A 115343-nucleotide genomic window follows, 5' to 3' on the forward strand; every position below is an offset into this window, starting at 1 on the left:
ATGCAACGCGAAGTAGCGATAGTTTGGAAACGCTGTTTGTCCGTTATCCGGGAAATTGTACCCGAACACAGCTTCAATACGTGGTTTGAACCCATTGTGCCTCACCGGCTTACGGGTAATGTGCTGACCATTCAGGTGCCGAGCGAGTTCTTTTATGAGTTCCTCGAAGACAATTTCGTTCATGCACTGCGCAAAGCTCTTGACGCGGCCATCGGACCCGACGGGCAGTTGGAGTACTCGATTATTGTCGATAACGGTAATGCACAAAACCGGCCATTAACCGTGAATGTGCCCACTACCAAGACGCCCCAAACCGCTAAGCCTGATAACGTTAGCCCCGATATTCTGAAAAGTCCGTTTCAGCTCAAAGACCTCGATTCGCTCTCGCTCGATTCGTACCTTAATCCGTCATATACTTTCGATAATTATGTCGAAGGCGATTGTAACCGGCTGGCGCGGTCGGCGGGTTATGCCGTGGCAGAGCGGCCCGGCGTGACTTCATTCAACCCACTCATGATTTATGGGGGTGTAGGGCTGGGTAAAACGCATCTGGTGCAGGCCATTGGCAACTATATCAAGAATAATAACCAGAATAAATTTGTCCTGTATGTTACCTCGGAGAAGTTTACGAATCAGTTTCTGAATGCAATTCGCTCCGACGGTATTCGCGATTTTACGAGCTTTTATATGCAGGTCGACGTGCTGGTGATCGACGACGTGCAGTTTTTGCAGAAAAAGGAAAAAACGCAGGAGATTTTCTTTCACATCTTCAACCACCTGCATCAGTCGGGCAAGCAGATTATTATGACGTCGGACCGTGCTCCGCGTGCGCTCGATGGGTTGGAAGACCGGCTGCTTTCGCGGTTTAAGTGGGGTTTATCGGCTGATTTACAGACGCCTGACCTGGAAACACGCATCGCCATCATCCAGAAGAAGCTACAGGCCGAAGGCATTTATATCGAAGATAACGTAATCGAATACCTCGCCCATAGCGTAAACACGAACGTGCGCGAACTGGAGGGTGTAATTGTGAGCCTGATGGCGCAGGCATCGCTCAACCGGCGCGAAATCGACCTTGAATTAGCCAAGCAAACGCTCCGCAACATCGTTGTCGACTCAGAACGCGACGTAACCATTGATTCGGTGCAAGAGGTTGTAGCCGATTATTTCAGCGTGAGCGTGGCTGACCTGAAAGCGAAAAGCCGCAAGCGTGAGCTGGTTCACCCGCGTCAGATTGCCATGTATCTTGCGAAAGAGAAAACCGAACTTTCACTTAAATCCATTGGCTATCATTTTGGCGGGCGCGACCACAGCACCGTTATTCATGCCATCCAAAGCATTAGCGACCTTGTTGCCAAACACCCCGAAACACGGGAAATGATGGAGAAGCTGAAGGGAATGTTTAAGTAATGTTGAATACTGAATGTTGAATAGCGGAGTATGGAACCGGACGGCACTTCAACATTCGATATTCAGCATTCGGTATTCAACATTAAAGACCTATTTTTTTTCCCCCGTTCCCGCATCGACACCCTTGCCTGGGACGCCTGCGTGATGGCGTCGGCGCAGCGACTTATTTATGGCTATTCATGGTATCTCGATGCCGTAACGTCGGCGCGTGGCTGGAAGTGGGTAGGGTTGGTCTTGCCCGACGAACAGGGAAACTACAGGGCCGTGATGCCCGTGCCGCTGCGCCGACGCTGGGGGAAATGGGTCGTGTATCAGCCATTGTTCTGCCAGATGCTGACCGTTTTCAGTCGCGATGCAACGCTCGACCCAACACCGTTTTTTGACGTAATGCTTAGGCGGTTTCGGTACGGCGCAAAAATTAACCTCCGGCAGTACCCAGCCCCTGACCTGGGCTTTCAGGTGGTTCGGCAACACGCTACGCACGTACTTAATTTATCGGCGACCTACGAAACCATTTACAAACGCTACAGCCGCGACCGCCGAACCAACCTTCGGCGGGGCATTGCTGCCAACTGGCGGCTAACTGATTCTGTTGATGCGGGGCCGTTGCTGAGACTATTCCGTGAAAATCACGCCGATACTATTCCCGGCGGAGTGGGCGAGTGGGCCTACACCACCCTGCAAAACCTGATTAGCGAATTGGAAAGCCGGAATCTGGGCCGTTTACGTTACGCCGAACGCAACGGTCAGATTGAAGCCGGAGCCTTGTTTGTGCAGGAAGGCAACCGGATTATCTACCTCTTCAACGCAGCGTCTGAAGCCGGTCGGCGGGGCAATGCCCGCACCGTGCTGCTTGATGAGATGATTCGTGAAAAGGCGAGTGGGCCAGTGTTATTCGATTTTGAAAGCCCCGATAAATCCTCGGTCGTAGCCTTTTACCAGAGCTTCGGAGCGGCAGAAGAACCATTCTGGACAGCCCGCTGGAGCCGACTGACATGGCTTGAGCGCGGGCTGGTGTGGTTGCTTAAAAATACCGCAGCGGCTGTTTCAGGCCATTATTCCGGCGCAGGTCCATCACCATTGAACCAACCCAGAGATCAACTTCAACCTTAACTGGTACTTTGTTCACGTCGTCGGACACGAAAATCCGAATCGACTCTTCCGACTTGAACATGCCGTTGGGGGGCAAAATGGGGTTAAGTTTCAGCACGTTGATCTTGCCTTCTTTCACCTTCAAAACCGACTTTCCCCGGTAACGAACACGCATGTTATACACCGTATCGTCGTAAAAAGCCGGTACTTCCAGCACCTGCCCGGTGGGCAGTTTGTGGAAGTCGATGGTACGCAGAAAATAGTAGCCGCTGATAAAATCATGCACATTATCAGGCACTTTGAACGTATTACGTTCGGCGCGTTCTTCAGCTTTCGCCGTGTTCGATACGTGATTGAACGTAATGTTTTCTTCCTTACGATATTTGTTCTCCTGCAAATTAGTGTAGAACTTCTGCGGCAAAATAGCCGACGTGTCGATGTAAGACCGCCAGGTGTCGCGGACATGCGTCACCAGATCGAATGCGCCAACCGTGCGGCCATCGACATTGACGCGGTAGCAGGGTCGGTCATTTACTTTATAGAGCGTAGGGCTAACGTCTACAGTAGCTTCGGCAGCATTCAGAAAGCCGTAATGAACGCGGTATTCGAGATGTTCGCCCGGCCCGAAGCTGGTGTTGGCAACGCGCCGATAGGTGTTCAGAGCCGTAAAGCCTGTTGCCAGCACCGAGGCAATACCTAAACCAATCAACCACTTTTTCATACGCAATTGCCCACGGCTGGGCCTTCTTTACAAGGATGGATAAGTTTGTTTTAAATGGGTCAGATACCGCCCAAAATCACTGTTGAACTGGTTTTCAAACTCCTGCCGAAAGCGGTTTTGCTGCTTTCGGTAGGTAAGATACCCAATAAAATACGCATTATTGGGTAGGTTTAGTTTGCTAAACCGTCGCTTATTTACTAAACGCATACTGGTCTGTGTCCGTTCGTCGGTCAGCGTGTCCGACGTGGCAACAATCTGCCCAATCGTTTCCCACTTCAACGAATCTTTGACTGCCACTGGCGTTTGAGGTTTAAACGACTGATACAAACTGTCGAGCAGCCGGGTGCCGCGCAGAATGTGTTCGTCGTAGCGTTCGTAGAAGGTTTTGCCAGCTACGTAGTTTCGGTATTGCTCCGAATCACGCCCGTACTTCTGCGCCAGAAATCGCTCTGCTCCGTACTCGCCGACAAAATCGGCTACGTTTTCGTTGTATTCCAGATTATCGCGAACAAACAACGTGCCGTGTGTAAGTTCGTGAATAATCAATTCGGCCAGGCTACCCTCGCTGCGGTCGAGCATGTTCGACAAAATCGGGTCGTTCAGAAAACCAAGCGTCGAGTAGGCTGCCACCTCGTTAATGCGCGTGTCGTAGCCTTGTTTACGCAGCAATGAATCAGCTTCGCGGAGTCGGCTTTCGTCAAAAAAACCCTTGTACGAAAACGTTCCCAAAATCGGCACTTCAAACGAAACCGGCACGAGCCGAAATCGTTCGGCACCCACCAGCACCCACATCAGCGGCTTGCCCTGTAGGTCGTAAAATGATTCGTAACTGCCCGACGGGTCGAGCCGGAGCGAGTCGATGGCAAAGCGTTTGATCTCGGCAATCAGTTTCAGTTTTTGTTTCAGCGAATCGGGGTAGTTGGGGTCGGCCATGAGTTCGGCTACGGGGCGGCTGTTGACCATAATTCGCACCTGCCCCCGTGCCTGCATCAGGCCGTAACTGACCAACTCCCATTGCCAGACCAGCAACACCACCAGCACCCCTACGACAGCAAGAGCAATTTTTTTACGCATCGGTTGGAAATAAGTATGGCAAAGTTATTCAGGGGTTGGAAAATAATTGATTACGTTAAATGCAACATTGTTGCATTTAACGTAAATACCTGTATATTTGCCGTATGACCACTGCATTCACGAACGAAATCAGGAATAAGTCCATTGCCCAGCGTTTGCCGGTTACGGTATTGAGCGGGTTTCTGGGCGCAGGTAAAACGACGTTGCTCAATCACGTACTCAATAACAAACAGGGTCTGAAAGTGGCCGTAATTGTGAACGACATGAGCGAGGTAAATATCGACGCCGAATTAGTGCGGCAGGAGGGAAACCTCTCACGCACGGAAGAAAAACTGGTTGAAATGAGCAACGGCTGTATTTGCTGCACCCTGCGCGAAGACCTGATGGTTGAGGTAGAGAAGCTGGCGCAGGAGGGCCGTTTCGATTACCTGCTCATCGAATCGTCGGGCATTTCGGAGCCGCTGCCCGTAGCGCAAACGTTCAGCTTCGTTGACGAAGCCAACGGTATCGACCTGTCGCGGTTTGCCCGGCTCGACACGATGGTGACGGTAGTCGATGCGTTCAACTTCCCGAAAGATTTCGGCAGCACCGACACCATACACAGCCGCGAACTTAACCGGAACGCCGGAACGCCCGACCCCAGCGATACACGTACCATCGTGAATCTGCTGACCGATCAGATTGAGTTTGCCGACGTGATTATCCTGAACAAAACCGACCTGCTCAGCCGCCATCAGGTGGGTGAACTAAAGGCCATTCTGCAAAAGCTGAACCCCAAAGCCCGGCTTATCGAAAGTCAGTTCAGCAAAGTTGACCCGAGCGAAATTCTGAATACGGGCCGGTTCGATTTCGACGAAGCGTCGCAGTCGGCGGGCTGGATTCAGGAACTCCAGAACCTGAAATCGGGTAACGGACACACGCCCGAAACCGAAGAATACGGCATCGGCTCGTTTGTGTTTCGCGACCGCCGACCGTTTCATCCGGCGCGGTTCTGGCACTACCTGAGCGAGAATTTTCCGGCGGGTATTATCCGCAGCAAGGGCTTGTTCTGGCTGGCATCGCGCCCGGATGATGCGCTGAATTTCAGTCAGGCCGGGGGCAGCTTACGGGCCGAGTCGGCGGGTGTTTGGTGGGCATCGATGCCGTTTAGTCAGCGCACACAATACGGCGCGTTTCTCGAAAACCGCGAGCGCATTGAAGCCCGCTGGCACAAACGGTTCGGCGACCGGCAAAACGAATTAGTCATTATTGGGCAGGATTTGAGCGAAGCGCAGGTTACTGCCGAATTACAGGAATGTCTGTGTACCGAACTGGAACTGAAGCACATGGAAGCAGGTGGTACGTTTAAAGACCCATTTCCGGTTTGGGAATAAGATAAGGGAGTGGCGTATAACTTTTACACCTATTGAATGGGGGGTAATTACAATAGAAAAAAATGTTACATAGAGATACACCGGGGAAAAAGAGCTACGCAGAGGTTTTAATAAGCCGTTCTTCGTGTATTTCCCTATCTGCTCCGTGTAGTTCTGTGTAATAACCCCTAAAAATCTTTTGTTGCGGGTGGGAGAGTGACCGAGGGCATCATCTGGTGGTTGGGTACTTTCTTGAATGTCAGGCACTCCCCACCGGCCAAAATCTTTCTCCTTTTTAGCCATGCTACAAGCTCTCGATCTTTCCAAACGCTACGCGCCCAATGCCCCGCTGGCACTCGATAACCTGACTATGACTGTGGCATCGGGCGAAATCTTCTGCCTGCTCGGTCAGAACGGCGCAGGCAAAACCACGACGATTAATCTGTTTCTGGGCTTTCTGAAACCCACGGGCGGACAGGCTCTGATCGACGGTCTGGACGTTGTCGCCCATCCGCTCGAAACAAAAAAACGGCTGGCGTACCTGCCCGAAACCGTTATGTTGTATCCGAACCTGACGGGGCTTGAAAATCTTGATTTCTTCGCGTCGCTGGCCGGTTGTCGGTACGCATCGACTGAGTTGGGCGATCTGCTGACCCGCGCCGGTTTACAACCTGATGCCCACGCCCGAAGGGTAGAAACCTACTCGAAAGGGATGCGGCAAAAAGTAGGCATTGCTATTGCTTTGGCCAAACAGGCCACTGTGCTGCTTCTCGACGAACCCACCAGCGGGCTGGACCCTAAAGCCGCCAATGAATTTTCTGACCTGTTGCTGCAATTACGGCACTCGGGAACGGCAATCCTGATGGCAACGCATGATATTTTTCGGGCAAAGGAAGTTGCTACGCATATCGGTATCATGCGCGAAGGGCGGTTAGTCGAAACGCTGACCGCTACCGATATGACGGCCAATGAACTGGAAGCCATCTACCTCCAAACGGTGTAGTCAAACCATGAAAAATATCATTGCCCACAAAGAGTTCGTTGTTACCCTGCGCGACCGGCGTTTTTGGGTTGCCGGTGGGGTTGTGCTGTTGCTGTTGCTCGTAGCAGTCTGGACGGGCTTTCAGAACTACCGGATGCTGGCCGAAAAACGCGGGCAGGCCAATCGGTCGGCGCGGGCTGCGTGGCTGGGGCAACCCGAAAAAAATCCGCACTCGGCAGCGCACTACGGCACGTTTGCATTCCGTCCCAAATCTGACCTGAGTTTTCTGGACTTTGGTCTCGATACGTACACCGGAGCGAGCGTATATCTGGAAGGACACCGCCAGAACGACGCAAAGTTCAGTCAGGCCGAAGATGCCACCGTACTGATTCGATTCGGTGAGATGACCGTAGCATTTGTGTTGCAACTCCTGATTCCGCTGCTGATTATCTTTCTGTGTTTCAGTGCTTTCACGCAGGAGCGCGACGAACACATCCTTAAATTAGTAGCCAGTCAGGGTGTATCCGTCGCGGATTTATACTGGGGTAAAGTGCTGGGTTTGACGCGGGTGACCGGGTTAGTGCTTGGCCCCGCGCTGCTGCTGGCGGCTGGCTTGTTGTTTGCCCAAACGGGTTTTCAGACCAGCATCGACACGGTGCTGCGGCTGCTGCTGTTTGGGCTGATTTACGCGCTTTATTTTCTATTGTTTATTACCGGAAGCGTGTACGTGTCGGCTCGTAGCAGCAGTTCGCGGGCAAGTTTGCTCACCTTGCTTGGCGTCTGGATTGTAGCCTGTGTATTGTTGCCAAAAGCTGCGGCTAATCTGGGTGAAAGCCTCTTCAGTGTACCATCGAAATACGCCTTTCAACGGCTGATTCACGAAGACGAAGAAAAAGGTATCGACGGGCATAACCCGTCTGATGCACGGGCAAAAGAACTGGAAAAGAAGGTGTTGGCCCAATATGGCGTCGATTCTGTAGCGCAGTTGCCGGTCAACTTCGACGGTATTGTGATGCAGGAGGGTGAAAAATACACCAGCATGGTCTATCAGAAGCATTTTGGCGCATTGCAGCAGCAGTTTCAGAAACAGAACAGTTTGGCAACTGTACTGGGTTTTGTGAACCCATACTTAGCTGTGCGGAATTTGTCGATGGGGCTGTCGGGGTCCGATTACGCGCATTTTCTGGATTTTAAAGATAAAGCCGAACAGCACCGATTCGCGCTGGTCGAACAACTTAATAACCAGATGATACGCTTCTCGAAAACCGGCGATTGGGAAAAGAAAGTCAGCCGCGATTTCTGGGCAAAAACGCCCGCTTTTACGTATCAGTTGCCATCGGTTGGCTGGGCATTGCGGCAGCATGGCGTATCGCTGGTAGCATTGCTGCTGTTTAGCGGGCTATTGTTGGGCGGTATTCAGCGCAGTTTAAAATCTGTGGCTATTCTTTAGCAGTTTATGCACCCTTTTTTTCTACTTCTCAGAAACGACTGGCGTTTGCTGAAACGCGGGCGGTCGCTAACTATCGTGAGCCTGTTAGCCCTGCTGGCGGGCGTTTATGCGCTATTTTACGGCAAAACGTTCGTAGAACGGCAGCAGGCTACCATTACCGAACTGCAACAAAACGAACGCGCCCGGCTCGACTCGCTCCTGATCTGGGCCAAACTCGACCCAACCGTAGCGGCTAATCGCGAAAAATGGGAGAAAGCCACCAGCCCCTACGACGTGAACGTGCCGGAGGGATACCGTACTACCATGCACGAACCGTCGGCCCTGACGCCCCTCTCGCTCGGTATGCGCGACCTGTTTCCCTATTACCACGATGTAATGGGCCGGGCTATTTATCGGCAGCTTTTTCAGCAGGAAATTGCCAATCCGCAAAAACTGGCAGTCGGGCATTTCGATTGGGCCTTTGTTGTCATATTCTTACTGCCTTTGTTGCTAATTGCGCTGTCGTACAATCTCTTATCGGTCGAGAAAGAGCAGGGAACGTATGCCTTGCTGCGGTCGCAGCCTATCACGCTTCGGCAAATTGTGCTGGCAAAACTCGTGCTTCGACTGGGTTTGCTGATGGGATTTCTGGTTTTGATGACGGGGCTGGCTATTGGGTTGCTGGGCATCGATGTAGGCGAAGATGGTGCATTGACAGCCCGTTTTTTTGTGGTGTCGGCAATGTACAGCCTGTTCTGGGCGGGCGTAGTGTTTGCGGTGGTATCGTTTCAGAAAACATCGGCATTTAACGCGCTCATGCTGCTCGGCTGCTGGCTCGTGCTGGTACTGGCCCTGCCGACACTATTGCATCAGGTGCTGACGGTTCGCCAGCCCATCGACCGCAGTACGTTCGAGAATCTGGTGCGCGATGAATACGGTCAGGAACAGCCCGACTCAGTAGTGCTCAAGCCGTACTACGCCCGCTATCCAGACCGTTATTTTCCCCGCGATACAATAAAGCGTACCCCTGATTTACGGGTCTATTACGCCCGTAACGACCAGCTCGATCAAATACTGACTCCATTAGTTGGGCAGTACGAAGCGGCTGTGGCTGCCCGCGAAGCTACGGTTTCGGACTGGAGTTGGGTACTGCCCGCCGTTACGGCCCAGGAACTCTTCAACGGACTGGCCGGTACGTCGGCAGCGGCCCACCGCGCCTATATCGGGCAAGTGCGCGATTTCCACCGTCTCTGGAATGGCTTCTTTGTGCCAAAATACTTTAAAAATCAACGGCTCACAGCCGCCGACTATGCCCAATTTCCCGTATGGCAGTTTCGGTCGGCAGCCCCTGATGTTGCCGTTGGTCCAGGCTTGCTGAAACTGCTGCTACTAACGGTCATCCTGTTTGGATTGGGCTGGTGGAAGCTGAAGTAACACTATTTTATGGAATCGACAGACGTATTGATTATTGGCGGCAGCTATGCCGGATTGAGTGCTGCACTGACACTGGCCCGGTCATTACGGCAGGTGCTGGTTATTGATGCCGGGCAACCCTGTAATCGGCAAACACCGCATTCGCATAACTTCATCACGCATGATGGAACGCCCCCCGCCCTGATTGCCGACAGGGCGCGGGAGCAGGTATTGGCGTATCCAACTGTTTCATTTGTTCATGATTTTGCTACCGAAGCCGCCCGAATCAACAGCGGCTTTGTTGTTACGACTCAGAGCGGCAGACAATACAAAGCCCGGAAGGTGCTATTGGCAACGGGCGTTGTTGATCAGTTGCCTGTTATTGACGGACTGGCCGAGTGCTGGGGTATTTCGGCACTGCACTGTCCGTATTGTCATGGCTACGAGGTGGCCGGGCAGCGAATAGGAGTACTTGCCAATGGCGATCTGGCGGTTGAGATGGTGCGGCTGATTCAGCAATGGTCGAAACAGGTAACACTGTTTACCAATGGTCCGGCTACGTTCTCGCAAGAGCAAAAAACGCTGTTTCAACAACTAAACGTACCCGTTGCTGAATCGCCTGTGCTGGCAGTTGTGCATCAAGAGGGTCAGGTGCAGCATCTGCAACTGGCCGATGGTTCTGCACAGGCTGTTGACGCGTTGTTCGTTCGTCCGGTGGTTGCACATCGAAACCCATTAGCCGAACAACTTGGCTGCGAAAGCAACGATATGAAACTGATTCAGGCAAATGAATTTGGGCAAACCAACGTGCCGGGGCTGTACGTGGCCGGAGATAATAGTTTCCCTTTGCGGGCCGTGAGCGTAGCAGTTGCCAACGGTATGAAAGCCGGTTCGTTCGTAAACCGCGAACTGATCGAGGAAGATCTAATCGAGCGTTTGGGCGCAGACTAATACCGTTTCCATAGCCAGCGACTTACCGAAAAACGTTTGGGCTGGTTCGGGTTCGACCACAACGCTTGTTACTGTAAAATCATTGGCAATCAGGAGTTCGGTAGCCTGCTCAGGGTCGTAAAGCGTAAAGCCGAATGCCGTAAAGGGCATTTGTTCCATCAGACTGCGGGGGCGGATGCCCAACACAACATGCCCACCCGGCACCAGAACGCGCTGTATTTCGGCCAGTTCAGCGGCTGGGTCTTCCCAGAAATATAACGTGTTGATTGTTAGGAATTTAGTAAACGAACCATCGTCGAACGGCAGGGTAGCACCCGACCGAAACACAAATCTAACCTGCCCGCTTTGCACCAAATCGGCGTTTAGCTGGTTGGCTTGTGCAATCATCACCTCCGAAAAATCGCAGCCAGTGTAGCGCACCGACGGGGCAACGCCGACCAGATCGCGGGCAAACAGACCGTTGCCGGGGCCAAGTTCAAGAATACGGTCGTTGGGTTGAACGGCCAACTGGCGAATGGCCCGTCGGTAGATTAGTTCGTTGCCAACGTTCATACGCTGACCTACTTCTACGCCGGCATCGCCGTGGGGCTGGCGAAGCTGGCTGGCTACGTCGCGGAGTTGTTCTTCGTTCATAGGGAATGGTTGTTTCAGAGACAAACAATATACGCTAATTTCGCGCAGATGCACAACAAATCGGAAAACATGCCCAAAGACGTAACCTTGCTGACCGGCTTTCTGGGCGCGGGCAAAACCACCCTGCTCAATGCGCTGATGGCCGCCCGGCCCCAAACCCGGTTCGCCCTGATTGAAAATGAGTATGGCGAAGAAGGTATCGATGGCGGCTTAGTGATGCGGCCCGACGTAGACGTGGTCGAACTGAGCAACGGGTGCCTGTGCTGCTCACTCAACAACGACCTGCTCGACGTGCTGGAAGCGTTCTACGACCGGCGCGACCAGTTTGACGAGCTGATTATTGAAACTACTGGCATTGCCGACCCTGCCAACGTGGCCGTGCCGTTTCTGATGGTGCCAATGGTACAGCGCGAGTTCACGCTGAAGCGGGTTATTTGCTTGGTGGATGCCGAATTGGTTGAGGATCAGCTTCGTGACACGGAGGAGGCCATCGGTCAGATTTCGTTCAGCGACGTTATTCTGATTAACAAAACCGACCGGGTTTCGCCCGAATACCTTGCCACCGTGCAGGAAACGTTACGGGGTCTGAACCCATTTGCTCAAGTGTTTCTCGGACATAAAGACTCCTACCCAATTGACGAGTTGATGCGTGCAGTGCGCGAAACCGCCGATGCCGGAGCTATCACCAAACTGCGCCCTGTGCAACCCTCGGCTACGCCCGGTCCGTCGCTGTTGCAGGCCGTTCCAAAAGCCAACTCGCTGGGCGTAATGCCGCACCGGCACCACCACCACAAACACAGCGATATTGTGTCGTTAAGCTTCCGGTTCAGCGAGTCGTTCGATATGACGCAGGTGTACCACCGGCTTACCACATTGTTGCTTTTTCAGGGGCAGGGTATTTACCGGGTCAAAGGCATTATTTACGACGAAACCCGCGCCGAACGCTGGATTGTGCAGTCGGTTGGCCGAACCCTGACCATCACCGAAGGAGCCGCGTGGCAACCCGATGAAGAGCGTGTTAGCCGCGTGGTGTTCATTGGAAAGTTGCTCAAACCGGCGGGTTTCGAGAAGTTGCTGAAGCAGTGTATCCGAAACGCCAAACCCGAACCGTCGGCCTGGAACATCACCAATTCGGCAGCATTGCAGCCAACCCCGAAACTGCCTTCCTGACGTTTCGTCGATGAAAAAACAAGCCGCAGCATACACCCCGCCAATCTTTTTCCGATATTTGCAACTTAGTTGCAAATACACCACTGCTTGCGGACACGTTTTCTCTTCGGACTACTCGTTCTCTTCTGCTCCGTTAGCGTAGCCCAGCGCGTAACGGTGACGGGTGTGGTGCGCGATGCCGCTACGCAACAGCTTTTATCGGGGGTGCTGGTTCAGGCTCCACCTACCGACGAAGCTGCCTATACGGGCGACGAGGGCCGTTTTTCGCTGCAACTGACCGCCAACCGCCCCCGTGCTCTGACGTTTACGCTGCTCGGAAAACAACCGCTGACGCTCAACGTTCAACCCACCCGTGATACCACCCTGACGGTGTTGCTCGAAGACCGCTCGTTTGGCCTGAACGAAGTATCGGTTGTTGCCAAAGAACAACGAATTGGCTCCTCGTCGGTAATCGACAAGTCGGCACTGATTCACGTACAGCCCACCAGTTTGGCCGACGTACTCCAGCTCGTACCGGGGCAGTTGGCTACCAACCCGAACCTCGGAGCCGCCCAGCAGGTAACGCTCCGGCAGGTGCCTACAACCCCCGATGCTACCCGCGCCAACGCGCTCGGAACGGCTGTTATTCAGGATGGTATGCCCGTCTCCAACAACGCCAATCTGCAATCGGTACAGACTATTTTGAATGCGGCTCCCGGCAGTTTCGCGCCCTTTTCCAGCGTGGTTGGGCGGGGTGTCGATTTGCGGCAGATGGGGGCCGATAATATCGAGACGGTGGAGGTGGTGCGGGGTATTCCGTCGGCCAAATATGGCGATCTGACATCGGGCATGATTATCACCAATTCGCGTGTTGGAGCCACCCGGCCCGAACTGCGCCTTCGGCTTAACCCGACCCTGCTACAGGCGTCTTTCGTAAGCGGTTTCTGGCTCGATAAGCAGAAAACGCAGACTTTCAATACACATGTAGACGTGCTACGGTCGCAGGATGACCCCCGCGACCGGGTTAATTCATATAGCCGCCTGACGGGGTTGCTCTCCTGGCGACGGCAGGTGCCCGGCCTGACAACCACAGCCATTCTGACTGGCTACCGAACTTTAGACGATCAGCGACGAGACCCCAGCGACCAACGCACACAGCGGCAGCGTTTTGCCCGCGAATCGAGTGTAAAAGGCTCATTCGAGACCCGTTGGCGACCCCGGCAACCCTGGCTGACAAGCCTGCGGGCGATTGTTGGGATCAATTACGTCGATCAGGAAGCGTTTACGCAGGAACTGATTACGCGCGATTTGTTTCCGCTCTCAACCGCTCTGCGCGATACAACCATGCGGGGCCGCTACGGCGAAGCTGAATACCTGAGCCGCCTGACGGTTTCGGGTCGGCCCATCAACACGTACACCAATTGGGAAGCCAATTGGGTGCTGTCGGGCGGGTTAGGAATGACCCACTCAATCATTGCAGGCATGAGCTGGCAAATGGATGTGAACCGGGGCGATGGCCGCATATTCGACCCAACGCGCCCACCCCGGCAGAACTACGGCGTAGGCGAACGGCCCCGCTCGTTCCGCGACATCCCGGCGCTGCATCAGCTTTCGTATTATGTCGAAGATAAACTGTCGGGTTGGATTGGGGCGCGGTCATACACCATTCAGGCTGGGTTTCGCTTCGATAATGTGCAGCCTACAGGCTTGTTTACCAGTCGGTTGGACTTTGTGCCGTCGCCCCGTATCAACGTGACACTTGAAACGGTGCCAGGGGTGTTTTTGCGTGGTGGCTACGGGCAGATGGCGAAAGCACCCACGCTCGACGTGCTGTATCCCGGCCCACGCTTCTTCGATTTGGTCAATGTCAATTACTTCGCCAACAACCCTGCCGAACGGCTACTGCTCATTACAACGCGGGTCATCAACCTCGACGGGCAGATTGTCCGACCGTTCCGCACGCAAAAAGCGGAAATCGGCTTCGATGGGCAGATTCAACAGTTTCAGGGTGCCATCACGGCGTTCCGGGAAACCACGACGGGCGCGTTTGGCACCAACCGGCTCGTGCGGCCCTTCGCGCTTGCCCGCTACGGCATCACCGCCACGCCCCCCGGCCAGCCGCCCGTGCTGACGCCCCAACCCACCCGTTTTGACACGGTTTTTGTAGGCTACGACCAACCCGTTGCCAACCGCCGATACGTGAACGAGGGCGTTGAATTCTCGTTGCTCACACCCGAATGGCCGCGCATCCGCACATCGTTTCAACTGAACGGAGCCTGGATTCGCTCCAACTCGTTCGACGACGGTATTTTGATCGACGCCGACCGGGCTTATGCCACGCAGAACGTGCCGCAACGGGTAGCAATCTACCAGAGTGCCGCCAACCGTACAGCGTCGTTTTTTAATACCAGCCTGCGCCTGATTCAGCGGATTCCTCGATTGGGTTTGGTGATTTCGGGCCTTTGGCAGGTAATCTGGACCAACACAAACCGCAGTGAACCGCTCAATCCCTACGCCATTGGGTATATTGACCGGCGCGGACAAACCACGATGCTGACGCCCCAGCAGAGCCAGTCGCCCGAATTTGCCGACCTGCGCCGGGCTATCGACGTGCGGCTGGAGGTGCCGTTTCAGCCGCCACCGCTGCATCTGTTCAACCTGCGCGTCACGAAAGAATGGGCGAAGGGCTACGGCTTTTCGTTCTTCGCCAACAACATAACGGGCAATCGTCCGCTTGCGCTTAACCCGCAGTCGGGGGTGTTTGTCCGACGTAACGAGCCGCTGTTTTTTGGAGCCGAAATCAACCTGAGTTTTTAAACAATTAATTGACTATGAAACGTATAGCAACACTGCTTAGCTTCTTTGCTCTGGTTTTATGCCTCACGGCCTGCAACCGCGAAGACCCGATTCCGACCGTCACGGTCAACGTGAACGTAACTTACCCGGCTACGTATAATCAGCCCAACGCAGCGGGTGTACGCGTTACGCTGACCAACACCGCCGACGCCAGCAGCACCACCGCCGTAACCGACGGGTCGGGCCGGGCTACTTTTGCCGACGTATTGCCGGGTAACTATAACGTAGCGGCCAGCCGTTCGTTGACCGAAGCCGAAGCACTCGCACTCACGGGCATTAGTCAGCGCGTAGAACTGAACGCAGCCCGAAATGCCGTTGCCATTCTGGAAACACCGAATCCCCTTGCCATCGACCTGCGCCTGTCGGGGTCAACGCTGGGTAGTTTGGTTATCAAAGAGGTGTACTATACCGGCTCGCGCACACCCGCCAACGGCACGTATTTCTCCGATCAGTTCGTAGAAATCTATAACAACTCGACCGATACACTTTTCCTGGACGGGCTGTGCATTGCCGATGCCTACGGCGTGTCGGGGCTGATTAACCCAACCAACCGGCCTACCGAATTCAGTTCGGGTACGGCAACGCAGGGCATTTTTCAGCAAAACGTATTTGTGAACAGTGTGTGGCGGATTCCCGGCACCGGGCGGCAGCGGCCACTGGCACCGGGCCGCAGTATCGTTATCGCGCAGGACGGCGTGAACCACCGGGCCGCCGACCTCAACCCGAGCAGCCCCGTCGATTTGTCGGGGGCGGATTGGGAAACGTTTAACGAACGCCCCGACGGGCGCGATGCCGACGCGCCGGGCGTACCGAACCTCGAACGGCTCTATTTTACGGGCGGTTTCGACTGGCTGCTGCCGGTATTCGGGCCGGGCCTGATTATTTTCCGAACCGATAACGTCGACGCCCTCGAACGCATCGCTATTCCCGGTGCAGCCGCTACCGTTCAGCCGCGTATCCGGGTGCCGGGCAATTTAGTGATCGACGCGTTTGAAGCTCTTCAAAACGGTAACAGCCGCGATTTCAAGCGGATTCCAACCGCTTTAGACGCCGGGTTTGTGTTTGCCGATGATACCTACAACCGGCAAAGCTTCCGCCGAAAGACAGCGACAACCATCGGCGGTCGGCGTGTCTTGCAGGATAGCAATAACTCAACTAACGACTTCGAGAAAATTGCATCGCCCACACCGAAAGGGTTTTAGGGGGTAATTTTATTAACCTGATAACCATGCGTTTTCTGCTCGTTCTTCTCCTGACATCGCCCGCACTGGCTCAGCCGACACCTGCCGATAGCCTTCGGCTTGGGCTGGCCGGGCTGGGCAATGCCGTGTGGCTGACGGGGCAAAATGCGGCTGGGCTGAATCAGTGGCAGGGATTTGGCTACGGCATCACCCGCCTGTCGGGAGAACACCATACGGGCGACTTCCGCCGACCGCAGGAACCGCGCCAACGCACGGCTATCGGGCTGCACAGCGAAGGACTGCGAGATGTATCGGGCTGGCGGGTCTATGGCGACTTTGACTACCAAAAGCAACTCGATGAACAAATTGGCTTCTCGCACGGCTACGACCCGCTGAATGGCAATCCCTATGTCTGGGCCGATACGCTGGCGGGCCGTTGGGAGCGCGACCACATCCGGGCGCGGGTAGCAGTGGCGGCTCCCCGGCTGGGCCGCTGGCAGTTGGGCCTGAGCGTACCGTATCACGTTGGACAGGGGTCGCGTTTGCTCGACCCAAAGCCGTTTTACCGCTTCCGCGATTTAAGCCTACTGCCTTCGGTCTGGCGGCAGGTGTCGGCCCGCTGGGGGTGGGGATTCGTGCTGGGCGGGCAGTTCACGCAGGAGGAAAACGAAGTCGGTTTTTTTGCGATTGATTTCCCGCTGCTGTACCGGCTGCGGGGCTACGGGTCGTTCAGTCAGTCGCCCATTGTGTCGGCAGAGCGGTTGGTAAAAGGTACCGTCTGGCAGGGAACGCTGCAAGGTCACTGGCAACGCCAAACCGGCTCCCAAACGGTGTCGTGGCTGGGGCAGGTGGGTGGGCGAATCCGGCAGGAAACCATTCGTGAGGGCATCGCGGCACCCGAAGCGGGCGGAGTTTTCAACGAAACCGTAGCCGAAGCGTTGCTGGCCCGGCTGCAAACCAACGGCTCCGGCGGCCATCGGCTGGCACTGCAAACCCAACTTCGGCAGGGCACCGGCACCGACCCCATTCTGCGTACCGTGAACCCGGCTTACACGCGCACAACCACCCGGCTTGATGCGTCGCGCTGGCGGCAGTCGGCGGGGCGGTTCAGTCGCGAAACGGCCTGGCTTATGGCCGAAACCTTAGATTACCGCGATCAGATTACCCGCACCAACTGGTCGGCCCTGCGGGTATCGGCGCAGGTCGAATGGCTGCGTCGGTGGGAACGTTCCGGGCCGCGTCAGGCCGGGCCGCGTCAGGCTGATGGGGCTGATGGGCAGGGGTGGTTTGGGCGGCTGGGTGCGGGCGGGCGGTATGTGCCGAGCCGACAATTTCGGGCATTGCGCCCTACGCGTTTGACTGCGCTGCTGACTCGACCCGATTATGCCGTTCAGGTGGCCGATGGGCTGTTGCTCACGGGCGGGTTTGGCCGCGATTTCCGGCTCAATGCCGTCAATAAATTGCTACACCGCGTAGAAGCACGCGCCGAGGGAATGTTAACTCCCAACGCCGGGCAACGCTGGTTAGCAACCCTTTCTTACAGCATTTTATACCTATGAAACCTCAACTGATACTGGCGGCTCTGCTGCTTTTTCTGAGCGGCTGCACCCGGCCCGCCACAACCCTTCAGCGCACGAAAGCGGCTGATTTCGACCGCGCTCTGGCCGATTCACTGCTGACACTTGGCTTTGAGAACGAAGCTCTGTACACCCTCATGTCCGACCTGAAACCAATGAGTACGCTCTGCGACATCAGCCTCCCGCTGGGCCGAACCGATTCGGCGGGTGTTCATGATGCCATCCGACCCGACCAGAAAGCGGCTTATTTAACCAAATTAGCCCGCTGGCAAACCGTGCTCGACGCCCTCGAAACGCCCGACGTGGGCTTCATTATTCACCCCTTCCGGCAAGATTACGATGGCAAACGTATCATGCAGGTCAGTGCGTATCGCCGGAGCCGTGTGCAGCGTATGGTGGCTGATAATCAGGCATTTTTTGGTCAATGGGGCTTCGTGCCGAACAGCGAGCCGGAGCTTGTTATGCACACCATCGAATACGAAAATCAGTTCGACCGGTGGCGGGGGTATGGTTATTTGTTTGGCTACCCGCGCCATGCGGTCGATTTTTTCGTAGAAGCCGGGAAAACCCAGGCTGCGACGAAAGGGTTTGTCAAGCGCGATTTCTTCCAGATTCCGGTGGCTTCCGGCAAGACCGGCCATTTCACGTATGCGCTGCCCAAAGGCATGAAACCTACCGAAACCGACTCGACGCTGTATCGGCAGGCCGGGCAGGTGCTGGAACGCTACCGCCAACTGCGCCCGAAGTATGTGGGTGCCGATACCAAGCTTCGGGCGTTGGCTTTGTGGCAGGACTTGCAGAAAACCAAGCCGTAATTACTTCACCTGTGCCATCACTTGCTCAGTACGCTGCTGAATCTGCCTGATGTTGTTCAGGAGTTCTTTTTGCAGGTCGCGCATTTGGTCGGCGGGGAGGTCTTTCATGGTGCCGTCGCTATGGTTGTGGTGGTGTTCGTGACCCTCGCCATGTTCATGCGAGTGGGCGGGCATACCGGGTGGCTCAATGAGGTTTTCTTCCCAGGCTTCGAACGCCGTTTTCAAACTGTCGAGCGATTGGCTCAGTGCCTGACTTTGGGAAGTTTTTCGGCTGGCTAACACCGTTTTGAGCGAGTCGAGCTGGTCGAGTTTTAGTTCTACGGCCTGCTGGATTTCGTTAGCTTCGGTATGGTAACGGATGGCTTCATCGCGCAGAGGTTGGTCGGCATCTGATTTAGAACCGCAGGCGGTAAGGCACGATAGCAGAAAAAAGCCGGAAATGAGTCGGATTAGCATTTTGAGCAGCATGATGGTTAGTCCTGAAAGATAATACTTTAGCTACACGAATACGAATCAAGCATCGGGCGATGACACCGGACGCGACAGCGTTTCAGGTGCCGGTACAGCTTTGGGCGGGCGTTGGCTCCAGTATGTTGCCAGCAGTGAGCCGGTGGTGTTCATAATAGGGCCGAATAAAGCCGGTGCCAGCCCCACCGTAGCCACTTTACCCATCTGAACCGCCAGTCCCGACGCCAGACCGCCATTTTGCAGCCCAACTTCAATGGCAACGGTTCGGCAGCTTTGCTCATCTAACCCGAAGATACGCCCGGTCCAATAACCAAGCGTGAACCCGGAAAGGTTATGAATCAGCACACACAGTGCCAGTGTCCAGCCTACGGCGAGCATACTGTCGCGACCGGCGGCTGTGATAATGGCGACAATCAGCACGATGCCAGCCATTGATACCAGCGGCATAACTTTGTTGATAATCACTGCCGACTGCCGGAAAACCCGGTTCAGAATCAGCCCAATGGCCACGGGTAAAATCACGATCTGCATGATTTCCAGCATCATTTTCCAGAAACCAATTTCAATGAACTGACCGGCCAGCAGTTTCATGAGGGCGGGCATCAGAAACGGAGCCAGCAGGGTAGAAATAGTAGTCACGGTAATCGACAGCGGCACATTGGCTTTAGCAATGAAGCACATCACATTGCTGGCTAATCCGCTTGGCGAACAGCCGATCAGGACAACGCCTGCGGCTATTTCGGGCGGAAAGCTAAACGCATTTGCGAGGGTGAAGCCCAGCAGTGGCATGATGATGAAATGGCAGGTTACGCCAATAAAAACCGCACGGGGTTGCTTGATAACACCCTCAAAATCAGCTAACGACATGGTTGTGCCCATACCCAGCATAATAATCTGCAGGAGCGGTACAATCAATTTTTTGAGTGGAAAATCACCAACCTGTAAGAACAATCCAGGAAACGCCAGCGCGATACCGACAGCCGCAATAATCAGGGCTGTATAGATTAGGTTGCGATATGAAGAGCGGTTATTAGTCTCGCCGTGCATAGCTTAGTGATCAGTGAAAAATGAATAGTGAAAAGTTGATCGTTGAGTGCAGTCAATAAAGTTTGCTTGCATCAGGTTCTACTTCGTGCCAAATTCAAGCCAAGAACAGCACTTTTTATTTTTCACTATTCACTGCCAAAACACCTTCCTTCAGCGAATACGTCGACGTGCGTATCTGGCTGATGCCGAACGTTTTTAGAACGTAATCAATCAGGCAGACGGCCACAACAATCATATCGACGCGCAGTTCGATCATGCCGGGCAGTTGCATTCGTTCGGCGTGATTGCGCGTAATCAGCAATTCATACGAGCGGTAAAATTCGGAAACGGGCAGTGTGAAAGCGGCCTGTTCGGGCGGGGGCAGGTGGCCGCGTTCGTGCATAAACCACATATCGACCAGCGTATCGAACGACCCCGACGAGCCAGCCAGCGTGGCAGGCTGATACTGGTGAATGGCGTTGGCTAATGGCAGGAGTTGCTCCCGAAAATAATCGTGTAGCCGCCCGATGCTCCCAGGGCCGATGGGGTCGGTTTGCATGAACCGTTCGCGCAGACGTTGTCCGCCAATCTCGAAGCTTTGTTTCCAGAAAATCCGCGACGCACTGCCCAGAATAAACTCAACGCTGCCCCCGCCGATGTCCATTACGAGGGCTGTTTGCGCGTCTAATGCGCCAGCCGCCCGAACGCCGTAGTAAATGTATTCGGCTTCCTGTTCGCCCGAAATGACCTGGACAACGATGCCCGTTTCCTGCCGAACCCGTTCGATAAACTCGGCCTGATTCCGAGCTACGCGGATGGCACTCGTACCGATAGCCGCTACGGTTTCGGGCCGAACGGCGTACTGGTCGAGGATGGTGCGGAAGTAGCGCAGTACGGTCAGGGCGCGTTCGATGGCTTCGGGCGTTATAATTCCCTGATTGATGCCCGCCATGCCGATTTTAGCGGGGCGACTTTCGCGAAAGAGGGTCTTATGAGACGCATCTGTTTTTTCAACAATCAGCAGGTGAAACGTATTGGTACCTAAGTCGATAATTGCTTGTTTCATACCAGCAAAGCTACTATCTTTGCCGTCCGGTTTTAGCTAAAACACAATAGTTACACATGCTTATCATTAACGTTAAAGACAACGAGTCGATTGACAAGGCCCTGAAACGCTTCAAAAAGAAGTTCGAGAAAACGGGCGTGTTACGGCAGTTGCGGTCGCGGACGGCTTTTCAGAAACCGTCGGTAAAGCGTCGCACTGAGATCATCAAGGCCGCTTACAAAGAGCGGATGTATGGCAACCACACCGAGCAGTAGGCCGGTGGCAAATTGCTGAACCGCCCCCGCTGAATGCGCAGTCAGCGCGATGGGTTGGTCAGCCAGCGAAACAGAGCAGCAGGCAGGGATGTTTGCTGCTTTTTTTGTTTTCTGAACCAAGATTAGCCAGGATTTGCAAGATTAAACAGGATTTTACGCTGCGCTTAGTTGACTTTGGAGAATTCAGTAAGCGCAACAAATAAATCTTGTTTAATCTTGCAAATCCAGGCTAATCCTGGTTCAGACATCATGGCTAATCCTGGTTCAGATAGTTCAGATGAGTTCCTCGCCCACATTCGTTATGAAAAGCGGCTGAGTCAGCATACACTGACGGCCTATGCGAATGATTTAGAGCAGTTTCGGCTGTTTCTGGTTCAGGAATGTAATGTGGAGCAACCCGAACGCGCCGATTTCCGGCACATTCGGTCGTGGATTGTGAGCATGGTCGAAGCGGAGTTGGACAAATCGACCGTAAACCGCAAGATTGCCACGCTGCGGAGCTTTTTCGGCTGGCTGCTGCGCCGGAAAGCAATTGACCTCGACCCGATGACGAAGATTCAGGCCCTGAAAAAGAGCCGGAAACTGCCCGTTTACGTCGAAGAAAAACCGATGGAAACGCTACTCAATGAAGTCGATTTCCCCGATACGTTCGAGGGGCAGCGCGATAAATTGGTGCTTGAACTGCTTTATGGCACCGGTATTCGTCTGAGCGAGCTTATCGGTCTCAAAACCACCGACGTTGATCTGTACAACAAGACCATTATGGTGCTGGGTAAGCGCAACAAACACCGGATTGTACCACTCAATCAACCGCTTTTTGAACTGATTCAGCAATACAGGCAACTAAAAGACACTACGTTTGGCAGCGATGCCGATCAACAGGTGCTGATTGTGAGCGATAAAGGCGTAGCGGCTTACCCCGTGTTGATTCAGCGAATCGTGAAGCGACACCTTGCGCTGGTGACAACGCTGGAAAAGAAAAGCCCACACGTACTGCGGCATACGTTTGCTACGCACCTGCTCAACCGGGGTGCCGACCTCAACGCCATCAAAGATTTGCTTGGTCATAGTAGTTTGGCCGCTACACAGGTTTATACACATACAAGCCTCGAACAACTCAAAAAAACCTACGATCAGGCCCATCCAAAGGCGAAAAAGTAGCGTAGGTGCGGGCTTCAACCCGTATTGGCAGCCATTATGAATATCCTACAAATGAACCAAACGCTGTTCTATATCCTTGAACAGCAGCCCGATGCAGACGCGGGCGTATCCACGCCGGGCGTTGCCTACCTGCGGCAGCAAACAGAGCTATTTCAGCAGGATCTGAAAACCGCTGTTTTCTATCGCGTTTTTACGGCTATTCCCCGGTTTGTGAATAAACAAGTGCTTACTGTACCGCCCGATCTGGCTTTCTCGCTCGAACGCATTCGCCCCGGCTTTACGATTCAGGGCTGGACCCGCGACCGGCTGGCGCGGGTGTGGTGGTTGCTGCAACTGCCCGTCGATGGACAGGAAACGTATGTGAAAACCATTTCGGAACTTTTTAAAGCCGCCGAGATGAACGAGTTGGTGGCACTCTATTCGGCTTTGCCCGTATTGGCGTACCCCGAAGCGTGGCGGTTTCAGGCGACCGAAGGCGTTCGGAACAACATTGCCGACGTGCAATCGGCCATTATGCTCAACAACCCATATCCGGCAGATTATTTAGACGAAGCCGCCTGGAATCAACTGATCCTGAAAGCCTTCTTCACCGAAAAAGACGTCTCGCAAATCATCGGCCTTACTGAGCGCAAAAACGCCCGACTCACCCAAACGCTGACCGATTACGTAGCCGAACGCCGGGCCGCCGGGCGCAGTTTGCCCGAAGGAATCGAACTGGCGATGTAACGTAACGCGGGTGGAAACCCGCATTGGATAACAACAACTATTTTCAATGCGGGTTTCCACCCGCGTTACATCAGTAAAATCGATACACAATTCCCGCCGAGAGCATCAGCGAAGGCGCACTGTTGGGCAGGCGGTCGTAGTTAAAGAAAACGTGCTGATATTGGGCCTGTACTTCGGCACCAAATCCCTGTTCGCGTTTGCCGTAATATTTTACGCCCACTGCTGGCGCAATAGCTCCCCGAAAACCCGTCTGCTGGTCAACTAAGCTGCCAAAGAAATTGGAGTAGTTGACGTGGGCTGCACCACCCGCCATTTGCACATAGGGGCGCAGGGCGGCAGCGTTTTCAGCGAAATAATATGACAGTGATGCCATTGCCGGTATAATCGTCAAAGTGCGGGTCTGTACCGCCGAGATGTCCTGCCCCAGATTACCCTCTGAGAAACTAACCACCTGCCGGCCAAGTCGTTGTTGACTGTATTGGTAGCCGGTTTTAATGCCGAGTGAGAACCGTTGTGGAAACAGCCATTCGCCCTCCAGCGCAAGATTGGCGGGCGAAACCGCGTCGATGTACGTTTTTTGACCACCCAGCGGCATCGCTACGCCATAGCGGGCCGCGATGTTGAAGGTGACGTAGCGGTTGAAAGGTGACTCAAAAATGTTTGAGTAGTCGGGGCTGCGCTGTGCCCAGGCATCCGCAGACAGCCACGCAAGCAGTATGAAAAATGAAAACCGTTTCATGATGTTCTGTTATTGTGTACCGCCTACTAATTTGTACGCAGGTAAGGTGCCTGATTGAAGATAGCCGTTGTCGCCGTATCAACCGATTGTGTGTCGGTAATATCGGCTCCCCGAATCGTAGCGTCGAAGAGCACGTTGAGCTGCACCGGGTTGTTGCCGTTGGGAGCGGGGCGATTCTTTAAATCGACCAACTGAATTTCCCAGTATCGGTCACTGACCTGATAGGTGTAGTAGGGCGGAAAAAACGGATCGAACCCCCAGCCGCCAAGTCCGCCGAAACCACCGCCGAACCAGTAGTTCGAAAAATATGCATTGGGGTTGACACCCACACCGGTAAAACGGTTGTTGACCCGAATAATTGCCACACCCAAATCGGCGGGTTGCCCTTGCGCCACGCGCCGGAAGCCCCGGCTGGTAAGGGCTGCCGCTACATTCGAGATAAATCGCCGGTCAATCTCATTTTGCGAGGTGGTTACCCGGTCATTTTGCTGCACCACTACCGAATCGGCCAGACTAAATGTGGGATATTGGCTGAAATTCACCGAGCGGTCGTAGTTGGTAATATATACCAGTCGGTCCTGGGGAGAGAGGTCGTTCAGGGCGTTTTCCCGGCAGGCCATCAGGGCACCGCTAAGGGCCAGCAACAACACCAGCAGCCGTCCCAAATATCCATGTTTTCGTTGTTGAAGCGTTTTCATACGAGTATTTGCTATCTACTGTTTACTTAACGAATTGGGAAAATGGAAGTTTATACAAGTGAGGTTAGAAAGCAATTAGAATTCTACGGTTCGCTATGTCGCTCCAAACCGTACTTTTGCGCGACCGTTTAACAGATGTACTCATTATGGACTTCAGGGACTTGATTCGCGGCATGTCTTTTTTCGATATGCACGTACATATGATTTCACGAACAACTGATGATTATCAGGCGATGGCCGATGCGGGCGTGGTGGCTCTGATCGAACCGGCGTTCTGGCTTGGTCAGCCGCGCACGGGCGTCGATTCGTTCCGCGATTATTTCGCTATGCTGGTGGGTTGGGAGCGGTTCCGGGCGTCGCAGTTTGGCATCCGGCATTACTGCACCATCGGCCTGAACTCGAAAGAAGCCAATCAGGAGGCTCTGGCTGAGCAGGTTATGGAAATTTTGCCGCTATTCATCTACAAAGAAGGCGTGGTCGGCGTGGGTGAAATCGGATTTGACGACCAAACCCCCGCCGAAGAAAAATACTATCGCGCTCAGTTGGAGTTAGCCAAAGAAGCCAACCTCCCCGTGCAGATTCACACGCCCCACCGCGACAAAAAGCAGGGAACCACCCGCAGCATGGACATCGCGCTCGAACATGGTCTCGACCCCGGCATGGTGATTGTTGACCACAACAACGAAGAAACTGTGCGCGAGGTACTCGACCGTGGTTTCTGGGCTGCGTTTACCATTTACCCATTCACGAAGATGGGTAACGAACGCATGGTGGAGGTGGTGAAGCAATACGGTCCCAACCGCATTATGATTAACTCAGCCGCCGACTGGGGTATCAGCGACCCGTTAGCCGTGCCGAAAACAGCCGCTCTGATGAAACAGCGCGGCATTTCTGACGAAACCATCCGGCTCGTAACGTTCGAGAATGCCATAACGGCCTTTGCGCAAAGCGGCCAAATTAGCCTTGACGAACTCACGCAACCTATCGACATCGACCAAAGCCAACGCTTCAACGGCAGTTCGGTGCTGCGCGGTGGTCAGGCACCGAGGGTTGATAAAGAATCGACGATAATTAAATAGTGTTGAATGATTGAGTGGTTGACTGATTGAATGTACTCTCAGCATACCCATTCAATCAGTCAACCACTCAATCATTCAATCAATCTATGCTGAAAGCCCTTCTCTCCCTCACCCGCCCTGCCAACCTCGTTACGGCCATTGCCGACGTGCTGGCGGGGATGGCTATTGCGGGCTATTTTCTGGTTCCAAATCCGCCCCCTGCACCAGTGGGGTGGTTGTGTTTGGCTACGGTTGGCCTGTATGGCGGGGGCGTGGTCTTCAATGACGTATTCGATGCCGAGTTAGACGCCATTGAGCGACCCGAACGCGCCATTCCGAGCGGGTTAGTAAGCAAACAGGCGGCTTCGTTGCTGGGTGCTGGATTGTATGTGATGGGAGTTTTTGCATCGTTTCTGGTTAATTCAACGGCGGGTTGGCTGGCAATGGCAATCGTGCTGCTATCGCTTATCTACGACCGTTTTGGTAAGCATCATAACTGGTTTGGGCCGCTAAACATGGGCCTGTGCCGGGGCCTGAATCTGCTGCTGGGCGTAAGCATCCTGCCCGAACAGGTGGGGCCGTGGGCGTGGGTAGGATTGGTGCCAGTGGCCTACATCGGAGCCATCACGATGATTAGCCGGGGTGAAGTACACGGCGGTCGGGCTGGAACGTTGCGGTTGGCGGGTTTGCTCTACGCGCTTGTCATCGGCTGTGTAGCGGCTCTGGCGCAACGGCGTGGGCAACTCGGTACAGCACTGCCGTTTCTGATACTGTTTGGGTATTACATTTTTCCACCCCTCTGGCGGGCCGTTCGCGACCCCATCGGGCGTAACATTGGCCTGGCTGTAAAAGCGGGCGTTTTATCGCTCATCGTCATGAACGCGGCCTGGGTAGCGGCTTTCGCATCGTTTCCGCTGGCAATGCTGGTGTTTTGCCTGCTGCCCCTCTCGCGACTACTGGCAAAGGCGTTTGCGGTAACGTGACTTACAGTTCACAGTGAACAACCAACAGCCAACAGTGATGCACTGCGTAACTGTTGGCTGTTGGCTGTTCACTGTGAACTGTAAATCAGGCGTTCTGCGGAGTGGAGAACTCTTCAAGAGCCATTTCGAGGTGCTGGGCAATCATCTGCGCCGACCGACCTTCAATGTGGTGCCGCTCGATGAAGTGAACCAGTTCGCCATCTTTGAAAATACCAATGGCGGGCGACGACGGCGGATAGGGGAGCAGGTACTCGCGCATCCGGGCCGTAGCATCGATATCGCCACCGGCAAAAACGGTATACAGTTGGTCGGGCTTAACGGCACTGGCTGCCAGAGCCGCTTTCACGCCCGGACGGGCCGCGCCAGCCGCGCAGCCACATACCGAGTTTACAACAACCAACGCAACACCTTTCTGGTCAGCCATGGCCGCGTCAACGTCGGCGGGCGTGGTCAGTTCTGTGAACCCAACGCTGGTCAGGTCTTCCCGAAACGGGACAAGCAAATGAGGAGGATACATATTTAGTTTACAGTTTGCAGTTTTCAATCAACAGTTGGCGGGCTACATGAAGCCCAATTCGAGTTTGGCTACTTCCGACATCAACTCGGTAGAGTAGGGCGGGTCGAAGGTCAGTTCAACGCTTACGTCGTTGACGCCCGGTACGGCCCGTACTTTTGCTTCGATTTCGCCTGGTATCTCACCCGCCGACGGGCACGAGGGCGAGGTCAGCGTCATCAGAATATAAACGTTGTTGACCGGAAAAATCTTAATATCGTAGATCAGGCCCAGTTCGTAGACGTCCACCGGAATTTCGGGGTCATATACGCCTTTCAGGGCCAGGATGATCTGTTCTTTCAATTCTGTTTCGTCGTTCATTGTCGTCATGGCTTAACGGCTGCGTAGGCGCGGGCGGTATTTTTCATGCGTTCGATCATAGAGGCCAAACCACCGGCCCGCAGCGACGTAACTAAGTTACGCATCCCCACTTTATCAATGAAATAAAGATCGGCACTGGCAATGTCTTCGGGCTTTTCACCCGACAGTACCCGAATCAGCAGACTAACTAACCCTTTCGAGATTTGGGCGGTCGGTTCACTATCGCCCATGAAAAACAGCCGCTCACCTTTTAGTTCCGAATCAACCCAGACTTTCGATTGGCAGCCCATAATCCGGTTCTCGTCGGTTTTGGCCGATTCGGGCATCGGGGGCAGTTTTTTGCCGAGGTCGATAATGTACTGCGTCTTGTCCAACTGATCGTCGAACAAGTCGAACTCGTCGATAATTTCGTCTTGTTTCTGGTTAATGGTCATGAAGTTACAGTTTGCCAAGTGGCATCCCCATTGGTACTAATGCAAGAATGAGCGGAATATCTGTCTGTGCGCTATATACCAGTCTATATCTGCCTACGAACACTTCCCGAATGAATGAGACATTATAATCAGGAACCATCCGACCCATGCCAGGGAATTGTTCAATAAGTCCAAGTTTCTTTTCTAACTGCTCCATCCAATCATCGGCGGCTGACATTGACAAGTCCAGTAGGTAAGAATAAGTCCTCCGTACATCTTCGCGAGCTGAGTCTTTCCAATCAACCATTCTGCTTTGCCGACTCAGCTAGTTTCTGTTGTTTCAATTCGTTTAGCTCCTGCATTACTTGGGCATGCGAAACATGCTTGGTTTCAAGCAGGCGCTGCTGAATGAATTTGATGAATAGAATGCGCTCAATCAACTCTTCCGAAGATACTTTATCAGGTAGTTGGCTGAGGCTATCAATAACCTGATTTTTATCCAACAACAGTTCCTCGTCCATGTTTGTTAAGGTTTAGAACGTCTTACAACATCATTTTCTGCACCCGGCGCAGACCCGCAATGAGCCGGTCAACTTCGTCTTTGGTGTTATAAACCGCAAAGGAGGCCCGCGTGGTTCCGGCAATGCCGAAGCGTTGCATGAGCGGCTGGGTGCAGTGGTGGCCTGTTCTTACCGCGATACCCTGCTGATCGAGAATCACGCCCGTATCCTGGTGGTGAATGCCATCCATAACCCACGACACGACGCCAATTTTATGTTTGGCCTGCCCAATAATCCGCAGCCCGTCGAGTTCCTGTAACTGCTCGGTGGCGTAGTGCAGGAGGTCGGCTTCGTGGGCGGCAATGTTCTCTTTACCCAGCCCGTCCATGTATTCGAGCGCGGTTTTTACGGCTACTACGTCGGCGATGTTGGGCGTTCCGGCTTCAAACTTATACGGTGGGTCGTTATAGGTCGTTTTCTCGAACGTAACTTCCTTTATCATCTCGCCCCCGCCCCGGTAAGGTGGCATGGCATCGAGCAGGGCGCGTTTGCCGTAGAGGACGCCCATACCGGTGGGTCCGTAAAGTTTGTGTGCCGAAAATACGTAGAAATCAGCGTCTAACGCCTGCACGTCGAGGTCGAGGTGCGAACTGGCCTGCGCCCCGTCAATGAGCACAACGGCCCCAACGGCGTGGGCTTTTTCGATAATCGTTTCGACCGGGTTGATGGTGCCGAGCGAGTTGGACACATGCACGACCGACACGAGTTTGGTACGTTCCGACAGCAGCTTTTCGTATTCATCAAGCATCAACTCGCCGTTGTCATCCACCGGAATTACCCGCAGCACACAGCCGCGTTCTTCGCAAAGCATTTGCCAGGGCACAATATTGGAGTGGTGTTCCATCCCCGAAATAACAATCTCGTCGCCCGCATTCAGGAATTTGCGTCCGTAGGTCTGGGCCACGAGGTTGATGCCGTCGGTGGTGCCATACGTGAAGATGATTTCTTCCCAGTGCTTCGCGTTCAGAAACTGCTGAACGGCCCGGCGCGACGCTTCAAAAGCCGCCGTAGCCTGCTCGGCGAGGTGGTGAATGCCCCGGTGAATGTTGGCGTTATAGCCTTCGTAATAACGCGTGAGGGCATCGATGACGGGCAGCGGCTTCTGGTTGGTGGCCGCATTATCGAAATACACTAACGGACGCCCATTTACCTGCTGATGGAGAATGGGGAAATCCTGTCGGATTTTAGCTATATCAAGAATTGTTTCGGGAGCCGCTTGCATGGAATTCAGGATGAATTGTCTTCAGGATAACAAAGCGGGTGGGGGAAAGGTGCGGGTAATGAATAATGCACAATGAACAATGCTGGTTAGTAGCAACCATTATTCATTGTGCATTATTCGTGGTTTATGCTATACTTACTTCCCCAGCTTCTCTACCACAACGCCGTTCAGAAACTCGCGGATGGGCTGGATTTTTATCTGGCTCAACACGTCCTGGGCGAAGGCATAGAGCAACAGCGTCCGGGCTTCGTCTTTCGGAATGCCGCGCGACCGCATGTAAAACAGGGCTTCGTCGTTGAGTTGCCCGGTGGTGGTGCCGTGCGAACACTTTACGTCGTCGGCGAAGATTTCCAACTGCGGTTTGGTGTTCATGCTCGCGCCCGGCGACAGCACCACGTTTTTGCACGACTGGTAAGCATTGGTTTTCTGCGCGTCGGGCCGGACGTAGATTTTGCCGTTGAAAACGCCCGTGCCGTTGTCGTCTAAGATGCCTTTGTAAAGTTCGCTGCTATACGAATTGGGCATAGCGTGGTCTACCAGCGTATGGTTATCGACGTGCTGCCGACCGTTGGGCATATACAGCCCGTACATGAATGCTTCGGCATGTTGACCATTCAGCACAATGTTCAGGTTATTACGCACAAAGTGGCCGTTGAGCGTAACAGTGGCCGAGTAAAAATGGCTGTTGTCGGCCTGACTCACCTGTGTGGTGCCGATGTGATACGCCTGCTCACTTTCGTTCTGTACCTTGTAGTACTGCATCCGCGCATCGCGGTTGAGCACAATTTCGGTCACTACATTGACGAAACTGGCACGGTCGCCCATTGTCCTGAACGACTCGGCCATTGTGACTTCGGCGTTGCGGCCTACAATCACGAGGTTGCGGGGCTGCGACGTTATGTTGTTTTGGCGGCAGTCGCTGACAAAGCGCAGAATAACAGGTTGCTCAACAACGGTGTTATCAGGAATGCGAAGCACTGCTCCATCGTTGGCTAAGGCTGTATTCAGTGCCGTAAATGCATTGTCCTGGTAATCAGCGTAGCGGGCAAAGTGCGATCCGATAAAGTCGGGGTCGGCTTTAAGGGCTTCGGCAAATGTCGTTATGGATAGCTGACTGGCCGGACTAACAATCCGCGACAGTTCGGGATGATAGCGACCATTTACGAAGTAGAGCACATTGCCTTCCAGATTTGGAATTGCCAATGGAGCCAGATCGGCTTCAGTTACGGTCGTGTTTTCATCCAGTTCAAACGCCTGTTTGAACAGACCACTAACATTTGAATACTTCCATTCTTCGTGCCGGATGGTAGGGAAACCCAGCAGATCGAACTGCTTCAGCGCGGCCCGGCGCACCTGATGCAGGGGCATTTTGGCCTCGCCATTCATGCGTTCTTCGTTCGCGTGAAAAGCCGCCAGCAGTTGATCTTTAAATTGATTGTATGATGAGAAAGACATTTCTTTTCATTTTTCACTATGTTATACGACTTGCTCGGCTTTGATCCAGTCGTAGCCTTTTTCTTCCAGTTCGAAAGCCAGTTCTTTAGGACCCGATTTCACAATGCGGCCCTGATACAACACGTGAACGTAATCGGGAACAATGTAATCGAGCAGCCGCTGGTAGTGTGTAACTACGATAGTCGACCGTTCGGGAGAGCGAAGTTTGTTAACGCCCTCAGCCACAATGCGCAGCGCGTCGATATCTAAGCCCGAATCAGTTTCATCGAGAATCGCCAGTTTCGGTTCGAGCATGGCCATCTGGAAAATCTCGTTCCGTTTTTTCTCACCACCTGAAAACCCTTCGTTCAGCGACCGGCTCAGCAACGACTGGTCGATGTTGACGAGTTTCATTTTCTCTTTCATTAATTTCAGGAACTGCACGGCGTCGAGCGGTTCCTGCCCGCGATGCTTGCGGATTTCGTTCATGGCCGTTTTGAGGAAGTTGGTCGTGCTGACGCCCGGAATTTCGACCGGGTATTGAAACGCCAGAAATATGCCTTCGGCGGCCCGCTCTTCAGGAGCCATCTCAAGCAAATCCTGGCCCTGATACGTCACGCTGCCGTTCGTTACTTCATATTGTTCGCGGCCTGCCAGTACCGATGCCAACGTGCTTTTGCCCGCTCCGTTCGGCCCCATAATCGCATGAATCTCGCCGGAGTTGATCTCCAGATTCAGGCCCTTAAGTATTTCTTTGTCGCCAATAGAGGCATGCAAATTACTGATGGATAACATGTAGGTTAGATGATATGTCGACTCGAAAATCAAGCCGCAAAGTTAACCGATTCGTCGGTACGTATTCGGTACTGTAACAAAATCAGGCGATTAAAAGTTGAGCATCACATTGCTTATTCGAGAAGGGGCTTTTTGTAGAGGCAGAATCGGTCATAAAAAACCTGCTTAACATGGGGTTGGTAAATCAAAACGGGGCTGAAAGTCTGGCAATGTGTAGCAGACTTTCAGCCCCGTTCAATGACGTACTAATTTTACTGTCCTCCCGACGGTTCTGAGGGAAGTTGTAACGGTGCGCTCCCTCCGCCACCTCCCGGCTGACTGCGTCGTACCTGCTCGATTACGAACGGCACACACTTGGCCGGTGGGCAACCACAGACATTCTGCGGCACCGTTACGGCTACGTCTATAAAGCAGTCGCCCGAGAAAATCCGTACTGTGTACACGTCTCCTGCCGAACTGGTCGGGTTTGTCAACCCTGTTGCCAGCACGCTACCCGTCGTAGCAGGCAGGTTCTGATTGGTGTCAAACAACGGTGCCGAGGCCGTATACGAATCCCCTTTCGCCACGTTATAGGTCAGCCCGCTCAGGGCCGTACCGCTCAGAATAAGCTGGGCATCGGCATTGGCTACAGTGGCCGTCTGGCTATTGCAGGTAGCGGCTACTGCTGTCAGCGAAGGAGCTACAGGCGCGGGAATCTCATTGATAATGACGGGGCAGCAGGAGCCATCGGGACAACTCGAAACGTCGTCCCGGAATGCCTGTACCTGATATTCGCCGGGCAATGTAGCTACGAAGGTATTGGCCGAACCACTCTGCACGGTGGTGCTGGTTGCTGAGCCGGGGGCGGTGTAAATCCAGTCGTAGCTGTCATAACCAGCCACTGTACTCAGGCTAAACGCATAATCGCTGCCCTGACAGGCCGTAAACGGTACAGATACGCAGACCGTAGCCGTAGACGAGCAGTCGGGACCACTGGTTACGCTTACTGTAAAGGTGTGTACGCCTGAGGGTAGGGCCGACGTATCCGTAATTTCAGCATTGGGCGTTTCAAGGGTAACACCATCAGGCGCGCTCCAGACATACGTGTATGAACCAGTGGGCGACACGCTCGCAGTAAGCGTAGCCGAATTACCAATCGCTACTGTGCCGCTGCTGGCACTGGCTGTTACCGAGAGGTCACAGACCGGAGCTGCTGAAACGCTGATGCTCAGCGGAAGCTCCACCGAACAACCGTTGGCATCGGTAGCCGTGACGGTAAAGCTGCTCAGACCTGAACCCGTCGGCGTACCGCTTATCACATCGCCGACCAACCCAAGTCCTGGGGGTGGAGTACCCGCCGTGACTGAGTAGGCGTAAGGAGCCGTACCGCCCGATGCAGTCAGCGTCTGGCTGTAGAGGGTACCTTCCTGGGCAGTGGGCAGGCTGGTAGGAAGTAGCGAAAGCAGCGGACATGTTGCCGTGATGCTCAGGGGCTGCTCGTCGAAACAGCCGTTGGCATCCGTCACGCTAAGGGTGAAGTTGGTGGTAGCTGCTGCGGTGGGTGTTCCCGAAAGAATTCCCGTGCTGGCATCGAGGGTCAAGCCTGTCGGGAGTGTGCCGCTGGCAACCACGTAGGTCAGCGAACCTACCCCGCCCGTGCTGGCCAGGCTCTGGCTGTAGGGCTGGCCCAGGGTGCCGCTTGTTAGTGAGGTAGTGGTGATTGACAGGGAGCAGATTACCGAAAGGCTGGTTGTTGCGGTGGCGGTGCAGCCAACACCATTGCTAACCAGCACCGTGTAGGCATAAACGCCTTCAGTAGTGGGAGCCGTTATGGTGCGGCTGGCAACCGTTGTTGCAGTCGGCGAGCTGATGCCCGGTCCGCTCCAAGTGTAGTTGGTAGTGCCTGCCGTCACGCCCGAGGCCGATGCGTTGAGCGTAACAACGGCACCGGGAGCTACGCTGTTGGGTGTGGCAGTAGCTACCACGCTGGTAGGCGTTACGCAGGGAACGAAAGCGGCATCGTAGACAAAGGTGTTTTGCCCGGCACCGCCCAGCGTAAACGAAACAATGCCTGCCGGATTGGGCTTGGAGTCGACGCGCCCGTTGGGGTCCTGATTGGGTTTGGTGCTCAGGCTGAGTGCCCCTGCCGAAGCACTGGTTGGGAAACAGATTGAGTAACTGTTTCCGGCACTTAACCCTGTCAGGCTGTAGACGAAACCGGTAGCGTTGGTGCCGCTGGCGTTCGAGAAGTAGTATTCGCCATTGCTGCCGGTTACTACGGTTGTATTGGCCGGTACGCCCGAACCTTTTAGCTGCACCGTAATGCCCGCCAGAGCAAGCTCTCCGGCGTCCTGAATGCCGTTGTCGTTATCGTCGCGCCAAACGCGGTTGCCAATCTGGACAGGGGCCACTCCGCACCGCAGTTCCAGATCACCCAAACCCGCCGACTTACCCGTTGCATTGACGTTAGGCGTTCCATCACCATACACCTGAAAACGGCTGGCATTGTAGTTGGCGTCCTGATTAGAGCCAAACGCCGTGCCTCCCGCCGAACCCGTGCGGTTGTTGAAGCGAGATACGCCCCCCGACCATAAATCGACGGGGTCAATTACGGTAGCCATTACCTGCCCGCTGCCGGGGAAGAACGTTAGCCCGCCGATAGCGGTTTCTTCGTGCGGAACAAAACCGGCTTCGTAGCGGTCGTCCCAGTAGTATTCGCCCCCGCCGTTGCCTTCGTTACGACCCGCACCGAGTGTTGCTATGCCACCTGCCGATGCGTTGCTCTCCACAACAAACGTACCGCTGTTGTTGTGTACGCGCATCAAATCGCCCCCGCTAATGCCCGTCCAGCCATTGCTGCCAGAAGCAGACGTAGGCGAGGCTGTTGTGGTTGTGCCGGGGCCTGTGACGTAGGTAAACGACGTAGGACCGTTATTGTAGGTGCCCAATTGATAAGCAGTACGGTCGCCAAAAGCCAGTATCATCGAGCCGTCTACATCGAACTCAATGTCGGTTAACATAGGCTGTGGATAACTCGCAATACGAGAGTTGTTAAAAGTTGACGACTGAAAAAAGAGATTGAAATTATTGGTCCAGGGCCTCCAGAAGCGGCTGCTGGCCGAGGCTGGGTTTGTAGACGTGTACTCATTACTGGCAAATCCGCGCTGAAAGCCCAAAGTGGTGGAAAATACCTGCGTAGCAACTCCGTTTTGCGGATTCACCTGATAAACCAATGCTTTCAGGTCATTACGCGATTGAGACACTTCAGCCGTACAAACGGCACCAACGTACACATTGCCCCGGTAAAACTTGGTAGCGAAAATCTGGTAATCGTCGTTGGAGCATGTACCGGAGGGTACAATAGTGTAGGACTGAATTTGACCGGAAGCCGGAGCCGAGGGCGGATTGCCAACCGGAATTACGTACAGTTTTTTGTCGAACAGGTTGGTAACAAACAGCGTCTGTTCATCATCCGACAGATCAAGGTCGCCTAAGCCAGCACGACCTACATTGCCAAAGCCCCAGTTGTCGTTGCTGGGTGAGTTAATATTGGCTGGCAGGCTGCGTGCGCCTTCGGTGCCAGCGTTGAGCGTCAAAAACAAGGGGGCCGATACGGTTGTGCTGGCCGGACCCGTGTAATCGAGTTTGTAAATGGCACCTAACCTCCCGTTGAGAACGCCTGCATGACGACGCACAAAGGCACCGGCAAACATCTGTTTGCTGGATCGCTGATACGCCAAACCCCAGACTGAGCCGGTGGCGGGGCTGTTGGCATCAACGTTTTTGCCCGTGGTCGACGTGGCCGTGGCGTTGTAAGGAAAGGTAACGATGGTTGGTTCGATGGCCGTTTGATTGCCATTGACGAAGCACGTTGTGACAACGTTGGTGTTAAGTGGCCCGCAGAAATGAGCGGGATAGTTCAGGCCATAGTTGACCACTGCTGATCCCGACAGGTTTACGAACCGAACACTCGAACCGCTTGCACTGCTGTTTGTTGGCGCACTCACAAACCCATCGTAATCAGTAGCGACAGGATTAGAGAATTCTAATCGATAAACGCCATTGGCCCCCACGTTCAGCGTATAAAGCCCTGATGCGTCTGTAAGGGCAGATAGAGACGTGCCCAAACTATTAATAGCCGTGACACGAACGCCCGGAACACCTATTTCGCCCGCTGAAATACCCGTGCCCGACGTGGGGTTATCAACGAGGCCGTTGCTGTTAAAGTCACGGTATACTGTACCTGTAATAGTTTGGGCGTAACTATTGGGCGAGTTGGTCAGCAGGCACAAAAGTGCCAGCAGACCAGTAACAAGTAATAAGCGTGTAGAGGTAGGCATCGAATAAATATTTTGTGTTGATCGAATGGTTCATTCGATAAATTGGCAATATGTGTGCCATGAGAGCATTTCATTAGAGAAAGTGAGTTTTTATGTGTTATTTTAACTGGTTTATTTCTTATTTTGATTAGACTATTACTTATTTATAAGTTAGTATAATGAGTAACTGAGTTTTACAAAAAATATGCCAGCCATCCAACTTAGAATTGGCCTTATATAACCTATATATTAACTCGTTTCATAAAGAAAAAGTAAACGGGTAGCTGAAGAATGCTTCAACTACCCGTTTACTCGTACAAATCAGCTCACCTATTACTGACCACCAATACGGGTTCCTTTTCTGGTTTGCTTTAACACAAACGGCACACACACAGATGGCGGGCAGTTGCAGTTGGCGGGCAAAATAACTACCTGCTCATCACGGTGGCAGTTTAGCGCGTTATAAACCCGGACCCAATACGTGCCTGCGGGCAGCGTACTGGCCAACACGCTATTAATTGGTAAAGCCATCGGATTTGATGTTATCAATGTACCACTCTCAAAATCAATACCGCCCCGGCTGATTTGATATGTCAGATTCGTCACGCTACTTAGCCCTGTAAGTATAATACGCCCATTGGCTTGCACTGTAGACCCCGAGCAGGTAGGAGTACTGGCTGTCAGCGAGTAAGACGCTACACCCGGTATCTCTTCCACAATGAAGGGACAGCAGCTATAATCCGGACACAGCTCATTAGCATTGTTCGCCGAAAGCTTGTACTCGCCGGGCTGGCGCACTTCCAGTATATTAGTGGTGAAGCTGGTGAGTTCGGTAGTCACGCCCTCGAAGGTGCGGAACCAATGATATTTGGTGCGCTCGGTGGGGGCCGTCAGTTGAAAGACATATTCGCTGCCGGGGCAGACAAGAATCGGAATACTGGTACAAACGTCGACTTCCTTACCAGGAATAGCGGCTTTGTTATACACGATTCCTTCGGTTGTTGCTGTCACCTGGAACGTTAAGCTAAGACTTTGTCCGGCTCCGATGCTGGAGACTGTCCACGTACTGGCTACCGAAGCTGACATGGCTGGGGTGAACGTAGTACCGGTTGGAGCGACAGCCGAACCCAACAGATAGGTGGCTCCTTCGGAGAGCAGATCCCTTACGACGGCTGTGGTCGCTACTGAGCCGGTATTGGTCAGCACCACTGTGTAGGTCAGTACGTCGCCCACTTTCGCCCTACTCTTGTCAACAGCTTTCGCCAGATTGAGTGAGGGGTTAGGAGCGGTTGTGCAACTCATCGGCACAGTATAAATTATGCTACTGCTGGTGCTGGAGCCGTTGGTGAGCACAGCAACTACCGTGCGGCTGACTGGTCCGTCACTCACGCCCGATACTGAGAAGATAGCCGTAGGCTGGCCTGCCGTGACCGTCTGGCTCAACACAACGCTTCCGTTGTCGCTTACAGTAAGAGTAGACCCCGCTGGGGCATCGGTGAGCGTTACTATACCACTGGCGGTGTAGGTGTTGGTCGCTGTATTACAAGCAGGCAGGCCAACGTTTACCCGTACCGTCGGTGGAGTTGGGTCGACTCTGATCGTCAGGGGCAGGATGGCCGTACAACTCTTACTGTCGGTCACCGTTAGGGTGAAGCTGGAGTTGCCCGCTGAAGTAGGTGTGCCTGAAATGACGCCTGTACTGGCATTGAGCGACAGCCCGCTGGGCAACGTACCAATAGCGTTGAAGGTCATTGGGACGATACCACCACTGGTGGCAATGCTCTGGCTATAAGCCGTGCCAACCTGGCCGTTGGGCAGGCTGCTGGTGGTAACGCTCACCGAGCAAAGGGTGCAGGCCAGCGGTACGCTGTAGGTGGTGCTGGCCGGGGTGCCATCGGTCAGCCTTGCCACAACGGTGCGGCTGGCTGGTCCGTTGCTGACCCCGGTCACTGAAAAGATCACGCTGGAAGAACCGGCGGCTACGGGTTGGCTCAGCACGGAGTTGCCGTTGTCGGTGAGGCTCAGGCTGGAGCCTGGCGTAGCGTTGGCGATGGTGGCTGTGCCGCTGGCGATGTAGGTGTTGGTTGCCGTGTTGCAGACGGGTGTCCCAACCACCACCACAACCGTCGCTGGAGCGGTAGTACAGGAAACGGGTGCGGTGTAGGTGGTGCTGCTGGTGCCGCATCCGGCTAAACTGGCCGACACGCTTCGGGGGCTGCCATCGGATACTAACCCGGCCATTTGCTCAGTAATCAGCGTGGCGTTGGCCGGAACAGTAAGCGTTCGACTCTCCACGCCGTCGATAAGGGTAAGGATGCCGCTGCTGGCGGGCGGGTTGGTCAGCGTTACGCTCAAGGTGGCTGTGTAGCGGTTGGTAGTCGGGTCGCAGGGGCCAGCCGTTGCGGTTAGGGTCAGCGAACAGACTGGGGCCGCTGAAACGCTGATGCTCAGCGGAAGCGGCACCGAACACCCGTTGGCATCGGTAGCCGTGAGGGTAAAGCTGCTCAGGCCCGAAGCCGTCGGCGTACCACTTATCACATTGCCGACCAACCCAAGTCCTGGGGGTGGAGTACCCGCCGTCACCGAGTAGGCGTAGGGAGCCGTACCGCCCGATGCGGTCAGCGGCTGGCTGTAGAGGGTGCCTTCCTGGGCAGTGGGCAGGCTGGTAGGAAGCAGCGAAAGCAGCGGACATGTTGCGGTGATGCTCAGAGGCTGCTCGTCGGCACAGCCGTTGGCATCCGTCACGCTAAGGGTGAAGTTGGTGATGGCTGCTGCGGTGGGTGTTCCGGAAAGGATGCCTGTGCTGGCATCGAGGCTCAAGCCTGTCGGGAGCGTCCCGCTGGCGACCGCGTAGGTCAGCGAACCTACCCCGCCCGTGCTGGCCAGGCTCTGGCTGTAGGGCTGGCCCAGGGTGCCGCTTGTTAGTGAGGTAGTGGTGATCGACAGTGAGCAGACCGAGCAGGAAACTGGTGCGGTATAGGTGGTGCTGGTAGTGCCGCAGGCCAACACGCTGCTGGCGATGCTGACGGTCTGGGTCAGGCCGTTGGAAGGCAAGCCGTTGAAGATGGCGGTTAGCGTGTTGGTGCCCAAACCGCCCGAGGTAGACAGGGTCTGGGTTAGCGTACCAGTGCTGATAGTGATGCTGCCCTCGACAGGGTTAGCGACCGTGACTACCACGGTTGCCGAGTAGGTGTTGGTAAGGGGGTCGCAAGGGCCGGCAGTGGCTGTCGCTCCGAGTGAGCAGATGGGAGCCGCTGAAACGCTGATGCTCAGCGGCACGGTAGCCGAGCAGGCCTTGCTGTCTGTTACGGTTAGACTGAAACTGGTTGTACCGGCTGCGGTAGGTGTACCCGAGATGACACCCGTGCTGGTGTTGACAATCAGCCCGGCTGGTAGAGCTCCTGTCGAACTGAAGGTGTAAGCGGGCGTGCCACCACTAACTACGATAGTCTGGCTGTAAGCTGTGCCGATCTGGCCGTTGGGCAAATTGGCTGGAGTGACCGTCAGGGCGGGGCTTACCGTTAAAATACCATTGGCCGTGGCTGAGCAACCTTGGGCCGTTGTGCCCGTGACCGAGTATGTGCCAGCTACGCTGACTGAGATCGACATCGTTGTGGCACCTGTGCTCCAAAGATAGGTGCTGGCACCCGACGCGCTGAGTACTCCTGTCTCTTCGGCGCAAACAGTGGCTGAAGTGGCTGTTACGAGTGGTAGTGGGTCAATGGTGAGCACCCGGCTGAGTTGGGCAGGTTCGCAGCTACCACTGCCGTCAGGGTCAGCACTCGTCAGCGTCAGCGTTATACTGCCAGCAGTGACGTCGGCCAGTGAAGGCTGGTAGGTTACAGCCGTGACAGACCCAATTGTGTTCAATGAAAGAATGCCCGTTCCATTGCTGGTGAGTGTAGCTGACGTTGCTCCGCTGACACCCGCTGTAAAACTGACTAGTGCTTGCCCGCAGGTCTGCATGGTGGTGGGCAGTAACGTCAGGCTAACCGGCGTCTGGCAGGCGCAGTTGACCACGACCGACTTGGTGTCTGTACAAGAGCTGCCGATGGCGCGAACAACTACGGTAGCAGTGGTGCTGGTGGTTGCACTGAGGGTAAAGCTATTAGCAGTGGTGAAGTCTCCTCCGTTGAGACTATACTCAAGCACACCTGCCCCTATGTTGGTTGTTTCCACCGTTAGGCTGGCCACGTTGCCCATACATGCTGTACCCTGGGTCAGGGCGATGATCTGGGGCTGGGGGTTGACCGTCAGCAGGGCCGTTGCCGTTGCCGAGCAGCCTGCTGCACTGGTAGCTGTCACTGAGTAAGTACCCGCACTCATCACCTCAATGCTGGCCGTGGTTGCGCCTGTGTTCCAGAGGTAGGCTTCCGCTCCTGTTACCGTGAGTGTGCCGGTCTGTCCGCTACAAACCGTAGCGGAGGTAGTTGTCAGGGTAGGAGCAGGACAAACGACTGTAATACTCAATGGCAGGATGGCCGTACAACTCTTACTGTCGGTCACCGTTAGGGTGAAGCTGGAGTTGCCCGCTGAAGTAGGTGTGCCTGAAATGACGCCTGTACTGGCGTTAAGCGACAGCCCGCTGGGCAATGAGCCGATGGCCGCGAAGGTGAGCGAACCGGGGGCGGCTCCACTGATGGCAATATTCTGGCTGTAAGGCTGATTTACTGCGCCGGAGGCTACGACTGTAGTGTTAATCGAAAGGGAACAGACCGTACACGAGGCTGGTGCTATATAGGTAGCACTCGCGCTGCCGCAGTCAGTCAATGCTGCCGTTATGGTGTGTGTCGTTGCTCCTGACGCTAAGCCCGTCAGTGAGTAAGCTACCGACGTAGCACCTGATGGAACAGTGACAGTGGTGCTGTAGAGACCATCTGTGATCGTCGCTGTGCCGCCCGCTGTGGCTGTCAGGTTAACATTGCCCGAAAGAGTATATTGATTAGTGGCTGAATTGCAGGTGCCGGGCGTGACTGTCAGCGTCAGGCTACAGGATAAGGGAATATAGTTATATACTTCAACGTCGCCACCGGCACCCTTTATGTCGTCGCCAGTGCCGTCATAACCAGGCACATACGGAACGGCTCGGAAACTACTAACCTTACCTCCCAGGTTGCCATTCGTGATGCTCCCGACTGTCGTTAAGTTTGTTACCTGCAGGCCATGTGGGCCATCGGATGTGATCATATCACCCGCGCTGAACACTAACGTAATATCCGACTGACCATTTAATGGGGCAACATCAATACCCCCATAGGCGTCGTATGTATTAGGCGTGCTGGAGGTGCCAGGATTAATTCTGTTCGCCAACGTAAAATTCGTTGTACTACCCTGATAAACATAGACGTGGGCATCGTGTACGTATGTGCCCGCATCTGATATCATGGTTCGGCCTGCCAAGAGCATCTTCGTCCCATCTTGCGTAAAAGCAATGTCAGTGATAAATTCTTTCTGACGGGCAGGCACATCAAACTCTTCAATATCCGTTGCCGAGTTAATAGTGCCATTGGCATTCAGCGCCACCGACCGAATACGGGTATCGCTCGTGTTACTGTAATCGCTTCCGTAAGGTTTATTGCGATTTACCTTCCAGGTACTGTAATACAGCCGTCCATTCTTCACCGCCAATGCCCAGGGCAGATTAGTGCTGATGCTTGCACTCGTGCTTAGGGGCGCGTCCGGGTCAACAGGATTCGCAAACCACGCACTTGTGCCTGGTGCCTGATAGGAGTCAAGGATGGCTCCTGTAGCATTTAGGCGATAAATTTTTCCATCGCTGAAGTTGGAGACAAAAAACTGGTTATTAGTACGGTCATAGCAAATGTCGCCCATGCCAGGTCCCTTCGTGCGTCTTTTCTCGGAAGAAAGCCAGCTAAGGATTTCCACGGCTGTTTGGGGCAGAACAGCAAAGACAGTGGGTGTCCCGGTTGTTTTATCAATTTTATAGATTGTACCCGCTGCTGACACACTACCTGCTGAGCTGCCATTGCCATTCCATCCGCCAATTGTGCCATACTGCGAAGGGGATAACCAGGATGCATAATTCCACGGATAGGAGGAGGAGGCAGTTGCGTACAGATTTCCTGAAACATCGAACGTAAGTCCGAATACATTGCCAACTTTTTCTATAGTCCAGTCGGGGTGGTGATAAGACGGAGGCCCATCCCAGACGGTTCCCGGTGAGGTATAAGGAGCAGGGGCTGACAAATCAACTAACCCCAATACATAATTCGTCATGGATGAAGTATTGCCAGCCACCGAATTGACAGCACCGCAACTGACAGCAACGGTGCCGTATTTGATGTCAGGTAATGCAGCATATGTACTCGTTTTTGATGCCAGACGCGCCGATGAATGAGCAAACGAAGTGGTTCCGGACGGAACGGTTACAGCCGCTCTGCGAGTGCCTTCGGTTAAGGTCGTGGAACTGCCCTGTGTAGTCGTTAGGTTGATGTTTCCCGTCAGAATATAGCCGCTGTTAGGCAGAATTATACCCGCCCTGTTGGGGACTGTATCGATGGTATCGGCGTTAGTTTCTGTGCCGGGAGTTAGTATGGCTCCATACGCCCTGTTTACATTGCATTCGTGGAGGATAGTGCCTGTCACGGTTCGGCTATATCCCGCAAGAGCGTATAATATTAGTCCTGCAAACGTGAAAAATAATTTAAGAAATGTAGTGAATGAATTCATGACCCGGCAGTTTATATTGTGTAGAGAATGTCGCCGAAAGTCGCATACCAAAAAGTTTGCCGATCTTAAGAAACTCTGAATTTATAGGTGAAATTCTGCGAAAATGTGCTGAAATAAATTTTTGAGTAGCTTTATTCACCACGAACTCTGTTGCAATGGCGTAGATAAATTTTATGCCAATTATCTATATATTCATTGGTGGGTAAGTATATATACTTGGTATAACAAAACGATAGGCTACTGCTAATAATCGGTTTGGATGAGACTATCAACACGGTCGCTTTTGCCGTAACTTGCGGCCAAACAAAATCACAGGTATGCCTTCGACTACACTCTCTCCCATTACGACTGCTCAAATTCAGGTTGCCTCTGAAATAGGTACACTCCGCCGACTGCTCATCCATAGCCCCGACCGGGGGCTGGGAAAAGTAGTACCCTCAAAAGCCCAGGACTGGCTCTTTGAAGACATCGTAAACCTGAACATGATGCGTCGGGATGAATATGATTATTACGTAAAACTGCTGCTGTATTTTCTCGACCCCGAAAAAGTCCAGGGCCGAAAAGCCGATACCACCCCCAATCGTAATTTTTTCAAGCCCGACCACGACGACTATTTTCGATCCGATAAAGTCATTGATATTCAGGTGTTATTGACCGATATTTTGCAGAATGAGGTGATTCGGACAAAGTTGATAGCATCAATCTGCGGCATTGAACGCACGTCGTTCCAAACGCAGCAGCAGTTGCACGAATACGACCCCGTCGAACTGGCGAAAATTATGATCTCCGGTTCGCTGCCCGATCAGACGATGCTCTTTGCGCCCCTGCCAAACTTTATTTTTACCCGCGACATTGGCATTGTTATCAACGACCATATTCTACTGAACAAACCTGCTAAACTGGCCCGCACCCGCGAAGCTTTGCTGGCGCAGTATTTCTTTCATTACCATCCGATTTTTGCCAGCTACCGCGACAAAATCATCGAGATTCCCGACAACGAACACGCTTTTCTGCTGTCGGATACCGACGTAAATCGCGACGTAACCCGCTCGACGCTCGAAGGGGGCGACGTGATGATGATTGCACCCCGGCATTTGCTGGTGGGTGTTTCGGAACGCACTACGCTCTACGCGGCCCAACAGGTAATGCGGTTGGTATTCGAGAAAAACGTGGTCGATAAAGTTACCATCATCAAGATTCCGAAAAAGCGCGATTACATGCACATCGACACCGTGTTTACGCAGGTGAAACGTAATGTGTGGGTGTTGCTTGGCTCATTGGCCCGCACTGGCGACGAAGCCAAAAAACGCGACGTACTACATTTCTTCGCCCCCAAAGATATGTCGGAAGAATTGCGTATTCTTCAGTTTATCAAGGGATTAGAACATAAGCCCATCGAAATCGAAAACCTTGAAGACTTGCTCACCGACATCAGCAAAAACGACCTGGGAGCTGCCGAGCCAGTCCGATTTATTTACTCCGGCAACAATGAGTTTCCGTTTGGTGCCCGCGAACAATGGACCGACTCCTGCAACCTTTTGGCCCTGAAAGACGGTGTCGTTGTTGGCTACGACCGCAACGACCGCACGCTCGAAGCGTTTCGGCAGGCTGGTTTCGACGTGGTGGGCGCGGCAGAACTCATCGAACGCTTCGAGGATGGAGAAGCCTCACCCCAAACGCTTGAGAATACGTTTATTATGCTCCCATCGGCTGAATTGAGCCGGGCGCGGGGCGGGTCGCATTGCATGAGTTTGCCGCTCCTGCGTGATGCAGTTTAATTGGCGGCAAGCGCGTTTTTTTCGTAATTTCGGGCCATTATTAACTCACTGACCACATACTATGCAGTCTCAATCTACCTCTCGCATTCTGATGATTCGCCCGGTTCGGTTTGGCTTCAATACTGAAACGGCAGAATCGAATGCGTTTCAGGACATCGACATGGCCGCGCAAACCAGAGACGTTGCCCAGGAAGATGCCCGGCGGGAGTTTGATGAGATGACCCGCCAATTGCAGGCTGCGGGCGTTGAGGTGATGGTTTATGACGATACCGCTGACCCACATACGCCCGACTCTATTTTTCCCAACAACTGGGTCTCGTTTCATGCCAGCGGTACGGTGGTTCTATATCCGATGCAGGCCGAAAACCGGCGGCTCGAACGTCGGCAGGATATTATCGACGATCTTGCCCAGCGGTTTCACGTCTCGCGCATTGTTGACCTGACGCACTTCGAGCAGGAAGGCAAGTTTCTCGAAGGCACGGGCAGTATGGTTCTCGACCGGATGCACCGCGTGGCGTTTGCCTGCCTGTCGCCCCGCACACATCCCGACGTGCTGGCCGAATTCAGCCATCGAACCGGCTACCGGACCGTGGCCTTTCGGGCCGCCGATGCCAGCGGCAAGGCTATTTATCATACTAATGTGCTGATGTGCATTGCCGATACCTTCGCAGTGGTGTGCCTGTCGGCTATCACCGATCCCGACGAGCGGATTATGGTACGGCATGAACTGGAAAAACTTAACAAGCGCGTAATCGATATTTCGCTGGAGCAGATGGCAAGTTTCGCCGGAAACATGCTGATGGTGATGACTCAGAAGGGCCAGAAACTACTGATTATGTCAGACCGAGCCTACGCATCGCTGACGCCAAAGCAAATTGACCTGATGGACGACTACGCTACGCTTCTGCATTTCGACCTGTCGATGATTGAAGGCAACGGGGGTGGTTCGGCCCGCTGCATGATGGCCGAAGTACATCTGCCGCTCAAGTAGAGACGCAAAATCTTGCGTCTCTTACCCGGATGATTTTGTCACAAGATTTTGCGTCTCTTACTCAAATTGTTTTGTCACAAGATTTTGCGTCTACACGCACAAACGAATTAAGGGATTTTTCAGCTACTTGGTGGGTATGGAAAGCAAGGATGTACGCTGGGAGCAGCGTTTTGCCAATTATAAAAAAGCGTTGAGCAAGCTTGCCGAAACCGTAACGCAAAGTAATCGGGACGAATTATCGGAACTGGAGCAGGAAGGCTTAATCCAACGCTTTGAATATACCTATGAACTGGCTTGGAAAACCCTTCAGGATTTATTGCGGAACAAAGGCTACATAGATATTGCCGGGCCAAACCCAGTATTGACTCAGGCGTTTGCGGATGGCTATATAACCAATGCCGAAGGCTGGCGGCAAATGAAGAAAGCTCGGGAATTAACGTCGCACACGTACAATAGCGAAACAGCAGAGGAAATTGCCGGATCTGTGTTCAACTCCTATTATCAGCTATTGAAAAATCTGGAAATTCGGCTTGAGGAAGAACGTTACGGGCGTCAGTCAAATCTTGTTACGTTATGAATGCTGGATTACCAAATGAGATCCTGGAACAGATAACCACGGTTTTCCAGCGCAATGAAGCAGTAGAACAGGCTATTCTCTACGGGTCGCGGGCGATGGGTACACACCGACTTGGCTCCGATATTGATTTGGCAGTTTCTGGCTCCGGCTTAACATTTAGTAAGCTGTTGAGTCTGATGAGCCAACTGGAAGACCTTGACCTGCTCTATTCGTTTGATGTTCAGCAACTTGAAAAAATCACGAATGCCGATCTGATTGATCACATAAAACGGGTAGGCATCTGTATCTACACAGCCTCAGAAAGGGCGAATCAGGCATAGAACAGACTATATCATTCCTCCGCCGACTGATAGATTCGCTCGATAATACGCTGCAAAATGGCTCCTTGCCTGCCCGTGCAGACGGAGGAGGGCAGGCCGTCGCAGGCGTCTAAGAAAGCTGCCGTATTTTTTAGCTGAATGTCGATTTCTTCGAGGTGTGGAAACCGAATGTCGGCCAGTTCGCCAGCCAGTTCGGTATGTAGCGAAAACGGAAATAGTCGTACACCACCTTTTGTGCCGAAAAAGTCAAGATTGCGATCCTTTTCGGCTTCCATGTTGAGCGCGAACGACGCCGACAGCATTATCGATGCTTTGTTGGGAAACTTGAGGTAAGCCACTGCTGCGTCATCGACCTCAAATGTTTGCGGATTCCATTGTCCCAGCAAACCTTTGCCACCCGCTTTGCCGATAAAATCATACGTGTTGCCCACCACCTGATTGGGGGAAGGATAACCCAGCGCACATAAAGCCAAATCGAGTACGTGAACGCCGAGGTCGATTAACGCGCCCCCGCCCTGCATTGCCTTATCTGTGAAATAACCCCAGCCCGGAATGCCCCGCCGACGCAGAAAATGCGCTTTGATGTGATAAATATCACCCAGTAGCCCATCGGCCTGACATCGGCGCAGCAGCGCAAACTCTGCCGACTGCCGAAGTTGAAAATTGTAGCCCAGCATCAGGTTGCTGCGTTCGGCCAGATCGGCCATTTCCTGGGCTTGCTGAGCGGTAATGGCGGGTGGCTTCTCGCAGAAAACGTGGCAGTTGTTTGCCAACGCTTCCATCGTTTGCGAATAGTGTAGCAGATTGGGGGTGCATATAACTACCACGTCGGGCCTGGCCTGTGCGTAGAGGTCGGCGGTGTTGGCAAAAGCGTGGGGGATACCGTGCTTATCGGCCAGCGTGCGGGCTTTGCTAAGGTCACGACTACATACGGCTACCACCTCAACCCGCTCGGCCAATTGGCGAAGGGCTGGAATGTGGTTTTTGTCGGCAATATTGCCCCCGCCAAGAATGGCGACTCTACGTGTTGACATGCTGCAAATAAATTGAAAAATATTTTCTTGATTTTGTTTGCACATACAAATATGCTTTTTACCTTTGTTGCACCAATATGGAATAAGCCATGAACAACGAAGTTGAAGCAACCATAGCCGAAGAGACCAAGAGCGTGACGCGATACAGTGCGTGTCTGCTGTTTTCGGCTAACGCGCTGGCGCGGGCCATCACGGCCATTGGCGACGACGAGTTTGGTCGGTTTGGCCTATCGTATTCACATGCGTATCTGCTCTGCGAAGTCGTTGATCAGCCTGGCGTAACGCCCTCTGAATTGAGCGAAACGTTGTATCTGACTCCTTCGACTATTACACGATTAGTCGAAAAACTGGAACAGAAACACCTGCTCCGGCGCGAGTCGGAGGGGAAGAAAACGCTGATTTACGCTACGCTCGACGGTGAAGCTTTGCGCCCCGCCATAGCCGAAGCCTGGCAGCGGGTAGGAGCACGGTACTCACAAGCTATTGGTGAGGAGAACGTCTGTCAATTTACACAACAGGTGTTTAGAGCCGCGCAGTCGCTGGAGGCTATCTAACGGTAAAGATTTACCGCCTGATATACAGATAGAATTATTGCATGTGCAAGCAAATTAACAACAAACAGTCATGAAAACGAACGAACAACCCATTGGCCTGATGCTGGGTAACGGCAACGAAACCACAAAAGACATATGCCGTTCGCTGGCGAAAAATGGCGTTTCGGCCATTGTAATCCAAAAGGAAGGGAGCGCGATAACCGATGTAGAACCGCCCCGTCAATGGTCGGGTCAGCCTGGTAAGGACCTGTTTTTTAATGGCTGGAAGTTGCTTTTTTAATCTTTTCACTTTTCATTATTACCATGCATTACGTCATCACTGGCTCGTTGGGCCACACGGGTAAACCCATTACAGAAGGTCTTATCAACGCAGGCCATACCGTTACGGTTGTAACAAGCAAAGCCGAGAATACGGCTGCTATTGAAGCACTTGGCGCGAAAGCCGCCGTTGGCAGTGTAACCAATGCTGATTTTGTGCGCGATGCTTTCGCTGGTGCCGATGCCGTCTATCTGCTCATCCCCTCCAATTGGGGCGTTACCAACTGGCGCGGGTTTCAGAACGAAATCGCTGATAATTACATTGCCGCTATCAAAGCCCACGACATTCGCTTTTCGGTTCTGCTGAGCAGCGTAGGGGCGCACATGGGCAATGGTGCCGGTCCGGTCGACGGGCTGCACGATGCCGAGCAGAAACTGTCGCAGGTGGCCGGGTTGAACAACCTCTTTCTGCGGCCTTCCTACTTCATGTACAACCTCCTCAGCATGATTGGCATGGTAAAAGGTGCGGGTATTATGGGCAGCAACTTTGGTACTGATACCGTTATATTAACGCATACCGATGACATTGCCGACGTAGCTCTTCAGGCACTGCTGAACCTTGACTTCACCGGCAATCGGGTTCAGTATATTGCGAGTGACGAGCGCACGGGACCCGAAATTGCCCGTGTTCTGGGCGAAGCTGTAGGCAAACCCGAAACGCCCTGGATTGTGTTTGAGGACGAACAAAGCCGACAAGGCATGTTGCAGGCTGGTATAAACGAAGAGATTGCCAATAATTACACCAAATTAGGCGAGGCCATGCGGACGGGTGAGATGCAGGCCGATTTCTTAGCCAATAAGCCAGCGCATTACGGCAAAATCAAACTGGAAGATTTCGCCAAAAACGAATTTGCCCCCGCCTTTGGAGCGTAACCGTTGAATGACGGAATGATTGAGTGATTGAATGATGGAATGGAACACTTAGGTAATCGCTCCATTCCATCATTCAACCACTCAATCATTCCGTCATTCAATCACTCAACCACTCCCCACTTTATTTGCCTCCTCCCACACTGGCGGGGCTTCCCATTCCCTGTGATAGAGCCATTAATTTTTCGCTCAGGGTAGTAATGGCTTTTTTGTACCGCGCTTCCAGATCGGGAAGATTAGCGGTCGACTTCAGCGAGGCTTCGTACAACAGGCCGGGCAACATCCACGACGCATAACCACTGTTGGGGTCCGACGAGGCATATAATGACCGATACCACGACCCGAACGCGTTGCCTTTGGGGTCGATAAAAGCCCGTTCAAGCAGTCGTAATTCGCGGTTTAGTTCGGCTAATCTGTCGGTGCGGCCACTTTTCAGGTAATTCTGCCGGGCGTTTTCGCAGGCATCGGCGTTCTTTTTCAAGTCGGCTACGGCGTCGAGCAGGGGTTGAATCGAGTACGAAGGCGCGTATTCCTGAATCTTCTTTTCAGCCGCTTTCAGGTGAACGGCAAGGTCGGTGGGGTAGCGCGTTGGGTCGTAGGGCACCAGGTCGGCGTTGGCGAGACGGAGTGTCATCGTACCCACAATCTGCTCCATCATCGGCCCCATTTTATAGGTTGGGTCGGCGAATTTATCGTAAAAATAGAGGTCGTCGTACTGCGAATGGTAGAGCGTTGGGCCTTCCATACCCGCGCTTAAAGCCGGAATACCCACGTGCATATACGGCCCGATGTGGTCAGAACCCCCGCCGAGGTTGCCAATGGTTGGTTCGCCCGATTGCACTGCCGGCGCACTCGATCCTGTTACGCGGGTGGGATTGCCTGCCGCTTTCTGCGCCATCCAGTGCTGATACACGGTTTTGTTCGAGTCGGGGTACTGCACGGCCTGCGTGGCTTCAATAATCAGCCTTTTCATACTTGGTGATGCACTCGCCCCAAACGTCCGGCCCGACACAGCCGCATCGTAGTTCATGTAGGCCACGGCCTTCTGCGTCAGCTCGTCGCGAAACTGTTCGCTCCACTCCGCCGAGCCAATCACGCCCGGTTCTTCGGCGTCCCAGTGAGCAACCTTAATCGTGCGTCGGGGCCGCTGACCGGCTTTTGCCAATTTGCCGAGCGATTCGGTCAGGCTTAGCAACATAGCCGTACCTGAGTTGGGGTCGGTGGCTCCGAAACTCCAGGCGTCGTAATGACACCCGGCAATAATCCATTCGTCGGGAAATTCGCTGCCCGTTAGTGTACCTACTACCTGATAAATTCGCTGAATGGCCCGTTCCTGCTTCACCATGAGCCGCACGCGCAGAGACGGGCTACCTTCGAGCCGGTACGTGAATGGCAATCCGCCCTGCCAGCCCGTTGGTACAGATTTTGCGCCGTTCATGCGTTTCAGGATTTCGACCGCCGAACCGTAGGGGAGGGGTGTTACCGGTATTTTGTGCAAGGCTACGTCTTTCTCTGCCAGACGTTTGGGGGTGTTTTTGGCATCCATTGGTAATGCCGCTTCACCGGGCGTCAGGGGGTCGCCGGTATAAGGAACCGTAAGTAACGACCCGCGCTGGATAATGCTTTCGGAGTAGAACGGGCCTTCAGGAAACGTCAGCCCGCGCATATAGCCCGAATCCTGCGGGTCGGTGAAAATAATAACGCCCACTGCCCCGGCAGCCTGTGCGAACTGCGCTTTGTAGCCCCGGAAATTGCCACCGTATCGCGCCAGCACAATCTTACCCGCCACCGACACGCCCATATTTTTCAACTGCTCGAAATCTTCCTTGCGCCCGTAGTTAGCATACACCACCTCCGCCGTTACGTCGCCCGAACCCGACCAGGCGTTGTAACCCGGCGTCAGGCGCGGGTCGCTGGCATATTTGTCGTCTTTAAAGATAAATTCCTTTATGTTGATGGGCATTCGAACTGGTTCGACCAATTCAACGGCTATTTCGCCGGGGCCTTTGGGCAACAACACGTCGTGCGGGTAAATATCGACTTGCCAACCGGCTTTGCGCATGGTTTCGGCGATGTAGTCGCGCACTTGTTCATTCTCTTTCGAGCCGGTGATGTGGGGGACACTGCTCAACTTGATAAGGTGCGCCTTAAACGCTGCCGACGACTGTTGTTTTTTAAACTCGGTTTCGAGCTTAACCTGCGCATCCTGCCGCGCCGGAACAAATCCCGTCAGGTTCTGCGCCTGCGCATATGTCAATGCTGATAAAGAAAGCAGTAGTAGTTTTTTCACAGGTAGTTTGGGAGAGATGGAAGAATGTCAAAGATATAAAAAGGGGAACACGGATAAAAAGGGGAACACGGATTATACGGATTTTACCGATTGACACAGATTTTGTCTCGTAAAAAGAAATCTGCGTTGATCCGTATTATCCGTACAATCCGTGTTCCCCTTTAAAAAATTATTTGTCTCCTAAATCTGTGGCTGAAATCCAGCGCACGCCAAACTGTTGCCCGTTCGTGCGGGTTTCGTTGGGGTTAAGGTAGCGAATCCCGAAATCATTGATAATACCGTTCCAGTGCGGGCTGTTCCTGACCGGAATGGCGTAGGTATGGTACTGATTATCATTGATGACGGAGAACGTGACGAACTGCCCGGTTGTTTCGGCTTCGGCTTCTTTCTGGCCGACCTTCCGCCAGTCTAATTTCATCTGCGTTTCGGGTATATTGGTACGCATTCGTACATAGATTACGCCAAAATCAGCCGCTTTGTACCCTTTTCGGGGCGACAACAGCCGGAAACGCCGGTCGGTTGGCGTAATGACCAGTTCATTGCCTACCGGAAAGCCCTGGTCATAGGCTTTGCGATAATAGAAACCGTGTCGGGTGGCATTGCCCGCAAATACGTAGTTCGGTTTCGTTTCCGAACGCGGTAACGAATTGATGGTGTTCCGCATCTCACCCACAGTACCGACCACTACATTGATGTCGAACTCATACACGCCGTTGTGGTCGAGCCGCAGACTCATGCCGTTGGAAATGTACCCGGCATTGGCCGATTCGGCGGGGCCGCTACCAAGCGGGCCAAAGGCAGCCACTTTAAACTCATGCGAGAAGGGCGTATGCAGAGCCAAACCCCGGTTGGTGTTGGGCCGAACGGCCATAATCCAGGGTTCCGATGCATCGATGTCATAGGGACCGGTTTGCGGACTACCGTTGTGCTGACTTAAGCTTACACCGCCATTGCCGGGGTTCGGAATGGCGTTCACATCAATCAAAGGCGCATTTGTGTACGGCGTACCCTGTACTACGTAATACTGGTAATACGCGCTGTTGGTGTAAATGCACGGTAGCTCCTGCTGCCGAACGTCGTTGAACTGCGTCTGATCGGGCCGGTTGCCGGTGATGCGCACGTGCCGCTTCACTACGTTGCCCTCCAGCCGGATCCATTGCTCAACAACATAGTCGCCAAGTTCATTGCTCATGCCCCAATGTAGCCCGCGCGTTTTGCAGTATAACATAGAATTTGTGCGGCCATAACCCAGCACCGGCGAGTATTCGCCCGCCACGCTGCCGCCCTGAACGGGGTTGTAGCCAATGTCGGCCAGCAGCGGTTTGCCGTTCTGAGTCCAGCCCGAACCGTCGCTGGGGAAGCCATACAACGAAATCTGATCGTCGCGGCCAGGGTCGCGCTGACCATTGCCTTCTATCTTGCAGTTGATCATATTTTCGCCCACCTGTAGGTCGGTTATTTCGCGGATGACACCACCCACGCCGAGGTCGATAGCCACCCGAACGCGTTCGTTTTGCAGGAAAGGCCGCTTATCAGCGGGCGGTGGGCTGCTCAGAATAGGATAGTCGCCCGTTGGCGGTGGCGGTTCTACGGGTGGTACTGTTGGGCAGTTGCTTACGTTGACGGTAGCCGTAGCTGTTTTGGGCGCACAGCCGGGCCGCGACGCCGAAACGGTGTACTGATAACTCCCGTTTGTAGCGGGGGCCGTTAGGGTAATCGATTGTCCGCTTTGGCTAATACCGTTGCCCGTCCAGTTGTAAGCGATTTGGTCAGAGCAATCATTCCCCGAACAGGTTGCGCTAAGCCGAACGTTACCGCCACAACTCGCTTCGACCGGGCTTGCCGATACAGTGAAATTGCAGGTGGCCGTAGTGCCCGAACCAGGACATGAAGCCGTAGTCTTTGGACTCTCTGATAACTGAAAGTTGGCATTGGCCGCCCGCACAGAAATAGTAAGTGGCGCATTATTCCGGTAAGAGGCCGGAATTATCCAGCGGAAACCAAATTTATCGAAACCGCTGACACCCAACGCATTCGCCACATCGGGACGCGACCAATCGGTAGAGATGGTGGTAGCCTTCACCCCGTTTACAAATATATCTACCTGCTGAGGCTTACGGCTGTCGTTCACATTCGCAAGCCAGCCGCCAATTCCGTCGCAGTCGGCTCCATCCAAATGGCCCCGATACGACGCATTGGCTGGGGGAGGATCGGTAACAGGTGGATCAACAACAGGCGGTTCGGGCGGAGTATCTGTTCCAGTACAAACGGGCGTGGTGAGCGGACTTTGACTCAACTCAACACTTGTACCAGCAATTTTCACAGCTACTTTGATGACACGATTAGTTTTCAACGATTCGGGAATATCCCACCGAAACCCATATCGGTCGAAACCATCCGCGCCAAAAGCCGCAGCCACGTCGCCCCGGCCCTGATTGGCCGGAATGGTGGCTACGAGCCGGTCGTTGAAATAGACGTCGAGATTTACCGACTGGCGTAGGTTTGCCGGGTCAGCCGCCCAGCCGCCAATGGTGTTGCAGTTGGCAAATTCCAGCCAGCCCCGATACGCAGCAGCGCGGGCCGCGTGCGTTGGCGCATCGGCCACAATAAAAAGCGTTTCGGCATCTGATTGGGCGACCCCCGCTTTCTCCGCAACGGTAAGTCGTTCAGACGATTGTTTGAGACGGATTGCCGCTTTTTCGACATACAAACTCTGGTCGTCGGCCTGTTTGTGGCTTCTCAGCAATCGAAACGCCCCTGTTGACGCCGTGGATGTAAAATAGCCAACAATCCGGTAGTTTACCCGCTGATTGGCCGGACGGGATAGATCGGCCACTAAATTATCGGCAGGGTCGCCTTCGGTTTGAACGAAGTTTGGCGGTAGTAGCAGTTTCAGTTTATAACTGCTTGCGCCGGGCAAAAAAAACAGCAAATTAGGCGATACGTCGAGAAGTTCAGCGGTAACGGTTAGTTCGAGCAGTTCGCCGGGTCGAACCGACCGTTTGTTGCAAAAGAGCCGAAACCGAATCGGGTCGGGGTTGCTGATGGCGTTTTGTGTCAGGTAGCTGAGTGAACGTTGGCCTGTCAGGCGTTTTGGTGGATTTTCACCAGGTGGATTGTCGCGTGATGAAAACGAGAGCAGTGTAATGAAGCCGAGACAGGCGAGTGCATACGTGTAAGTACGCTTTTTGCGTAGAAGTGTTTTTAATCTCATAAGAATAGTTGGATAAAGTTAATCGATAGCTAAGGTATAGATTGTTATCAATGTACTTGTGGGCTGTACAATAAATTTTTGTGAAGTAATAGTTACAGTATTTACAAAAGTGGAACAGCCTGACGCAAGCACACAGGCTTGGAGTCAGGCTGTTTCTGAAGAGATCCAGTCGCTAAAAATCGGCGGTCAGTATCAGGCTACCTTCTGTTGCCTTCTCGTGTTTGTAGTGAATCTCAATTCTGTCCGCATAATAATCCCAGTCTCGTTTCAACGAATCGACTGGGCCTTTGGGCAGCGGAAACGTTAACCAGTACAACCTTTCCGCTTGTTGAGGATTAATCAGGAAAACGGAGGCTGTGCTATCTAAATAGCCCACTGCTGACATCAGGATTCTGGGTCTTTTATTGCCCCGACTTCTTTCGAGGTAGAAAACGGTATCTTCCGCAACGTTCTCAATCCTAAATCGGGTTAGTTTTGAGTCACCCACACAAGCCGAAGTTAGCAGCGTGACAAGTAGAATTAGTTTTTTCAAAGGTTGATTATTGAGAGTGGTATCGAACAATAACCATTCTGATAGTTTTATTTTGGCTTGGGCAACTTTACTATTTTCACATCCACAGGGACACTACTTTTGGCCTTTGTCATCTCTCGAAACTCAAAAAAAATCAACGCAGAAAGTACAAGCAACAGGCACAGCAATAGCCAAACGATTTTTTTTAACAGTTTCATGGATAGACCTGGTAGATTGGCTTGAATTTTACACTCATTCATACAATCAACCGCATAACTACTTAAAATACAGGCAATTTTAATAGTGCAAATAAACTAAACATAATAAGAAGACTTAATGCTGATACTAAGCTGACCCAAAATAACAGCGTACCGCCCGTAACGTTCTCCAGCTTTTGTGATGTATCAAATCGAAAAAACTTGCTCAAAAAAATTCCTGGCTCATAGGACGTGATAAAGATAACAGCGATTACGCCGTTTTGGGTAAATATATTCTCTTTAGAAAACGCAAAGCCCACTACTATGCATACAAATATAATAGAGTAAAAGATGCCCAGAATTCCTCCTGCATGATTTAACGATTGCCTGAAAAAAGGATAATTCTTGGCACACACAAGATGAGATACCGCAAGAATGCTCACTAAAAGAATGAACTTAAAAGAAACAGACTGTTTGTTGATAATCAGAACAACAAGTAGAATAACTACATTCAATTGTATAGCCGCCCTGATAGCTTTTGTTAGATGCATTGATAGAATTGTTCAACTTTTTTTCACACAAGAATTTGTTTGAGTCAATTGATGTGAATGTGTAGCAATTGACTCAAACAAATTCTAACTGTAAGGCTAAACTACAACCAACTCAGGGTGCAACTCTCACAGGAACCAGCATCACACCAAACGGCTTTCGCGAAGAGAAGGCTACCAGTATTTTGGCTACATCCAGAACTTTTCGTATTGCATTTACACTTGTATACCCTTGCTGCTATTCTACCTTTAGCATCAGTCGCGTCCCTCATTATTTCGTTGACAAGAGGATTAGCTGAGATCACCAAATCTGTTTGTACAGGGAGTAGTATAACTCTGCCGTAAACGTTGACATGAATATAATTATATGTAGAGGGCAAGTCTTCAGGCCCCGTACTTTTCTCCAAAGCATCTAAGTCAGAGAGTTGATAAGCTTTAGCGAAAGAAACAATTTGTTGTCTTACTGCATCCAATTGCATCAAAGTCCGACTTGGGGAAACTGTAGTACTGAGTTCTTGTTTCGTAGTAATAAAGTGTATAGGCTGATTAAAATTGACAATCTCAGCTTCTGATAGGATTTCATCGATATTTTCCACTCTACCACCACTCCTTTTCATGGAACACTGCGTACAATTACCACTCATTGCACACCCAATGCTCTCCTTTGAACCTAATTGAGCAATATAAGGTGAGCATCCTTTACCGGCAGTACAAGTACATGTTATGCTTCCGCCTGCTGCCACTCGCGCTTTTCCATCGGCACTTTGACCAATTAGTTTATAGCCCACAGGTAGATCGTAAGTAAAGGTGGTAGGATTATTTTCCGCCTTATGTAAAGTTGTTCCAACAGGTAGCGTGATGCCATAGCCCTCCACTCTCAGTTCTTGCGTCAAAACGAACTGATTGTTGGGGCTTTCTACTCCTAAAAGTAGTTTATCAAACTTGGCTCCGTAACTAAGAGCCAAATCACTCGGCTTCAGTGGTCGTTCGCCCTCTCTTTGGTTGCAACTAAAAGTGAGCAGAACGAAAATGATAGGGGTTAATTTTATCATTTCAAGATATAAATGATATATGCCTAATACCTACTCTCTTACAGGCTTTTCGGTGTCCGCCTTTGTCTCGCGCTTGACGATACAAAGATGGCAGGGTGGATAGCCCCGGCGCATGAGCAACATTACTCAAATCTTACCCACCGACCGTAGGGGAGTTTACCCAAAACTTACCTATAGCGTATCGATTCGAGCAAATGCAACAACCGGTCGCGGTTGAGCAGGGCAAATCGATTCAGGCAACCCGGACCACCACCGTTGAGGTCGAGTTTTTGTGTAATGCTGAACTTGTGATTATTAACAGTTTTTTCACTAATGCCCAGCAGATAGCCAATTTGTGGGCCGGTTTTGCCTTCCGCAACGGCTTTTAGCACCCGTAATTCAGTCAGCGATAACGTTCCCCAGCCGGGAAACGGCTCATCAGGTTGTTCGTCAGGCCGATCCTTAAATAATGTTGAGCAGTAAACCCGCCCGGCTTTTAGTGTGATTAAGCAGTCTACAAGTTCGTTGAACCGACAAAGCGCGTCGAATTCCTGATTATCGAGCGTTTGCCAGAGTTGCGGGGTCGTCTTTACCTCGGCAGTCAGGCAAACCACAATCAACGTATTGGGGCTGTTAGCCCTAATATCGGTAAACAGCATTGGGTCGGTCAGATGGTCGTGTGTGATAAGCGCGAAACGGGGCGGACTGGCTTTAATCTGCGCCCGAAACGCAACAGGATCAGCTTGCGAAATGCGCCAGTTCAAACCAGCTTCCTGTGCTAAAGCTCCTATTTGCAGTGATAAGATACGGCGGTGGCAAAAGGTAATCAGCGACATGAATAAGAACGTAGATATAATAGTTGAACATAGTCGTGGATAGGTGTGATACTAACTCAAATGTAAACTTACTTTTTGTAAACAAAAAGGTATATGAAATTATTTTTCTCAGACTTTTAGCTGGCCGAGTTGTTGGATGAAAAAGGGATTGAAAAGCCACAGATTGTGCTGGCTTTTCAATCCCCGGCGCGTCGGAAACTGATTCCTGACTTTGCCCTCAGTTAATGCAGCAGCGATCAGAATGGCCGTTGCTACGGTTTTATCGCAGAATCGGCTCCAGTGCGGCCCGGTTTTCGTTAAGCCACGCGTGAATGTCGGTTACAATCTGGCGGATACCAAGTTCGGGCTTCCAGCCGGTTAGGGCCGTTACTTTCGTGTTATCGGTGATGTAGAGCCGGATGTCGGCGGCCCGGTTTTCGGTCACGGCCCTGATCGGAATGGTTTTGCCCGTCACTTCCTGGCAAACAGTGGTCAATTCCTGCAACGACGCGGAACTTTCGGTGCCGCCACCCGCATTCAGAATTTCGCCGTTCACGGCGTCGAGGTTGTGTAACTGCCAGTCAATCAGCCGGTAAAGGTCGGCAATGTGCAGCATGTCGCGGGTTTGTTTGCCAGTGCCACCGTATCCGATATACGCAAGCTGCTGCTCGAAGTAGTGCTTGGCAATCCAAAGTACCATAACACCCTGATCGACCTTGCCCATTTGCCAGGGGCCGGTAATAACGCCACAGCGGTTAATTACCGTTTTCAGGCCGTAAAACTCGTTGTATTCCTGAATCAGCAACTCCGACGCCAGTTTGGTAGAGCCGTAGAGTGACCGCGCCCCATCGAGCGGGAAATTTTCGGCAATGCCCCGGCTCGATACGCCGGGCACAGGCTGCTCGTCGGTCAACACAAAACGCGTATCGGCTTCCGCAAAATTCAGCGTTTCAATGGTTTTGATTGGGTAAACGCGGCTTGTCGATAAGAAAATAAAGCTGGCTTTATGTTTCAGCGCGTAGTTCAGGCAGTTGACCGTACCGAACAGGTTGGTGTTGATGAGATAGTCGGGCGTACCGTCTAAGCCGGCCAGTACACTCGGTTCGGCAGAAGCTTCGATTACGGTGTCAACGCCGGGCAGCGCATCGAAATCTTCTTTGTTGCGGATATCGCCGTGTAGAAACTCGATGCCAGCCGCTTTCAACCGCGCCAGACTAAGCTCCGACCCGCGCCGTTTCAGGTTGTCGAGCGCGAAAATCTGATAATCAGGGTAATTTTTCTTTAGTGAAATGGCTAACGATGAGCCAACAAATCCGGCCCCGCCGGTGATGAGAAGTTTCATACTTACAAGTGAAAAATGAAAAGTGAAAAGTGAATAGTGAATAGTGAAGAATGTAGCCAGGGGTAATTGTTCACTATTCACTATTCACTTTTCACTCAACTTGCAATTCGTTTTAGTTTAACGTTTTCGACTGGGCGGATAACGAGCGGTACTTTCTCGACTTTTACCGAACTGCTATCTAAGCCAAACCAGCGATCTTCGGGTGTAGTAAAGCCTTTGACGTTGAAATAGAGATTCATGATGATGCGTTCGCGAAGCGGCAGTTCGTTCTCGAACGACAGGAATTTTTCGAGTACCACAAACCGGAAATCACCAATTACGTTTTGCCGGTTCAGCGATTCGTAGCGGCTCGTGATGTCTACTTCTTTGTTCTTCACCATGTCTTCGATCACTTTTCGGAAGAACAGATTAATCCGTTGTTCAACCCGGAAGCCGAGTTTAAACGTCACTTTATAACAGTCGTCGGGTGCAATGGTGTTTACTTTATATTCCATTGTATAGGGGTCGTCGGTGGTATCGACGTGAACAAACCAATAGATATCAGCGCGTTTGGGCCGTTTCTGGAAGATGGAATAAATAATTTTCGATTCTATTTCCGACTGCCGGGCCGCATTGCTCATAAAGACGAGGTGCGTAGCATATTTCGGAATGCTGATGTCGCGGCTGAGTTCTTTAATAGCCTGAATATACTGGTCGATGCGAACGTACTCGGTCAGGCGGAGTTTGATCTGGAATGCCTGTAGCCAGATGTACATTACGCTGGCAATGGAGGCACCGATAAAGACTGACACCCAGCCACCATGCGGGAATTTAATGAGGTTGGCTACCAGAAATGAACCTTCGATGCCGAGATATACCAGCAGAAACAGCACCACGCCCCACGCTCTGTAACGGTGCGTGTACAGATAATACGACATCAGCAGCGTGGTCATGAGCATGGTTAGCGTGATTGCCAGACCATAAGCCGCTTCCATATTCCCTGACTCGCGGAAATATAGAACCACACCAACGCAGCCCGCCCACAACAGCAGGTTCACGCTCGGTACGTAAAGCTGACCTTTTTGAGTGCTGGGATACCGTAGCCGCACTTTGGGCCAGAAGTTGAGCCGGATTGCCTCGCTGATGAGCGTAAACGAACCGCTAATAAGGGCCTGACTGGCAATAACCGTAGCCGCCGTAGCAATAACGATACCGATGGTCAGAAACCACTCCGGCATCACCTGATAAAATGGAATCCGCGTACCTAATTTTTGCCCTTCCTGGCTAATAAGCCACGCACCCTGCCCGAAGTAATTGAGCAACAGGCAGGTTTTTACAAAAATCCAGCTAATTCGAATGTTGCCCCGCCCGCAGTGGCCCATGTCGGAATACAGAGCCTCGGCACCCGTCGTACAGAGGAATACCGACCCCAGCAGCCAAAACCCACCCGGATATTCGGCCAGCAGCCACCAGGCGTAGTAAGGATTTATAGCCGCCAGAATGCCCGGCCCCTGCACAATCTGCGAGATACCCAGCGTACCGAGCATCACAAACCAGACCAGCATGATAGGCCCGAAAGCCGTACCTACTACGCTCGTCCCAAACGCCTGAATCAGGAACAGAACCGTCAGAATCGCAATGACGATCTGGATAATCAGGATCTCTGTAATGTCGGGATATAGTAACCGTAAGCCTTCAACTGCCGATGATACCGAAATAGGTGGCGTAATGATGCCATCGGCCAGCAGTGCCGAGCCGCCAATAATAGCCGGTAAAGTTAGCCAGCGGGCGTGTCGGCGCACAAGCGCGTAGAGGGCAAAAATACCTCCTTCACCCCGGTTATCGGCCCGCAAAATCAGGATAACGTATTTTACGGTTGTTTGCAGCGTGAGAGTCCAGAATACGCAGGACAGTGCTCCCCGAACAACGTCGGCCCTGATGATGTTGCCGGAGCCAATAATTGCCCGCAGCGTATACAGGGGCGATGTGCCGATGTCACCGTAAATAATACCCATTGCCACCAGCAAACCAGCGGCTGTTACGGTGTCTAACTGTTTTTTATCTTCCATAGTACCGGCTTTCGCCTGCTTGTGCGACAGCATAGAACGCGGCAAAGATAGCCGTTGTTTGATTTTATCGACGCACAGAGCCAGAAAGTTGGTATTGTTAAATTTACGCAACTTTTTCGAAAAAAGATGTTACGTATTGATTGGGTTTCCGTCTAACATGTTATGTTACACTTCACGGCCTTTTGTAAGGCTGAAAGAAAGCGTTAATACTGTATAGTTTATGACGCGGCCTTTTATTTGTTAAAGGTAACATATGAGAGTTTGTTTGATTAGGTGTGTACAGGCAGAGACCCGCTCCTTGAGTGGGTCATCTCTTTTGGGGCGTCCTGGATTATCGCACCCGAAGGCTAACCGAGGCTGTATCGTCTTCCCCGTTGAGGTAGCCGTTGCCGGGTGTGCTGTCAGAATCAATAGGAGTCGTATGGCTAATTTGTGCCTGATTGAGTTGAATTCCGCTCGCTGTGGCCCGTGCCCGAAACCACACATGCCGACTTTCGCCCACTGCCAGATTCGTTAGAGAAATCGATACGTCGTTGCCCGCAATTGTCCAGCCGGAGGCTTCGTGCAACATCAGGCCGTCTGGCAATTTGTTGACTACCGTAGCCAAAGCAGCCACTGCTCCACCCCGGTTGCTGACCGTAAGCGTAAACGTTACCACTTCATTGATAGCTGGCGTTAGGGTATTGGGGGTTATTTGCAGACTCAAATCAGTTTGTCCTGCCACCGGCGTGGGCTGATTGGCTTGCACGGGTGGTAACGGATGCTGGATTGGATTAGGCGACACATACACAGTTAGCTCGTTGGTCGGGGTGCTGCGAAAATCCGTCATAACCGCGTCATCCTGCCCGTCGGCGGTGCCACTGTTCGTCTGGGAATCCGGGTCGGGTACTGACGACTGAATGATTTGGGCCGCGTTGACATAGCGGCCTGGCTGCTGGATACTGAGCGTGTATGTCAGGCTAACCATTTCGCTTACGGCTACCGAACCAAGCGTAGCCGACACTACTCCTGCAAGGTGGGTCAGACCGTTGCCACCCAGAAACGTGACATGGGGTGGAAGCCGGTTTTCAAGCACAACGGTTGTGGCTGTTGAAGGTCCGTTATTGTAGACTGTCATTTGGGCTATAAACGGCTCGTTAAGCTTCATGATGCGTGCCGATGTTACCAGACCGAGCGACAGATCAGCCAAACGAACGTCAGGCTTAAAAGCGTGTAATAAACTGCTCATTATTGACTCGGTTTGCGCAGTAATAGCCCTGATTCGATAATAAACCGCAATGGCCTGATAGGGAAGATTCTGATCAATAAATTGCGTGGCAACGCCAGCAGGCTGACTAATTCGGTTAAACGTAAGCCCGCCATCGTCCGAGCGGTCGAGTTCGTAGCGGAGTGGCTGCATGGCGGGCGGATTCCAGGTAATCCGAATTTGGTTGTTAGGCAGCAAGTCTGCCGATACCCAGGTTATGGCCGGAAGTACGTTGGCAATGAAGACGTTGTTGAATGAGAAGGCTCGCATATTCCGACTGTTCTTCAGGTGAACGCCATTATAAAACGCCGTGTGCGAATCGGTAAAGAACGACGGCAGATAGGTCAGCGCAGTACCCGATTGGGGGCTGGTAAGTTTTAGCCGAACGCGGTTACGGTCGGCGGTGCCGCTTTGTACGCGTCCATTTTGACCATTGATGTATAGGAAATCAACCATGCGCCGTTGGTATGTTGTGCCAGTATTCGGATTTGTCAGGGTCGAATCGGCGGGCCAAACCATACGCATATCGTCTTGAAACACCATTGTCAGCGTATCGCGGCTGGTGTTATAGTAGGCTCGCTGAATATCGGGCGAATTGATTTGGAGCGTGTCGGTAGATGCGTATACGTCGCGGGCAATTTGCCGGAACAGTTCACCTGCAATCTGTAGATTTCCGGCAGTGCTATAATGAACGCCATCGTGGCCGGGCGTACCAACCGTAGCAATGGTTTCGAGGTTGGCATATAGCGTTTTTGTGCGTCGCTGAAAATCGCGGATTGCCCCGGCCTGCTGGTTTGTTTCGGGCATGAAATTAATCTGGCTTACATAGATGCGGGGCTGTGGGCCATAGTCCTGCCGCCAGTTTCGATAGAGTTGGTCGAATTGCGTGCTATAGTAGGCCGCATTTTCAAAAGCACCTCCCGCTTCGGTTTCGCCCTGTTTCCAGACAATGGCCCGCAGCCGGGGTATAGCACTGGCCCACTGGTGCCTGAATAAAAGCTGCCCATAAGCCGTGTTCAAACTGGCCGGGTTGTTGGCATTACGCGCACTGAGTACGTTGATACCGGCTCCGCCGATAGCTCCGTTGATGATGCAGACGGGTACGTCGAAATGGTGCAGAATCAACTCCTGTAACCGCCAGCCAATCAGTCCCACACTGCCGTAAGGTTGTTTGGCCGGGAACCAGCCCACCTGCCCGCTGCTGGGGTCGGAGCCGGGCAGAAACGCCACGTTCCGCGCATAGGTGTCATCGAACGAATAAGTAGGGTCGAAAGCGATAGCATTCGACTGACCGTGAATCTGAATAAAATCGCCACAAACAATGCGGGTTCGTTCCACAAGCAGCGTTGAATCGGTACCTGTATGCGAAAACACGCGAACAATATATTGCGCCCGCCCAGACCTGATAGAAGCCCCAACACTGAACGAAGCCGGGCGCGAAACGGGCAGCGAGACCATCGACTTGGCCCAGTGCTGACCTTCGCGCCAAACCTGCACCGATACGCGCTGTGGTTGCGTACTGGTAGCTATGCCGCTTATAACAATCGTTGCCTGATTGGTATTGTCGCGGGCAAATAATTGAAAATCAGCCGGTAGCTGGTTAAACAAAAAGCCCGCCTGACCGTGGCAGGGGGGCGAAGAAACTAAAATAAGTAGCAGCAATACGCCCGTATACCGCATGGCCATACACTTTGTAAAGTGAGTAGTAGGGCCAAAAGTACTGAATTGGGTATGACTTACCTAAATGTGTCCCAGAGCAAATAGGCATTTAGGGAAATAATAATAACGGCTACCGCCCATGACGTAATTCGCATCCAGCCAATGTTCACGAAACGTCCCATTTTCAACTTGTCGTTCGTGAACGAAACGAGTGGTACTACGGCAAAACTTAGTTGCAACGACAAAATGACCTGACTTAACACGAGCAACTCCGAGGTGCCTTTTTCGCCGTACAACACGGCCACAATCAGGGCTGGAACAATGGCAACGAGTCGGGTAATAATTCGGCGTAACCACGGCTTAATCCGCAGATTCAGAAAGCCTTCCATGACAATTTGCCCTGCCAGCGTACCCGTCAGCGTTGAATTTTGACCCGATGCCAGCAGAGCCGTAGCGAACAGTATGCCTGCCAGTTTGGTCCCCAGAATAGGGTCGAGCAGGCGGTGAGCATCGGTAATGTCGGCAACGTGCTGATTACCCGAGTAGTGGAATGCAGCCGCCGACAGCATCAGAATGGCCGCATTGATGAAGAAAGCCAGAAACAAGGATACCGTTGAGTCGATAGTAGCGAATTTGATGGCCGATTGCCGCCCGGCGTCGGTGCGGTCGAAGTCGCGGGTTTGCACGATGCTGGAGTGCAAATAAAGGTTATGTGGCATGACCGTGGCCCCCAGAATACCAATGGCGATGTACAACATGCTGGGATTGGTAATAATGTCGGGGCTGGGTATCAGACCGTTAAGCACATCGGCCATTGCCGGTCGCGACACTAATAGTTCATAACCGAAGCAAAGCAGAATCAGGAAAATCAGACTGGCAACGATACGTTCGAGGATACGAAAGCCTTTGTTTTGCAGATATAGCAACAGCATGACGTCGAGCGCCGTAATCAGAATACCCACCGTTAGCGGCAGGCCAAACAGCAAATTGAGCGCGATGGCCGAACCAATTACTTCGGCCAGATCGGTGGCGGCAATGGCAATTTCGGCCAGCACCCACAACCCAAACCCCACCGGACGACTGAAATGGTCGCGGCAAGCCTGCGCCAGATCGCGCCCGGTAGCGATGCCCAATTTGAGCGACAAATGCTGAAGCAACATCGCAAAGAGGTTGGAGATCAGCACCACCGACAGTAGTTTATAACCGAATTGCGCCCCTCCGGCAATATCTGTTGCCCAGTTGCCGGGGTCCATATAGCCAACGGCCACCATCATACCGGGGCCGACATAAGCCATCAGCGTTTTGAAAAAACCAGCCCCGCGTGGTACGTGTACCGAACTATGTACGTCGGCCAGCGAGTTCGCTGTGTTTTCCTGTCGCCAGCCTTTCATAAACGTATTTGTTGCATTCATAGGTGAATCTCTACTGGCTAAACTACTCGTAACAGAGCCGTTTAGATTTATTAGCCACAAAGATAAGTATTGTTGAAACAAAAATTTAGACAAGCCTAAATTTTTAGAAAGTTTAACATAAAAACTACCTTTGTTGCTAAACTGTTTTGGCCCTTAATTGAGTTTTTAGCGTAGTCAGTTTATATGCAGTCGTTCACAGAAGAAAACTATCTAAAGACGATTTATTACCTCGCCACCCGGCAACAGGGCGAAGTAAGCACGAATGCGCTGGCTGAAATGACGGCCACCAAAGCGGCATCGGTAACGGATATGTTGCGGAAACTGGCTGATAAGCAGTTAATTCACTATAAAAAGTATCAGGGTGTTCGGCTTACCGACGAAGGCGAACGGCTGGCATTGCAGGTGATTCGGCGGCACCGGCTCTGGGAGGTATTTTTAGTTGAAAAACTCGGTTTCGGCTGGGATGAAGTCCATGAAATTGCTGAAGAACTCGAACACATCCGATCCGAAGAATTGGTAGCTCGCTTAGACACATACCTCGGTCATCCGCAGTTTGACCCACACGGCGACCCGATTCCGACGCCTGCCGGTCAGATGCCGGAGACGGGGTATCAGAAACTATCGGATATGACAGTGGGTGCACAGGTGCGGCTAATGGGCGTACTCGAACACTCGACCGAATTTTTACAACACCTCGACCGCTCAGACCTCACGCTGGGCTGCACCGTTGCCGTATCTGACGTTAACAGTTTCGACAAATCGGTACTGGTGAAAACCGCAGCGGGCCGAACCGTTTTTGTCAGCCACGAAGTGGCAAAAAATCTTTTAGTCAACTGATTATGAAACTATTAGACTGGTATATACTTAAACGCTTTCTTCAAACCTATATCTTCGTAGTGCTGGTGATTGTGCTGGTGGTGGTCATGATCGACTACACGGAGAAAGTCGATAACTTTCACCGAAACAATGCGCCCACAAACCGGATTCTATTTGATTATTATCTGAACTTTATTCCATACTGGGCCAACTACATCAGCCCGCTGATGGTATTCATCGCAACGGTGTTTTTGACCTCGCGGCTGGCGTCGCGTACCGAAATTATTGCCATTCTGAGCAGTGGCGTTAGTTTCATCCGGTTGTTGTTTCCCTATGCGCTGGGCGCAACCGTGCTGGCCGTGCTTACTTATTTCATGGTCAATTATATTATTCCACGAGCCAATAAAACCCGTATTGAGTTTGAAATTCAGTATATTAACGATGCCTACACGTATACCGGACGCAACGTACACATCAAAATTGCCCCCAGCGTATACGCTTATTTAGAAAGCTATAACAACACGAGCAATATTGGTTATAAGTTTACACTGGAGCGGGTAGATGGCAACCAACTGAAGCAGAAACTCTCGGCTGACCGCATCGAATGGGACGCTAAGAAAAAGAAGTGGGCTATTTACGAGTACAAAATCCGGACTTTCAATGGCTCCCGCGAAACGCTGGCGTCGGGTACGCGGGCAGACACTACCCTTAACCTGAAACCCGACGATTTTAGCTCGGATTTTAACCTCTACGAAACCTTTACCCGCCCCGAACTGAACCGCCACATCGACCGGCTGCGAAGTCGGGGTGCCGATGGAGTAGAAACGTACCTGCTCGAAAAATATAGCCGCGATACCCGCCCGTTCTCTATTATTATCCTGACAATCATCGGTGTAATTATGTCGGCCCGCAAAAGCAGGCGCGGGGTGGGGTGGCAGGTGGCTTTAGGTTTTCTGCTGGCGTTCACCTACCTACTGTTTTTTATGCTCGCCAAAGGCATTGCCGAATCGGGGAATCTGAACCCGGTGGTGGCGGTCTGGCTCCCAAACGCTATTTTTGCGGGCATCGGCGTATTGCTATACAATACGATACCGAGGTAAAAAGTGATGACAAAGCCTTCCCTTACAGACTATCTCCAGCTTCATTTTATAGTGCTGATTTGGGGGTTTACGGCGATTCTGGGAAAATTGCTTGAGCCGCTCGATTCGTCGGCTCTGGTACTTTACCGAACCCTGCTGGCGGTTGGCGGTATGGGGCTACTGTTGTTGGTATTGAAAAAAACTGTTCAGATCGAGTCGGGCGACCGCTGGCGGCTGCTGGCAACGGGCGGGCTGATTGCGCTGCACTGGATTACGTTTTTTTTAGCCGCCCGCGTTGCCAACGTGTCGGTGTGTCTGGCCGGGCTGGCAACCAGTTCATTATGGGCCAGTGTGCTCGAGCCGCTGTTGCTGCGTCGGCGCGTTCGGGCCGTAGAGGTGCTGCTGGGCGCGGTGGTGATGGCGGGCCTATACCTGATTTTCCGGTTCGAGTTCGACAAGGTAGCGGGCTTGTTGCTGGCGGTTTTGTCGGCCATGCTGTCGGCTCTGTTCACCATTATTAACAGCCGCTTTACCCAACGGCTCGACGCGCTCGTAATTTCATTTTACGAGATGGTTGGCGCATTTGTAGGCTCAGTCGCTGCGGTCGCGCTTTATGTGCTGCTCGAAAATCCGCTCCCCGAAACACTTTATCCGACCCGACCGGCACAGGTCTTATGGCTGATTATTCTGGCGTTGGTCTGCACGGTGTATGCCTACTGGGTAGGCGTTCGGTTGTTGCGCAAATTTTCGCCGTTTATGGCTATTCTGACCGTCAACCTGGAGCCGGTTTATGGCATTCTGCTGGCTGTGCTCATCTTTGGCGATGCCGAACGTATGACTGCTGGTTTTTACGTCGGCACGCTCGTTATTCTGATCGCCGTGCTGGCATACCCGATGCTGAATCGCCCGAAAACCCGTTCGGAGTCGTCGTTACCTCTCACTACGCCTTAGTTTAAATGCAAACATCTCCACCCTGGTCGCGCCTTATTTCGTTTTCATTGATTACTGCGGTATTATTGCTTATAGTACCCCTGATTGCACTTTCATTCTTCAATCACCCGTCGCCTACCGATGATTACTGCTTTGCCAACACGTCGATGCGTTACGGTTTCTGGGAGTCGCAACAGATTTATTACGACGGCTGGAGCGGGCGTTTCTTTCATAACTTCATCGTACACGGTAGCCCGCTGGTTTTGCACTGGCTAACCGGCTACAAGGTTTATCCGGTTGTGTTGCTGATTTTACTGCTATTGGCCTGCTACGCGTTTGCCAGTCAGTGGCTATATGGATTTAATGCCCGTTCAAAACTGACAGTGGCGGCTGGCCTGTTTCTTGGGTTCGTGGGCACGCTGGCGAGCCTGGCCGAGTTTTTGTACTGGTACGCGGGTATGGCCTGTTACAGCCTCTCGGCGGTGTTTTTGTTGTTTTTGCTGGCGGTGCTGCTGGCGCATCAACGGCGTGGTTTTGGCGTACAGCCGGGCTATCTGCTGCTCGAAAGTGGGTTGTTGCTGGGTATTATCGGGTCAAGCGAGACCAGCATGGTTATGGGCATGTCGGTGCTGGGGTTAGTAGCGTTTGGCGGTCTGGTCATTCACCGGCGGTTGTCGGTAGCGATTTTGGTGCTATTAGTGGTGGGTGGCGTTGGCTGCTATTTCCTGATTAAAGCACCGGGCAATGCCATCCGTATGGGTATGAATCCCAACAGTGCCAATATTCCGCTCACGCTGCTGTCGTCGCTGACTTATTCGGTTGGGTATCTGGCCCGGCAATTATTTCTGACGCCTTTACTGCCGCTGTCGGTGCTGTACTGGCCCATTGCGGTTAAACTGGCGCAAAAGCGGCCTTTGCCAACTTACCTGAAACTACATCCGGTCTGGGGGTTGCTGCACGGCGCGGCCACAGTGTTAGTGCTGATTTCGCTGCATTTCTATGCTGTTGGGGTGCCGCCTGCACATCGGTTGGTCAATATTATCAATTTGGTTTTCTGGCTAAGCTGGGGGTATAACCTGACTCTTTTGGCCGTAGTCTTCAAAACGCGCTGGCAACTGGAGCGGTGGTTATTGGCCCGGCCTATGCTGGTGTCAGGCGTTCTGGCGTGGGCAATTCTGGCCGTTGGCTTTGGCCCCGTGGTCAGGCTGGCTTACGGCGACTGGCTCAGTGGCCGGGCCGCCCGCTACGATGCCGCTATGAAACAACGATACCAACAGATGGCCGAAACCCAGGCCAGTGCCGTTACGGTGGTGCCGCTGGATGCCTACCCCGTTTCGATGGTGATGGAAGACGTGAAAACAAATCCCGAACACCTCTGGAACCGCTGTTGGGCCGATTATTACGGTAAGAAAACTGTTACGTTGAAAGCTATCCCCGGCCAGCCAACTCCCTGATTATGGCGCGCTATCTATACAAGTGGCTTACCCGGCCTTTTGTAGCACCAATGCTGGTGCTGCTGCCTGTAGCTGTTTTTTTGTGTATTTCTTTGCGTTGCGCTACAACATTCCGTGGTTCGACGACTACGAAAACATTCCTTATTTTCTGACCCGGTTTCTGCACGCGCCCGATTTGGCCGCGCGGGTTGAAGCCTTGTTGCGGCCCAACAACGAGCATCGTGTGCTATATGCCCGTCTGGTTGTGTTGGCGCAGTATTACCTTACGGGCGGGCTTCACTTCAGTAACCTGATGCTGTTGGGCAATGCCAGTTTGGTAGTCATTTTCTGGCTGCTCTACCGGTCGCTGCGTTGGCATGAAACGCAGCCAAACCGGGCTGTGCTGGGGCTGTTGCCAGTGACGTTGCTCTTGTTTACGGCCCAAAACTACATCCTGACGTTTACCGCCGTTTTTTCGCTTCAGTACTTAGCCATTATCATGCTGGTGATGCTGACGATTTTCGCGCTGGTACATGATAAACCGCTGTTTTTTGGGATCGCTGTGGCGTTGGGTGTGTTAAGCACGTTTAGCATGGGCAATGGGTTAATTGTCTGGCCTGCCGGTGCAGGAGCGTTGTTGCTGCAACGGCGGTGGCGGGCATCGGCGGGGTGGCTTGTGCTGGGTGGACTAAGTATCTATCTGTATTTCAGAGGTTATCCGGTGCAGCAGGGTAATGCAGCCGGGTTCGAGTATGTGGTGCAGCATCCGTTTCAGACGCTGGCGGGGGTATTCATCTTCGCGGGTTGTGTGTTCGATCTGTTTCCAACGCTGCCGTTTGAAAAGCGTATCTACCTACCGTTCGTGGCCGGTCTGGTTTTATTGGTTGGGTTGGGAATCTGGTTTTTTCAAAAAATCTTCCGGCCAACGCGTCCAGCGTCGCGGTTCGAGGCTTTTGTGGCCGGAAGTCTGCTGTTTTTGCTGGCAAACGTACTGCTCATCTGCTTCTTCCGGCTCCGGTTCAATTTCGATCTGACGCTGCACAACTCCTACCGAATCTACGGCCTGACCTTGTGGGCTATTGCCAGCGTGTTGCTATTCAGTCAGTTAACTGAATCGGCGCGGGCGCGGTTCTGGCCGTTGGTGTGGGTTTTCTTTCTGGGCATTAATGCGTTGACTTATCTAACCTATCTGCCCGAAGCGGTCGAACGGCGCAAACACATGCAGGGGCTGGCCTTTAATCAACAACATAGCCGAATTGGGCTGGGCGGTACGCGCAACTCAAAACTGGCACACTTTATCGATAGCCTGACAGTGATGATGCACGACCGGAACTGGTATAGCCTGCCCCGGCCAGCCATCACGCCGAGCGAGTTGCAACTGCTTACCCCTGCCGACTCCACGCCCGTTAACATACCGTTGCAGCTTTTGCTCAAACCCGACTATTTAGTGGTGAACAACACGCAGCCGGGCTACCATGTTGGCCTGAATGAAGGAGCGTATGTTGTGCTGAAAGCCAATCAGCGCACCTACCTGCTGTTTGCCACCCGGCACCGACCACTGGGCGTGAGACCTTGGCAGTTTTCGCCCGGTTTTACAACGGCTATTCCAACGGCAATGGTACAGCCGGGGCGGTATCGGCTCGGCGTATTTCGCACGTATCCAGACCGCAGCCTAATTCAGTATACCAGCCAGTACGTCGATATACCGTAAAAAGGCGTACTTTTGCCGCCTGACAACATAGGTGAAAAAACGTATTATTCACGTGTATTCTGGGTTGAATACGTTACCAATAGCTTTGACTGACCAGACTGTTACCCCCGCCGACCGTATCAATGTCGTGATTCCACTCTTCAACGATTGGCAGGCTGTTGGGCTGTTGCTGGAGCGCATCCGGGCGGTAGTTGAACCAACCGTTCAGAACCGACTCGCTTTCCTGATTGTAGACGACTGCTCGGTAACAAACTACGACGCGTTTCCGTCGGGCGTTGGTCAATCATTGTCGATTTTGCGGCTTTACCGGAACGTAGGCCATCAGAAAGCCATTGCGCTGGGGCTGGCTTACCTCGGCTCCCTGCCCGACCAGTACCCAACCATTGTGATGGACTCCGACGGCGAAGACCGGCCCGAAGACATGGCGGAGCTAATTCGTACCGAAGCCGCTAACCCCGGCAAAGTAGTGTTTGCCCACCGGGCCAAACGCCACGAAAGCCTGACCTTCCGGCTGTTTTACGAGGTTTATAAAACCGTTTTTCGTATTCTGACGGGTAAAGTCATTACGTTTGGCAACTTCAGCCTGATTCCGGCCCGGCAGCTTCGGCGGCTTTCGCACGTCTCCGAAATCTGGAACAACTACCCTGGTGGCGTTATTCGGTCGCGACTGCCTTACACGGCCATACCGCTCGAACGGGGCAGGCGGCTGGCGGGTGAATCAAAAATGAATTTTGTTTCGCTGGTACTGCATGGCCTGAGCGCGGTGTCGGTACTGATCGACACAACGGCGGTGCGACTGGTGTTGTTCTGCGTATTGATGGCATCGGCGGCATCGATGGGCATTACCGTATTGCTGTATCTGAAATTCTTTACCAATACGTCGATTCCGGGCTGGACCAGCTATTTGATGTCGTCGTTTCTGATCGTGATTTTACAGGCGTTTTTAATTTCGCTGCTGCTGGTATTCGTCGTGCTGTCGTACCGAACCCAGCCGCAGTTCATTCCGGCCCGGCAGTTTAGCGACTTCGTTGAGCGTGTCGAAGAAATTTATTAGCAGACAGCAGGCAGTCTTCAGCAGCCAGAGATGTACGAGCGGCTGGAGATGGCTCACTGACGGCTGCTCACTGAATTATGCTATTTAATTCGCTTCAGTTTTTACTGTTCTTCATTGTTGTCACGCTCAGCTACTTCGGGTTGAAGTGGCGGGGGCGTTGGTTGTTGCTGCTGGTTGCCAGTTGCTACTTTTACATGGTGCTGAAACCGGAATACATTCTCATTCTGTTTCTGACCATCGTTATCGATTACATTGCCGGTATCTGGATCGAACGAACAACGGGTTCGACACGCCGATGGCTGCTGATTATCTCGCTGATTTCAAACCTCGGCATTCTCGCTTTTTTCAAGTACCTCGGCTTTTTCACGGAAAACCTATCGTGGATTTTTGACCAGATTCAGATGCCGCAGGTGGCCGATCAGGTCATGAATATGGGCAATCGGATTTTCGTAAAAGTCCTGCATTTGTTCGGTGAAAGTGGCGTGGCGTCGTTCAAAGACAACAAAAGTATTTTGCCTGTTGGCTTATCGTTTCATACGTTTCAGGCCATGAGTTACACCATCGAGGTGTATCGGGGCAACCAGAAGGCCGAACGGCATTTCGGCATTTACGCGCTCTACGTCATGTTCTACCCGCAGTTGGTGGCCGGGCCTATCGAACGCCCGCAGAACGTGCTGTGGCAGTTTCATAAAACGTTTCCCTTTGATTTCGAGAACGTAAAGGCCGGACTGATGCAGATGGCTTTCGGTCTGTTCAAAAAGGTAGTGATTGCCGACCGGCTGACCATGATGGCCGACTTCGGGTTTAACGACCCCAGTCAGCACAACGGCCTGACGCTCCTGGTAGCCACATTCTTCTTCACGTTCCAGATCTACTGCGATTTTTCAGGCTACTCCGACATGGCTATTGGGGCTGCGCGGGTCATGGGCTTCACGCTCATGGAAAACTTCCGAACGCCCTACATTGCCCAGTCTATTTCGGAATTCTGGCGACGCTGGCACATTTCGCTCTCGACCTGGTTCCGCGATTATCTGTACATCCCGCTCGGTGGCAACCGCAAAGGCGAAGTCCGGCAGTACATCAACATGCTCATCGTGTTCTTAGCCAGCGGTTTATGGCACGGCCCCAACTGGACATACGTAATTTGGGGCGGGCTGAACGGCACCTATCAGGTATTGGCCGTACTACGTGATAAGCTGCTGGTACGGCTGGGTTTTTCGGCGGTACCCCCTCGACAAGTTACCTCGCCTGCCAGCGATAGCCGCCCTAAATCGCCCGTGTGGGTAGTGGTTAATGTGCTGATAACGTTTGTATTGATTATGCTGACGTGGGTGTTTTTCCGGGCCAGAAGCGTAGGTGATGCCTTTTTGATCCTACAACGCATTGCTACGCTGTCGTTCACGGAAACGATTAGTAGCCCGCTCAACGCTACCGAGATGTGGTTCAGCATTGGGCTAATCGTGTTTCTGTATGTGAAGGAATATTTTTACCTCACTATTCCTACCCGCAATACGACCCGGTTCTACGCTTTGTTCGTGCTGATTACGTTTCTGACGTATCTGTTCGGCGTCTTCTCGTCGAATCAGTTTATCTATTTCCAGTTTTAAGACGTTATCTTTGATAAAACAGTATGGTCATGGAAACGCTCTTAACTCCTCCGCCGAAGCCGGTTCAGGCACTGGACGTTGACGATATCGCACCGGTTTCGTTCCGCGTCCGGCAAATTATGACCTCGGAAGAATTTTATACGTTCTGTCAGGACAATCCCACCTACAAGTTTGAACGCGACCCCGACGGACGCATTTTCGTTATGCCCAATACTGGAGGAAAAACCGGAATCAGAAATTCAAAACTCAATCTGCGCGTCGGTATCTGGAACGAGCAGACGAATGCAGGCGAAGTATTCGATTCATCAACGGCGTTCGACCTGCCCGACGGCAGCACACGCTCGCCCGATGTTGCTTGGGTTAGCCGCGAGCGTTGGGATGCGCTGACAGAGCAACAACAGGAAAAATTTCCGCCCGTTTGCCCCGATTTTGTAATTGAGCTGCTCCGGGCCGACGTTCGGTCGCCTTCCGATTCGCTGAGTGTCACTAAAAAGAAGATGACCGATGTCTGGATCAAGAACGGTTGCCGTTTGGCCTGGCTCATCGATCCCAAAAGCCAAACAACGCACATTTTTCGCGCCAACGGCGAAATCCAGATTATTGAGGGGTTTGATAAATCACTATCGGGTGAGACCGTGCTGCCGGGCTTCACACTGACACTATAAGCGTATAGGATTGCTACGGATCGAGCGGGTCGAGTGGGTCCATGTGAAGACTTTCGAACGTTAGGAAAAACTCAATGTCGTGGGGCGAGATGCGCCGTTTGTCGCGGTAGGGGAGGTAGCCTAACTCGCGGAGGTTGCGGGCGTCGAAAGCCGCGTTGGTGGCGTAATCGGTCTGGCTTTGCGTGGTCGTAAACACACAGCGTTTGTCGGTTGGGAAACCGTAGCGAATCATCAGCCGGTTGGCATTACGCAGGTTGGTAGTGGTATGCCGGGCGTGTGGGTCAATCAGAATGGCCGATTCGGGAATGTTCCACTTTTGCCTTAGATACCGCTTCATCTCCACGGCTTCGGCATACGGCCCCCGAAACGGATAACAATAGCCGCCACTCACAATCAGAAACGGTGCCCAGCCGTTGCGGTAGCGCGAGGCTACCATGTCTAAGCGCATTTTGTTGAGTGGGCTGAGGGGCGTAGTCGTCAGTTCGGGGCCGCTGCCGGGTATCAGAATAGCCGCGTATCGAAATTTCTTCCAGTCGGTTTTAGCAACGGCCTCAAACGCCGGTCGGTTGTCGCGTTGTTCCATCGGTTCGTGCCGGGCGGGTTCGTCGCGGTCGTTAACATCCATCAACTGCCGGGCAACGGCCAGCGATGGTTCGTAAAATAGCGTGAGCGAATCGGCGCGTTCGGCCAGCACCGCAAACAGGTCTTTCAGCACCGTTCGGTAATAGCGACCATTGACCGGGTAGTTGGCAGAGTCGATGCGGGGGTAGCGCATTTTTTTGCCTAAGCCATACTGGTCGATAATGTAATTTATACCGACCATATATTGCCCCCAGGCCCGTGCCAGCAGTTCGGAATTTGGCATGTCGGCAAACCGCTGATAACAACCCGATGGCCGTAGATGCTTCGTAACGAGCGCATCGAACGCGGTGCTGTTCTGTCTATAGAGCCGTTGGAGAGCTGTTTGCAGCCGCAGCGAATCGGCCCGCGACCATCGGAATCCCGTAACGAGCGAAGCGGGCGTTCGGCACGTATCCTGTGCGTGAGCTTTGAGGAGCGTAGCCCGTTCGCGCCCAATGGCCTGCAAAGCGGTATCTTGCCGGATAAGCTGCTGTGCAGCCGGTGTTTGGCCGATGGCTGTGAGCAGGTAAAAGTTTTTATCCGTCACCCAATCGCCCGACTGCATCAGCCGGTACGTCCGCTGATAACCCGTCGGCGATTGAGCGTACAGGAATTGAACCGTAAAGAGAGAAATAAAAAAGAGGAAGGTTTTCATGTGATTTAATACCCCGGATTCTGGTTCATTTTCTCCGGGTTCAGCTTTACTTCATCGAACGGAATTGGAAAGTAATAATCTTTTGGGCCGAAGTTCGACACTTTGGCCGCGCCGTAGTCGGCCTGTGGTTTGGCCTGGAAATAAGTGACCAATTCAGCGGGCGTAAAAAACCGCAGCAGATCGAACCAGCGGTGGTTTTCAAACGCCAGTTCTACGCGCCGTTCGTGCAGAATCGCCAGTTTGAGTGTCGGGTATTTCGCGCTGTAGGCCGAGTTAGTGCGGGCTACGTTATACAGCGGCAGTTTGGCCCGGTCGCGTACCTGATCGAGCAAGCTGATAGCTGCGGCCTCATCGCCGAGGTACATGTTTACTTCGGCCAGCATCAGGATTACGTCGGCATAGCGCATCAGAATCCAGTCGTTGCCGCCCCAGCCGTTGGTAGTTGCCGCCGGGCTGGTGTCGCGGTATTTAGTGATAAAATAGTCGCGCACGTTGGCTGCGTTGGCGAATTTGATAGAGAAATCTTTACGCGTGTCGCCCTCTTCGTAGTCTTTCACCAGATCAGGTTTTACGTTGCCGCCCACGCCTGTGGTGGTCCGTAGCGAGTTGATGGTTTCGCCCTGCGCCTGATTACTGGCCGCAATACCCGATGCAAAGTTGACGTCGCCCTGCCGGTACACAATCTGGAAAATGATTTCCGGGTTGGTGCTTTTCTTGGTCACGTCGAACACGTCGGCATACGGAATCTCTTTCAAGAGTCCGAACGTTCGTTTGCTGTAGGCATTGGTCAGAAATGTTTTGGCCTGATTCAGATTGGTGGCCCGATTAGCGGCATCGAGCGTGGTTGCCATCGTCAGATAAACCTGGCCGAGCAGCGCGTTACCGGCTACTTTCGAGACACGGCCCTTCTGCGCTGCGGGCTGAACATCGGGGAGAGAACTGTTGGCAACCTCGGTCAGATCGGCTACAATCTGCTCGTACACTTTCTCTTTTTTCTCTCGAAACGTACTGGCCCGCACGGCATCAGCCGAGTTGAGCGGCTGCGTCACGAGCGGCACGTCGCCCCATTTACGCACCAGATGAAAGTAGGCCAACGCCCGGATAAATTTGGCTTCGGCCTGATACTGCGCTTTGGTTTGTGGATTGGCAAAGGGTATGCCCTCCATACCGGCCAGCACCTGATTGGCTCGCGTAACAATCTGATACAGGGCCAGCCAATGGCTCCGCAAATACGTATTACTGGGCAGAATCGAAAAATCGTTAAATTGAAACGGCTCGCCCGCGTTCGACTGGTTATCGTTCGTACCCGTATTATCGGAGCGTTGTTCGGCATATAAACCGCTACCTTCGGCAATGCCGTTGTTGTTGCGAAGAGACTGATACGCACCGTTCAGACCCAGCAGCACGTCGTTTTCGGTCTGGTAAAAATCAGCAGCCGCAATGGCGTTCGGGTCGGTCTTGACTAAGAAATCTTCGCTGCACGACGCCATCGACAGCATCGTAGCGAGTACTGAAATTTTGATGTATGTAGGTTTCATAAGTTGTTGTGTTTAACCCCACCCCAACCCCTCCCCGTTAGGGAGGGGCTTACTCACGTAGGGTTCTACCGGAAGCCCCTCCCTAACGGGGAGGGGTTGGGGTGGGGTACATGTTAGAAAGTAATACGCGCTCCGACGTTGTAGCCACGAGCCAGCGGATACATGCCGTAATCGACGCCCGGCGTCACGTTAAGTCCCGCGTTGTAATCTACTTCGGGGTTGTAGCCCTTATATTTCGTAATCGTGAAAGCGTTGTTGACGTTGGCATATAGCCGCAGGCCGCTCACCTTGACTTTGCTCAGTAGTGACACCGGCAGGTTGTAGCCCAGCGTCAGATTGGTACACCGGAAATACGAGCCGTTTTGGAGGTAGAAAGTCGATAAGCGCGTACTGTTCGACTGTGTGCCACCCCGCGCTGCCCGGTACACCTCGCCGTTACCCGGTTGGGTTTCAGAGCGGTAACGGTCGTTCACAATGGCGTACTGATTGCCTGAGGCTTCCATGTTGAAGACGTAATAATCCTGACCGTCGAGCACCTGATTGCCATATACACCGTTGAAGGATGCATTAAAATCAAAGGCTTTATAACTGGCGGTTGCCGAGAAACCGTAGGTGAATTTCGGGAAGGGCGTACCGATTACGCGTTTGTCGGCATCGTTCACGACGCCATTGCCATCGACGTCTTCAAACAGCAGGTCGCCGGGGCGCAGCGGGTTGCTCGATGCGGTAGAGCGGGCCGGGCCTTTGGGTGTGTAGCCGGGGTTGAAACTCTGCGTAGCCGAGTTGTAGTTGGCGTTGTCTTCGGCAAGGGCCGCCATGTCTTTTTCGCGCACCATGCCAATCACCTTGAAGCCGTAAAATGACCCAATCGGGAAGCCTTCCTGCGTAGTATGCGTAATGTATTGGCGTTCAGCCCCGACCGAGAAAATGGCGTTCGAGCCGCCCATGTTCAGCACCCTATTCTGGTTAAGGGCAATGTTACCACTCAGCGTTACTTTTGCGTCCTGCGTTGAAATCACGCGACCATCGACCTGAAACTCAATCCCCCGGTTACGAATGCGCGAATCGCGGAGGTTGGTTAGAATCGAAGCTGCGCCCGATATGGCCGAAATCGGCTGGTTGAACAGCAGGTCATACGAGTAGCTGAGGTAGCCGTTGGCAATGAATAACAGGCGGTTGTTCAGCAAACCAACATCGACGCCGACGTTATACTGGGAAGTGGTTTCCCAGCCAAGTGCCTGATCTTTAATTGGCCCGGCCCAGTAAGCCGTGTTGATGGCGTTGGTGCCAAACACCACCCCGCCGGGGTTTGCCATCGTTTGCAGGAAGCCGTAGTTCGGGATGTTGTAGTTACCCGTCAGCCCCCAGCTTGCCCGCAGTTTCAGGGTCGAAGCCGCACCGAGCCAGTCGCGGTAGAACGGTTCGTTCGAGACTGTCCAGCCTGCCGACAGCGACGGGAAGTTACCCCAGCGGTTGAGCGGCCCAAACCGCGACGAGCCATCGGTACGGAAAGCTGCCGTTAGAAAGTACCGTTCATCAAAGCTGTACGTAGCCCGCGCCAGATACGATAGCAGCGTTTCTTCGTACTTTCCTGTATTACCCGTGTTCAGGAAGAAGTTGGTTGGGTCAGCACCTTTTGCCGTTATTTCCGGCACCCGGTCGTTCTGAAAACCCTGCGCCGATACGCTAATCTGGTCGCTGGTAATGCGTTGGGCGGTGTAGCCCCCCAGCAGGCTCAGGTTGTGCAGACCAAACTGGCGCGTATAAGTAGCCGTGAATTCGCCGAGCAGATTCCGGGTGTCGGTCGTTTGGGCCGTGGCGCGGGCGGCTGCAATGGCCTGGGGCGAGAACGGCGGGTTGTTGCCATTACTCAGGCTGGTAGGCAGGTAAAAATCGTACTTTTCGTTGAACGTTTGTAAACCTACGTTAGCTCTGGCAATCAGCCCCTTGATGATTTCATAACTGACTGTGCCATTGTACGTGCCGCGCAGTCCCCGGCGGGTGATGTTAGTTTCCTGCGCCAAGGCTACCGGGTTCTCAACGGTTTGATACCCAAACGTTGGCTGCTGCCGGGCCGACTCGTTTTTAATCAGATTGCCGTTGTCGTCATAGGCCCGAAAAATGGGTGGGTAAATCAACGCACCCAGAATAGGTCCCTGATTGAAGCGGCCTTCCTGCACTTCGCGGTTATTGGTTGAGGTAATGAAAAAACTCGTACCAACTTTGAGTTTCGGGCTTAAATCGGCGTCGATGTTGGCCCGGAGATTAAGCCGTTCCTGCTTCGTTGCTACGATAATACCTTGCTGATTCTGATAACCCGCGCTGAGCAGATACCGTGTGTTGGTTGTACCGCCCGAAAACTGGAGGTTGTGGCGGTTCACGGGCGCGTTGCGGTAAAGTTCGTCCTGCCAGTCGGTGTTGTATTGCGGGGCAATAGCCCGCTGATTGGCAAAATCGTAGAACTCGGTCGGAATGCTGACCGCACCTGCGTTGCCTACGTTGGCGATGCGGGTAGCGTTGGGGTCCGAGAAGTTGGCGTTCGTAAACGGCCTGCCCGCGTTCTGCATCAGGTCGCGGTAGGTGTTGTTGCGGGCGTCGATAAGCAAATCAACGAACTGTTCGGAGTTCAACAGCTTCACTTTTCTGGCTAACTGATTGATACCGAACTGGTATTCATAATCCAGTTTGCCTTTGCCATCTTTGCCGCGCTTGGTCGTAATCAGCACAACCCCGCCCGATGCCCGCGAACCGTAGATAGCTGCCGATGCCGCATCTTTCAGGATATCGATGCTTTCGATGTCGTTCGGGTTGATAAATACGTCGTTACCTGCCGGAAACCCGTCGATGACGTACAGCGGGTCGGAACTGGCGTTGATGGAGCCGATACCCCGCACCCGGATTTTTGTACCGACGTAGGGCGCACCGCTCACCTGCGCTACCTGCACCCCGGCCAGTTTACCGACCAATGCCTGCCCCAGCGTTGGCGCGGCCAGGTTCAGTTCGCGGGCTTTTACGTTAGAGATAGCTCCCGTTACGTCGCTCTTCCGAAGCGTCTGGTAGCCCACAGCCACCACCTCGGCCAATTGATTGACCTCCTCTTTCAATTGTACCCGCAGCGTAGTTTGCTGGCCCACAACAATTTCCTGCGAGGTAAAGCCAATGAATGAAAAAACGAGCGTAGCACCCGGCACCACGTCGATGCTGAACTGCCCGTTGCCATCGGTGACGGTTCCTTTTTTGGTCTGTTTTTCAACGATGCTCACACCGGGCAATGCAGACCCCTGCTCATCCGTAACCGTGCCCGACAGCGTAACAAATGGGCGGGCCGCAGTGGGCAGACGATGGATGGCCGCGCTGGACAAGGGCAAGCCGGTATTTAGCGCAATGCTCAGGCCGAGCAGACCGAGCCAATGCCGTAGATGGATTGTTGCGTAACGATTCATGTCAATAAATTAGGTCAGTTTGTATTCGGGTAATGCATTGATAGAGAAGTACATCTGGCGGCAATGCCAGCCCCGTCAGGCTACCAGTTGAGGCTTACGAAGTGTACGTTGTCACGGCGCGAAGACGTCACGGTCAAACCTGCGCTGGTGTTGTCGAGAAGGGCGAACCCTTCCAGTTCGTCGGCGTTGTCGAGATCGATGGTTTTAATAACCTGTTCGTGTCCGGCTTCGATAGATTTGGCGAGATCGACAAACGTAAACCGCCAGCGTCGGCCTTCTATCTGATTCTGAATCAGAACCAAAATGCCTTTCGAGGGTATCCAGTGCAGGTTTTGCACCCAGGGCGAACAGGTAAATTTTTTGACCAGAATGCCCGGTTCGCTGGTTTTTTTGGCGGTAGCTAAGCGGGAGGGGTCATAGAGTCGCACTTCGTTGGCGCGGTTGCCGTAATCGGCAGTGGCTACATACCACTTGTTTTGGTAGTACACGTATTCGGGCCGCGTACCCTGAATGCAGGCGTCGTCTTCGATGGTGTTGAGCAAATTACCATCGAGCGTACCAGTGCGGAGCAATTCATCCCAGTTGACGTTGTAGATGACGGCCCGCCATTTGGTGCCTTCGGGATTTAAGCGAATACTGTTACCAATAAACGTTGGGTCTGCCCCATTCCAGGCAATGCCCGTTGGGTGGTTGATAACGTCCTTGCCGTTTTCGGTCAGGCGGATTTCCCGACCTGTGTAGGTCAGCGCGTTAGCAGTAGGGGTGTAGGTACGGATCATACCTACTTCGCGGTCGCCGTAGAGATAGGCTTTCCCCTGTATGTAGCTGACGCCCTGACAGGCACCGAGTGAGTCAATAGTGGTGGAGTTGGTCAGCGTCAGGGCAACGTCTGACTGGTAAAAGGCAAGCAGGCTACCTAGCCCCAAAGCAAGCAGTAGCGGTTCTTTCATGCACGTATGGCTCAATTCCGTCGAGAAAAGTCTTTACTGACAATGCCAGTCAATAAACCGATCATTGCTACCACAAAGGTGAGCCGGATACGTGACGTGAACTTTACCCTACTGTTTCTGTAGCATTATGATTTTAACTGGTAAAGTCGATAAAATTAACAATGTAGTTGTAGGCTTCTCTAAGTTATTCGGTACGTGGGTGACTTATACAACATTGAGTAAGGTGTAGCGAATGGCTGACGCGGGTAGAGACGCAACCCTTTGCGTCTCACCCGCGTCAGCCACCAACCGGTTGCGTCTCTACGTGCGCCAGCCATACGCCAATGGAACGTCAAATCGGTATTAATCTACAAACCGATATTTCAATAATACCCAAATGGCTTCGATGCCATCGAGCCACGAGATTTTTTTGCCTTCTTCAATCGAGCGTGGGTAATAGTTGATGGGCAACTCCTGAATCCGGATACCCCGTTTGGCAACTTTGGCCGTTACTTCGGGGCAAAACTCAAACCGCATACATTCGAGCGGAATTGATCGTAAGAAGTTGGCTTCGAAGACTTTGTAACAGGTTGGTTCGTCGGTCAGACGCTGATTGTAAAGCAGATTCGTTATCCACGTCACGAGCTGACCGCCGAGGTAGAACGTGAAGTACGAGTGCCGGTTTTCGGCTTTGATAAACCGTGACCCGTAAATAACCTTGTGCGACCCGTCGGCAATGGGAGCCACCAGCGCGGGGTAATCCTGCGGTTCGTATTCGAGGTCGGCATCCTGCACAATGGCAATGTCGCCACGCATGTGCTGAATGGCCGTGCGAATGGCCGCGCCCTTCCCCTGATTTTTTTCGTGATGAATAACCCGAATGTTCGGCACTGATGCATAGGTAGCCAGCCGTTCGCGGGTGCCATCGGTCGAGCCGTCGTCAACGATAATAATTTCTTTGTCTAAGGCTACTGCCTGTATTTTCGCGAGTATGGCATCGATGGACTTAATTTCATTATAAGCAGGAATCAGAACAGACAGCAGCATGATGTTTGAGACAAAAAAGAAAAGATGCTTATTGTTTACGAACCCAATATTTCAGTGGGAAGTTCGGGTTTTGGACGGGCATGAAATGCTGTTGAAGCCCGGCCCGAAGCTGCCCAATAGCCCGCACATTGCTGGGTTTATTGAGGGCTGTGCTATCGTCAATGACAGACGCCCGATTGCCAAACACCACCAATTTCAGGCTGGTATCGGCTAATGCCTTGCGGTAGGTATCGGGGTGTTTTGAGAGGTAGTGCGTGGTTTGCATTTCGGTGAAAATAAACGGCACATTCGGCTCGCGGTCTGAGAGGTAATACAAACTCATCGCATTGTCGAAGAATAGCGCGTACTGATTGGGCTTTACCTGTTGCTGAATAAAAGCCGCCGTTTGCTCTTCGCCCGAATAATCGGCCAGTGTCACAAACCGCTTCAGGGCATTAGGACGGTATAACAGTAAACTCGCCACTACTAAAATGCCCGCACCGCCACCGCCCAGTACCAACCGACGCTGCAATTGCTGTGGTTTTGGCCCCTGTTGCACCAGCCATTGATTGATAATGAACGCCATATGCAGCGCGAAAAACACAGCCGCCGGAAAAAAGTAGTGGCTTGCCTGCGTTTTCATCAGCGCAACACACGAAAACAGGCCCAGTAGCATCGCCAGCCATAACGCGGGCGTTCGGGCATATTGTTCGCGATAAGGCTGTTGGAGAGCCACCACAAGAGTTGCCAGCAACAGAAGCAGAAACCAGCCTAATTTGATAAAAAACTTGGTCAGAAACAGTGTGTGTGCCGGGTAGCCCTGAAGTGGATAGATGTAGGTCCACTCCAAATGGGTGCTTAATCGACCCGTCAGATGAAAATAGAGCGCGGCCAATGCCAGCGGCAGTGCGAAACCAATGCCTATCAACGCTCCGCGCCCAACGGTCTGCCCAATTGTTTGCCGTCCGGTCAGCCAGAGCAGGATACCGAATACGCCAAAGCCCATGACGTAAAAAGCCGCCACGCTCTTGAACGACATAGCCAGTCCCAGCAGCACACCTGCCCAGAACCACCCCCAACCGGGTCGCGACTCGTTTTGTGTAACGGATGCATAGGCGTTGAGACCCAAAATACCGATCCAGCTTTCCGGCTCCAGAAAGTTCATTTCCATAAAAAAGCAGGAAATAGCCGTAATCACCATCGCGAAAAGGGCCGCCTGTTCGCCAAAAGGTCGTGCCGCCCGACGCGCCGACAGCACCGTGCCAATGGCCAGCAACGTAATCAGCAGCGATACGCTCACGTGATTATACCCCCCAGGATACCCAACAGTAGGTTGGTCGATGAGTACAGCAGATACGATTTTGAGGGAATGAAATCGTACAGTTGGTAACCCTGATCGAGCGTGCGGGCAATAATCAGGTATTCATAGGCATCATAGCCGTAGCCCGAATTATAGGAGAACAAGAAGAAAATCGCGCCAAAAAGACCTAAAAAAAGCAACAGCCGGAAAAATGCAGACGGCATAATGAGTTAGTAAACGGATTCAATCGGCAAAGGTAGAACGAATCGGGCAATACAAAACGGCACCCCCGCTGAGAAGGTGCCGTTTTTAGCAAGAGGAAAATTTAGGATTAGATCCCCGACGTACCACCCAGCGTGGCATCTTGCCCCGTACCGAACGATGATGTTCCCGAACCGTAGGTTGAGCTACCTACTGATGTACCCGTTCCCATCTGCGAACCACTGTAAGAAGACCCCGATTGATACGTTTGGCCTGTACTGCCGCTATCCTGGTAGCGCACACCGTCGGGCCGAACGGCGTCGGAGCTGCGTTGGTAATCGCTATCCATTGTTCCCATATCGCCTGATTCTGAGTTTGCCCGATCATTGATGAACGACTCGGCCAACTGCGTCAGTTTACGGTCGGTGTTTTTCTCTTCTTCGAGGGTCTGCTCGAGCAGGCGGGCAGCTTCATGATGGCCCATCACGCGTGCCAGCGTTACCAGTGACCCATACGTGGCAATTTCGTGATGTTCAACTTTCTGAGCCGCGATAATTAAACCAGCATCGCGGGTCAGCGAGTTTGACTCGGTCATCGATACAACCGCACGGGCATCGTCAGCCAGCCCGTCGATGGCGTCGCAGGAACCTTCTTCGGCATCAACGCCCAAGCTTTGGAAAACTTGTTCCAGACGCGCCACCTGATTGCGGCTTTCGTCCTGATGGTGCAGAAAAGCGTTTCGTACTTCGTCGGTTGTGGCCGCGTCGGCTTGTTCGCCAAGTGCGTCGATGGCTTGTTTTTCGGCGTAGTAAGTGTTTTTCAGTTCTGTTACAAACAAGCCGTGCAGCCCTTCACGGGTGTCGTTGTCGTCGCCATTAAAGAAATTTGCGATGCGTTCTCCTAACGTTGCCATAGCAGTTGATGATTAATGGTTAGTTGTTATACTCTCGCCATCATGCATCGAAAACTGTGCCATGCGTTGATTATGTGGCAGTTAAGAGAGAGGCTAAGGCCAATCTGTTGGCAATTTTCTACAAAAACTGTAGAGTTTTATGGCTTTGCTACTTCCCCACTGAAATCATATTGGCAAACAGCCGGTATGCACCCGGCACACCAGCGGGCAACTCGCGAAAGAACACCAGCCCTGTGTACATAAAATGACCTTTGCCGTATTTGGCGTACAGCAAACTGCCTTGTTTGGGAGCCTCGCCCGTATCGTTGGCAGCAAAAAGAGGTTCGTAAGCTTTGTCCCAATCCTGGGCGAAGTAGATGCCGCGTTCCTGAATCCAGCCCGCAAAATCGGCGTCGGTAATTTTGTTAGGACGGTTTAGCAGCGGGTGCTGCGGATTCAGGAACGTCATTTTCGCGTCTTCTTCCGTCACGCGGTCGCGCCCAACCGTGAACGGGTAAGGGCCAATCTGAGCCACTTTGATACCGCCGTTGTTTACAAATCCGCCCGGCGTGACGTACTGCACAATCATGGTACCCCCATTTTTTACGTAGTCCATCAGTTTCGGCTGATATACAGGCATCCAGTCGTTAGTATTATACGCCCGAACCCCCACCACAACGGCGTCGTATCCCGACAGGTCGCGGGCCAGTTCGGCAGGGCCGAGGGGCGTAACGCGGCAACCCATCTGCTGCAATGCCGCTGGAATTTCGTCGCCCGCACCCACAATGTAGCCGATGTTTTTAGCCGTCACGTTTACAGCCACTTTCAAAGCCTTCGCTTCGGCGGGTGGAAACAGTGTTTGGGGCGGAATGTGCGGGTAGGCAATGGTACGCAAACCCGATGTGAACGTACCATTCTCCGTTGTCATAACGGCTTTCATCGCACCGTTCTGTGCATTTTTACCGGGCAGCAGCCGGAAGGACAGCCGTTGCTCGTCGCCTTTATTCGTTAGCGCAAACGGCAGCGTAGCCGGTTCAACGCGCCAGCCGGTCGGAACGTCGATCCGGAGTGTACCCGTCACGTTGGCGCGGCCAGCTTTCAGCACCACGTCGGCGGTCTTGGCATTGTTGTCCAAAAAAGCGTAGACACGCTCGGCGATATTGGCTGTTACGTCGGGCTGAATAATAAAAGGCCGGTAGGTTTCGCCCTCCACCGGATCCGTCGATTTGTATACAACGGGCCGTGTGTACGAAAACCGCTGACCGGCAATCTCAACCGTGTACGTAACTGAAACGGCGGGCGGGTTTTCGGGCAGACCGATTAACTGCTGATTGTCTACCTGAAACAGCCCTTTGTCGATGGGTTTTTCGAGCCAGTAGGGTTGCGAAATTTTCTGCGTCCTGGGAATAGCCAGCATAGAATTCAGCACAACCTGATCGTTTGGCTTCAGCGGCAGGTTCAGCGTTGTATCGGCCCCGGTCGAGTAACGTATCGCCAGCAAACGTACCGGTACATCGGCGCGACTGACAACGCTGGTCGTGAGTTTTACCGACGAACCGGGCGTAACGGCATAATCGGCGGGGGTACTTTCGAGCCACAGACCGAGGCACTGTTGAATCAGGCTTTGCACTTCCTGCCGCTTGGTCTGCACGTACAACGTTGTGCTATCCAATTGGCCGATGGCCTTGTACAATTGTACCAGCGCAGGAACCGAAGCCGCCGGGCGGTCGGCGCGGAAACTGTTAATTAGCTGATTTACCTGCGCCTGTACGTCCTCGCTGTTCGGCACACGTTTCCACGTCATATCAACACCCTCGAATGGGTCTTTTTCGACCGGATCACCATTTTTTAGTAGCAGATAATCAACTTTAACGCCCCGGCTTGCCGGAACGCCAAAACCCTGACTCTTGTGTTGCGAACGGCTTTCGGCGGCAATTTCGCCGTATGATTTGCCCAGTAGTGGGTTATAAAGCCCCGTTTCCAATCCAATCAGATTGCCCGCTTCGTCGGGTTTTTTATTGCTTAAAAACGCCCCTGGAATAAACATGTTCCAGAAAACGCGCCGAGCCTGCCACGGTTTCACGTAGACCAACTGCTCCGGGAATTTCGTAGGGTCGTTCGAGATTTTGAACGCTTCTTCGGCCAGATACCCCGACGCGCTGTGGTGGCCGTGACCTGCCCGTTTGTCGGGTGGGAAGCGGGTGATAATTACGTCGGGCTGGTACTTCCGAATCATCCAGACTACGTCGGCCAGTACTTTATCCTGCCCCCAGGTCCGAACGGCCTCGTCCGTCGATTTCGAGAATCCGAAATCATAAGCGCGGCTGAAAAACTGGTCGGGGCCATCGACGCGCCGGGCCGCCAGCAGCTCCTGTGTGCGAATGACGCCAATGTTTTCGCCCTGTTCGGGACCGATGAGGTTCTGCCCGCCATCGCCCCGCGTCAACGAAAGGTAGCCTGTACGCACCATACGTTCTTTCGACAGATACGCCAAAAACAGCGTGTTTTCATCGTCGGGGTGAGCGGCCACGTAGAGTACCGTGCCGAGGACGTTCAACTTTTTAAGGTTTTGCAGAATTTCGCCGGGGGGCATCTGACGGACAGGGCCGTAGGGAACTTGAGCAGTGGCAACAGAGGTAAGAAAAAAGGAGAGCAGCGCGACGAAACGTTTGGGCAGGTACACGGGCAGATCGGGTGAGTTAATGGACGTAAGCAAAAATAGCTGTTGAGATTGCCAAAACAAGTTCGCTGAAATAGGTAACAAATGAAATTTTCCCTCGAAAAACCAAACAAAGCATCAAATAAATTCAACTTCAGCGTTTGGAGTCGCTTTTAAATGTTATTCATAGACCTATCTTTGTGGCCTTTCCTATAATCTAAACAAACTTGTTTTTTTCGCATGAATAACAGTCTTTACCTCGTCCCATTTCTGGGATTGGTGGGCCTGGCGGTGATGTTCGCCAAGTTCGTTTGGGTATCCCGGCAGGATGCCGGTGACGCCCGAATGCAGGAAATTGCCGGGTACATCGCCGATGGGGCCATTGCGTTTTTAAAAGCTGAGTGGCGGGTTCTTATCATTTTCGGAGTTATTGTGGCCGCGCTGCTGTCGTATGCTGGCGCGCAGGTTGAAAATTCATCGTGGGTAATTGGTATTGCCTTCGCCTTTGGGGCGTTCACGTCGGCACTGGCGGGGTATATCGGCATGAAAATTGCCACCAAAGCCAACGTTCGCACGGCCCATGCCGCCCGCACAAGTCTTACCCGCGCCCTCGACGTGTCGTTTACGGGTGGTTCGGTAATGGGTATTGGCGTGGCCGGGCTGGCGGTGCTGGGGTTGAGCGTTTTGTTTATCCTTCTCTATAACACCTATGTAGCCGGTTCGGGCGGTGCCTTTGGCGATGTCAACGGCCTGCCGATGGAAAAAGCACTCGAAGTGCTGGCTGGCTTCTCGCTCGGGGCCGAGTCGATTGCCCTGTTTGCCCGTGTGGGGGGCGGTATCTACACCAAAGCCGCCGACGTAGGGGCCGATCTGGTGGGTAAAGTCGAGGCCGGTATCCCGGAAGACGACCCGCGTAACCCCGCTACCATCGCCGATAACGTGGGCGACAACGTAGGCGACGTGGCTGGTATGGGGGCCGACTTGTTTGGTTCGTATGTGGCAACTATTCTGGCAACAATGGTGCTGGGCCGCGAAATCCGCATTCCCGAAGCCAGCAACATCATTGGCCACGCACCCATTGTGTTACCCGTACTGATTGCCGGTATGGGCCTGATTTTCTCGATTCTGGCCTGCTACCTTGTGCGGGTGAAAGATGATAACGGTAATGTGCAGGGCGCACTGAACCTCGGCAACTGGGGGTCGATTATCCTGACCGTAATTGCATCGTACTTCCTGGTCGGTGCCGTATTGCCCGATATCACGATGGAAATTCGGGGTGTTGAATTCACCCGTATGGACGTGTTCTACGCCATTCTGACGGGTTTGGTTGTGGGCGCGTTGATGTCGTCGATTACGGAATATTACACGGCAATGGGTCGTCGGCCTGTGTTGAGCATTATCCGGCAATCGGCCACGGGTGCAGCTACCAACATCATCGGCGGTTTGGCGGTCGGTATGGAATCAACGGTACTGCCCATTCTGGTGCTGGCGGCTGGTATTTATACCTCCTATCATTTTGCGGGTCTGTATGGCGTGGCAATTTCGGCGGCAGGCATGATGGCTACGACAGCCATGCAGTTGGCAATCGATGCGTTTGGGCCTATTGCCGATAATGCCGGTGGTATTGCCGAGATGAGTTATCTGCCCGAAGAAGTGCGGAGCCGTACCGATATTCTGGACGCCGTTGGGAACACCACAGCGGCTACGGGTAAAGGCTTTGCCATTGCGTCGGCAGCTCTTACGGCCCTCGCGCTGTTTGCTGCGTTCGTGGGCATATCGGGCATTTCAGCTATCGACATCTATAAGGCCGACGTGTTATCGGGGTTATTCGTTGGGGCCATGATTCCGTTCATTTTCTCGTCGCTGGCGATTGCGGCTGTGGGCCGGGCGGCTATGGCGATGGTGGAGGAAGTACGGCGTCAGTTCCGCGAAATTCCGGGTATCATGGAAGGTACGGCCAAGCCTGAATATGAGAAATGTGTCGCTATTTCAACGCAGGCGTCTATCCGGGAGATGATTTTGCCGGGTGCCATTGCGCTGAGTGTGCCTATCATCGTGGGCTTTATTTTCGGTCCCGAAGTGCTGGGCGGTCTGCTGGCGGGCGTAACCGTGTCGGGCGTACTGATGGGTATTTTCCAGAACAATGCCGGTGGCGCGTGGGACAACGCCAAGAAGTCGTTCGAGAAAGGCGTGATGATTAATGGTGAAATGTTTTACAAGAAGTCAGAGCCGCACAAAGCATCGGTAACGGGCGATACGGTGGGTGATCCCTTCAAAGATACGTCGGGTCCGTCGATGAACATTCTTATCAAACTGATGTCGATTGTATCGCTCGTCATCGCGCCTTACATCGCCGTCAAATCGAGTGAACAGCCGAACTTCAACCGTGAAGGTATCGAGGCCGTGGGCGGCACCGAGGGCGTTGACCTTGAAAAATCGACCGCAGCCGATAACGCCGATGTTTCGACGCCTAACGCTAACTTCACCCCAACCGATCTCACACTCGACGGGGGCGTTTCGCTGAAAGGTGTTGACGTAGACGGCATCGAAGCAAACTTGCTTGACTTTATCAAATCCGACAAGCCGGTTGACAAAGAAACCTGGTTCGATTTCGACCGATTGCTGTTTGAGACGGGCAGCGCAACGCTCAAACCCGAGTCGGAGGAGCAGTTGAAAAACGTGGCCGAAATTCTGAAAGCCTACCCGAACGTGAACGTAAAATTGGGCGGCTATACCGATAATACCGGCAATGCCAACGCCAACCTGAAACTTTCGGGCGACCGGGCCGCTTCGGTCAAAGCTGAGTTGGTAAAACTCGGTATTGCCGACAGCCGCTTAGAGTCGGAGGGTTATGGGCAGGAATACCCCGTTGCCAGCAATGATACCGAAGAGGGCCGCGCACAAAACCGCCGGATTTCGATTCGTGTGACGAAGAAGTAGTCTTAAGAAAAGTAGCGTAACAATGAAAAGCCGAATGCCATTACTCGAAGTAATGGCATTCGGCTTTTCATTGTTACGCTACTTCCGCCGTGGCTTCTTCCCAGCGAATGGTTACGGCCTGTTCCAGGTCAGGATGGAGGCTGATGGCAACGGGGCAGGTGTGGGCAATTTTTTCGAGCCGGGTGCGGGTCTCGTCGTCGGGTAGGGGTGCAGTACGCAGAACCAGATCAATTTCGATGCGGGCAATGCGCCGGGGTGGTTCGCTCGACATCACTTTGGTAACGTCGAGTGCGCTGCCCGCCAGTTCGATGCCGTCGCGCCGGGCGAAAATTGCCATCGTTGTAATAATGCAGGTGCCGAGCGCGTTGGCAACTAAATCGGTGGGCGAGAACGCTTCGCCCCGTCCCTGATTGTCGGTAGGGGCATCGGTGTTAATGTGCGTACCCGATTGCAGGTGCGTACAGCCGGTGCGTAAATCGCCCAAATAATCGATGTGAATGGTAGCCATAAGAAAAGTGGGGCATTTTCCCCCAAACATATAGACAAGGGATTGGTTACGCTACTATTGATCGCTACTTTTTGCAGATTTTCGCATTTATGAGTAGCTTTAGGTCAGGAATTTACGAAAAATGCAAAGAATATACCGCTACATACTCACGGGTTTTATCGGTGCCCTGTTGCTGGGGTCGGACGTTCGTGCGCAAACGAACGACGAAAACGATGATAATTTCCAGACCGTGACCACGTTTGGCATCAGCACAAACACCAATTCCGGCGTTATTGGCGGCTTTGCGTTCCGACAGTCGAAACGGTTAGACGGCACCCTGTTTGGCAGAACACAGTACCGTTATCTGAGCGTCGAACTGGTTAATGTGAAGCATCCGAAAGAACTGTCGGCGAGTATCGGCTCGGTAGGCTCACGGTTCATCACCGGAAAAGAAAATTTCTTGTTTGTAATACGTCCGCAGTATGGCCGGGAGGTGAAGGTGTTTCAGCGCGATACCGACGAAGGTATTTCGGTGAGCGGCATTCTGGCCGGTGGGCCATCGCTGGGTATCATCAAACCGTATTATCTCGAAGTCTCCTTTGGTAATTCGTCTCGGCAGGTGCCTGCCTCACAGGTAAATGGGTTTACTACACCAACAGGCGAAGCCGTAACGGGCGCGGGTAGCCTGTTCCGTGGATTCGGTGAGTCGAAGTTTACGGTGGGTTTGAACCTGAAAGCGGCTCTCAGTTTCGAGTTGAGCGCATTTCGGACTAATACCACGGGCGTAGAAATTGGCTTCCTGACCGAAATTTTTCCGCAGCGTATCGTTATCGTACCCAACACCGAACCCGGAGCCGACCGTGCGCTGGGAAATCGCAGTTTCTTCACATCGGGCTATCTAACGCTGTTCTTCGGCACTAAAAAGTAATGAGAATTGTATTACTTCTGCCATGATTGAACTACCCGTAATACCCTCTGAACAGCAACGCAACCAGAATGCCGGGCGGAAACGTCCCGACTGGCTGCGGGTGAAACTGCCTATCGGCCCTGAATATGCTAAAGTGCGCAAATTGGTAGATGAGCATAAACTGCATACCATATGCGAGAGCGGCAACTGCCCCAACATGGGCGAATGCTGGGGAGCCGGAACTGCTACGTTTATGATTCTGGGCAACGTTTGTACGCGTAGCTGCACGTTCTGCGCCGTGGCAACGGGCCGTCCCAACGAATATGACACCGACGAACCCCGGCGCGTGGCCGAAGCCATCGTGCTGATGAAGGTCAAACACGCCGTTATCACGTCGGTTAATCGCGATGAGTTGAAAGACCGGGGTGCTGAAATCTGGTATCAGACCGTGCGAATGGTGAAAGAAGCTTCACCCACAACGACCATCGAAACGCTGATTCCCGATACAAAAGGCAACTGGGAGGCTCTTGACCGCATGATTTCGGCGGGGCAGGAAGTGGTGTCGCACAATATGGAAACCGTAGAGCGACTATATCGGCGCGTGCGGCCTCAGGCGAGATACAGCCGGAGTTTAGAGCAGATTCAGCGTACAAAAGCCTACGGTCAGCGCACGAAATCGGGTATTATGCTCGGCCTGGGCGAAACCCACGACGAGGTGTTCAAGGCAATGGACGATCTGGTTGAGAACGGCTTAGACATATTAACGCTGGGGCAGTATCTACAACCCACCAAAATGCACCACGAGGTTATCGAGTGGATTCATCCCGATACCTTTGCCATGTACAAAGAGGAAGGGCTTCGGCGCGGCTTGAAGTACGTAGAGTCGGGGCCGCTGGTTCGGTCGAGCTATCACGCTGAAAAACACGTGAATGTTTGATAAATCTTTTTGCAGTCTACGTCAGAACTACCTTATTTAGCCGGAAAGTCCGGGCCGTTGGTTCGGGCTTTTTCGTTGGCTTATGAAAAAATACGACTTCATTATCGCCGGGGGAGGAATGGCGGGCTTAAGCCTGGCTTATTACCTGACGCAGTCGCCCCTGCGAGACCGTAGCATCCTGCTCATTGACCGCGATCAGAAAAATCGTAACGACCGAACGTGGTGTTACTGGGAACGCGGAGAAGGTGCGTTTGAATCGATTTTGTACCGCATCTGGAATCAGGTAGAATTTCATGGTCCAACGCTCAGTGGATTGCTCGACATGGGGAGCTACCGCTATAAAATGCTGAGAGGCATTGATTTCTATACGTTTATGGATAGCCATCTTGCCAGGTTTTCAAACATCGAACGGCGACAGGCGACCATTAACCGAATTAAGGATACGCCACAGGGCGGCTTTGTCATTGCCGACGACGAGCCGTTCATTGCCGATTACGTATTCGATAGTACGTATGCTCTTAATCTGACCATCCCGGAAAACCATAATCTGCTTCAGCACTTTAAAGGATGGGTTATTAAAATCGATCAGCCTTTTTTTGATGTAAGTCGGCCCCGAATGATGGACTTCCGCGTGCCTCAGCAGGGCGATTGCCGGTTTGTTTATGTACTGCCTTTCGATGAGCAGACGGCCTTGATTGAATACACGCTGTTCAACGACAAATTACTGACGGATGCTGAATATGATAACGACCTGCACCAGTACATTCAGAATCATTTGAATGGTCTCCAGTTCGATATTCGCGAAACTGAATTCGGCGTCATTCCCATGTCGGATGTTACTACCCAGGAGAATCCATCGAAACACATTATTCGGATCGGTACGTCGGGCGGCTACACCAAACCCTCTACGGGCTATACCTTTCAGCGCACCCAGCGTTATCTGCGTAGTTTGGTCGATAGCCTTGCTCAAACAGGCCGCCCGCAACGGCCAGTGTCGTGGTGGCAGAAGCGATACAAGTTTTTTGACAGCATCATGCTTAATGTACTGGAAAAGCACCGCTACCCCGCCGATGCAATGTTCTCTGTTCTCTACGAGCGTAATCCAGCCGAGCGGGTCTTTCAGTTTCTCGACGAGGAAGATAAGTTTTTCGATGACCTGCGGGTTATGAACTCAATGCCAAAATGGCCCTTTACCGTGGCCCTGTTCGACGTATTGCGCCGAAAGTTCGTATCCTGAAACGGTTTTACACCCCGAAGCTTGGCACCTGCGTAGAAAACTGTAGTTTTGCATGTTAAAACCAAGTCAAGAGCCGCAATGCCGTATCTTTTCACGTCCGAATCTGTTTCAGAAGGGCACCCCGACAAAGTCGCCGATCAAATTTCCGACGCGCTGATTGACAACTTCTTAGCGTTCGATCCATCCAGCAAAGTAGCCTGCGAAACGCTCGTGACAACCGGGCAGGTCGTATTGGCTGGCGAAATTAAAACCGATACCTATTTAGACGTTCAGAAAATTACGCGCGACGTGATTCGCAAAATTGGCTATACCAAGAGCGAATACATGTTTGAGGCCAATTCGTGCGGTATCTTCTCGGCCCTGCACGATCAGTCGGCTGATATTAATCAGGGCGTTGACCGTCAGGTAGATAGCGACGACTTTGACGCGAAAGCCAACGCACAGGGTGCGGGCGATCAGGGTATGATGTTCGGCTACGCAACCAACGAAACGGATAACTTTATGCCGTTGCCGCTGGACCTGGCCCACGCCATTCTGCGCGAAATGTCGCATATCCGTAACAATGAAAGCGATTTGATGCCGTATTTGCGGCCCGACGCCAAATCGCAGGTAACGATTGAATATTCTGACGACCATCAGCCGATTCGGATCGATACCATTGTGGTATCAACGCAACACGACGACTTTGCTGATGACGAGACAATGCTCGCCAAAATCCGCGAAGACATTATCAACATCGTGATTCCACGCGTGAAAGCGGCTCAGAAAACCGATCTTCACAGCTTGTTTACCGACGACATTACGTACTACATTAACCCGACGGGTAAGTTCGTTATTGGCGGTCCGCACGGCGACACAGGCTTGACAGGGCGGAAAATCATTGTTGATACCTATGGTGGCAAAGGCGCACACGGAGGTGGAGCGTTTTCGGGCAAAGACCCCTCGAAAGTTGACCGGTCGGCGGCTTATGCCACCCGCCACATTGCCAAAAATATGGTAGCCGCCGGTTTGTGCGATCAGGTGCTGGTGCAGGTATCGTATGCGATTGGCGTTGCCAAACCCTGCGGCCTATACGTCAACACCTACGGCACGGCGAAAGTGAGCATGAACGACGGTGAAATCGCTGAAAAAATCGGGCAGATTTTCGATATGCGTCCGTATGCTATCGAGCAGCGGCTCAAACTTCGCAACCCAATCTATTCCGAAACAGCGGCTTATGGGCACATGGGCCGTAAGAACGAAATTGTGAAGAAAACCTTCGGCTCGAATGGCACTGCCAAAGAGATGGAAGTTGAACTTTTTACGTGGGAAAAACTTGATTTCGTAGATCAGATCAAAGCCGAGTTTGGGTTGTAACTATTCGTCCGCGAAAATAGCTTGTAAGGCGGATGAATATCCGAAGTTATTAGGTTCGGGACGTATGTCCCGAACAGCAAAAAGCCAGTCCACGAAGACTGGCTTTTTGCTGTTTATGCGACTCAGTTTATAATTCGTCGGCTTCAAAAACCTCCTCTTCTTCGTTTATTTGCGATTTGGCCTGTGCAATGGCCGGGCTGGAAATATCGTTGCGTTTTTGTTTACAGCGAACGAGCTTGTCTTTCAGGACATCGAGCACACGGTCGGTTGCACTCTCGAAGCTCTTGTCGTGTTCCTTAACGAACAGTTCTTTGCCGGGGATAGTCAGCCTGACTTCCACAATCTTTTCTTTTATTTTTTGGGAGTCGGCTCCGTCCAATCGGAGAAACACCTCTGCGCCGATAATGCGGTCATGGAAGGTGTCTAATTTGTTCAGTTTCGCCTGGATAAAATCTAACAGGCTCTGATCTGCCGTAAACTTCACGGCGTGAATTTGTAGTCTCATTGTGTCGCGTTTAAAGGTGAATAAATCAGAACATCAATGGACTGTCTAAGTTTGGGTATACCAACCAGAATGTCAATAGCACCTACGAAAGATGCAAACGTGTTCCACGCACACAATGCGTTTTTCGATAACAAAGAGGTCAGTATGAGTGATTTTATAAGTTTCGTGAAACGGTAACAAACGAAAATTCTTCGTAAAGTATAATTTGGCTCATGGCTATAAACGGGCCAGCATGTGCATCGATATTTTCTTGCCCTTACGGTACACTTTGTGAAAGAAGCGGCTTTGGTTGCTTATTGGCTGGAAATTCTTCCACGAAGTCTGTCTCATGTACGTAAAGAAAAGATCCAGAAAATGCTTATCCGACGAGCAGGCAGCAAAAATAGGTTTGTCAACCGAAACAAAGTGAATCAGATACGGAGCCGCGTGGGGCAGTGTGCTGAACCAGTTCCAGCGCGGGTCGAGTTGGACCCATTGGTTCATCAGCACAACGTTGAGACCGTACTGGTCGGCGCATGTAACATGTTTCAGGTTGTCGTTCATGCAGCGAATCACCCGGTTCGCAATGTCAGCTTCGCGCCACTGTTGCACGTCCATAAGAAGCACACCGGCATTGAAATACTTTGTATCGGGGTCCATGCCTAACTCCCGGTAATTCCTGATGCCAGCCCAGGCGCAGCTAACGGTTTGACCCACATCCTGTACGGCGGCACACACGCAGCCCCGTAAGTCGGTATGCCATAAATCAGCGATGTTGCCTAAAACCAGCATATCGACATCTAAATACAACAGTCGACGGGCCTCCGGCGGAACGATGTAGGGCGCATACAACCGCAGATACGTGGTCATGGGCAGGGCCGACTTGTCGGCTGGTAGCTTCACCGTGGCCGGAACGACTGACTTGGCCGGATGCCAATGAATATGAAATAGATCCGCGCGTACAGAAGCTTCTATCCGTTTCCGATTGGTTGCCGAAATGCCATCATCAATAATATACACTTCAATCGTTTCTGCCGATTGGTAGTTCTGCTCGATAGACTTGAGCAAGGTTGCTACCATAGGTGCATAGTAGTTATCGCTCGATAAGGTGAGATAGATAGAATCTGGCATCAAAAGAGGATTTTAGTCTACCATTTAGACTATGGTGCCAGTATCTCGTTACTAATCACATGGCTATATTTAGTAAGCGGTTGGGTCAGGATATCTGGTTACTCATCAGCAGCCAAACTGGACGTTTGGGCCGCAGTGTAATGAGTGGCTGGGGTTTAACGCGCTGATTGGGTATTGGCTGAAATGCAAATGCACGAACGAGCATGGTTAATAAAATTTGCATTTCCATCAGGGCAAATTGATTGCCGATACACAAACGTGGTCCACCACCAAAGGGCAGGTATGCATACGAGTGCCGTTCTTTTTCCCAGCCCGGTGCAAACCGTTCCGGGTCGAAGCGTTCAGGATCAGGCCAGTTGGCCGGGTCGTGGTGTAGCAGATAAGGGCTAACCAGTGCCGTGTCGCCTGCCGGAATGGTGTAGGGGCCAATCTGATCGTCGGCGTGGGCCAGGCGGCTCATAATCCAGGCAGGCGGGTAGAGCCGCATCGACTCCTGAATAACCTGCATGGCATACGTCAGACTACGGAACGTTTCAGGCGCGGGCGTTGCTGCATCGCCGAGCCTTTCGTTTACTTCATCACGAAGCCGGGCCTGTACATCGGGGTGTTGCGTGAGCAGATGCATGGTCCAGGCCATCGATACGGCAGTGGTTTCATGACCGGCAGCGAAAATGGTGACGCATTCGTCGCGCAATTGTTTGTCCGACATGCGCCCAGAATTGGGCCAGTCGCCTGTGTCTTCGTCTTCGGCATAAAGCAACATATCGAGCAGATCGTCGTACCGCTCATTGCTGCGTCGGCGTTGGTCAATAACGCCGTAAATAAACGTATCGACCACCTGAGCGGCCCGCCGAAATCGCCGTTGCGGTGGGGTAGGCCACGACATCGGAAACCGAAAAGGCGACAGCATACGGTTGTTTGATAGGTGCATCAGCGTTTCCAACGCTTCCGACAAGCCATCAAGTTTACCAACCACGTTCGAACTGAACAGCGTTTTGCAGACGATGCGCATGGTCACGTCCATAAACGCCTGCGAGATGTTAACGGGCTTAGATTTATCTAATCGGCTCAGTTCGGTAATCCAGTCGGTTGTTTCGCTGATCATCGTTTGCGCCAGCGCGGCTAACCGTTGCCGGTGAAAAGCGGGTTGAGCCAGCCGCCGTTGCCTGCGCCAGAAGTCGCCATCGCTGGTGAGCAGGCCATTGCCCAGAAATATCTGCAATACCCGAAACGCCGGAGAGCGGCCATAGTTGCGGTGGTTTTCCTGCAAAACGTGTTTAGCATCTTCGGGCGTCATCACTAAATACTGATGACGCCCGCCAATATTGAGGTGAACAAGCCGGTCGTAGCGTTGCTGTAGCGTTTGTAAAATCGCCAGCGGATCGCGCATGAATGGCAGGGTATTTCCCAACATGGGCAAACCAGGATGTTTAGGAACCGGTCGGGTTGATGACGTGAGGGTTTCCATAGCTTTGGTAAATTCAGCAGTTTACCCCAACCCCTCCCCGTTAGGGAGGGGCTTATGAAGCCGGATGGTTTAGCCCCTCCCTAACGGGGAGGGGTTGGGGTGGGGTTTTACGTCAGACAAAAATACTACGAATTCACCGAATCGCCCCCGTTTACGTGGATAACCTGCCCGGTGGTGTACGACGCATCATCCGACGCTAAATACACATAAGCTGGGGCCAGTTCGGCGGGCTGACCGGGCCGACCCAGGGGGGTATCTTTACCAAATTTCTCAACTTCTTCGAGCGTTTTGGTCGAAACAATCAAGGGTGTCCAGATAGGGCCGGGAGCTACGCCGTTGACGCGGATACTTTTATCGACCAAATTCTGTGACAACGAGCGCGTAAAGGCAGTAACAGCTCCTTTAGTTGACGCATAATCGATGAGGGCTTCACTGCCCCGATACGACACGATTGAGGTTGTATTGATGATGCAATCAAACGCGCCCATATGCGGCAGAGCGGCTTTAGTGAGCCGGAACATCGCCAGAATGTTAATCTCGAACGTATCGCGCATCTGCTCGTCAGATATATTCGTAAATTCCTGCTGCTCAACGTGATTGGCCGCGTTGTTGACCAGAATGTTGATGCGCCTGAACTCGCTGACGACCTTGCCAACGGCCTCGTTTATATTCGAGACAATGCGTAAATCGCCCGGTAATAGCAGACACCGGCGTCCCTCGGCCCGGACCAATGCTGCCGTTTTTTGCGCGTCTTCTTCTTCGCGGGGGTGGTACATAATGGCAACGTCGGCCCCTTCGCGGGCGAAATGCACCGACACCGCCCGGCCAATGCCCGAATCGCCCCCCGTAATCAGCGCGACTTTATCCTGTAGTTTTCCTGACCCTTTATAATCGTCACGGATGTAGACCGGCTGCGGGTCCATCTGCGACTCTAAGCCCGGCTGCTCATGCTGATGCTGGGCTTTAGTTTCGATTTCCATTTGTTCCATAACAGTTGAGATGTTGATTTACGTATTTACAATCGTACCCCCGTTGGCGTGGATAACCTGACCCATTACATACGATGCATCATCGGAGGCCAGATACACAAAAGCCGGGGCAATTTCGCTGGGTTGGCCGGGGCGTTTCATGGGCACGTCTTTTCCAAACTGAGCCACCTGCTTAGCCGGGAACGACGACGGAATCAGCGGTGTCCAGATGGGGCCGGGTGCTACGCCATTTACCCGAATTTTTTTGCTTGCCAGATTGCTCGATAGCGCACGCACAAAGGCCATGATGGCTCCTTTCGTGGCCGAATAATCGAGCAGGTCGGCCCGTCCCTGATAGGCCGTAATCGACGTGGTGCAGATAATGCTGTCGCCTTCGTGCAGGTGTGGCAGAGCGGCTTTCGTTACCCGAAACTGCGCATAGACATTGATGTCGAACGTTTTGAGCAGATCTTCTTCGCGAATCTGTCCGATGTCTTCGTGCTGATACTGCACAGCCGCATTGTTGACCAGAATATTAAGCTTGCCGAACCGGGCCACGGTGTCGGCCACAATCTGCTGGCAGAATGCCAGTTGCCGCAAATCGCCCGATAGCGTCAGGCACTGCCGTCCTTCTGCTTCTACTAAGCGTTTGGTTTCCTGCGCATCTGGTTCTTCTTCGGGTGTGTACACAATGGCAACGTCGGCTCCTTCGCGGGCGAAGTGAATGGCAACGGCCCGGCCAATGCCCGAATCGCCCCCCGTAATCAGCGCGACTTTGTCTTTCAGTTTGTCGGACCCCACATACAAATGCCGAATGTATTTCGGTTTGGGGTTCATTTCAGTCTCCAGCCCAGGGTGCTGTTCCTGATGCTGCGGTTTAATCTGATTTTCCATAACATTGCGTTTGAGTTAACTGTACTCTACCCGTTAAGCTAAAAGCAACGTCGGTTGTTTGCAGAAATCTATTGAACGAGTGGGTTGATACGGAAGGTTTAACAAAAAAATTATTGTCATCTATTTTGACAAAAAATCTATTGTCAAGTCTTCGTTTGTAAGCCTTAACTTTAATGCGTTTTAATCCTACCTAACTATGAACATTACCGGCGACGCCCAGAAAACGAACACGTATGATGCCATTGTAATTGGCTCCGGCATTAGCGGAGGGTGGGCAGCTAAAGAACTCTGCGAGAAGGGCTTACGAACACTCGTTCTGGAACGTGGGCGCGATGTGCGGCATATTGTCGATTACCCCACTGCCACGCTCAACCCCTGGGATTTCCCGCATCGGAATCGAATGCCGCTGGCTTTTGATCAGGAAAACCCGATTGCAACGAAGTGTTACGCTTTAGACGAAGCCACGCAGCAGTTCTTTGTGAAAGACGCCGAACACCCCTACGTGCAGGAAAAACCCTTCGACTGGATTCGGGGCTATCAGGTTGGTGGGAAATCGCTGATATGGGCGCGGCAAACGCAGCGGTGGAGCCGGTTCGATTTCGAGGCCAACGCCCGCGACGGTGCCGCCGTAGACTGGCCCATTCGCTACGCCGACATTGCGCCCTGGTACAGTCGGGTCGAAAAATTTGTAGGTATTTCGGGTAACAAAGACGGGTTGGAAACCCTGCCCGATGGTGAATTTTTGAAGCCCTGGGAGTTGAATTGTTTAGAAAAACACATTCAGAAGCGGGTGGCCGAAAGCTACAAAGACCGGCACGTAATTATTGGCCGATGCGCCCATCTGACCGAACCGAAACAGATTCACTACGATCAGGGGCGGGCACAGTGTCAGGCGCGTCACCTGTGCTACCGGGGCTGCCCGTATGGCGGCTATTTCTCGTCGAACTCGTCAACGCTGCCGTGGGCGGCCAAAACTGGCAAACTCACCCTCCGGCCCGATTCGGTCGTGCATTCGATAATTTATGATGAGGTGAAGAAAAAGGCAACGGGCGTGCGGGTGGTCGATGCGAAAACGAAGCAGATGACGGAGTTTTACGCCCGTATCATTTTCATAAACGCGGCCTGCCTGAATACCAACCTGATTTTGCTCAACTCAACCTCGAATCGCTTCCCCAACGGGTTGGGCAACGACAGTGGCTTGCTGGGGCGTTACGTGGCGTTTCATAATTATCGGGGCAATATTATAGCTGACTATGAGGGTTTTGACGACGGTTATTACTACGGTCGTCGGCCCACCACGGCGTTTATGCCCAACTTCCGCAATGTCGATAAGCAGGAAACGAGCGGTCCGGCATCCCAGTTTCAGCGGGGCTACATGGTCGCATTCAGCGCGAGTCGCGGCACCGGCCAACCTACCGAAGCTACGTTTGGAGCCGATTATAAAGAAAGCCTGACCCAGCCCGGCCCGTGGCACGTATTTATGATGATGCAGGGCGAAACCGTGCCGCGCTACGAAAACCACGTCCGGCTCAGCAGCGACCAGAAAGACCCGTGGGGCATTCCACAGTTGGTGACGGCAATTGATTATACCGACAATGACCTGAAGCTCATGAACGACTTTCTGGTGCAGGGAGCCGAGATGCTCGACAAGGCCGGCTGCAAAAATATTCGCCCCTACGACGACCACCGCAACCCCGGCCTCGACATTCACGAAATGGGTGGGGTACGCATGGGCCGCGACCCGAAAACGTCGTTGCTGAACGCACACAACCAACTGCATCTGTGCAAAAACGTGTTCGTGACCGATGGCGCGGCTATGACCTCGACCGGTACGCAAAATCCGTCGATTACGTTTATGGCTCTGACTGCACGGGCCGCTAATTACGCGGTGAGCGACATGAAGCGGGGCAATTTGTAGCGATCAGGAACTTTCTTCAAAGCGCATCTGAAACAGCGCACCGTTTTGCTGCTTCACCTGCAATACACCCGTCAATTGCTCGCAAAGTGACATAACCAACTGTTTCCCAAACGACTGTTCGCTGCTTTCCTGCCAACTGCCGGGGCTGATGCCGGGACCATTATCCTGAAGTTCGAGGTGCAGTCCATTGTCTTCGTAAAGGCTGAGCCGAAGCATGGGCCGGTTCACCTGCGGAAAAGCGTGTTTAAAGGAATTGGTTGCTAACTCGTTAACAATCAAACCAAGCGGAACGGCAACGTCAACATCTAACCACTCTCTGCGAATGTCGAGTTGCAGGTCGATATCGTCGGAGTTGTAGCCGTAAGCCCGAACCAGACTGTTGATGAGATCGGTCAGGTAGTGCCGCACGTTTACGGTTGTGATGGTCTCGGTTTGATAAAGCCGCTGGTGAATGAGCGACATGGCTTCTACCCGCTGCTGACCCGTTCGGATGGCCTGTGCAACGCGCTCATCGCTGAGCTGACTGGCCTGTAATCGGAGCAGACTCGATACAATGGCGAGGTTGTTCTTGACCCGGTGATGCAGTTCGCGCATCATCAGGCTCATCTGGTCTGACTGCTGTCGAATTTTGCTTCGGCTTTGCTGCAAGATCTGGTATTGCCCAAACAACCCACCCAGCAGAATCAGGAGCAGTAAAATGCCTACAGCCAGAATGGTCATCTGCTGACGATTTTTCCTGTGTTCGTCGGCCAACTGCCGAATGCGGGCTTCTTTCTTTTCCGACTCGTAGGCCGCTTCGAGTTTAGCTACGGTTTGGGTCTTTTCGATACTCAGCAGCGAATCTTCGCGTTGCTTCCACTCTTCGAGGTGTATGATAGCCTGCTCATACTGCCCAGCAGCCCGGTAGGTTAAGTATGACTGCTGAAGCGAGTTAAAGAGCCGGTGCGGATCGTTGACAGCCCGCCCGTAGGCAACTGATTCGTTGGCTGCCTCGATAGCTTGCGGGTACTTTTTCTGGAGCCGAAACGTGACGTTGAGGTTTCGATAAACATGCTCCAGACCCGCCCAGTTGCCCTGTTTTTCGTATAGAGGAATAGCTCGCTTATAATAGCTGATCGCTTCGTCGTATCGCTTGTCGGCATCCATCAGAATTTGCCCGTAATTAGCGTAGCTGACAGGCAGGTATGAAAAAGAAGGCTGGTGTTGTAACTCTACGGCGATGGCCCGGCGGTAGTACACTCGTGCCGAATCAAACTGTTTGAGATCGCGATACGAAATGCCAATTGTATTGTAAGCTCGGCTCAACTCGCCATACTGACGGCTCTTAATGGCAAAATCGCGGGCGAGGTAACTATATTGAATGGCTTTGTGAGTGAGCAGTTTGACTTTCTGCGCATCGCCCATTCGCTTATAGGTCAGGGCCAGTAGGTTATACACGTTAGCCTGCCCGTCGGCCTGATTTTGCGCGTCGAAAATGGCGAGTGCCTGCTGGGCATAATACAGGCTGGAATCAAATGCCCCTTTGTTCCGATAAACAGTGCCGATTAGTGCGTATCCCCAGCCTACCCCTTTCGTATAACCCAACTGTTTTGAGTGCCTGATGATCTGCGTGCCAAGAGCAAACGATGAATCATTGCTTCTGAAGAGAAGATACTGTGTTTTTTGCCGCCATTGATTGATGGTCGTTGTATCGACGCCCGCCCGTACCCAACTACTAAACAGACAGATAAAGAGTATACCCAGCACAAACCGAACGTTTTGCCGTGAAGACGCAGTTGTAAGTAATGCCCGCATTATGAGAAGGGTACGGTTGAGAGGAATCAACCGTAAGGTACTAATTCTCAATCGCATGTCAACGGATAATTCACAGACTGATTTACACCTAATCAAACACGCCTTACTGAACCAGTGTCGGCAGTATGTACAGCAGCGTATCGCCACCGCCCGTCAAGCCATGCAGGCCGCCCAGGAAGCAGCTAACAGCGAAGAAAAAAGCAGCGCGGGCGACAAGTACGAAACAGGCCGGGCAATGGCCCAGCTCGAACGCGACCGTCACGCTCAACTGCTGGCCGAAGCGTTGAAACTTGAGCAGGAGTTGAGCCGCGTTGATGCCGAAAAAGACTACAAGATAGCCCAGCCCGGCAGTTTAGTCATCACCGACCGGGGGCGTTTTTTCGTCAGCATCAGCGCGGGAAAGATGGTGGTCGATAGCGTTGAGTATTTCGCCATATCGCCCGCTTCGCCCATTGCTGCGGCTCTGCTGGGCAAAAAAACGGGCGACGCGATTACATTTAATCGGCAGATGTATCATGTTAACTCGGTTGGTTAAAACAGCCGCTTCCCGCCAATCCAGGTTTGCTGGACTTTCGTGGTTCGAAGTTGTTCGTTCGGAACGGTCATAATATCTTGATCCAGTACAACAAAATCGGCTTGTTTGCCCGGCGCGATGCTGCCGCGCAGGTGTTCTTCAAAATTGGCGTAGGCCGCCCAGCGCGTCATAGCCAGCAGAGCCGATTTGCGGTCAACGGCATTGTCCATCTGATAGCCACCCTTCGGAAAATTCCTGGCATCCTGCCGGGCAACGGCTGCATGAAAGCCAAACAATGGATTTGGAGCTTCAACCGGAAAATCACTGCCGAAGGCAATCCGGTTGTTTTGCTTCATTAAATCCCTGAACGCATACGCCCCCTTTACCCGCACCGGACCGAGCCGGTCGTCGGCCCAGTACATATCTGACGTGGCATGAGTTGGCTGCACCGACGGAATGATCGAGTAGCGGTTGTATTTCCAGAAATCTTCGGGCGAAACCACCTGTGCGTGTTCGATGCGCCACCGCCGGTTGTTGGCTTTCTTGAGCAGCTTGCCGTAAATAGTGAGCATGATATGGTTGGCCGAGTCGCCAATGCAGTGCGTATTGGCCTGGAAATTAGACGCGTACAGTAGTTTCGACACCCGTTCGAGTTCGGCAGGGCTAAGCAGCAGAAACCCGCTTGTTTCGGGGCGGTCGCTGTAGGGTTTGCGCAAACAGGCCCCCCGCGACCCCAATGCGCCATCGGCATACAATTTAAACGAACGCACCGTAAGCCGGTCGGTCTGGAACGGGCCGCGTTTCAGAAAATAATTCAGGTTGGGTTCGCCCAGGCTCACCATTGCGTAATCGCGAATGTTGAGTTTGCCCGTCCGGTGCAGGCTGTCGATGAGATTAATTTCGTCGGGACTGATGCCCGCATCCGACACGGTGGTCAGGCCGAGCGACAGGCAGACTTTTTCAGCGGCCCGAAGCATCCGGGCTTTGTCGGCGAGGTCGGGGCGGGGCAGTACCCGACGCACGAACTGCATGGCGTTATCGACCAGTACGCCCGCAGGTTGCCCGTTTTTCAGAATTACTTCGCCCCCGGCCACGCTCGAACCCGCCGTAATTTGCGCCAGTCGTAAAGCTTTCGAGTTCACAAGCAGCGCATGACCATCAACGCGGGTAAGCGCAACTGGAATGTTTGGGAAAGCCACGTCTAATTTTTCTTTGGTCGGAAAGGTTTTGTCGGCCCAATCGTTCTGGTCCCATCCCCGGCCCGTAATCCAGGTCACGTTGGGGTGGTTTGTTGCGAAGGTTTTTAATCGCTCCACAACCTCGTCGTATGAGCTGGCACCCACCAGATCGGCCTGATCGAGCACCTGACCTAAACCCAGGAAATGGGCGTGTGGATCGTAGAATCCGGGATAAACTGGCTTTCCTCCCAGATCGGCAGTGCTATCGGCGTCGTATTGGCTGGCAAGGTCCTGTGCTGATCCAACAGCCAGAAATTTGCCGTCCTGAATCACAAACGCTTCGGCGGTTGAGAAGATTGAATCGGCAGTATAGACGCGGGCATTGGTGATAAGAAGATCGGCTTTTTTCTTCGTCGAACAAGCCCAGAGCAGACATAGGGCTGTGCTGCATAACAGTAGTAAACGAATCATAGTTGATGGTTGGGAGAGCCACAAGTTAAGCGAAAATTAGCGGGCGGGCTACTCAATCGCATATAATCGTAATTTTGACCCAAATTGTCGTTGTCAATCGCCTGTCCATGAAACTCAATCGTTACCTCGTTTTTCTTTTCTGTTTACCCTTTACGGCATTTGCGCAACAAACGCCAAATGCCATTCGGCGTGCTCAGCTTCGTACCTACACGATGGCGACCATTCCGCAATCGGGCGAAGTGTTGACATTGCAGGAAGCGCTACAGCAGGCTGTCGATAAAAATTATCAGGTTCGTATCAACCGTTCGCAGGAGCAGATCGCCCGCAATAATTTTATAAAAGGCAACGCTGGTTATCTGCCCATTGTATCAGTAAACGGCAACTCGAGCGGGGGTTGCAAAGTGCCCGTCAGTCTTTTTTGCTGGGGCTGGCAACTGACCGTTCGTTTTTTAATGCATTTAACCGGACATCCAACACCGGAGTAAACGCGACCTATACGGTTTTTAATGGCTATGCCCGCTCGGCACTCTATACACAGTTGCGGCAGTTGGTGCAGGTAAGCACATTGACAACTCGTGCCAATATTGAAGCTACTATCGCCAACGTAGCCACAGCTTATTACGACGTAGTGCGTCAGGTACAGCGACTTATTGCCTTTGAGCAGGCTCTCGATATATCGCGTGAGCGGCTTGAACTGGCCCGTGCCAACTATGAAGTGGGTACGCGCTCGAAGGTTGATTTTCTAAGCGCGCAAGTTGATTATAACACTGATAGCGCGGCTTTGTTGTCGCAGGATCAGTCATTACGAAACGCCAAAATTATTTTGAACACACTGCTGATTCGCGATCCGCTAACTGCGTTTGCTGTACGCGATACAATTATTGCCCGGTCTAATTTACAGTTAACTCCGCTACAGGAATCGCTGACGGCCCGAAATCCATTATTAGCCTCAGCCGTTCTAAACCGAACACTGGCTGATATTGGTGTGCGGCTGGCTAATGCTCAACAGTTGCCCCTCATTACGGCGCAAGCCGGCTATAATTACCAATGGATTGACAATCAGGGTGGATTTGGTATTCGTACAGGGCGTACCTGGGGGCCAACCTACAACATACAGGCTACTATTCCCATCTTCAACGGCTACAACCTGAAACGGCAGATTCAGAATGCGCGTGTGAATACCCTGATTGCCGAAAGCCAGGAAGCTGATCAGCGGCTACAACTGCAATCGGCTCTGGCGCAAACGTACCAGACCTACGCCAATAGCCTGGCCCTGCTGAACCTCGAAGTACAAAACAACGAACTGGCGAATCAAAACGTAGACATCGCCTATGACCGGTATCGTATCGGAAACTCTAACTTCGTTGAATTTCGTGACGTACAGCGCAATGCCATCAATGCGCAAACCCGGCTGATTGAGGCTGAGTTTAACGCCAAAGCTGCCGAAATAGAATTACTTCGACTTAGCAGCACCATTACGCAGGAACTGGGCCTGTAGGCAGTTGGTAGCCAAAAGTAGTTCGCAAAGACAACGCCCCCGAAAACCGCAATTAACTACAGATTACATGCAGGAACCCGTTCAGCCTTTCGATTGGCAGCGTATTCTGATCGACCAGTTTCCGTGGACGTATCTCGGCGAGGTAGCGTTTCGAACGGTTTTCATGTTCGTCGTACTGCTCACGGCTCTCACCGTTTCCGGGAAGCGTGAAGTTCGTCAACTGTCTGTTTACGAACTGGTTTTGCTGATTGGTCTTGGCTCGGCGGCTGGCGATCCGATGTTTTATCACGATGTGCCGCTGAGTTCGGCAGTGGTGGTGTTCACGGTAATTATGGGGTGCTACAAACTGGTAACATACATCAGTGACCGCAACAAACGCATACGCCAGACACTCGAAGGCAAACCCGTTTACGTGATAGAAAACGGTTGCATATTGATCGATAACTTCGACCGCGAAGACCTGACATTAGACGAACTGATGTCGGACCTGCGCGTCGAAGGTATCGAGCAGTTGGGGGAGGTACGAACGGCTATCCGGGAGCCAAACGGCCAGTTGAGTGTATTTCGGTTTAAGGCTGAAGAGACTCGGAAAGGATTACCGATTTTGCCAAAACTTTTCGACAAGCACACCGACCACGTTCAGGAACCGGGCAGCTATGCCTGCTGCACGTGCGGGTACGTACAAACCTTCGACAAGCCCGCTCAACAACCGCCCTGCCCAACCTGTAGTAATCCCGTTTGGGTAGAAGCCGCTGATTAAGTCAGGCAACCGCTTTCTTTACCGACCGGCTTTTCGCAGTCGTTTTTACCTGATCTTTCAGAAACCGTAGCAACAGCTTTTCAACGCCGTCGAGGCCGTGCGGGCTGGTTTGGCGAAAGCGGGATTTTTGCCGAATATACGGGTTTAAATCCTGGCATTCGTAGGCGTCAAGCACTTGTGGGTGCACATAGTGTTTTCGGCAAACGGTGCGCGTATTGCCCAGCCGATGCGCTACGTCATCTAACACCGTATTGACATTCTTTTTCAATTCTTTTTCAGTTTCGCAGGGTTCCAGATCAACCAATAGCCGGAGCGCATTGACGGTGCCCGCCCATGTCCGAAAATCTTTGGCCGAAAAATCATCGCCCATCGTTTCGCGCAGGTAGTTGTTCACCATACCGGAGTCAATAGAATGCCGGTCGCCGTTAGCGTCGAAGTACTGAAACAGTTCTTTACCCGGAATATCGCGACAGGCTTTCACTAACCGCGACAGTCGGCGGTCGTGCAGTGTAATATCGTGGTATATGCCTTTTTTGCCTTTGAAGCTAAATTGTACTTCGGTGCCGTTGGCCTTTACATGCCGATCTTTGAGCGTGGTTAGCCCATAGGAGCCGTACTCTTTTTCGTAGGCCGCATTACCTACCCGAATCAGGGTTTGTTCCATTACGCTCAGTGCGATGGCAATTACTTTTTCGCGGGTTAGTTCGCGTGCTTTCAGGTCTTTGTGCAGTCGTTCGCGGAGTAGGGGCAGGGCGTCGCCAAACGCTACCATGCGAAAGAATTTTGTTTCGCTCCGAATGGCATTCCAATTGGCATGATACCGATATTGTTTGCGATTTTTAGTGTCGATGCCGGTAGCCTGTAAATGACTATTTGCTTTCGGGCTAATCCATACGCGTTCCCAGGCTGGTGGCAGAGCCATGCTGCGGATACGGGTCAGTAAATCATCGTCGGTAATTTCTTCGCCATTCGGGGCAATGTAAGTAAAACGGTCGCCTGCACGTTGGCGGCTGATACCGGGCGTAGTATCGTTTATGTACACGAGCCGGGCCGCCCGAGCCGCTTTCACCGGGTCATGTGCCAGTTCTAATAAGTCCACAATCGTTGAGTTTTGTGGAGTAACTATTTGTTCGGACGATTGGTTATGGGCACGCGCCACTCGGCAGCTTTGCCAAAAAACCAGAGTGCCAGCGCGGTGATATAGTGAAAAAAATCGGTGGGGTGCATCAGGCTGTTAAACGCATCAGCTTTTGTACTCAGGCCCATCATCATCGCGGCCAGCACGACCCACAACCCCCGCTTATTGCGCTGAAGCAATGCAAACACCGCCAGCAGCATCAGAATCAGAATACCCAGCGACGGAACAACGGGGGTGAATACGCGCACGTCGGGCAGGAGCAAGCCTACAAAGAGCAGTAGTCCAAAAACAACCGTGGCTATAAACGAGGTGAGCGATAGCGTTTGCTGATTCAGCAGGGCATACACCGCCGTAACAACGCAGACCACACCAAGACTATCAGACAGCACGATCATCGACTGGTGCAGCGACTCGAGCGACTGGTTGCCAGCATACAGCAGAACGCCAGTAAGGGCAGCTAAGGAAGTTATGAGCAAAAAAAAGCCCCAAAGCAGGCGGTTGAACAATGAGATACGCCCGAAGAAATGCCAGAACACGCCAACGCCTGCCCCAGCCAGAACGAAGCCAGAGACAATGTGTGAAAAAATCATCACGTAATTTACGAAGTTTAGCCTACTTTTGCCCAACATTTTTCTGGAGGTTAAAAGCCTTTAAAAGGTTCTAAGTACTTGGAGCGTAGTACAGAAAAATGTTAACCGCATCGCCAACGATTAACAAACCGTCATGAGTGTTTTAGTCAACAAAGACTCCAAAGTTATCGTCCAGGGCTTTACTGGCTCGGAGGGCAGTTTCCACGCCCAGCAGATGATCGAATACGGCACCAACGTGGTTGGGGGCGTAACGCCCGGCAAAGGTGGTCAAACACACCTCGACCGGCCTGTGTTCAATACCGTTGAACAGGCTGTTGAACAGGCCGGTGCCAATGTGTCGATTATTTTTGTACCGCCCGCTTTTGCTGCCGATGCCATTATGGAAGCAGCCGACGCCGGTATTAAGGTCATTATCTGCATCACCGAGGGCATTCCTACCGAAGATATGGTGGCGGTGAAAAACTACATCAGCGATAAAGACGTGCGGCTGATTGGCCCCAACTGCCCCGGCGTTATGACGGCAGAAGAATGCAAAGTAGGTATCATGCCGGGTTTTATTTTCAAGAAAGGCACCGTTGGTATTGTTTCAAAATCAGGTACGCTGACCTATGAAGCCGTTGACCAACTGACCAAAGCCGGTTTGGGCCAAAGCACGGCCATCGGTATCGGTGGCGACCCCATCATTGGCACTACGACCAAAGAAGCTGTTGAACTGCTCATGAACGACCCCGAAACCGAAGCTATCGTGATGATTGGCGAAATCGGTGGCGGTATGGAAGCCGAAGCCGCCCGCTGGATTAAAGCCGACGGCAACCGCAAACCCGTTGTAGGCTTTATTGCCGGTCAAACCGCGCCAAAAGGTCGTCGGATGGGCCACGCCGGAGCTATCGTCGGTGGAGCCGACGATACGGCAGCCGCAAAAATGGCGATTATGCGCGAGTGCGGTATTCATGTGGTTGAATCGCCCGCCCTTATCGGCGACACCATGCTGAAAGCATTGGGGAAATAGTTGAGTGAAAAATGAAAAATGAAAAGTGCTTAATGAAAAATGTCAAGCGTTGGTTTATCCGAGTCTTACTTTTTTCATTAAGCACTTTTCATTTTTCATTTTTCACTTTAGCGCAGTCGCGCACAACGGGCATTGGCCCCGGTGGTCGTTTCGATCCAATTTATTCCTTTCAGGACGATTTTTTAGTGTACGACGAAGCTACCAAAGCTTATGTGCCGTACATTCTTGAGCAGCACGCCGACCAAACGGCCCTTAGTGCATTTGTCGATTTAGAGAGTAATCGGCGGTACAGCCTGCTTATCGCCACCCAACAAGATGGGTATCTGTTTATCAATGCAGCGTTGAAGCGGAAACTACGGGCTGGTCAGTGGCAGGTTCTCTCTATCGACAGTCTGTATCGGGCCTATCGAACGCCGGAGATTTTTATTACGCTCTATGGCGCACCGGGCCTGATCGATAAGCAACTGCTGATTGCTCACCCGCGCTCGGCCACCCAGAAACCCATCGTACTGCGCGACGATAATCTGAGCGTTCGGCCTCGCCCTGTTTCTATCTATGACGATTTTCTGAGTGCCGGGCTGGTTTTTTTGCTGGCTACGCACGCTTTTTTATTCTCATTTTACCGACGGGCCTTTCTTCGCTTCTACAACCCGCGTGATTTGCTGTCGTTGCGGGCGCAGGAAGAATCATTTTTAATAAATCGTCCGCTGAGCAGTACCAATAATCTGTTCGTGCTGAATCTGAGTTTTTTGCTGGCTTACCTAATTATCTTCGTGCAGAGCCGTAACGTAGACGTGTTTGCGTCGCGGACACTGCTGCTGGGGAGTCAGCCGTTTCTGGCTTTGCTGGGCGAGTTTTTGTTGTTAACGGTCGTAACCTTTCTGGCATTACTGGGTAAATACGTAGCTCTGGAGGTAATTGGCAGTTTATATCGGTTGCCATCCATTATCAATATACATTACTTTAAAGTGCTGCAGTCGTCTATGCTGTTCTTCTCCGGCATGACGTTCGTGCTGGTCGTGGTTGCTTACAACTGGTCGGCTGCTTCGTGGTCGGCGAGTACGCTTTTACTGCCGCTGATTGGCTTTTATATAGCTCGGCTGGCCTTGCTTTACCTCGTTATCCGGGTAGTTGAACCTATCAAGAATCTCTATTTATTTTCGTATCTTTGCATCGTTGAATTGGTTCCGCTTATCATAGGACTGCGATTTGCGCTATGATAGGATGTTTTCTGTCAGTAAAGAGTCAATGAACGAAACCAGCATGCAAGCCACCGAAGCGGGGGTTGTTGACCGGCTCAAGCCCGTAAAACGGCTATTAGTTACGCAATCCCGGCCTGCCGACGAGAAATCGCCCTATTTTGATTTAGTAAGCAAGTACGATCTTCAAATAGATTTTCGTCCATTTATCGAAATTCAGGGCGTTTCGGCCAAAGATTTTCGGAAGCAGAAGGTGAATATTCTGGCACATACGGCTATTATTTTTACCAGCCGAAATGCCATAGACCACTTTTTCCGCATCTGTCAGGAAAGCCGAATCGAGGTCCCTGCCGATATGAAGTACTTCTGTATTTCAGAGCAGACGGCCAACTATCTTCAGAAGTACATCGTCATTCGAAAACGGAAAATCTTTAACGGGACCAAAACCGCTACCGAACTGTTCGACCTGATCAAGAAGCATAAAACAGAGAAGTTTCTGTTTCCCTGCTCGAACATCCGGCGCAACGACATTCCTGAATTTATGGATACCAGTAGTCTGCACTTCACGGAGGCCGTGATGTACGAAACGGTACCCACTGATTTGTCGGACCTGGCTATTCAGAGTTATGACATCATTGCGTTTTTCAGCCCGTCGGGCGTGTCGTCGCTGATGAGTAACTTCCCTGAATTTAAGCAGAATGGCACTCGTTTGGCTGCCTTTGGCCCCACAACGGCTAAAGCCATTGTAGAAGCCGGGCTAACGCTCGACATTGAAGCTCCGTTGCCCAACGCACCTTCTATGACGGGAGCACTGGATTTATATATCAAGAAAGCTAACAATCAGTAAGAACTGGTGGTTAATTGAAGGCTGATTTGCCGAAGCCGCGCCGATTGGTTCGCTTGTGGTATTCAGCCTTTATTTTTGTTCAATATTTTGCGGTTGTGGGCGTTTAATTGTAAACTGTGGCGTGGAGGGCAAATGCTCTGGCCATAACGCTTTACTGCTCCTGTTGTATGACTCGCACACTCTACGTAGCTACGTCGTTTCTGATGGTTTTTGCCCATACCGCGCTGGCACAGCAAGACCCGCAGCTTAGCCTGTACATGTATAATCCGATCTATTATAACCCGGCAGCGGCTGGGTCGGAGGGCGTGTCGCGGGTACAGATTACGCACCGATCACAGTATCTGGGCTATCAGACCAACGTGGGCGATCCGGGCGGTGGGCAAAATACGCAGGTGGTGTCGTTCAACATGCCGCTCAATGGCATCAAAAGCGGTATTGGCGTATATGCCATGAATGACGTATTCGGGCCGTCGATCAATCAATCGGTACAACTGTCCTATGCTTACCGGCTTACATTGAAAAGTGGCGTGTTGGCCTTTGGCGTTCAGGCTGGTATGTTCAACAGGGGTTACGATTTTGGGCAGTTTCGTCCTGGCGAACCCGGAGATCCTACCATTCCAACCGGGCGTATCAATCAATTCAGGCCTGATTTGGGCGCGGGTGTATACTACAATACAACCGATTACTGGATTGGCATAAGCTCGATGCACCTGAATGGGGCCACTTATAACTATATTGCCGACCGTTCGACGGAGGGGGCTAATGGTAAAACATACCTGACTGCCGGGTATCGGCTGGGCCTGACCTATGATATTGATATTCAGCCTTCACTGTTACTGGCCTATAGTGCTCGTGAAGGAATTCGAGGGTCAACGGCAACCGCCAATTTGCTGGCTACCTATGCCAACCGCATCTGGGCAGGAGCTGGTTATCGGTTTGGGGATGCCATTATGATTACAGGAGGTATTAATCTCATGCGTAACAATGCTCTGCGCGTTGGCTACGCGCTCGATCTTGTGGCAGGCGGAGCCAGTACTAAAAGTGCTACGTCGCACGAATTTTTACTCGCTTATGCGCTGCCTACGTCTGATGGTCGTAAAAAGCCCATTGTGCGTACACCCCGCTTCCGGTATTAATGCCTGATATGTATTGACGCTGGTAATGCAGGTACAACAAAATCCGTATAAATCAGATCAATCGTTGA

General features: G+C 52.6%; 92 protein-coding genes. 46 read left to right on the top strand and 46 right to left on the bottom strand.

Translation table 11 applies throughout. The features are described from left to right. Nucleotides 1-1410: a chromosomal replication initiator protein DnaA gene (gene dnaA / locus AWR27_RS00005; RefSeq protein ID WP_077129302.1), complete on the top strand. Its 1410-nt coding sequence runs from the start codon at nt 1-3 to the stop codon at nt 1408-1410. A 30-nt stretch (nt 1411-1440) separates the two neighbouring features. Continuing rightward, the gene (locus tag AWR27_RS00010; RefSeq protein ID WP_077129303.1) at nt 1441-2523 is read left to right on the top strand and encodes a GNAT family N-acetyltransferase; all 1083 of its coding nucleotides are present in this window, start codon (nt 1441-1443) and stop codon (nt 2521-2523) included. Here AWR27_RS00010 and AWR27_RS00015 read toward each other — a convergent pair. Both AWR27_RS00015 and AWR27_RS00020 read right to left on the bottom strand, forming a co-directional pair. Further along, entirely contained in the window at nt 2435-3223 is a 789-nt protein-coding gene (locus tag AWR27_RS00015) for a DUF3108 domain-containing protein (RefSeq protein ID WP_077129304.1), read from the bottom strand. The genes AWR27_RS00010 and AWR27_RS00015 overlap by 89 nt on opposite strands. Nucleotides 3224-3250: 27 nt before the next feature. Next, the gene (locus tag AWR27_RS00020; RefSeq protein WP_077129305.1) at nt 3251-4297 is read right to left on the bottom strand and encodes an aminopeptidase; all 1047 of its coding nucleotides are present in this window, start codon (nt 4295-4297) and stop codon (nt 3251-3253) included. A gap of 104 nt (nt 4298-4401) precedes the next feature. Between AWR27_RS00020 and AWR27_RS00025 the strand changes: the two genes are divergently transcribed. From AWR27_RS00025 to AWR27_RS00045, 5 genes are all read left to right on the top strand, one after another. Continuing rightward, on the top strand, nt 4402-5670 hold the full coding sequence (locus tag AWR27_RS00025; RefSeq protein ID WP_077129306.1) for a GTP-binding protein: 1269 nt from the start codon (nt 4402-4404) through the stop codon (nt 5668-5670). Between the two features lie 280 nt (nt 5671-5950). Beyond that, a complete protein-coding gene (locus tag AWR27_RS00030; RefSeq protein WP_077129307.1) occupies nt 5951-6652 on the top strand; it encodes an ABC transporter ATP-binding protein in 702 nt (233 codons plus the stop codon). 7 nt (nt 6653-6659) lie between these two features. Further along, nucleotides 6660-8081, top strand: coding sequence for a DUF3526 domain-containing protein (locus tag AWR27_RS00035; protein WP_077129308.1), 1422 nt, complete (start codon nt 6660-6662; stop codon nt 8079-8081). A 6-nt stretch (nt 8082-8087) separates the two neighbouring features. Next, on the top strand, nt 8088-9494 hold the full coding sequence (locus AWR27_RS00040; protein WP_077129309.1) for a DUF3526 domain-containing protein: 1407 nt from the start codon (nt 8088-8090) through the stop codon (nt 9492-9494). Between the two features lie 9 nt (nt 9495-9503). Further along, on the top strand, nt 9504-10424 hold the full coding sequence (locus AWR27_RS00045) for an NAD(P)/FAD-dependent oxidoreductase (protein WP_077129310.1): 921 nt from the start codon (nt 9504-9506) through the stop codon (nt 10422-10424). On the opposite strand, the gene AWR27_RS00050 is transcribed toward AWR27_RS00045, so the two are convergent. Then, entirely contained in the window at nt 10398-11057 is a 660-nt protein-coding gene (locus AWR27_RS00050; protein ID WP_077129311.1) for a class I SAM-dependent methyltransferase, read from the bottom strand. The two genes, AWR27_RS00045 and AWR27_RS00050, sit on opposite strands and share 27 nt — an antisense overlap. A 48-nt stretch (nt 11058-11105) precedes the next feature. Here AWR27_RS00050 and AWR27_RS00055 point away from each other — a divergent pair, with 48 nt between their 5' ends. The 5 genes from AWR27_RS00055 (at nt 11106) to AWR27_RS00075 (ending at nt 18635) form a co-directional block, all read left to right on the top strand. Continuing rightward, nucleotides 11106-12227, top strand: a complete 1122-nt coding sequence (locus tag AWR27_RS00055) for a CobW family GTP-binding protein (protein ID WP_077129312.1) — start codon at nt 11106-11108, stop codon at nt 12225-12227. Between the two features lie 87 nt (nt 12228-12314). Then, the gene (locus AWR27_RS00060; RefSeq protein ID WP_198045081.1) at nt 12315-15023 is read left to right on the top strand and encodes a TonB-dependent receptor; all 2709 of its coding nucleotides are present in this window, start codon (nt 12315-12317) and stop codon (nt 15021-15023) included. Nucleotides 15024-15037: 14 nt separating this feature from the next. Further along, on the top strand, nt 15038-16264 hold the full coding sequence (locus tag AWR27_RS00065) for a DUF4876 domain-containing protein (RefSeq protein WP_077129314.1): 1227 nt from the start codon (nt 15038-15040) through the stop codon (nt 16262-16264). A gap of 26 nt (nt 16265-16290) precedes the next feature. Continuing rightward, entirely contained in the window at nt 16291-17802 is a 1512-nt protein-coding gene (locus AWR27_RS00070) for a DUF6850 family outer membrane beta-barrel protein (protein WP_077129315.1), read from the top strand. Next, nucleotides 17799-18635 carry a hypothetical protein gene (locus AWR27_RS00075; RefSeq protein WP_077129316.1) on the top strand — a complete coding sequence of 279 codons (837 nt, stop codon included), beginning with the start codon at nt 17799-17801 and terminating at the stop codon, nt 18633-18635. The genes AWR27_RS00070 and AWR27_RS00075 overlap by 4 nt, the downstream gene beginning before the upstream one ends. Here the strand turns inward: AWR27_RS00075 and AWR27_RS00080 are convergent, their stop codons facing one another. The 3 genes from AWR27_RS00080 to AWR27_RS00090 form a co-directional block, all read right to left on the bottom strand. Beyond that, nucleotides 18636-19091 carry a hypothetical protein gene (locus tag AWR27_RS00080; RefSeq protein ID WP_077133702.1) on the bottom strand — a complete coding sequence of 152 codons (456 nt, stop codon included), beginning with the start codon at nt 19089-19091 and terminating at the stop codon, nt 18636-18638. Between the two features lie 57 nt (nt 19092-19148). Next, nucleotides 19149-20150, bottom strand: a complete 1002-nt coding sequence (locus AWR27_RS00085) for a bile acid:sodium symporter family protein (RefSeq protein WP_077129317.1) — start codon at nt 20148-20150, stop codon at nt 19149-19151. A 115-nt stretch (nt 20151-20265) separates the two neighbouring features. Further along, nucleotides 20266-21195, bottom strand: coding sequence for a Ppx/GppA phosphatase family protein (locus tag AWR27_RS00090; protein ID WP_077129318.1), 930 nt, complete (start codon nt 21193-21195; stop codon nt 20266-20268). 56 nt (nt 21196-21251) lie between these two features. Between AWR27_RS00090 and rpsU the strand changes: the two genes are divergently transcribed. The 3 genes from rpsU (at nt 21252) to AWR27_RS00105 (ending at nt 23336) form a co-directional block, all read left to right on the top strand. Beyond that, on the top strand, nt 21252-21449 hold the full coding sequence (rpsU, locus tag AWR27_RS00095) for a 30S ribosomal protein S21 (RefSeq protein WP_012924721.1): 198 nt from the start codon (nt 21252-21254) through the stop codon (nt 21447-21449). A gap of 249 nt (nt 21450-21698) precedes the next feature. Beyond that, on the top strand, nt 21699-22610 hold the full coding sequence (locus tag AWR27_RS00100) for a tyrosine-type recombinase/integrase (RefSeq protein ID WP_077129319.1): 912 nt from the start codon (nt 21699-21701) through the stop codon (nt 22608-22610). Between the two features lie 36 nt (nt 22611-22646). Beyond that, complete coding sequence (locus AWR27_RS00105; RefSeq protein WP_077129320.1) at nt 22647-23336, top strand: EboA domain-containing protein; 690 nt, start codon at nt 22647-22649, stop codon at nt 23334-23336. 70 nt (nt 23337-23406) lie between these two features. Here AWR27_RS00105 and AWR27_RS00110 read toward each other — a convergent pair whose 3' ends face one another. Together AWR27_RS00110 and AWR27_RS00115 are read right to left on the bottom strand one after the other, a co-directional pair. Beyond that, the gene (locus AWR27_RS00110) at nt 23407-24075 is read right to left on the bottom strand and encodes a hypothetical protein (protein WP_077129321.1); all 669 of its coding nucleotides are present in this window, start codon (nt 24073-24075) and stop codon (nt 23407-23409) included. Between the two features lie 26 nt (nt 24076-24101). Continuing rightward, nucleotides 24102-24773, bottom strand: coding sequence for a DUF4136 domain-containing protein (locus tag AWR27_RS00115; protein WP_077129322.1), 672 nt, complete (start codon nt 24771-24773; stop codon nt 24102-24104). A 146-nt stretch (nt 24774-24919) separates the two neighbouring features. On the opposite strand from AWR27_RS00115, the gene AWR27_RS00120 reads away from it, so the two are divergent. Beyond that, entirely contained in the window at nt 24920-25852 is a 933-nt protein-coding gene (locus AWR27_RS00120; protein ID WP_077133703.1) for a TatD family hydrolase, read from the top strand. A gap of 86 nt (nt 25853-25938) precedes the next feature. Then, nucleotides 25939-26814 carry a UbiA-like protein EboC gene (gene eboC / locus AWR27_RS00125; protein WP_077129323.1) on the top strand — a complete coding sequence of 292 codons (876 nt, stop codon included), beginning with the start codon at nt 25939-25941 and terminating at the stop codon, nt 26812-26814. Nucleotides 26815-26899: 85 nt separating this feature from the next. Here the strand turns inward: eboC and AWR27_RS00130 are convergent, their stop codons facing one another. From AWR27_RS00130 to AWR27_RS00175, 10 genes are all read right to left on the bottom strand, one after another. Further along, complete coding sequence (locus AWR27_RS00130) at nt 26900-27331, bottom strand: BrxA/BrxB family bacilliredoxin (protein ID WP_077129324.1); 432 nt, start codon at nt 27329-27331, stop codon at nt 26900-26902. A gap of 42 nt (nt 27332-27373) precedes the next feature. After that, a complete protein-coding gene (locus AWR27_RS00135) occupies nt 27374-27688 on the bottom strand; it encodes a DUF59 domain-containing protein (RefSeq protein WP_077133704.1) in 315 nt (104 codons plus the stop codon). Nucleotides 27689-27693: 5 nt separating this feature from the next. Further along, the gene (locus tag AWR27_RS00140; protein WP_077129325.1) at nt 27694-28122 is read right to left on the bottom strand and encodes a SufE family protein; all 429 of its coding nucleotides are present in this window, start codon (nt 28120-28122) and stop codon (nt 27694-27696) included. 4 nt (nt 28123-28126) lie between these two features. Then, a complete protein-coding gene (locus AWR27_RS00145; protein WP_077129326.1) occupies nt 28127-28408 on the bottom strand; it encodes a type II toxin-antitoxin system RelE/ParE family toxin in 282 nt (93 codons plus the stop codon). After that, a complete protein-coding gene (locus AWR27_RS00150; protein ID WP_077129327.1) occupies nt 28401-28622 on the bottom strand; it encodes a hypothetical protein in 222 nt (73 codons plus the stop codon). Before AWR27_RS00150 ends, AWR27_RS00145 begins: the two co-directional genes overlap by 8 nt. A gap of 22 nt (nt 28623-28644) precedes the next feature. Continuing rightward, nucleotides 28645-29883, bottom strand: a complete 1239-nt coding sequence (locus AWR27_RS00155; protein WP_077129328.1) for a cysteine desulfurase — start codon at nt 29881-29883, stop codon at nt 28645-28647. 135 nt (nt 29884-30018) lie between these two features. Next, a complete protein-coding gene (gene sufD, locus AWR27_RS00160) occupies nt 30019-31338 on the bottom strand; it encodes a Fe-S cluster assembly protein SufD (RefSeq protein ID WP_077129329.1) in 1320 nt (439 codons plus the stop codon). Nucleotides 31339-31359: 21 nt separating this feature from the next. Beyond that, nucleotides 31360-32112, bottom strand: a complete 753-nt coding sequence (sufC, locus tag AWR27_RS00165) for a Fe-S cluster assembly ATPase SufC (RefSeq protein WP_077129330.1) — start codon at nt 32110-32112, stop codon at nt 31360-31362. A 251-nt stretch (nt 32113-32363) separates the two neighbouring features. Then, nucleotides 32364-36431 (bottom strand): putative Ig domain-containing protein, encoded by a 4068-nt coding sequence (locus AWR27_RS00170; protein ID WP_077129331.1) that lies wholly within the window; start codon nt 36429-36431, stop codon nt 32364-32366. Between the two features lie 312 nt (nt 36432-36743). Then, on the bottom strand, nt 36744-43016 hold the full coding sequence (locus AWR27_RS00175) for a beta strand repeat-containing protein (RefSeq protein WP_232325931.1): 6273 nt from the start codon (nt 43014-43016) through the stop codon (nt 36744-36746). A 401-nt stretch (nt 43017-43417) separates the two neighbouring features. Between AWR27_RS00175 and AWR27_RS00180 the strand changes: the two genes are divergently transcribed. The 4 genes from AWR27_RS00180 (at nt 43418) to AWR27_RS00195 (ending at nt 46766) form a co-directional block, all read left to right on the top strand. Next, nucleotides 43418-44878 carry an arginine deiminase family protein gene (locus AWR27_RS00180; RefSeq protein WP_077129333.1) on the top strand — a complete coding sequence of 487 codons (1461 nt, stop codon included), beginning with the start codon at nt 43418-43420 and terminating at the stop codon, nt 44876-44878. Nucleotides 44879-44939: 61 nt separating this feature from the next. Then, entirely contained in the window at nt 44940-45869 is a 930-nt protein-coding gene (ctlX, locus tag AWR27_RS00185; protein WP_077129334.1) for a citrulline utilization hydrolase CtlX, read from the top strand. Nucleotides 45870-46005: 136 nt separating this feature from the next. Next, complete coding sequence (locus AWR27_RS00190; protein ID WP_077129335.1) at nt 46006-46446, top strand: nucleotidyltransferase substrate binding protein; 441 nt, start codon at nt 46006-46008, stop codon at nt 46444-46446. Then, nucleotides 46443-46766, top strand: a complete 324-nt coding sequence (locus AWR27_RS00195) for a nucleotidyltransferase domain-containing protein (RefSeq protein WP_077129336.1) — start codon at nt 46443-46445, stop codon at nt 46764-46766. Before AWR27_RS00190 ends, AWR27_RS00195 begins: the two co-directional genes overlap by 4 nt. 11 nt (nt 46767-46777) lie before the next feature. On the opposite strand, the gene AWR27_RS00200 is transcribed toward AWR27_RS00195, so the two are convergent. After that, nucleotides 46778-47800 (bottom strand): Gfo/Idh/MocA family protein, encoded by a 1023-nt coding sequence (locus tag AWR27_RS00200; protein WP_077133705.1) that lies wholly within the window; start codon nt 47798-47800, stop codon nt 46778-46780. 89 nt (nt 47801-47889) lie between these two features. On the opposite strand from AWR27_RS00200, the gene AWR27_RS00205 reads away from it, so the two are divergent. From AWR27_RS00205 to AWR27_RS00215, 3 genes are all read left to right on the top strand, one after another. Further along, nucleotides 47890-48354 carry a MarR family winged helix-turn-helix transcriptional regulator gene (locus AWR27_RS00205; RefSeq protein WP_083732703.1) on the top strand — a complete coding sequence of 155 codons (465 nt, stop codon included), beginning with the start codon at nt 47890-47892 and terminating at the stop codon, nt 48352-48354. Nucleotides 48355-48424: 70 nt separating this feature from the next. Then, entirely contained in the window at nt 48425-48634 is a 210-nt protein-coding gene (locus AWR27_RS00210) for a hypothetical protein (protein ID WP_077129337.1), read from the top strand. Nucleotides 48635-48657: 23 nt separating this feature from the next. Further along, nucleotides 48658-49545, top strand: coding sequence for an NAD(P)H-binding protein (locus AWR27_RS00215; RefSeq protein WP_077129338.1), 888 nt, complete (start codon nt 48658-48660; stop codon nt 49543-49545). Nucleotides 49546-49666: 121 nt separating this feature from the next. Here AWR27_RS00215 and AWR27_RS00220 read toward each other — a convergent pair whose 3' ends face one another. The 8 genes from AWR27_RS00220 to AWR27_RS00270 all read right to left on the bottom strand — a co-directional run bounded on the left by AWR27_RS00220 (nt 49667) and on the right by AWR27_RS00270 (nt 65855). Beyond that, nucleotides 49667-51832 carry a M28 family peptidase gene (locus AWR27_RS00220; protein ID WP_077129339.1) on the bottom strand — a complete coding sequence of 722 codons (2166 nt, stop codon included), beginning with the start codon at nt 51830-51832 and terminating at the stop codon, nt 49667-49669. Between the two features lie 169 nt (nt 51833-52001). Beyond that, nucleotides 52002-55046: a hypothetical protein gene (locus AWR27_RS00225; RefSeq protein ID WP_077129340.1), complete on the bottom strand. Its 3045-nt coding sequence runs from the start codon at nt 55044-55046 to the stop codon at nt 52002-52004. 1360 nt (nt 55047-56406) lie between these two features. Continuing rightward, nucleotides 56407-57354 carry a hypothetical protein gene (locus AWR27_RS00245; protein ID WP_077129344.1) on the bottom strand — a complete coding sequence of 316 codons (948 nt, stop codon included), beginning with the start codon at nt 57352-57354 and terminating at the stop codon, nt 56407-56409. A gap of 167 nt (nt 57355-57521) precedes the next feature. Next, on the bottom strand, nt 57522-58169 hold the full coding sequence (locus AWR27_RS00250) for a helix-turn-helix domain-containing protein (RefSeq protein ID WP_077129345.1): 648 nt from the start codon (nt 58167-58169) through the stop codon (nt 57522-57524). Between the two features lie 259 nt (nt 58170-58428). Further along, nucleotides 58429-59490 (bottom strand): NAD-dependent epimerase/dehydratase family protein, encoded by a 1062-nt coding sequence (locus AWR27_RS00255; protein WP_077133707.1) that lies wholly within the window; start codon nt 59488-59490, stop codon nt 58429-58431. Nucleotides 59491-59585: 95 nt separating this feature from the next. After that, nucleotides 59586-61538 carry a KUP/HAK/KT family potassium transporter gene (locus AWR27_RS00260; protein ID WP_077133708.1) on the bottom strand — a complete coding sequence of 651 codons (1953 nt, stop codon included), beginning with the start codon at nt 61536-61538 and terminating at the stop codon, nt 59586-59588. A 331-nt stretch (nt 61539-61869) separates the two neighbouring features. Further along, the gene (locus tag AWR27_RS00265) at nt 61870-64470 is read right to left on the bottom strand and encodes a sialate O-acetylesterase (RefSeq protein ID WP_077129346.1); all 2601 of its coding nucleotides are present in this window, start codon (nt 64468-64470) and stop codon (nt 61870-61872) included. A 50-nt stretch (nt 64471-64520) separates the two neighbouring features. Then, the gene (locus AWR27_RS00270; RefSeq protein ID WP_077129347.1) at nt 64521-65855 is read right to left on the bottom strand and encodes an Nramp family divalent metal transporter; all 1335 of its coding nucleotides are present in this window, start codon (nt 65853-65855) and stop codon (nt 64521-64523) included. Between the two features lie 183 nt (nt 65856-66038). On the opposite strand from AWR27_RS00270, the gene AWR27_RS00275 reads away from it, so the two are divergent. The 8 genes from AWR27_RS00275 (at nt 66039) to AWR27_RS00310 (ending at nt 75150) form a co-directional block, all read left to right on the top strand. Beyond that, nucleotides 66039-66692 carry a metal-dependent transcriptional regulator gene (locus AWR27_RS00275; protein ID WP_077129348.1) on the top strand — a complete coding sequence of 218 codons (654 nt, stop codon included), beginning with the start codon at nt 66039-66041 and terminating at the stop codon, nt 66690-66692. A gap of 2 nt (nt 66693-66694) precedes the next feature. After that, nucleotides 66695-67771 carry an LptF/LptG family permease gene (locus AWR27_RS00280; protein ID WP_077129349.1) on the top strand — a complete coding sequence of 359 codons (1077 nt, stop codon included), beginning with the start codon at nt 66695-66697 and terminating at the stop codon, nt 67769-67771. Nucleotides 67772-67777: 6 nt separating this feature from the next. Then, nucleotides 67778-68701 (top strand): DMT family transporter, encoded by a 924-nt coding sequence (locus tag AWR27_RS00285; protein WP_077129350.1) that lies wholly within the window; start codon nt 67778-67780, stop codon nt 68699-68701. A gap of 5 nt (nt 68702-68706) precedes the next feature. Beyond that, on the top strand, nt 68707-70134 hold the full coding sequence (locus AWR27_RS00290) for a DUF6056 family protein (protein ID WP_077129351.1): 1428 nt from the start codon (nt 68707-68709) through the stop codon (nt 70132-70134). A gap of 22 nt (nt 70135-70156) precedes the next feature. Then, complete coding sequence (locus AWR27_RS00295) at nt 70157-71824, top strand: hypothetical protein (protein WP_077129352.1); 1668 nt, start codon at nt 70157-70159, stop codon at nt 71822-71824. An 85-nt stretch (nt 71825-71909) separates the two neighbouring features. Continuing rightward, on the top strand, nt 71910-72878 hold the full coding sequence (locus AWR27_RS00300) for a glycosyltransferase (RefSeq protein ID WP_077133709.1): 969 nt from the start codon (nt 71910-71912) through the stop codon (nt 72876-72878). Nucleotides 72879-72955: 77 nt separating this feature from the next. Continuing rightward, a complete protein-coding gene (locus AWR27_RS00305; RefSeq protein WP_077129353.1) occupies nt 72956-74485 on the top strand; it encodes an MBOAT family O-acyltransferase in 1530 nt (509 codons plus the stop codon). A gap of 29 nt (nt 74486-74514) precedes the next feature. Then, nucleotides 74515-75150 carry a Uma2 family endonuclease gene (locus AWR27_RS00310; RefSeq protein ID WP_083732704.1) on the top strand — a complete coding sequence of 212 codons (636 nt, stop codon included), beginning with the start codon at nt 74515-74517 and terminating at the stop codon, nt 75148-75150. A 13-nt stretch (nt 75151-75163) separates the two neighbouring features. Here AWR27_RS00310 and AWR27_RS00315 read toward each other — a convergent pair whose 3' ends face one another. The 9 genes from AWR27_RS00315 to AWR27_RS00350 form a co-directional block, all read right to left on the bottom strand. Beyond that, a complete protein-coding gene (locus tag AWR27_RS00315) occupies nt 75164-76426 on the bottom strand; it encodes a YdcF family protein (RefSeq protein ID WP_077129354.1) in 1263 nt (420 codons plus the stop codon). 5 nt (nt 76427-76431) lie between these two features. After that, a complete protein-coding gene (locus AWR27_RS00320) occupies nt 76432-77964 on the bottom strand; it encodes a RagB/SusD family nutrient uptake outer membrane protein (protein WP_077129355.1) in 1533 nt (510 codons plus the stop codon). A gap of 113 nt (nt 77965-78077) precedes the next feature. Next, entirely contained in the window at nt 78078-81407 is a 3330-nt protein-coding gene (locus AWR27_RS00325) for a SusC/RagA family TonB-linked outer membrane protein (protein WP_077129356.1), read from the bottom strand. A gap of 80 nt (nt 81408-81487) precedes the next feature. Next, nucleotides 81488-82357 carry a hypothetical protein gene (locus AWR27_RS00330; protein ID WP_077129357.1) on the bottom strand — a complete coding sequence of 290 codons (870 nt, stop codon included), beginning with the start codon at nt 82355-82357 and terminating at the stop codon, nt 81488-81490. Between the two features lie 342 nt (nt 82358-82699). Beyond that, entirely contained in the window at nt 82700-83383 is a 684-nt protein-coding gene (locus tag AWR27_RS00335) for a glycosyltransferase family 2 protein (RefSeq protein ID WP_077129358.1), read from the bottom strand. Between the two features lie 28 nt (nt 83384-83411). Continuing rightward, nucleotides 83412-84662, bottom strand: coding sequence for a glycosyltransferase family 39 protein (locus AWR27_RS00340; RefSeq protein WP_232325932.1), 1251 nt, complete (start codon nt 84660-84662; stop codon nt 83412-83414). Next, nucleotides 84659-84886 (bottom strand): hypothetical protein, encoded by a 228-nt coding sequence (locus AWR27_RS25625; protein WP_232325933.1) that lies wholly within the window; start codon nt 84884-84886, stop codon nt 84659-84661. The genes AWR27_RS00340 and AWR27_RS25625 overlap by 4 nt, the downstream gene beginning before the upstream one ends. Before the next feature lie 107 nt (nt 84887-84993). Beyond that, nucleotides 84994-85776 carry a YciE/YciF ferroxidase family protein gene (locus AWR27_RS00345; protein WP_077129359.1) on the bottom strand — a complete coding sequence of 261 codons (783 nt, stop codon included), beginning with the start codon at nt 85774-85776 and terminating at the stop codon, nt 84994-84996. Between the two features lie 148 nt (nt 85777-85924). Then, nucleotides 85925-88348, bottom strand: a complete 2424-nt coding sequence (locus tag AWR27_RS00350; RefSeq protein ID WP_083732968.1) for a PIG-L family deacetylase — start codon at nt 88346-88348, stop codon at nt 85925-85927. Nucleotides 88349-88654: 306 nt separating this feature from the next. Between AWR27_RS00350 and AWR27_RS00355 the strand changes: the two genes are divergently transcribed. After that, a complete protein-coding gene (locus tag AWR27_RS00355) occupies nt 88655-91354 on the top strand; it encodes a sodium-translocating pyrophosphatase (protein WP_077129360.1) in 2700 nt (899 codons plus the stop codon). 73 nt (nt 91355-91427) lie between these two features. Here AWR27_RS00355 and AWR27_RS00360 read toward each other — a convergent pair whose 3' ends face one another. Then, a complete protein-coding gene (locus AWR27_RS00360) occupies nt 91428-91862 on the bottom strand; it encodes an OsmC family protein (protein ID WP_077129361.1) in 435 nt (144 codons plus the stop codon). A gap of 121 nt (nt 91863-91983) precedes the next feature. Here AWR27_RS00360 and AWR27_RS00365 point away from each other — a divergent pair, with 121 nt between their 5' ends. From AWR27_RS00365 to metK, 4 genes are all read left to right on the top strand, one after another. Beyond that, on the top strand, nt 91984-92769 hold the full coding sequence (locus AWR27_RS00365) for a hypothetical protein (protein WP_077129362.1): 786 nt from the start codon (nt 91984-91986) through the stop codon (nt 92767-92769). A 22-nt stretch (nt 92770-92791) separates the two neighbouring features. Continuing rightward, the gene (gene lipA, locus AWR27_RS00370; RefSeq protein WP_077129363.1) at nt 92792-93685 is read left to right on the top strand and encodes a lipoyl synthase; all 894 of its coding nucleotides are present in this window, start codon (nt 92792-92794) and stop codon (nt 93683-93685) included. An 82-nt stretch (nt 93686-93767) separates the two neighbouring features. Beyond that, the gene (locus tag AWR27_RS00375; RefSeq protein ID WP_077129364.1) at nt 93768-94922 is read left to right on the top strand and encodes a lycopene cyclase family protein; all 1155 of its coding nucleotides are present in this window, start codon (nt 93768-93770) and stop codon (nt 94920-94922) included. Between the two features lie 78 nt (nt 94923-95000). Then, nucleotides 95001-96278, top strand: a complete 1278-nt coding sequence (metK, locus tag AWR27_RS00380) for a methionine adenosyltransferase (protein WP_077129365.1) — start codon at nt 95001-95003, stop codon at nt 96276-96278. A gap of 127 nt (nt 96279-96405) precedes the next feature. On the opposite strand, the gene hpf is transcribed toward metK, so the two are convergent. The 5 genes from hpf to AWR27_RS00405 all read right to left on the bottom strand — a co-directional run bounded on the left by hpf (nt 96406) and on the right by AWR27_RS00405 (nt 101223). After that, nucleotides 96406-96783 carry a ribosome hibernation-promoting factor, HPF/YfiA family gene (hpf, locus tag AWR27_RS00385; protein ID WP_077129366.1) on the bottom strand — a complete coding sequence of 126 codons (378 nt, stop codon included), beginning with the start codon at nt 96781-96783 and terminating at the stop codon, nt 96406-96408. 216 nt (nt 96784-96999) lie between these two features. After that, nucleotides 97000-97893: a glycosyltransferase family 8 protein gene (locus AWR27_RS00390; RefSeq protein ID WP_077129367.1), complete on the bottom strand. Its 894-nt coding sequence runs from the start codon at nt 97891-97893 to the stop codon at nt 97000-97002. 85 nt (nt 97894-97978) lie between these two features. Further along, a complete protein-coding gene (locus AWR27_RS00395; protein ID WP_077129368.1) occupies nt 97979-99361 on the bottom strand; it encodes a cytochrome P450 in 1383 nt (460 codons plus the stop codon). Between the two features lie 125 nt (nt 99362-99486). Then, nucleotides 99487-100350, bottom strand: coding sequence for an SDR family oxidoreductase (locus tag AWR27_RS00400; RefSeq protein ID WP_077129369.1), 864 nt, complete (start codon nt 100348-100350; stop codon nt 99487-99489). Nucleotides 100351-100368: 18 nt separating this feature from the next. Further along, nucleotides 100369-101223, bottom strand: a complete 855-nt coding sequence (locus AWR27_RS00405) for an SDR family oxidoreductase (protein WP_077129370.1) — start codon at nt 101221-101223, stop codon at nt 100369-100371. A gap of 196 nt (nt 101224-101419) precedes the next feature. Here AWR27_RS00405 and AWR27_RS00410 point away from each other — a divergent pair, with 196 nt between their 5' ends. Beyond that, a complete protein-coding gene (locus AWR27_RS00410; RefSeq protein ID WP_077129371.1) occupies nt 101420-103141 on the top strand; it encodes a GMC oxidoreductase in 1722 nt (573 codons plus the stop codon). A gap of 3 nt (nt 103142-103144) precedes the next feature. Here the strand turns inward: AWR27_RS00410 and AWR27_RS00415 are convergent, their stop codons facing one another. Further along, nucleotides 103145-104935: a sensor histidine kinase gene (locus tag AWR27_RS00415; RefSeq protein WP_077129372.1), complete on the bottom strand. Its 1791-nt coding sequence runs from the start codon at nt 104933-104935 to the stop codon at nt 103145-103147. A gap of 55 nt (nt 104936-104990) precedes the next feature. On the opposite strand from AWR27_RS00415, the gene AWR27_RS00420 reads away from it, so the two are divergent. Then, the gene (locus tag AWR27_RS00420) at nt 104991-105470 is read left to right on the top strand and encodes a GreA/GreB family elongation factor (protein WP_077129373.1); all 480 of its coding nucleotides are present in this window, start codon (nt 104991-104993) and stop codon (nt 105468-105470) included. Here AWR27_RS00420 and AWR27_RS00425 read toward each other — a convergent pair. Beyond that, nucleotides 105467-107098 (bottom strand): amidohydrolase, encoded by a 1632-nt coding sequence (locus tag AWR27_RS00425; protein WP_077129374.1) that lies wholly within the window; start codon nt 107096-107098, stop codon nt 105467-105469. The genes AWR27_RS00420 and AWR27_RS00425 overlap by 4 nt on opposite strands. A 107-nt stretch (nt 107099-107205) precedes the next feature. Between AWR27_RS00425 and AWR27_RS25630 the strand changes: the two genes are divergently transcribed. The 3 genes from AWR27_RS25630 to AWR27_RS00435 all read left to right on the top strand — a co-directional run bounded on the left by AWR27_RS25630 (nt 107206) and on the right by AWR27_RS00435 (nt 109356). Continuing rightward, nucleotides 107206-107583, top strand: coding sequence for a hypothetical protein (locus AWR27_RS25630; protein ID WP_232325934.1), 378 nt, complete (start codon nt 107206-107208; stop codon nt 107581-107583). Next, nucleotides 107493-108596 (top strand): TolC family protein, encoded by a 1104-nt coding sequence (locus tag AWR27_RS00430; protein ID WP_232325935.1) that lies wholly within the window; start codon nt 107493-107495, stop codon nt 108594-108596. Before AWR27_RS25630 ends, AWR27_RS00430 begins: the two co-directional genes overlap by 91 nt. A gap of 67 nt (nt 108597-108663) precedes the next feature. After that, on the top strand, nt 108664-109356 hold the full coding sequence (locus tag AWR27_RS00435; protein WP_077129375.1) for a YetF domain-containing protein: 693 nt from the start codon (nt 108664-108666) through the stop codon (nt 109354-109356). Between the two features lies 1 nt (nt 109357). On the opposite strand, the gene AWR27_RS00440 is transcribed toward AWR27_RS00435, so the two are convergent. Beyond that, on the bottom strand, nt 109358-110455 hold the full coding sequence (locus tag AWR27_RS00440) for a DNA topoisomerase IB (protein ID WP_077129376.1): 1098 nt from the start codon (nt 110453-110455) through the stop codon (nt 109358-109360). 23 nt (nt 110456-110478) lie between these two features. Further along, nucleotides 110479-111084 (bottom strand): hypothetical protein, encoded by a 606-nt coding sequence (locus tag AWR27_RS00445; RefSeq protein WP_077129377.1) that lies wholly within the window; start codon nt 111082-111084, stop codon nt 110479-110481. A gap of 133 nt (nt 111085-111217) precedes the next feature. Between AWR27_RS00445 and sucD the strand changes: the two genes are divergently transcribed. The 4 genes from sucD (at nt 111218) to AWR27_RS00465 (ending at nt 115275) form a co-directional block, all read left to right on the top strand. Further along, on the top strand, nt 111218-112093 hold the full coding sequence (gene sucD, locus AWR27_RS00450) for a succinate--CoA ligase subunit alpha (RefSeq protein WP_077129378.1): 876 nt from the start codon (nt 111218-111220) through the stop codon (nt 112091-112093). A gap of 32 nt (nt 112094-112125) precedes the next feature. Continuing rightward, the gene (locus AWR27_RS00455; protein WP_077129379.1) at nt 112126-113313 is read left to right on the top strand and encodes a DUF4271 domain-containing protein; all 1188 of its coding nucleotides are present in this window, start codon (nt 112126-112128) and stop codon (nt 113311-113313) included. A gap of 28 nt (nt 113314-113341) precedes the next feature. Beyond that, nucleotides 113342-114139, top strand: coding sequence for a uroporphyrinogen-III synthase (locus tag AWR27_RS00460; protein WP_157579017.1), 798 nt, complete (start codon nt 113342-113344; stop codon nt 114137-114139). 167 nt (nt 114140-114306) lie between these two features. Then, nucleotides 114307-115275 carry a PorP/SprF family type IX secretion system membrane protein gene (locus AWR27_RS00465; RefSeq protein ID WP_077129380.1) on the top strand — a complete coding sequence of 323 codons (969 nt, stop codon included), beginning with the start codon at nt 114307-114309 and terminating at the stop codon, nt 115273-115275. The last annotated feature ends 68 nt before the right edge of the window (nt 115276-115343 follow it).

It is taken from the genome of Spirosoma montaniterrae (assembly GCF_001988955.1).
GTDB classification, from domain to species: Bacteria; Bacteroidota; Bacteroidia; order Cytophagales; family Spirosomataceae; genus Spirosoma; species Spirosoma montaniterrae.

Bases quoted from the DNA above. Each gene is read 5' to 3' on its own strand.
- AWR27_RS00275 (WP_077129348.1), top strand. From the start codon at position 66,039: ATGCAGTCGTTCACAGAAGAAAACTATCTAAAGACGATTTATTACCTC.
- ctlX (WP_077129334.1), top strand. From the start codon at position 44,940: ATGCAGTCTCAATCTACCTCTCGCATTCTGATGATTCGCCCGGTTCGG.
- AWR27_RS00335 (WP_077129358.1), bottom strand. From the start codon at position 83,383: ATGCTGCTGTCTGTTCTGATTCCTGCTTATAATGAAATTAAGTCCATC.
- AWR27_RS00020 (WP_077129305.1), bottom strand. From the start codon at position 4,297: ATGCGTAAAAAAATTGCTCTTGCTGTCGTAGGGGTGCTGGTGGTGTTG.
- AWR27_RS00150 (WP_077129327.1), bottom strand. From the start codon at position 28,622: ATGGACGAGGAACTGTTGTTGGATAAAAATCAGGTTATTGATAGCCTC.
- AWR27_RS00325 (WP_077129356.1), bottom strand. From the start codon at position 81,407: ATGAATCGTTACGCAACAATCCATCTACGGCATTGGCTCGGTCTGCTC.
- AWR27_RS00135 (WP_077133704.1), bottom strand. From the start codon at position 27,688: ATGAACGACGAAACAGAATTGAAAGAACAGATCATCCTGGCCCTGAAA.
- AWR27_RS00105 (WP_077129320.1), top strand. From the start codon at position 22,647: ATGAATATCCTACAAATGAACCAAACGCTGTTCTATATCCTTGAACAG.
- AWR27_RS00145 (WP_077129326.1), bottom strand. From the start codon at position 28,408: ATGGTTGATTGGAAAGACTCAGCTCGCGAAGATGTACGGAGGACTTAT.
- AWR27_RS00170 (WP_077129331.1), bottom strand. From the start codon at position 36,431: ATGCCTACCTCTACACGCTTATTACTTGTTACTGGTCTGCTGGCACTT.
- AWR27_RS00250 (WP_077129345.1), bottom strand. From the start codon at position 58,169: ATGTCGCTGATTACCTTTTGCCACCGCCGTATCTTATCACTGCAAATA.
- AWR27_RS00040 (WP_077129309.1), top strand. From the start codon at position 8,088: ATGCACCCTTTTTTTCTACTTCTCAGAAACGACTGGCGTTTGCTGAAA.
- AWR27_RS00425 (WP_077129374.1), bottom strand. From the start codon at position 107,098: ATGATTCGTTTACTACTGTTATGCAGCACAGCCCTATGTCTGCTCTGG.
- AWR27_RS00035 (WP_077129308.1), top strand. From the start codon at position 6,660: ATGAAAAATATCATTGCCCACAAAGAGTTCGTTGTTACCCTGCGCGAC.
- AWR27_RS00400 (WP_077129369.1), bottom strand. From the start codon at position 100,350: ATGGAACAAATGGAAATCGAAACTAAAGCCCAGCATCAGCATGAGCAG.
- AWR27_RS00085 (WP_077129317.1), bottom strand. From the start codon at position 20,150: ATGCACGGCGAGACTAATAACCGCTCTTCATATCGCAACCTAATCTAT.
- AWR27_RS00155 (WP_077129328.1), bottom strand. From the start codon at position 29,883: ATGCAAGCGGCTCCCGAAACAATTCTTGATATAGCTAAAATCCGACAG.
- AWR27_RS00435 (WP_077129375.1), top strand. From the start codon at position 108,664: ATGCAGGAACCCGTTCAGCCTTTCGATTGGCAGCGTATTCTGATCGAC.
- sufC (WP_077129330.1), bottom strand. From the start codon at position 32,112: ATGTTATCCATCAGTAATTTGCATGCCTCTATTGGCGACAAAGAAATA.
- AWR27_RS00080 (WP_077133702.1), bottom strand. From the start codon at position 19,091: ATGCTAATCCGACTCATTTCCGGCTTTTTTCTGCTATCGTGCCTTACC.
- AWR27_RS00415 (WP_077129372.1), bottom strand. From the start codon at position 104,935: ATGCGGGCATTACTTACAACTGCGTCTTCACGGCAAAACGTTCGGTTT.
- AWR27_RS00395 (WP_077129368.1), bottom strand. From the start codon at position 99,361: ATGGAAACCCTCACGTCATCAACCCGACCGGTTCCTAAACATCCTGGT.
- AWR27_RS00140 (WP_077129325.1), bottom strand. From the start codon at position 28,122: ATGACCATTAACCAGAAACAAGACGAAATTATCGACGAGTTCGACTTG.
- rpsU (WP_012924721.1), top strand. From the start codon at position 21,252: ATGCTTATCATTAACGTTAAAGACAACGAGTCGATTGACAAGGCCCTG.
- AWR27_RS00245 (WP_077129344.1), bottom strand. From the start codon at position 57,354: ATGATAAAATTAACCCCTATCATTTTCGTTCTGCTCACTTTTAGTTGC.
- AWR27_RS00055 (WP_077129312.1), top strand. From the start codon at position 11,106: ATGCACAACAAATCGGAAAACATGCCCAAAGACGTAACCTTGCTGACC.
- AWR27_RS00465 (WP_077129380.1), top strand. From the start codon at position 114,307: ATGACTCGCACACTCTACGTAGCTACGTCGTTTCTGATGGTTTTTGCC.
- AWR27_RS00305 (WP_077129353.1), top strand. From the start codon at position 72,956: ATGCTATTTAATTCGCTTCAGTTTTTACTGTTCTTCATTGTTGTCACG.
- AWR27_RS00290 (WP_077129351.1), top strand. From the start codon at position 68,707: ATGCAAACATCTCCACCCTGGTCGCGCCTTATTTCGTTTTCATTGATT.
- hpf (WP_077129366.1), bottom strand. From the start codon at position 96,783: ATGAGACTACAAATTCACGCCGTGAAGTTTACGGCAGATCAGAGCCTG.
- AWR27_RS00285 (WP_077129350.1), top strand. From the start codon at position 67,778: ATGACAAAGCCTTCCCTTACAGACTATCTCCAGCTTCATTTTATAGTG.
- AWR27_RS00110 (WP_077129321.1), bottom strand. From the start codon at position 24,075: ATGAAACGGTTTTCATTTTTCATACTGCTTGCGTGGCTGTCTGCGGAT.
- AWR27_RS00445 (WP_077129377.1), bottom strand. From the start codon at position 111,084: ATGATTTTTTCACACATTGTCTCTGGCTTCGTTCTGGCTGGGGCAGGC.
- AWR27_RS00390 (WP_077129367.1), bottom strand. From the start codon at position 97,893: ATGCCAGATTCTATCTATCTCACCTTATCGAGCGATAACTACTATGCA.
- AWR27_RS00265 (WP_077129346.1), bottom strand. From the start codon at position 64,470: ATGGCCATGCGGTATACGGGCGTATTGCTGCTACTTATTTTAGTTTCT.
- AWR27_RS00315 (WP_077129354.1), bottom strand. From the start codon at position 76,426: ATGAAAACCTTCCTCTTTTTTATTTCTCTCTTTACGGTTCAATTCCTG.
- AWR27_RS00405 (WP_077129370.1), bottom strand. From the start codon at position 101,223: ATGGAAAATCAGATTAAACCGCAGCATCAGGAACAGCACCCTGGGCTG.
- AWR27_RS00045 (WP_077129310.1), top strand. From the start codon at position 9,504: ATGGAATCGACAGACGTATTGATTATTGGCGGCAGCTATGCCGGATTG.
- AWR27_RS00460 (WP_157579017.1), top strand. From the start codon at position 113,342: ATGAACGAAACCAGCATGCAAGCCACCGAAGCGGGGGTTGTTGACCGG.
- AWR27_RS25630 (WP_232325934.1), top strand. From the start codon at position 107,206: ATGAAACTCAATCGTTACCTCGTTTTTCTTTTCTGTTTACCCTTTACG.
- AWR27_RS00420 (WP_077129373.1), top strand. From the start codon at position 104,991: ATGTCAACGGATAATTCACAGACTGATTTACACCTAATCAAACACGCC.
- sufD (WP_077129329.1), bottom strand. From the start codon at position 31,338: ATGTCTTTCTCATCATACAATCAATTTAAAGATCAACTGCTGGCGGCT.
- AWR27_RS00375 (WP_077129364.1), top strand. From the start codon at position 93,768: ATGAAAAAATACGACTTCATTATCGCCGGGGGAGGAATGGCGGGCTTA.
- AWR27_RS00200 (WP_077133705.1), bottom strand. From the start codon at position 47,800: ATGTCAACACGTAGAGTCGCCATTCTTGGCGGGGGCAATATTGCCGAC.
- AWR27_RS00100 (WP_077129319.1), top strand. From the start codon at position 21,699: ATGGCTAATCCTGGTTCAGATAGTTCAGATGAGTTCCTCGCCCACATT.
- AWR27_RS00010 (WP_077129303.1), top strand. From the start codon at position 1,441: ATGGAACCGGACGGCACTTCAACATTCGATATTCAGCATTCGGTATTC.
- dnaA (WP_077129302.1), top strand. From the start codon at position 1: ATGCAACGCGAAGTAGCGATAGTTTGGAAACGCTGTTTGTCCGTTATC.
- AWR27_RS00225 (WP_077129340.1), bottom strand. From the start codon at position 55,046: ATGAGATTAAAAACACTTCTACGCAAAAAGCGTACTTACACGTATGCA.
- AWR27_RS00350 (WP_083732968.1), bottom strand. From the start codon at position 88,348: ATGCCCCCCGGCGAAATTCTGCAAAACCTTAAAAAGTTGAACGTCCTC.
- AWR27_RS00270 (WP_077129347.1), bottom strand. From the start codon at position 65,855: ATGAATGCAACAAATACGTTTATGAAAGGCTGGCGACAGGAAAACACA.
- AWR27_RS00050 (WP_077129311.1), bottom strand. From the start codon at position 11,057: ATGAACGAAGAACAACTCCGCGACGTAGCCAGCCAGCTTCGCCAGCCC.
- AWR27_RS00065 (WP_077129314.1), top strand. From the start codon at position 15,038: ATGAAACGTATAGCAACACTGCTTAGCTTCTTTGCTCTGGTTTTATGC.
- AWR27_RS00365 (WP_077129362.1), top strand. From the start codon at position 91,984: ATGCAAAGAATATACCGCTACATACTCACGGGTTTTATCGGTGCCCTG.
- AWR27_RS00255 (WP_077133707.1), bottom strand. From the start codon at position 59,490: ATGAAACTTCTCATCACCGGCGGGGCCGGATTTGTTGGCTCATCGTTA.
- AWR27_RS00320 (WP_077129355.1), bottom strand. From the start codon at position 77,964: ATGAAACCTACATACATCAAAATTTCAGTACTCGCTACGATGCTGTCG.
- AWR27_RS00360 (WP_077129361.1), bottom strand. From the start codon at position 91,862: ATGGCTACCATTCACATCGATTATTTGGGCGATTTACGCACCGGCTGT.
- AWR27_RS00120 (WP_077133703.1), top strand. From the start codon at position 24,920: ATGGACTTCAGGGACTTGATTCGCGGCATGTCTTTTTTCGATATGCAC.
- AWR27_RS00260 (WP_077133708.1), bottom strand. From the start codon at position 61,538: ATGGAAGATAAAAAACAGTTAGACACCGTAACAGCCGCTGGTTTGCTG.
- AWR27_RS00345 (WP_077129359.1), bottom strand. From the start codon at position 85,776: ATGGCAACGTTAGGAGAACGCATCGCAAATTTCTTTAATGGCGACGAC.
- AWR27_RS00180 (WP_077129333.1), top strand. From the start codon at position 43,418: ATGCCTTCGACTACACTCTCTCCCATTACGACTGCTCAAATTCAGGTT.
- AWR27_RS00455 (WP_077129379.1), top strand. From the start codon at position 112,126: ATGAAAAATGTCAAGCGTTGGTTTATCCGAGTCTTACTTTTTTCATTA.
- AWR27_RS00190 (WP_077129335.1), top strand. From the start codon at position 46,006: ATGGAAAGCAAGGATGTACGCTGGGAGCAGCGTTTTGCCAATTATAAA.
- AWR27_RS00310 (WP_083732704.1), top strand. From the start codon at position 74,515: ATGGAAACGCTCTTAACTCCTCCGCCGAAGCCGGTTCAGGCACTGGAC.
- AWR27_RS00195 (WP_077129336.1), top strand. From the start codon at position 46,443: ATGAATGCTGGATTACCAAATGAGATCCTGGAACAGATAACCACGGTT.
- AWR27_RS00280 (WP_077129349.1), top strand. From the start codon at position 66,695: ATGAAACTATTAGACTGGTATATACTTAAACGCTTTCTTCAAACCTAT.
- eboC (WP_077129323.1), top strand. From the start codon at position 25,939: ATGCTGAAAGCCCTTCTCTCCCTCACCCGCCCTGCCAACCTCGTTACG.
- AWR27_RS00015 (WP_077129304.1), bottom strand. From the start codon at position 3,223: ATGAAAAAGTGGTTGATTGGTTTAGGTATTGCCTCGGTGCTGGCAACA.
- AWR27_RS00330 (WP_077129357.1), bottom strand. From the start codon at position 82,357: ATGAAAGAACCGCTACTGCTTGCTTTGGGGCTAGGTAGCCTGCTTGCC.
- AWR27_RS00115 (WP_077129322.1), bottom strand. From the start codon at position 24,773: ATGAAAACGCTTCAACAACGAAAACATGGATATTTGGGACGGCTGCTG.
- metK (WP_077129365.1), top strand. From the start codon at position 95,001: ATGCCGTATCTTTTCACGTCCGAATCTGTTTCAGAAGGGCACCCCGAC.
- sucD (WP_077129378.1), top strand. From the start codon at position 111,218: ATGAGTGTTTTAGTCAACAAAGACTCCAAAGTTATCGTCCAGGGCTTT.
- AWR27_RS00090 (WP_077129318.1), bottom strand. From the start codon at position 21,195: ATGAAACAAGCAATTATCGACTTAGGTACCAATACGTTTCACCTGCTG.
- AWR27_RS00025 (WP_077129306.1), top strand. From the start codon at position 4,402: ATGACCACTGCATTCACGAACGAAATCAGGAATAAGTCCATTGCCCAG.
- AWR27_RS00030 (WP_077129307.1), top strand. From the start codon at position 5,951: ATGCTACAAGCTCTCGATCTTTCCAAACGCTACGCGCCCAATGCCCCG.
- AWR27_RS00355 (WP_077129360.1), top strand. From the start codon at position 88,655: ATGAATAACAGTCTTTACCTCGTCCCATTTCTGGGATTGGTGGGCCTG.
- AWR27_RS00410 (WP_077129371.1), top strand. From the start codon at position 101,420: ATGAACATTACCGGCGACGCCCAGAAAACGAACACGTATGATGCCATT.
- AWR27_RS00205 (WP_083732703.1), top strand. From the start codon at position 47,890: ATGAACAACGAAGTTGAAGCAACCATAGCCGAAGAGACCAAGAGCGTG.
- AWR27_RS00210 (WP_077129337.1), top strand. From the start codon at position 48,425: ATGAAAACGAACGAACAACCCATTGGCCTGATGCTGGGTAACGGCAAC.
- lipA (WP_077129363.1), top strand. From the start codon at position 92,792: ATGATTGAACTACCCGTAATACCCTCTGAACAGCAACGCAACCAGAAT.
- AWR27_RS00075 (WP_077129316.1), top strand. From the start codon at position 17,799: ATGAAACCTCAACTGATACTGGCGGCTCTGCTGCTTTTTCTGAGCGGC.
- AWR27_RS00130 (WP_077129324.1), bottom strand. From the start codon at position 27,331: ATGTATCCTCCTCATTTGCTTGTCCCGTTTCGGGAAGACCTGACCAGC.
- AWR27_RS00070 (WP_077129315.1), top strand. From the start codon at position 16,291: ATGCGTTTTCTGCTCGTTCTTCTCCTGACATCGCCCGCACTGGCTCAG.
- AWR27_RS25625 (WP_232325933.1), bottom strand. From the start codon at position 84,886: ATGCCGTCTGCATTTTTCCGGCTGTTGCTTTTTTTAGGTCTTTTTGGC.
- AWR27_RS00215 (WP_077129338.1), top strand. From the start codon at position 48,658: ATGCATTACGTCATCACTGGCTCGTTGGGCCACACGGGTAAACCCATT.